We start from the raw sequence: 115,073 nt of genomic DNA, 5'->3' as shown, positions 1-115,073 counted from the left end.
GCGACAGCCTTGAGCGCATTCATGAAAATGGTTTTCTGCTGATCGACGATATCGAGTTCGCGTTTTGCATCGCCTTCGCTGGTGAAGATGAAGGAATTGCGCGCGGCGATACCGGTCTGCCCAAGCGCTTCGCGGGCCTGATACAGCGGCTGCAAACGGTTGACGATGACCTTGCTCTCCAGCGCGACGGTATGGTCGATGCTCAGCATGCGCAATATGGAGAACGCCGACAGCGTCAGCATCATCAGCAGCAGGATGCCGAACCCAAGCGTCAGGCGGGTTCCAATTTTCAAGTCTTGCAGTTTCATTACGTCTTCCCTGGAGAACGGTTTAATGAGTGACCAGCTTTAATAAGTCCTGATCCCTGACAGTCGGTCAGGCAATCAAGTTAATGAAGACGGCATGCGTCCATCTGGCACGGGTCGATGGATCGAGATATCAGTATGATCGCTGTCCTTGTTTCCTTTAATTTTTTCCTGCGCAACGATGCTGCAAAACAACATTACTGAAAAAGAAACGCTGATGCTGTGACAAGGCCGACGTATCTCCCATTGCGTGTGTTTCTTGTTGGGAACCAATGTTAACTGCCGTACATTGGTTTTTCTATACCGTCTTTATGGTAGACATTGTTTCAATAATTGGGAAAAGAATATAGTGTCGCGCTCGACATGAGTTGCGGACCCCGGTGAACGAGGATGAACAACATCAGAGAGAATATGAGGGGAGCAGCAGGAGCAGAAAGAATGCGAAGGCTGCTAACAGCCTTTCCTTCAACATGAAGAGGGTACGGACGCAGCGCTGCTGCAATGCCGCACCAGGAATGGCCGCGGCTGGCGATATCATTTAATCCAGCTGCTCGTGATAACTCGATGCGCCATGGCGCCAGTACGCGGCTACCCGCATCGATTCCTTCGCAATGCCTTTTCCGGTACGAAGAATTTCCCGCAGCCGTACCATCAGCGAAGCTTCTCCTGCGCACCATGCGAAACCTTCGCCCTCGGGGACTTGCACTGCGCTCAGTGCGGCAGCCAGTTCATCAGGTGAAGACACCCAATGCAGGTGCACGTGTGCCTTGCTATCGAATCCGCAGCGGTCGGCATCGTCGTCGGCCAATGCCACGACGATGGCGCGCACCGTGTCGGGCAGTTCTTCCAGGCGCCGGCGAATGGCGGGGAAGGCGGTGGAATCGCCGGCAAGCAGGTGCCAGTCATAATCGGACGGAATGATCATCGATCCGCGCGGGCCGGCGATGATCGCGCGCTGGCCGATGCCTGCCTGCCGTGCCCATTCCGACGCCTTGCCGTCGCCGTGGCGAACGAACTCTATCGTCAGTTCGCGCTTGTCGCGGTCGAAGTGCCGGGGCGTGTAATCCCTGCGGACCACTTCTCCTGCGGCATCGTTAAATGTGAATTTGACATGATCGTCGAACGAGGCGGTGACGAAATCATGCAATGCCTCACCTCGGAACGTAATGCTGATAAAGTTGGCGCCGACCGGCCGGATGCGGACGACTTCCACTTCCCGCTGCCTGATTTCATGACGAACCCGCTGAACGCCTCTTTCCTGCAAATGATGCAAACCATTTTCCATTGCCTGAACCTTTTTGGTTGATAATGTCTCCTATTATGAAAAAACAAGTTGATAAAGTCAACCGAAATTCGTCCGCCGCTTCCGACATGGCCGATGAGGTCTTCGAATCCATCCACGCAATCATGCATCTCTACCGCTCGCGGCAGTACCGCACGCTGCGCGACGGGCTGCATGATCTGACCCATATGGAAACCAAGGCGCTCGGCTATTTCGCAAGGCATCCTGGAGCGACGCAGAGCGATCTCGTCGCGCATACCGGCCGCGACAAGGCGCAGCTTGCGCGCCTGATCAAGGGCTTGCGGGACAAGGGCTTCCTGGAAGCCAGTACCGATGCTGCGGACCGCCGCAGCGTGCGCCTGCAGGTTACTGCGGCCGGGCAAGAGGTCTTCCGGCATTTGCGGCTGCAAGGCAGGCACCTGTCGAATGTGGCAGTGAGGAATTTGAGCGAAGAGGAGCGCAGCGCGCTGCTGGCCATGCTGCAGAAGGTGCGCACGAACCTTGAAGATGAAGCGGAGTGAAATCGGAGAGATTGATGAGGCTGGAGGAGCAGGGCATTGATGCGGCCGTCATCGGATAGGCTGTATGAGTGTTCCGGTGACGGCGGCGAAGAGATCGGTCAGATCTCTTCCGGCCAATACAGTCGCATGGGATTGTCGACCAGCAGTTTTTGCTGAAGTTCGGCGGTCGGCGCGATGTGCGGAATGAAGTCAACCAGCAAGCCATCGTCGGGCATGTGGTCCTTCAGATTGGGATGCGGCCAGTCGGTGCCCCACAGCACGCGGTCGGGAAATTCTTCAACGATGCGCCGCGCGAAAGGCACGACATCGCGATAGGCAGCCTGCTCTCCGTCCAATGCCTTCGGACCGGTGACGGACAGGCGTTCGGGACAGCTGACCTTGCTCCAGACCTGCGGGTTCTCGCGCATGAACTTCAGGAACAGCGCGAATTCCTCGCCGTCGACCCGCTTGCTCACGTCGGGACGGCCCATATGATCGACCACCACCTTCGTGGGCAGGGCGGTAAAGAAATCCCACAGCTCCGGCAAGTCCTGCGCTTCGAAATAGATCACCACATGCCAGCCGAAACGCGCGATGCGCGCGGCGATTTCCATGAGTTCGTCCTTCGGCGTGAAGTCCACCAGGCGCTTGACGAAATTGAAGCGCACGCCGCGCACGCCGGCCTCGTGCAACGCCTGCAGCTCTTCATCGCTGATGCTCCGCCGCACGGTTGCCACGCCGCGAGCCCGGCCGTTGGAGGCCAGGCAGGCATCGACCATCGCGCGGTTGTCCGCACCATGGCAAGTCGCCTGCACGATCACGTTGCGGGCGAAACCGAGGTGGTCGCGCAGCGCAAACAATTGTTCCTTGCTTGCGTCGCAAGGGGTGTATTTGCGCTCCGGAGAGAAGGGAAATGCGGCGCCCGGTCCGAAGACATGGCAATGCGCATCGACCGCGCCCGGCGGCAGTTGGAAGCGGGGCTTGCTCGGGTTCTGGTACCAGTCGAGCCAGCCGGGTGTCTTGATGAATTCCATCAGCGTATCAATTCTTCAAATGTTTCAGGATGCGATCGGCTTCGGTGCGCCAATCGGAACTGCGGGCAAAATCTTCGCTTGCCCTCGGGCCGAACAGTCCGCCATCGGCAAGATCGGCGATCCAGGCCTGGCGCGCGGCGGTCCCCGAAGCCGACCAGGGTTCCAGTCCGGCTTCGCGCACCGTCTGCGCGACTTCCTGCACTTCTTCGGCGCGCCGGCGCCCATGCTCGATGACGCGCTGGAAGAAGTACGCGCCCTGCTTTTCCCAATCGATGCCGGGAAAGGTTTCGAACAGCGAAGCGATGACGGCATCTTCAACGCCATAGGCGCGGGCGGTGGTGAAGCTTTCGATCACCATCGCTTCGAGGCCCTTGATCATGATGCTGCGGCACATCTTCACCGCCGAAGCGACGCCCAGCTTGTCGGAGGCGACCTTGCTGTCGAAGCCGATCCGGTTCAGCAGCGGATGCAGCGCTTGCGCATGCGGCCCGCCCAGCAGCAGCGGCACGCGCTGGCGGTAAGGCGGCACCGAGGTCATGACCGCGCCTTCGACGTACCTGCCGCCGGCTTGCTCGATCAACGCCGCTGCCTGTGTTTTGGCGCCGGGAGAGGCCGAATTGAAGTCGAGGAAGTAGGTGCCTTGTCCCACTGCCGGCGCGCATGCCTCGGCAACCGGGACAGCCTGGCTGGCGGTGACGGCGGAGATGACCAGGTCTGCCTGCGCCGCAAGAGCGGCGTGCGATCCGGCCAAGGCTACGCCATGGGTCTGCGCATGGTCGCTCAGCGAGCGGCCCGCTTCGCTTCCCAGCTTGATGTCGTAGGCCGTGACGCTGATGCTCTGCTTGCGCAAATCCTCGGCGAGGATGCGGCCGACTTCGCCGTAGCCGATGAGGCCGATGTGCCAGTGTTTGGGGTCGCTGTGCATGGTGGAGGTCATGTTCAATTCTCTAAAGATGTGGCCGATGCTTACCAAGAAAAAAGCACAAAGTGTTTTCTTATTCCCCTCTCTCGCAAGCGGGAGAGGGGTTAGGGGTGAGGGCGATAGCAAGACCTCCTTCGGACTTGGCAATCCCCCTCATCCCCAGCCCTTCTCCCGCTTGCGGGAGAAGGGGGCGTAAGCGCATTGGTCAACTGTTTAAAAATTTTTCCCAATCTAGAGCGATTGTCCTTGGAGGCTGTTTGAAAACTTACTGCGCATCCCGATTCCGGCACTGTTCAAACAGGCTCTTAGTCAATATACCTCAACCCCGCCTTCTCCAGCGGCCCGCGCATGTTGTACATATCCAGCCCCAGCACCCCGCTCGCCAGCTTCTCGCGCTTCTCGCCTTCCAGCGATTCACGCTTCTGCGCCGCCTCTGCAACGCGGCCCGCATCCGCGGCCGGTACAACCACCACGCCGTCATCATCCGCCACGATCACGTCGCCCGGATTGACCAGCGCACCCGCGCACACCACCGGAATGTTGACCGAACCCAGCGTCGCCTTGATCGTGCCCTTGGCGCTGATGGCTTTGCTCCATACCGGAAAGCCCATCTCCGTCAACACCTTCACATCGCGCACGCCGGCATCAATGATCAGTGCCCGTGCGCCGCGCGCCATGAAACTGGTGGCAAGCAGGTCGCCGAAATAACCGTCCGTGCATTCGGCGGTAACGGCCGCCACCACGATGTCGCCCGGCCGGATCTGTTCCGCAGCCACATGCATCATCCAGTTGTCGCCGGGGTGCAGCAGCACCGTAACGGCAGTGCCGGACACCTGCGCGCCGCTATAGATGGGGCGCATGTACGGTTTCAACAAACCGACGCGGCCCATCGCTTCATGCACGGTGGCGCTGCCGAACTTCGCAAGCAGATCGCGTGCAGTCGCGTCGGCGCGAACGATGTTGCGCTTGACCACGCCCAACTGGTTGAACAGGGAAGCTGTCATGCTCATTTTCCTTTCGTCTTGAGGGCGGCATCCAGGCGCGGATAGACGCGGCGTGCATTGCCCTCGAAGATCTTGTAGCGCTCTTCATCGCTCAGGCTGGCCGCCTCGATGTAGCGCCTGGTGTCGTCGTAGTAGTGTCCTGTCTCAGGATCGATGCCGCGCACCGCACCGATCATTTCCGATGCAAACAGCACGTTCTCGACCGGAATGACCCTGGTCAGCAAGTCGATGCCGGGCTGGTGATAGACGCAAGTATCGAAGAAGATGTTGTTGAGCAGATGGTCCTTGAGCAGCGGCTTCTTCATTTCCTGCGCCAGCCCGCGGTAACGGCCCCAGTGGTAAGGCGCGGCGCCGCCGCCGTGCGGAATGATGAACTTCAGGGTCGGGAAATCCTTGAACAGGTCGCCCTGCAGCAGCTGCATGAAGGCCGTGGTGTCGGCATTGATGTAATGCGCGCCGGTGGTGTGGAAGCAGGCATTGCACGAGGTCGAGACATGAATCATCGCCGGGATGTCGTATTCCGCCATCTTCTCGTAGATCGGATACCAGTGGCGGTCGGTCAGCGGCGGGCTGGTCCAGTGGCCGCCGGACGGATCCGGATTCAGGTTGATGGCGACGAAGCCGTATTCCTTCACGCACTTCTCGAGTTCGGCCACGCTGGTGGCCGGATCGACGCCGGACGACTGCGGCAGCATCGCCGCGCCGATGAAGTTGTCGGGGAACAGCTGGCTGACGCGATGGCAAAGCTCGTTGCAGATCGCAGACCAGGTCGCGCTGGTATTGAAGTCGCCGATGTGATGCGCCATGAAGCTTGCGCGCGGCGAGAAGATGGTGAGGTCGGAACCGCGCTCCTTCATCTTGGCCAGCTGGTTGGTCTCGATGCTTTCGCGCAGCTCGTCGTCGCTGATCTTCAGCTCGGACACCCTGGGAGCAAGCGCCGGATCCTTCAGCGCCGCGATCTGGCGGTTGCGCCACTCTTCGAGCGCCTTGGGAGCCGTGGTGTAGTGGCCGTGGATGTCGATGATCAAGCTGTGTCTCCTTTGTTCCATACCGATGTGGGTACCATGACTTCTCCGCGCATGATGAGGCGGGCGGTGCGCAGCAGGGCGGCACGCGTGACGTTCTGGGAATTGGCGGGATCGACTTCGAGTTCGACCGAGAATTCACCCGTGGGATGCTCGACCGATACCTGCTTGACGCTGCCTTCCGGCACGATAGCGATGCCTTCGGTGACCGAGCCCTTCAACACGCAGGCGGTGGCCACCGTGACGGCGGCGAGCACGCCGATGGCGTCGTGGCAGACATGCGGAATGAAGCTGCGGGTGGAAAGGCTGCCGCCCGTGCGCGGGGCGGCGATCAACGTCATCTTGGGATAATTCTTTTGCGTCACGTCGCCCAGGCCCATCGCATGGCCGCAGGCGATGCGCAGTGTCTCGATGCGCGCCTTCAGTTCGGTATCGGCATTGAGCTCGGCCACGCTTTCATAACCGCTGCGTCCCACCGCCTCGGCCCTGAACATGACCAGCGGCATGCCGTTGTCGATGCAGGTCACCTCGATGCCGTCGATCACATCCCGCACCTTGCCGGTCGGCAGAAGACCGTCGCATACCGAGCCGGCGGTGTCGAGGAAGTTGATGGTGATCGGTGCCGATGTGCCGGGCACGCCGTCGATGCGTGCATCGCCGCTGTAGGCGACGCTGCCGCCGGGCGTCTGCACGGTGATATCGCACTGCATGTCGGTGTTGAGCGTCAGTACGCGCAGCGTCGTGGTGTCTCCCTGCACTTGGGCGAGACCGGTTTCGAGCGCGAAGGGCACTACCGCCGCCAGCATGTTGCCGCAGTTGGGCGTAGTGTCCACGGTGTCCTTGTCGGGCTGCAGCTGGGCGAACAGGAAATCGATGTCCACGCCCGGCACGCTGCTGCGGCGGACGATGCCGACCTTGCTGGTCAGGGGATGGGCGCCGCCCAGGCCGTCGATCTGGCGCTTGTCGGGCGAACCCATGACCGCCAGCAGGACGCGGTCGCGCGTTTCCCTGTCGGGCGGCAGATCGGATTCGAGGAAGAACGGCCCGCGCGAGGTGCCGCCGCGCATGAAAAGGGTTTTGATGGAGGTTTGCATAGCACGCATTTTCACCCTGTCGCGAGGCGGGAGTAAGACCCGGCGTGTTCTAGCAGCTATCGCAGTTTGCTATATCATTGTCCGATCTATTTCATTCGGGGATTTCTGCTCGGGAAAGCGCAATTATGGATTTCAAGCAACTTGCCTACTTTGTGCGCGTCGCCGAACTCGGCAGTTTCACCCGGGCGTCCACCGCGCTCGACATCGCGCAACCTGCGCTGAGTCGCCAGGTGAGGCTGCTGGAGGTGGAACTGCGGCAGACCCTCCTCATGAGAAACGGGCGCGGCGTTACGCTCACCGAGGCCGGCAAGGTCTTGCTGGAGCACAGCCGCGGCGTGCTGCACCAGATGGAGAGACTGCGCGAGGAGTTGTCGCGGGTGCAGGGCTCGCTTGCCGGAAGGGTGGCAATCGGCCTTCCTCCCACGCTCTCCAAGATCCTGACCGTGCCGATCACGCGGGAATTCAAGGCGTCGATGCCGGATGCCACGCTGTCCATCAGCGAAGGCCTGTCGAAGACCATGCTGGATTCGCTGCTCTCCGGCCGCCTCGATATCGCGCTTCTCTACAACGCCTTGCCATCGCCGGACATCGACCTGCTGCCCCTGGTGGAGGAGGAACTGATGCTGGTGCAGCGCCTCGGCGACGCGGACGCCGGCAAGCCGGTCAAGCTGCGGGATATCGGCAAGCATGCGCTGATCATTCCGAGCCGGCCGAATGCACTACGCATGCATGTGGAGACCGAACTCATCAATATCGGCGTGCAGCCGAAAATCGCGATGGAAGTCGACGGCGTCGGCGCGATTCTCGACCTCGTCGCCGACGGCGCCGGCAAGGCCATCCTCTCGAGCAATGCAGTGACCACGGCGGCGCATCCCAAGCGCTATTCGACACGGCCCATCATCGATCCGGGCCTGCGGCCCAAGCTGTTCATCGCCATCAATTCCCGCCGCCCTGCGACCGGCACGCAGCAGGCCATGCTGCAGCTCCTGGAGAAGGTGGCAAGGGAAATTCTCGGCGATTCCTGACGGGCAGCCCGTGATTCGTTCTCATGCTTGCGATGAGCGCATCCGCCATCCGTTATAACAAGTTGCTATAGCAGCTAGCGCCGTTATCGTATTGTTCATGGGTCGGCCCTGCCCGATAATCCGCTCGAACTGAAGCGCATCGGCATGCGTCATTCCTTGCCGGTCAGCTTCCGCGATGGCTTGCCATCGACAAGACGTGCCGGAAAGAGCACGGCGACTCCTCCAATGACCAAGGTGCTTTTCATGATCCGACAAGTAATCAAGACCGTGCAATGCTGCGTGGCTGCGCTGGCGCTCGCCGCGTCCGCGTCCGCGTCCGCCGTCGCGCAGGACTATCCCAACAAGCTGGTGAAGATCGTCGTGCCTTTCGGCGCGGGCGGCATTGCCGACCTCACTATCCGCACCGTCGCGCAAAAGATGTCGGAGTCGATGAAGCAGCCCATCATCATCGAGAACCGGCCGGGCGCCGGCGGAATCGTTGCGGCTGATGCGGTCGCCAAGGCGAGCCCCGACGGCTATACCCTGCTGCTCATCAGCAACGGCACTGCGGTCAGCGCCGGCCTGTTCAAGAAGCTGCCCTACGATACCCTCAAGGACTTCGCGCCGATTTCCACGCTCGGCTACTTCGACCTCGGCCTCATCGTCAACAAGAAGCTGCCGATCAAGAATGCCGCCGAACTGATTGCCTACGCCAGGAAGAACCCGGGCAAGCTCAATATTGGCACCATCAACCGCGGCAGCACGCAGAACCTCGCGGCCGAACTCTTCGTTTCGACGGCAGGCATCGATGCGCTCATCGTTCCTTACAAGGGTACGCCGGAAGTCATCACCGCCGTCACCACCGGCGAGCTCGATGCGGCAGTGGAGATTCTCGGGCCGACGCTGCCCCAGATCAAGTCCGGCAACATCCATGTCATCGGCGTGACGTCCGCGAAGCGCTTCTCCGGCCTGCCCGATGTGCCTACCGTCGCCGAGAGCGGCCTGCCGAATTATCAGGCGGCCTCCTGGAACGGCCTGGCGGCGCCGGCCGGCACGCCCAAGCCCATCATCGATCGGCTGAACAAGGAAATCAATGCGGCCGTATCGAATCCGGACATCAGGAAGCGCCTGCTGGAATTCGGCGTGGTGGCACAGGGCGGCACACCTGATGCGACGAAGAATCTGCTCGCCTCCGATATTGCGAAATGGGGCGCGGTGATCGAGAAGGCGAAGATCGAGAAGCAGTAAGCATTAATTAAACAGCGAGCAGCAGGAACAGCCAGGGAAGCAGGCAGTATTCATTCACTCTTCAATTCAACATTCATAACAATGACAAAGAAGACACACAACATGATGAAGCTGGGAGCAGGCTTCATCGTCGCGGGCGCGGCGTTCAATGCGTTCGCGCAGGAGACCACCCAGGTACAGCTGTATGGACTGATCGGCGCCTACGTCGCAAAGTCGGAGCGCAGCGGCGGGCCCGCTGCCGTGACGCAGCTTGGCCACGGCGGCCTGACCACTTCGTACTGGGGCGTGCGCGGCAGCGAGGATCTGGGCGGCGGCTACAAGGCCATCTTTGCGCTGGAAAGCTTCTTCCAGACCGATACCGGCGGCCAGGGCCGCAATGCGACCGACCCGCTGTTCTCGCGCAATGCCTTCGTCGGCGTGGAAAGCGGCTTCGGCCGGCTGACCTTCGGCCGCCAGACCAACCCAACCTATGTCAACATGGGCACGCTGAGCCCGTTCGGCGTTTCGGTCGTGTTTTCGCCGCTGGTGCTGCAATCCTTCGTCGGCACCTATAACGGCGCGCTGATCGGCGACACCGTCTGGAACAACACCATCCAGTACGCCACCCCGCGCGTCGGTGGCCTCGCCGGCAGCGTCATCTACGGGCTCGGCGAAGTGGCCGGCAGCAGCGGCACGGCCAACCTCGGACTGCATGCGAATTATGTGAACGGCAACTTCAGCGCGGCATTCTCGGCGCAGCGCTTCCGCGTGCCGGTCACGGCGCCCCTCACCCAGCAGAACGGTTACCTGCTCGGCGCCACCTATGACTTCAAGGTCGCCAAGGTGTACGGTTCTCTCGTGAAGACCGACAGCAGCGGCGTGTCCAACGACACCCGCACCTACGACGTCGGCCTGCGTGTGCCGGTCACGCAAAGCGGCGCTCTGCTGGCCGAGTGGGCGCACACGAAGCGCACGCGCGCCGGACTCGCCGACAACAAGCGCGACACCGCATCGGTCGGCTATGACCATTTCCTGTCCAAGCGGACGGACGTGTATGCAGTCTATTCCCGTGACAGGCAGAGCGGCTTTGATTCAGCGGGGACTATCGGTGTCGGGATGCGCCATACGTTTTGATGTGGCGGGGCCGCGATAAACCTATGTCGCGCTTCGACAGAGTTTCACTCTATCCGCTTGAAGGCAGTTTGACGAGATAGAGGCGGCAGGGATATCGCAATGCATGCGTTGCTCCTGTGAAGCACGAGTGGCTCGCAAGTTGCGGCGTGGGAGGTAAGTTTTAAAGAACGTTCCTCCCCCTTCAAGGGGGAGGCTAGGTGGGGGATGGGTTTTGATAGCGGCACGGAACTTCTGATCGTGTTGCAACAACCCATCTTCGCCCTGACCCTCCACCTTGTGGCCAGCAGGCCACTCGGACTTCGCAGGCGCAAGCATACATTGCGAAACCCCTGCTACGTCCACCTCGCCGGCTGCCCTAGAAGGGGAGGAATAACTAAACCGAAGGATATGGGTCCGTTCATAGGCGAGTACCCGACCTTTCAGCAAAAGGGCATCGGGAAATTACTGATCCCATTCCCACGTCTTCACAGGAACTCTCCCTTGACAACCATCACCCGACCGCTATTCACCCTTTGCAAGGGGCTGGGCACCGCCATGCTGGCCGCAGCCTTCACCATCTCGTTCGCGCATGCGCAGGATGTCTACCCGAACAAGCCGATCCGCATCATCGTTCCCTATGCGGCGGGCGGCGGCGTCGATATCGTCACGCGCCTCGTCGGACAGAAGATGGGCGATCTCCTCAAGCAGGTCGTCATCGTCGATAACCGCCCGGGTGCGGGAACCAACATCGGCATGGGCGCGGCGGCGAAGGCTGATCCCGACGGCTATACGCTGCTGACCGCATCCAATACTCTGGCAAGCAATGGCGCCCTGTACAAGAACATGAGCTTCGATCCGGAAAAGGATCTGGTGCCGGTCGGCAGCATCGGCTATGCGCCGCTGGTAGTGGTGGTACCGCAGGCATCGTCGTTCAAGACCCTGCGGGACTTGGTGGCGTACGGCAAGGCCAATCCCGGCAAGCTCACTTACGGCTCCGCGGGCAACGGCAGTTCCGGCCATCTCGCCAGCGAACTGCTGCAGGCCGAATCCGGCATCGATGCATTGCATGTGCCCTACAAGGGCGGCGCGCCGGCGATCAACGATCTGCTCGGCGACCGCATCTCGTTCATGTCCATCAATCCGCTGGAAGTGATTTCGCATATCCAGGCCGGCAAGCTGCGGCCGCTGGCCGTCATGGATGCGCAGCCGACGCAGCTGCTGCCCTCGGTGCCGACAGTGAATTCGCTAGGTTTGCCGGGAAGCTCGGCGACGGTCTGGTGGGGACTGGTTGCACCGAAAGGCATGCCGCAGGATATCGTCGGCAAGCTGAACGGCGCACTGCGTCAGGCGCTGGCCGACCCTGCCGTGGTCAAGCGGATGAGCGAGATGGGCGCTACGGTCACGCCGGGCAGCGCAGCGGATTTCGGTGCCTTCGTGCGCAAGGAAACCGCGAAGTGGACCAAGGTGATCAAGGCGGCCAATATCCAGCCGGATTAAGGACGTACAGGTCCTGCCGCTTCCGCCGCTGTCGGAATCGGCAATCCGCGCTATTGCCTCATCCGCCCATGTTCGGCGTTGCCGAGACTCCGGCGCTGATCATCCTGTGGAAGCGGCATGCGGAACCAGAATCGCGTTTCATGCACGGAAGAGGAAACGTCCAGCGTGCCCCCATGGGCATGAGCGACTTCGGAAGCGATATAAAGGCCCAGTCCTATCCCGTTGTGCTGGATGCTGTCCGAATGGCGGGAAAAGGGCTCGAACAGGCTGGCAAGCACCTCCTCGGGAATCGGTTTGCCTTGATTCGCGACGGAAAATTCAAAGACTCCGTCGCGGCAGTGCGCCTCGACGTGGACCGGCGCGTCAGCCGCACCGTGCGCCAGTGCGTTGCCGACAAGATTTGAAAACAGCTGGCTGATCCTGCTGCGGTCGCAAGGCACTTCGCGGGTGATTGCAAAGGCTGTTGTAATCGCTCTGTCCGGCCAGGCGCTTTGCAGTTCATCGATGACCTGTTCCAGGTCGGCCTGAGTGAGCGTGTTCTTGCGGACGAGCGGCACGCCCGTGCCGAGGCGCACGCGCGCCACATCCAGCACGTCGTCCACCAGGGCAACCATGCGCTGTACGCTGCGCTGCACCAGCTGCAACGCGTTCGTTCCCCGATTGCTCAAGGTTTCCCTCTTGAGCATTTCCGCGCCGGCATCGATCGCCGCAAGCGGATTGCGCAAGTCGTGGCTGAGCATGGCAACGAACCGCTCCCGCCGTGCCGCCATGTCGCGTTCATGCCGCAGGTTGTCCTGTACCTGCTCGGTCCTTTCCAGTGCCTGCAGGTGCAGCATGACGAGATCCGCGAACAGCCTGAACATTTTCACGATTTCGGGACGGTTCAGCCTGGCAGGCCGCGGATCGATGGCGCATAAGGTGCCGAAGAAATTTCCATCCGGGTAAAAGATGGGCATCGAGATGTAGCTCTGGAAACCGTACATGGCCGGGGTGTGATGCTGGCGGTAGCTCTCGTCTTCCGCCACATGGTCGATGACCACCTCCTGGCCGCTTGCCCGGATCTCGTTGCAGATCGTCGTCTCGATCTTCAGTTCGCCGCCGGGTTTCAGGCCGAACTCGATCTCGTCGCGCACGGCGCAGGCAATCCACCGATCCTCCGTCACCCGTGCGACTGCGGCAAAGCCCATGCCTGTCGTGCGGCAAACCACTTCAAGAATCGCGGGAACAGCGTCAATACGTGATACCGCACTTACATCCGCTTCGAGGTCATTCGCCATGGTGTGGAGGGCTTTCGGCGTACGGGTTGGAGGAGCAGAGATGCATGATTTGCTTCCCTGGCTGCAAGTCTACAGGATTCTAACTCTTCAATCGAAAGCAGGCCATAAGCGGGTACCGGATGGATGCGGCCGACTTCGGTGGTTGATCATCATCAAATGCCTGTGCGATGCGCTGGCAAAGCAGGAAGCGATTACTAGATTTCAATTACCGCTGTCTGCCCAAGCATGGTGCAGATGTCTCGGCGAGTCCGGGCTCCGCAAGGAGCAACTCCATGAACGGATAAGAAAGGGTTCACATGAGCAAGATATTGCTGCGTGCATTACGCCTCCTTCCCCTTGCCGCCGCCTTGAGCGCCGGGCTGGGCTACGCCGAGAATACGGCAAGAACGTTTCCCGATACGCTGGCCGTCCAGGAGCAGGCCTATCGCAAGGGCGTGGTGTCGGTTTCGCATCCGCTGGCTGCCGAGGCCGGTGCCCGCATGCTAGAGCAGGGCGGCAATGCCATCGATGCGGCCGCCGCTATTCAATTCGCACTGAACGTGGTCGAACCCCAGTTTTCCGGTATCGGCGGCGGCGGTTTCATGATGATTCATCTGGCGAAGAGAAATGAAACCTTCATCGTCGATTCACGGGAAAAGGCGCCGGCTGCGGCCACGGCCGACATGTTCCTGAACCAGGCGTTTGCCGATGCCTCCACCAGCGGTCACTCGGTCGGCGTGCCAGGCACACTGCTGGGCGTGGAAACCGCGCTGGAGAAATGGGGTACCAAGACGCTGGCCCAAACCCTGGAACCTGCCATCACGCTCGCCGACAGCGGTTTCCGCATCAACCGCTTCCTTGCGGCCGACATCAATAATGAACGTACCGCGCTGCAGCCGGAGACGCGCGCCGTGTTCCGCCTTAAGGACGGCAGCCCCTTGCCTGAAGGCTACCTGCTGCGCCAGCCGGATCTGGCCAAGACCTTCCGCCTGATTGCCGGGCAAGGCAGCCAGGTGTTCTACAAGGGCGAAATCGCGAGAGCCATCGTCGAGGCGCAGAAGCGCAGCAATGCGAAGCTGGGCGATGCCGGCGTCGGCCGCATGGCGCTGTCCGATCTGGCTGCCTATGACGTCAAGGTAAGGCAGCCGGTGGAGGGCGAGTACCGCGGCGTGAAAGTGAAATCGATGTCGCCGCCGTCGTCCGGCGGACTGACGGTGATCCAGATGCTCAAGATGCTGGAGCAGTTTCCGATCGGCGATGCATCCCAGGGATTCGGTTTCGGCAGCACCCGCACCCTGCACGTGATGACGGAAGCAATGCGTCTCGGCTTCGCCGACCGTGCGGTGTGGATGGGCGATGAAGACTTCGTACCGGTGCCGAAGCGGGGACTGATTTCCTCCTGTTATCTCGACACGCGCCGGAAGCTGATCAATCCTGACCAGCGGCTGGCCTCCGCCGTGGCCGGCGATCCTCGCCCTTGCGATTCGGCCGCCGCCGATGACCGGCCGCTCCGGACTGCCGGACTGGAAGAAGAGAAGGGCGTGCATACCACCCATTTTTCGGTAGTCGACCGGCACGGCAATGTGGTGTCGTACACGACGACGATTGAAAACACCTGGGGCACCGGCATCATCGTGCCGGGTTACGGGTTCCTGCTGAACAACGAGCTCACCGACTTCAACTTCACGCCGACGCGCAACGAGGCAACCGGCAATCCCGGCGCCAATGACGTTGCGCCGTTCAAGCGTCCGCGCTCGTCGATGGCCCCGACCATGCTGTTCTACAAGGGCAAGCCCGTTGCCGCCTACGGTTCGCCCGGCGGCGCCACCATCATCAATTCGGTGCTCAATGTCACGCTCAATCTCGTCGATCACCGGATGTCGATCCAGCAGGCCATCGATGCGCCGCGCTGGTCGGTCACCAGCGCGGCCGGAGCGATCACCTGCGAAAGCGGCATTCCGGCCGAGACCTTGCAGGGACTGACGGCGCTCGGCCATCCGGTACCGCAGGTCAACGGAGCGCCGGCATGCACATCGACGATCGGATCGGTGCAGGGCGTCGTGATCAACTTGAAAAACGGCAAGCAGTATGGCGGCGCCGATCAGCGCCGCGAAGGCACGGTCATCGGCATCCGCGAAGTCGGCGGCTGATCATCGTCTCGCTGCGCACGGACCGCAATCGGTCCTGGCGGAGCGAGGGTAAAGCGGAACAAGCGGCGATGCGGCAACTGGTTTTGCCGCATCGCCGCTTCGTTTCAGGCGCCTGTCTTGTCGCCGGGCGCCTTGAAGAGATTCTCGAGGTCTTCAAGCTGCTGCGACTTGCCTTGCGGCTTGACCCGGCTCCGCTCGCCCTGGAATTCCTCTTCGATATTGTCGCGGTAAAAGCTCCAGGCCGAACCGGAGCCGGAGAACCTGCGCCAGACTTCGTTGCCGACGCCGGAATAGTCGATGGCGCTGCCGTCCTCGAATTCGACCCGCAGAATGCGTTCGCGCGGATCATAGCCGATGGCGCGCAGCTTGCCGGCATTGATCTTCTTCATTTCCATGATGGTCTCCTTCAGGTTTTCCTCGGACCCTTGCGATGCGGCTTGGCCTTCGATTTTTCCCTGGGTTTTGCCGTTGCCGGGCTGACGGATTCGCGCGGCGGCTGCGGCGCTGCCGTACTGATGCGAAGCGGCTGTCCCGCCACCGATGTCTTCTGCAGCAGCGAGAAAACTTCTTTCGGCATTCCCTTCGGCAGCTCCACGATGCTGTGGTCGTCGTGGATGTCGATGCGTCCGATCAGCTTGGGGTCGAGGTCTGCTTCATTGGCAATGGCGCCCACGATATTGGCCGGCCGAACGCCGTGCACGTGCCCGACTTCGATGCGGTAGGCTTGCGTGCCCGATTCGATGCCGCGTGCCGGCTTCTCCTTGCGCGGCGCGACGCGGCGTTCCTTGGCTCCATGCGATGCCGGGGTGCCTCCGTGCGCGGCATTGCCGGCGCCGTCCTCGTCGCGGCTGATGCGCAGCTGCTGTCCAGCCACCCAGACCGTCTGCAGATGGCGCAGAAGATCGTCCGGCATGTCGGCCGGCAAGTCCAGCGTGCTGTGGTCGTCGTAGATCTCGATGCGGCCGATATGCCGCGCTTCCAGGCCGGCCTCGTTGGCGATGGCGCCGACGATATTGCCCGGCTTGACGCCGTGGACATAGCCGACTTCGATGCGGAAGCTCTGCATGCCGGCTTCCGGAGCGCGCTGGACGCGCTCCTTCTTCGGCTGCTGCGGCCTGTCCGCGTCGTCCCTGAAGTCCTGCCTGTCGCGGCGTTCGCTCCTGCCGGCGCGCTCCCTTCGGCCTGCATCGGTTCCGCCATCGTCAAAACGCGGGCGTTCGCCTTCCGTCTCCCGGCTGTTCTTTTGCAGCAGAAACGGCATGTCGCCCCGCGCTATCTTCGCCAGGGCGGCCGCAATCTCGATCGCTGGCACATTCCGTTCTCGCTCGTACTCCTCGATCAGCGACTGGAACACTTCCAGCCCGCCTGCGGCCAGCGCCTCGTCGATCTGGTCCTTGAAGCGCGCGATGCGCACGTTGTTGACGTCCTGGATGCTGGGCAGCTTCAGCGGCGATACCGGCTGGCGCGTCGCCCGCTCGATGGCCTTGAGCAGGTTTCTTTCGCGCGGCGTGATGAACAGGATGGCTTCGCCGCTGCGTCCTGCTCGCCCGGTGCGGCCGATTCGGTGGGTATAGCTTTCCGGGTCGTAGGGCACGTCGTAATTGACGACATGGCTGATGCGCTCGACATCCAGGCCGCGCGCGGCGACATCGGTCGCCACCAGGATATCGATCTGGCCGTCCTTGAGCATCTGTATGGTGCGCTCGCGCTGCTGCTGCGCCATGTCGCCGTTGATGGCGGCGGCAGAGAAGCCGCGCGCCTGCAGCTTTCCGGCCAGCTCTTCCGTGCCCAGCTTGGTGCGGGCGAAGATGATCATGCCGTCGAAAGGCTCGGCTTCCAGGATGCGGGTAAGGGCGTCCAGCTTGTGCATGCCGCTGACCAGCCAGTAATGCTGGCGGATATTTTCCGCGGTGCCGGTCTTCGCGGCGATGGTTACTTCCGCCGGATTGCGCAGGTAAGTCTGCGCGATTCGCCGGACCGCGCTCGGCATGGTGGCGGAAAACAGGGCAGTCTGGCGCGACTCAGGCGTTTGCTGCAGGATATGCTCCACGTCGTCGATGAAGCCCATGCGCAGCATCTCGTCCGCTTCGTCAAGAACGAGGGTCTTGATGCGGGAAAGATCGAGCGAACCCTTTTCCAGATGGTCGATCACCCGCCCCGGGGTGCCGACCACCACATGCACGCCGCGCCGCAGCGCGGAAAGCTGCGGGCCATAGCTCTGGCCGCCATAGATGGGCAGCACATGAAAGCCGGGAATATGCGTGGCATAGCGCTGGAATGCCTCGGCGACCTGGATGGCCAGTTCCCGCGTCGGCGCCAGCACCAGCGCCTGCAATGCGGTCTGGCGGATATCGATGCCGTCAAGAATGGGCAGCGCGAATGCCGCCGTCTTGCCGGTGCCGGTCTGCGCCTGCCCGAGCACGTCGCGGCCTTCGAGCAGCACCGGAATGGTGGCGGCCTGGATGGGGGAAGGCTGTTCATAGCCGAGTTCGCCCAGCACCCGGAGCAGGGCATCGTTCAGGTCCAGGCTGGCGAAGGAGGAAAGTTGGTTCTGCGACATGATATTTCTAAGTATGAGGTTGGGCAGGCGGGCGGCAGGAAACGCCGCAGGCATGGCAAGGCGCGCCGGCAATCAGGATTGGACAGCAAAACCGGCAAGGACTGCAGAAAGAATCCGGCATGAAAGCGCGCGGTTGGCTACACTCTACCCTTGTTTTGATATTTGGCATGCCGGACACGTTTTGAATACCTTTTCTTCCCTTGGACTGATCGCTCCGCTTCTGCAGGCGCTCGACTATACAGCACCGACGCCTGTGCAAGCGCAGGCAATTCCCGCCATCCTTGCCGGGCGCGACCTGATGGCCGCCGCTCACACCGGAACCGGCAAGACGGCCGGCTTCGCGTTGCCGCTGCTGCAGCGCCTGGCAACCGAAGGCGCACGTCCTGCCAGCAACTCGGTGCGTTCGGTGGTGCTGGTGCCGACGCGGGAACTGGCCGAGCAGGTGCACAAGAGCTTTGCCGTCTATGGACGCAATCTGCCGCTGCGCACCCTGGCCGCCTATGGCGGCGTCAGCATCAATCCGCAGATGATGGCGCTGCGCAAGGGGCTGGACATCCTGGTGGCCACGCCCGGCCGGCTGCTTGACCTGCATCAGAAGAACGCGGTGAAATTCGGCCAGCTGCAAACCCTGGTTCTGGATGAGGCCGACCGGATGCTCGATCTCGGCTTTTCGCGCGAACTCAATGCCCTGCTGGCGCTGATGCCGGCGCGTCGCCAGACCCTGCTGTTCTCGGCGACATTCTCCGACGCAATACGCACGCTTGCCGCCTCGATGCTGGCCGATCCGCTGTCCATCGACAGCGGGCCGCGCAATACCACGGCGAGCGGTATTCACCAGTGGATGATCCCGGTCGACAAGAAGCGCAAGCTGGAGCTGTTCCTGCATTTGCGGAAGAAGCATGGATGGCAGCAGGTGCTGGTCTTCGTGAAGACCCGCAACGGCGCGGACGATCTGGTCAGGGCGCTGCTCGCGCAGGGCTGCAATGCCGACGCCATCCACGGCGACAAGCCGCAGCCGGCGCGCCTGCGCGCGTTCGAGCGCTTCAAGGCCGGCGAAGTACAGATCCTGGTAGCGACCGATGTCGCGGCGCGCGGCCTGGATATTCTCGAACTCCCGCTGGTGGTCAATTTCGACCTGCCCATCGTCGCCGAGGACTACATCCATCGCACCGGGCGCACCGGGCGTGCGGGCGCGTCCGGTGAAGCCGTTTCCCTGGTGTGTGCGGATGAAGTACAGCAACTGTCGGCCATCGAAGCCCTGGTCCGCACCACCCTGAAGAGGACCGAGGAGCCTGGGTTTGAACCGGACCACCGCGTGCCGATGACCGATGGACAGGGTCACATCGTAAAGAAGCCGAAGAAACCGAAGAAACCCAAGATGCCCGCCGCGGTCAAGGCGGTTTAGTGCGAAGAGCGCCCAGGAAAGGGGAAGTTCACCGATGAAGGCAGCCGAATTTCCTCCAGCGTGTCCGACATGAACCGGTACGTGCCGGACATTCCCCCGAGCGAGGTCGAATTCACCGCAATTCGCGCACAGGGGGCAGGCGGCCAGAACGTCAACAAGGTATCCAGCGCCGTCCATCTGCGTTTCGATATCCGCGCCTCGTCGCTGCCCGAGCATCTCAAGGAACGCCTGCTGCGCCTGAACGATCAGCGCATCACCAGGGAAGGCATCATCGTCATCAAGGCGCAGACTCATCGCAGCCAGGAAAAGAACAGGGAGGAAGCCATGCAGCGGCTGCTGGAGATGGTGGCAAGCATCGCCGTCGTACCGGCAGTGCGGCGGCCGACGAAGCCGACACGCGGTTCGCAGCAACGGCGTCTGGAAGGAAAGGCCGTCCGCGGGCGGGTGAAGGCAATGCGCGGAAAAGTCATGGATTAGGAGAGCAGAACGCTTGAGAGAAATTCTTCCGCAGCGAGCGGCGAGGCCCCGCCGGTTTTGCAGGAAGCGCTTGTGCAGGACGTCAACTTTCAGGATCGCAACAACCAAGGTGCGATCAATGCAGCCCGCATTCACTTTCGCGAGGGCCTCCCTAATTTCATTCTCATCCCGATGGGAAGGATAAACCAGAGCGCGAGCAGTACGCCCAACGCAGCTGCTGCGCTCACGACGCCGATCCAGCTGTCATCCATCGCCGCGAGAACCACTTCATAGACATCTGCCGTCAGGGCCAGCATCAGTGGCACCATGCCGGCCGTGATAAAGCGCGACGAAAGCTTGACCATCCGCCGCGATACCTGGCCTCTTTCCGCCAGGCGGTGATATCCCGCCGGCGCCATCAGCAAGGCCATCGACAGAACGAGCAATCCCAGGCTGGTCATGTGCGCATAAACGCCGGACAAGGGCAGGCTTTCGAACCGATCGTTGAATACCGCGATGGTCTGGAAACCGAAAAGCATTTGCACACCGGGGATCACCATGCGCGCCTCTTCCACGATGTTCTGCATTTCCTCCTTCAAGCTTTCCTTTTCGATGCCGCTATCGGCCATGGGTCCTCCGCTCCGTCAGTCAGAGCTTTGACCGCGATCTTCATGGAGTTTTCTGCCTCCTTTGATTTCGCTAAATACTTCCGACGACGCGCGGTTGCCATGGCAGGAACTTTTAAAACCGGTGCCTGCTCTAGCAAAAAAGATCCGCCATCGAGAAGGACCATATCCATGAGACATGCAAACATCCCGGCCGAGCCGAAATCGAAGCGCATGACCGCACTGCTCAAATCGCTGGTGCCTGCGCTTTTGCTTGCGTCGTCAGCCGTCGCGGGCGTGGCCGCAGCCGAGCTTGAGGGACTGGAAGAGGAATTGCCCCTGGCGGTGGAAGATGCCTCGCCTGTCGACAAGGGAACCATCGAACTCAGCGGCGCATTGCAATATCAGCGCCTGAGATCAGGCGAGGCAAATGAAGGCCGCCATGAATACGCTTTCGTTCCTCGCATCAAGGCAGGCATCACGCGTGACTTCGAGCTTTCATTCGCGGCGCCGTATCGCTTCGGCAATGCGCCGGAGACCAGCCAGGGAGACATGAGCATAGAAGGACTTTACCAGCTCAGGGACGAAGACGGCCGTCTGCCGGCACTTGCAATCTCGGCCGGCCTTGAACGACCTTATGGCGCCGCGTCCGGCGGCACGGAAGTCATGTTCAAGGGCCTCATGAGCAAATCGCTTGGTTCGGCAAATGCTGCGGACCCGGTCCGGATTCACATCAACGTCGCCCTGCATCACAATCTCCACCCCGAGGCGACGGAACGCAACAACCGCTACTTCGCCGGTATCGCATACAGTCAGACGATGAACGAAAATTCGCTGCTTGCCGCGAGCGTATCGCGCGAACAGGAACGTCAGCGGGGGCAGGCATCCAATATGGCGGAACTCGGGCTGCGCTGGAAGGCGTCGGAAAATACGGTGCTTTCGACAGGTGTCGGCCATGGATTGAACCATGACGCGCCGCGCTGGAGATTCACGGTTGGCGTGCAGAGATCGGTTGATGGAGTGTTCGGCAAGCTATAAAAAGAATTATCGCGATTGATTTCTCTTCAAACCAGGTTTGAAACCGGGAGAGGACTCCGGGGAAATTCGCCTCAGCGAATGTCAATATGAAGCTGCCGAGCAATGGCATGGCCGCTTTTGAAAATAGATGCGGCAGTCGCTACGTTCGCTAGACTTTTAAGATTTCCGATGAATGGCTGTGAGGCGGCGCAATGCCGCCTCACAGCTAGAGCGCTTTCGGCTTGACTGGACTCGGCGAGGCCGAGGTGATTTGCCTGCGGAACAAGGCGTGGTGACGCGACATGGCGGGGCCATGGCAAGGAGACGCAACGCAGTGCCGCAGGCAAATCGACCGGCATCGACAGTACAGTCAAGCCGAAAGCGCTCTAGAATTCAATTTGATCTATGCGGAATCGTTCACGGTGTAAAACCGGTTTCTGCAATGTGGGCAGGCATGACTTTCCACGTCACTCACCCTGACGGTTGCCCTTGCGATAATCGGTAGGACTGCTGCCGGTCCAATGCTTGAATGCGCGGCAAAAGCCGGTGGCGTTGGAGAAGCCGAGATCGAATGCCAGCGCGGCCACGCCGGTGTTTGAATTTGCCAGCCGATGGACTGCGATGTCCCGCCGCAGTCCGTCCTTCACCAACTGGAAATGCGTTCCTTCCTCGGCGAATCTGCGGTTGAGCGTGCGTACGGAGATATGCAAGGCCTTTGCAAGGTCCTGTATCGTTACCGGCCGCGCGATATTCTGTTCAAGGTATTCGCGCGTTTTGGCGATAAGCGAACCTCGATGGGATGCGCCGAATGTCCAGTCTTCCGGCGCACGTTTCAGGAATGCCCATAGTTCGTGTTTCTCGCGCTTGAACTGCTCCGCACAATCCTCGTACAGGAAGTAAATGCTGGTCATGCCCGCGTCGAAGTGCACCTCGCCGGGGTACAGGAATGTATAGTCCCCGACGTGCCTTGGCCTGGCGAAGTTGAACTCTACGCGGTGCAGGCTGATCTCCCTGCCGAGCAGCCATGATGCAATGCCGTGAATGAGCTTCATCATCAGTTCATGCCCGAGCGGCGTGACCTGCGTGCCGGGCGTTCTTTCCATGAGAGCCAGTCGTACCAGGTTGTTCTTCGTTGAAATCTGCAATCGGTAATCATCCAGCAGCAGATTCCAGAAACGGACAAAACGATTCAACGCAACCAGCACGGTGGGCGCGTCCAGCAGGCTGAGCATAAGGTACTTTAACGTGCCGCCCCGGATGGGCCGCGACCACAGTCCCAGCATTTCATCATCGAGTGCGGCTGCGACCGTCCTGTAGAGCGCGACGTATTGATGGCGCGTCAGGCGTGCATCCGGCTGAACGAGAAGCGACTGGGGAATGGCGGCGCTTGCGAGCGCCTGCGCCGCCGCGCCTTCGCCGTGACAGGTGCGGATGAAGTGCAGCATCCCGTGGAGGAAGTGAGCGGAAACAGTGAGAGAGCTTTGCCAGGACAGGTTCATGGTGCTTTAATTATGGCGCATTTTGCATATCATTTGGCGTGATGTGCCAATTATTCCGAATCCTTCTCCCTATACTGGCGTCCGGTTCTACGGTGCCAGACGCTTACGACGGCTGCCGTATGGCGCATTTTGCCAATCGCTGGCTGCATATCTGGATTAATCAACTAAGGGAGCATGGTTTGAATATGAAACGCATCGTCGTGACAGGCATGGGTATGGTGTCGCCATTGGGCTGCGGGGTTGAGTCCGTATGGAGACATCTGCTCGAGGGCCGTTCTGGATTGACCGGTTTGTCCGAAGAAGTCACGGAAGGGATTGCAGCAAAGGTCGGCGGCGTAGTGCCTGCATTGACGCCGGACCGTCCATGGGGATTCGATGCCGCCCTCGCCGTGGAACCGAAGGACCAGAAGAAGATGGACCGGTTCAGCCTGTTTGCCTTGGCCGCAGCACAGGAAGCCTTGAAACAGGCGGACTGGCAGCCTTGCACGGAAAGCGCCCGCCAAAGGACGGCAACGATCGTGGCGTCCGGCATCGGCGGATTCGGCGCCATTACGGAGGCCGTCAGAATCACCGATAACCGCGGGCCGAAGCGGCTTTCTCCTTTCACCGTTCCCAGTTTTCTGGCCAACATGGCAGCCGGGCAGATTTCCATACGCCACGGTTTTCGCGGTCCCCTTGGCGCGCCTGTCACTGCATGCGCTGCGAGTGCGCAGGCCATTGGCGACGCGGCACGCCTGATTCGCGCCGGTGAAGCCGACATTGCTGTGTGCGGCGGAGCCGAGGCCTGCATCGACCGTGTCAGCCTGGGCGCATTCGCCGCCGCAAGGACAATGTCCACGAGCTTCAATGATCGCCCCGCACAGGCCTCCCGGCCTTTCGATATTGATCGGGACGGCTTTGTCATGGGAGAAGGGGCGGGCATACTGGTCATCGAAGAGCTGGAGCACGCATTGCGGCGGGGCGCCGTACCAATCGCGGAGCTGCTTGGTTATGGCACGAGCGCCGATGCCTATCACATGACGTCTCCGCCCGAAGACGGTAGCGGCGGACGACGCGCCATGGAACTGGCGCTCAGGCAAGCGAAGCTGGAACCGGAGCAGATCGGGCATTTGAATGCGCATGCCACGTCCACGCCGGTTGGCGACGTCAGCGAACTGGCTGCCATCAGGACTATATTTGGAACAGGTCGCGGTCCCGCCATATCGGCCACCAAGTCCTCGACAGGACATTTGCTTGGCGCGGCAGGCGGCGTGGAAGCGATATTCACCGTGCTGGCGCTGCGTGATCAGATGGCGCCGCCTACGCTGAATCTGGAACAGCCTGATCCGGGAGCCGAAGGCTTGGATGTCGTCGGCGGATCAGCGCGCAGGATATCGACGGACCATGCCATTACCAACGGATTTGGATTTGGCGGCGTCAATGCCAGCCTGATATTTGGCCGGGTGTGATCCTGCCTGCGTGCCCGACAGAGCCGAGATCGGAATTGATGCGAAGACCCGGTGCCCTCGCGTTCCCATGCCGGGCGGTATCAGGGTCAAGGGATTCGGGAGCGACTACCGCGTCAGCCGGGTGGTGACCAAGTCGGCGGGGAAACACGGCAACCGCGGTGAGGCTTGCCGGGTCGCGCACGGTTTCAAAAGCTGGCGCATTCCTTCATCACAAGCCTTGGTTTCATTCCGCGCTCGGGCGTATTGCCTGCCATCGGCGGGCATTGTGCATTGTTGCATTGGCTGAACTTTCCGTTGCCAATTCCTCTCTACACTCAAGCGTCAATACCCTTTGCCGCGCGTCTTTGGCGTGCGAGCCGTCCGTGCGGTCCGGAAGCATGCATGTTTCGAGGAAATGCCATGAACAAGAATGTTGCCTCAGGGTTCTTGCGTGCAGCATGCACGCTGACTTTCGCCTGCGTCGCCAGCGCTGCCGCGAACGCTGCAGATTTGCTCGACACCGTCAAATCGCGCGGCACCCTGCGTGTCGGCGCCGAGAGCACCTATCCGCCTTTCAATTTCAAGGAACAGAAGACCGGCGAACAGAGCGGCTTCGATGCCGATGTGGCGAGGCTGATCGCCGCCAAGCTTGGCGTCAAGGCCGAATTCATCAATAGCGAATGGAGCGGCATCCTCGCCGGTCTCGCGTCGAGCAAGTACGATGTCATCGTCAATCAGGTCGGTATCACGGACGAACGCAGGAAGGCTTTCGATTTTTCCGAGCCCTATACCATTTCCAGTCCGCAGCTCATCCTCAAGCGCGACGACAAGCGCGAGTTCAAAAGCCTGCAAGAGCTCAAGGGCAAGCGGCTCGGCGTCGGCCAGGGATCGAACTACGAGAAAATGGCCAAGGATGTTTCCGGTGTCGAGGTGAAGAGCTATCCGGGCGCGCCTGAATACCTGCAGGATCTCGCCGCCGGCCGTGTCGACGCCGCGCTCAACGACAGCCTGATGGTGTCCTACCTGCTGAAGACCTCGAATCTGCCGCTGAAGGCCGGCGCGCCTCTCGGCAAGGTCGAGCAGATGGGCATCCCGATCCGCAAGGACAATCCGCAATTCAAGGCCGCGATCGACAAGGCGATCGCGGATGCCAAGGCCGACGGCAGCCTGAAGCAGATCTCGATGAAATGGTTCGGCGTCGACGTCAGCAAGCCGCCGGCTGAACGTCAATGACGAAGCGAAGAAGTAACGGCGCAGCCGCGCCGTTCAACCGGATTCCGGATCATGCGTTGACCCTTGGCAGCCGCAGGCATGGATTTGCTTGAACTCCTGCGTCTTGCCGCGCCGGTCATGATGACCGGACTGGGCTATACGCTGATGTTTGCCTTTGCCTCGATGGCCGGCGGGCTCGTGCTCGGCTTTCCGCTTGCCGTCATCCGCATCACCAACTGGACCTTGCTGCGCTGGCTCGCAACCGCCTATGTCAGCATGATGCGCGGCACGCCTCTGCTGGTGCAGGTCTTCGTCATTTACTACGGGCTGCCCAGCATCGGCATTGAATTTTCGCCGACAACCGCCGGCATCCTCGCACTCAGCCTCAACGCCGGCGCCTATCTATCCGAAAGCATACGCGGCGCCATCATGGCGGTTAGCCGCGGCCAGTGGATGGCGAGCTACAGCCTCGGCCTGACCTATGCGCAGACGCTCAATCACATCGTGATTCCGCAAGCGCTGCGCGCGGCGGTGCCGTCGATGAGCAATACCCTGATCAGCCTCATCAAGGATACGTCCCTGGTATCCGTCATCACCGTGACGGAGCTGCTGCTGGCCACCAAGGAAGTCATCGCCACCACGTTCCGTCCCTTGCCGCTGTATATCCTTGCGGCGCTTGTCTATTGGGCGGTAAGCGCCTGCTTCGAGGTATTGCAGCATCGGCTGGAAAGGCGCCTGCATGCGGGCACGCGGCAATAGTCCTGTCATGAAGCAGCGAATGTGAAGCGGAATATTGCCGCCGCTGCATTGGAAAGGCCGCGAAGCAGGCGACTGGCATTGCGCGCCAGTCATGAAAACTGTGGCACCCTATGTCAATTCTCATGAAATAAAGGGAACAAGACATGCTGCCGGAGAAGATATCTGCTTTTGCCAGACGCTTGATCGTCTTGCTGGCGCTGATCGCCGCGGCGACCGGTGCCTGGGCTCAGGAGACGCATTTGCATTCAGCAGCAAGGAACGGTGATGTCGCAAGGCTTCGTGCCCTGCTCGACAGGGGAATGAATATCGATGCCCGGGACGCGGCCGGCGCGACGGCACTGCTGGTTGCCACGCACGGTAATCAGGTGGAAGCTGCCAGGGTGCTCATCGAGGCGGGCGCAGACGTCAATGCCAAGGACGGTATCCAGGACAGCCCGTATCTCTACGCCGGTGCACGCGGCCATAACGAGATCCTGAAGATGACGCTCGCACATGGAGCCGATCTGAAAAGCACCAATCGCTATGGCGGAACGGCGCTCATTCCCGCCGCGGAGCGCGGTCTGGTGGACACCGTGCGCATGCTGATCGATGCCGGCATGGACGTAAACCATGTCAACAACCTGCAATGGACCGCGCTTCTGGAAGCGATCATTCTGGGAAACGGCGGACCTCGCCATACCGAGGTAGTGCGGATGCTGGTGGCGGCGCGGGCCGACGTCAACCTTCCTGACGGCCAAGGCGTCACACCGCTGCAGCATGCACGCCGGCGCAGCTTCAAGGAAATGGAAGACATTCTCGTCAAAGCCGGCGCACGGTAAGCGAAGCAGGCGCCATCGCCGCCGAGAAGAGTGCCGCTGCGCAGATCAGGCCGCTGTCGCCGGATCACCATTGCAGCTTGCGGCGAATCTTCCAACCCAGCCAGAGTCCGCCGAACAGGACGAGCGCAAATATCCATCCCGATGCCGCACCGGCCATGATGCCCGAAAGCAGAGTGCCGACCGTGCAGCCGAGTGCGACCATTGCTCCCCAGCCCATCAGCATGCCTCCGAAAAGAGAGCGGCCGATTTCAGGAAGGCGGGGAAGTTTCAAGCGGTAGTCGCCGGACGATACGGCTGCCGAAAGAGAGCCGGCTATCAATGCAATGATAAATACGCCATTGTTGGACCAGAGCGTCTGCTTGATCGTCGTCGCGCAGCCGGCGAAGCTGTCCAGCCCTTCGAGCCGCTGCGGCAGCCATCCTGTCGTATCGGCGGCCGTACGGGCAATGCTGCCGAGCTCCGCAGTCACGCCCAGCGGTCCTAGACGGAAGTAGGAAAGCACGCCGAGGAAGCCGATCAGCAGGCCGCCCGCATAGGCGGGCCAGCGCCGCTCCCACGGACCGGCGCCGGTTTTTTCCGGCGCGGCATCGGGACTGCGTGCTTCATGCCGCAGCCATAGGCCGGTTGCAGCCAGCGCGAGCAGGGCAAGCTGCAAGGCCAGCGACCCGGCATAGCCCAGATGGTGCGGCAGCCAGATCACCGGCGCTTCCTGAACCGCGGACAGATACAGGCGATTCCAGCTGGCGAATCCGAGCGCAAATCCGAACAGGGCGCCGAGCAGTGCGAACAGCGAGACGACCGCGCCTTCTCCCAGCCGGTACAGGTGTGCGCTGATGCAGGAGCCCGACAAGGCCATGCCAATGCCGAAGGCAAACGCGCCTGCGGCAAGAACCCAGCTCACCGGCCCGATATGGGCCTGCGGCGGCAGGCGGCCCGATGACGGCACCGCCAGGAATGCCCCGAACACCAGGGTGTATCCCGCAATGCCGACCGCGAGCGCTGCGAGGATGCCGAGCAGGCCCCGCGCATCACGGCGCTCGAGAAAATCCCTGGAGACACAATAGAAGCAGAAGCGCGAACGCTGGAGGAAAATGCCAAACACCAGCCCGAACAGCGCCGACAGCATCAGGTCCCGGCCGCCTTCGGAAAGGTTCCCCAGATAACGGGAAAACAGCACTGCCGCCGCCAGCGTCGAGGCAGAAACCGCAATCCGCCCGAGCGGCGGCAACGCCAGTGCAGCCATTTACTTGCCGCCCCAGACGGTGCCGGTGAGGTTGGCGACCGGGACCCCGACGGCGTTGCCGTATTCGGTCCAGGAACCGTCATAGTTGCGCACGTCGTAGCCGAGCAGCTTTTTCAGCGCGAACCAGGTATGGCTGGAGCGCTCGCCGATGCGGCAGTAGGTGATGACGGGCTTGCTGCCATCGATGCCGGCGGCGGCGTAGATCTTCTTCAGTTCTTCCACCGGCTTGAAGGTACCGTCGGCGGCCACTGCCTGGCTCCACGGCACGTTCACCGCGCCGGGTACGTGGCCCGCACGGATGGATAGCTCCTGCACGCCGGCCGGCGCGAAGACCTTGCCGCTGAATTCATCAGGGGAACGGATGTCCACCAGCGCGACGTTTCCTTTCTTTTCCGCAGCGGACACGACATCGGGCAGGCGGGCGCGCAAGGCGTTGTTGGCCGCGCCGACCTTGATGGTGCCGGGTGCGGGCACCTTGGCGACGGCGACCAGCGGACGATTCTCGGTTTCCCATTTCTTGCGGCCGCCGTCGAGCAGCTTTACGTTCTTGATGCCGTAGATATCGAAGACCCAGGCGCCCCAAGCGGCGAACCAGTTGTTGGTATCGCCGTAGAGGACGATGGTGCTGTCGCTGTTGACGCCTGCATTGCGCAGCAGCTTTTCGAAGTTCTGCTGGCTGACGATGTCGCGCTTGACCGTGTCGACCAGGTGGGTATGCCATTCGAAGTTGACCGCGCCCGGGATATGCCCGCGCTCGAACTGCCCGGGATTGACGCTGACTTCGATCAGCCGCAGCTTCGGATCATTGATATTCTTTTCCAGCCAATCGGTACTGACCAGGAACTCGCTCGGCGCGGCGTGTGCAACTCCAAGCAGCAGACTGCTGCTCAGCAGCAGGGCTTTAATCAATTTCATTGGACTCTCCCGGATTAATTTAATGAACTTAAGCAGGTTACAAGTGCGAAATTGATAAGGCAACGAACCTATTTCGTCTTTAATATGCGGAAAATGATGGTTCCGATTCGGCAAGGCCAAGCTGATTGACATGAATTGAATTGAAAGCATTAAGCGTTCAAGTTTTCTTTCCGGGCAGGCAGGAGCAGCTTTCGGCGCAAGGAGGTTCGCTACACCGCTTTGATAGTGTTTCTCGCACTTCCTTTTTTATGCAATCATCAGAACCACCAAGCTCGAAACGCCAGTTTTTCTTCCCGAAATTGACGGGTATAAACTTTGCAACGGGTTTGACAGGGGCGCTCCGTATCTGATGGTTGCTCTGGCTTATTTCAGGCAGTGCGACATGGCATGCGAGGCAGGAATGATGGATAAGACGAAGCCAAAACTGCTGCTTGCCATCCGGCCCAAAGCAGTAACGAGATTGAGCAATGTGCTCGGCGACGAGTTTTCCCTGGTCTTCTGCCATACCGTCGACGATGCGCTGGGCAAGCTCGATGAAGACATCGATGCCATCATCTGCGGTACGAATTTCGATGAAAGCAGGATGTTCGAACTGCTTCGGCGTGTGAAGGACAATCGCGCGACAAGGGACCTGCCGGTCATCTGCATGAAGGTCTTCGGCGGCGTGCTGCACGAAGGCAGTTATGCCGGCGTCGAAAAGGCCGTCGAGCTGCTTCAGGCTTCCGCCTATGTCGATTTCACCCGCTGGCGCCTGGAATTGGGAAAGGCACAAGCGGCGGAGCAATTGCGGGTGCTCATTCGGGGACTTACCTGCAAGACATCGCCCTCGCCTGGGATGTGAGCCGTTTCCATTGCAGAATTGCACCAATTCGGGAGCGGATCACCAAGATGGGGCGGACCTGCCTTTATTTGTCGCGCATTTGATCTAGTTCGATGACTGGCACATTGTTTGCGAGAACATGGAGCATGTATTTGTCGCAGCGAGGTAAGCCATGAACCGTAAAAGTTATCCTGAAGTGGAGCAGCGAGCCAGCCTGAAAGAGGTGATGCGCCAGCCGCCGATGACCCCCAAGGCCTATCGCAATGCGCTCGACAAGCGCATCTCGGCCCGCCGCGCGATCGAGGATATGAGGCTGGCGAAGTCCCTGCAGATCGACTGACAGGCCGTTCTCATTGCTGCTTGCGATGCGGCGCGCATTGCAGGCAGCTTTCTGCCGTTCCCGGATCTGGCATCCCGGGCTCCGTTTCCGCCGTGCCCGCCATTCAAAAAATCCCGCCCCGCATTTCGTCGAACCTGCCTGCCTTGCACGGTGACCGGCATCAGTTTTTCTAAACTCTGCTCCAAGATTTAATCGTTTGTTTATCACGTGCTCCCGCATTATATTTTGGATGCCCGGGCCGGTTTTCTAATCCTCACTGCATCAAGCGCAGTGTCCTTAATCCTTAATGAAAATGTGATGATGAATGCATCAAGACTTCTTATTGCCTGCGCGCTGCTTTTTTCGGGTACGGGCCAGGCACAGACGAGCATTGCAGATACTGGCGCTTCCCAATCGCTTTCCGTGGAAGCGAACGAACTGGTGATTGATACGCAAGGAATGGCCATCGATCTCGATGCCACTGTGCGCGATCCGATACGCGGCGAAAGGAGTTATTGAGGTTGTCTGTGCAACCGATGCATCCGGCTTCGGGATCAATCAGGGAACGCATGTCCCGATCAGTCTTGCATCTCGCAGGGCTTGATATCCCCCAGCGGCGACAGCAGCGACTGGTTGAAAGCCCTCGGATGCCGCCCGTCAGCAACAAGCCGCGGCCAGTCCGGATTGGCCAGAGCGCCTCTGCCCAGCGCGATCAGGTCGGCATCATGCTGCAGCATCTGGCCTGCACGCGCCGGATCATCGAGGCTGCCGTTTGCCATGATGGTAAGCGAGGGCGCATATCTGCGCGCAAGGCTGACGAGGCTTGGACCCGCCGCGCCGAATGCCGGCTGCCATGCTTCGAACTCGGTCACGTGGATATAGTCGAGACCGGTGTCCGCCAGCGCGCCGAAGACCGCGGCGGCGCCGGCTTCGGCCTCCGGCCACTTGTGACCGAAGTTGTTTACCTTGGCTTGCGAGATGCGCATGCCGACAGGCTTGCCTGTGCCGGCCGACCTGCGGACTGCCCGCGCCACTTCGGCGGCGAAGCGGATGCGGCGTTCGATGGCCCCGCCCCAGCCATCGCTCCTGCGGTTCGAGTAGTCGGTCAGGAACTGATCGAGCAGGTAGCCGTTGGCGCCGTGGATCTCGATTCCGTCGAAGCCGGCGACATCGATAGCAAGCGCGGCGGCGCGAGCAAAGCCGTCGATGGCGTCGGCAATATCGGCATCCGACATTGCCCTCGGGGTTCGGTAGGCTCCGGCGCCGCGGTAGACGCGCATCTGCGATCCTGCCGGCTGGATTGCCGACGGCGCCAGCGTCTCCGTCCGGAAGCGGTTGCCTTGGGCCAGCGCGCCTGCATGCATCAGCTGCGCGAACATCTTTCCGCCAGCGGCGTGGACCGCATCGACTATTCCTCTCCAGGCCCGGGCATGGTCGCGGTCGCTGAGCCCGGGCTGGAAGAGGTAGCCTTGCGAGTAAGCGCAGTCGGAATAAATTCCTTCGGTGATGACGAGTCCGAAGCCGCCGCGCGCAAAGCGTTCGTAATAGCGCCGCATCGCTTCCGTCGGCAAGCCTTCGGCCGTTGCGCTGACGCGCGTCATCGGGGCAACGACCAACCGGTTGTTCACATCGATGCGATGTTGCTTCCATGGCGCAAACAGCGCCGCAACGTCGCCGGCCACTGAATCCGCATTCATGCGCCCGCTCATATCGATTCTCCCTCGGCCATCGCAATGGCCTCGATCTCTATCATGGCTTCGGGCGTGTACAGGGCCGATACCTCCACGATGGTGTCCGCGGGGTAGGGCTGGCTGAACCACTTGCGCCGCACTTCGACAATCTTGCCGAAGTGCTTCATCGAGGTCAGGAATATCGTCACCTTGATCACCTTGCCGAGGCTTGAGCCACCGGCAACCAGGGCCCGCTGCAAATTGCGGAAGGCTTGATCGGCCTGCATATCGAAATCGTCGTTGCCGACGATTAAGCCGTCATCCCCATAGCCGGCCTGGCCGGAAATGAAGAGGAGGTTTCCTGTCCGGATTGCTTGCGAGAGGAGGTAGGGAGCATACGGGTCCGGCTCGGTACGTACCTGCTGGATGTTCATGGAAAATCCTTTCAATGGATAAGTTAAAATCATTCGAAAAACGCGGCCCTTTCGCCTGGAGGCAGTATCGAGGAGGAGTGAAGCGTCGACAAATGGCGATTTTTCAGCGCATGGATGAATGCAATTCAGCCATAAGGAAACATGAGAAAACTTCCGCAATTGGGTGCCTTGAGGGCATTCGAAGCCGCCGCGCGCCGGCTCAGCTTCAAGGCGGCGGCAGATGAACTGAACGTGACGCCGACCGCCGTCAGCCACCAGATCCGCTATCTCGAGGAAACCCTGGGCACCAGGCTGTTCGAACGCGGCACGCGGACTGTCAGACTCACGGCAGCCGGCCACCAGCTGTTTCCACCCTTGCGCGACGGACTCGACGCCTTCGAACGCGCAGTCGATGCCGTGCGCCGCCCGCAGGGCAGCAAGACCGCCATCCTGTCCTCGACCGTCGCTTTCGTTGCGCGGCGGCTGGCGCCGCTCGCGGGCTCCTTCCGTCAGGCTTACCCGGACTGGACATTAAGGCTGGATGCGTCCAACAAGACGGTCGATCTGGACGTCGAAGCCGACCTGGCCATCCGCTATGGCCGCGGGGAGTATCCGGGCATGACCGTCGTTCCCCTGTTCCGGGATCAGTTCGCCCCGGTCTGCAGTCCGGGCCTGGGGATTGCGACGATTGACGACTTGCGCCATGCAACGCTCATCCATTTCGAATGGGGAGCCGCCATGCGCGATGACGAGCGCGCACCGGTATGGCGGCACTGGCTGGCGAATGCAGGCATGACAGGAATCGATGCGGAAGCCGGGCTGTCGTTCACCGATGAAATCCATGCGGTACAGGCGACGCTTGCCGGGCAGGGCGTGGGGCTGCTGAGCCTGACGCTGGTGGCGGATGAGCTTGCTTCCGGCGTGCTGATCCAGCCCTTCGGCATGTCGCTGGAGAGTTTCCGGTACGACCTCGTCTACAGCTCGCGCAGGAGCGGGCAGGCTGCGGTGATGGTCTTGCGGGACTGGATTCTTTCGGAGCTGGGCGAACGTTCCGCCGTGCCGAACATGGCGGAACGCAAGTGATCGGTCTTAGAACCTTACATGAACGCCGCCATTTGCCAAGTATAGAAACACATGATGTAGACAGGAATGAGATTGCGAACTTACATTCGGCCTGTCGTTGTGGCTTCGCCACTGGCCATTATGGAATTCGCTGACGACGTCCCCATTTGTTCGCCGAGCTTAATGCTCACGGTTCTAATCGGGTTGATGTCATCCCGGTCCTACCTGTTTGCCATCACTTGTCTCTTACCTACGCAACCTGTTGACGTGCTGTGCTCCTAAAGTGCTTTCTTCAAGCCGGGACGGGTTCTCTGTTGGCAGAGAACCCGTCCCGGAACTCTCGCTCGTGTACCAACATGGCCCACACGATGCGGGCGGTCTTATTGGCCTGTGCCACACACGCGATATTCGTATTGCGCCTTGCTGCCAGACGCGCCAGCCAACTGTCACTTCGTTCCGGTTTATTGGTCGTATGGTGCAATACCGCGCGAGCACCATGGACCAGCAGGCGTCGCAAATAGCTATCGCCACGCTTGCTTATCCCTTGGAGCCGTTCTTTGCCACCGCTTGAATGCTGCTTTGGTACCAGGCCAAGGAATGCCGCAAACTGACGGCCATTTTTAAAGGTCTTCATGTTGTCGGCCACAGTGGCTTCCAATGCCGTGGCGGTGACGGGGCCAATGCCCGGAATCTGTTCCAGCCGACCACATATGCTCGATTGCCGGCATAGCTGCTGGACTTGGCGATCGATCTCTTTAACTTGGCGGTCCAATTCCAGTAAGTGGGAAAGTAAGCGCTGGGCGAGCGCTCGCATGAGAGCCGGCAGCTCATTGGCTTCATCTGCAATAATGCCTTTGACTTGTGTGATCAGCTTGACCATGCCAAGCGGAATGACAAGGCCGAATTCGGCTAGCAAGCCTCGTAGCTGATTGGCCTGTGCGGTTCTGGCTTTGATGAAGCCGTCTCGCACCCGGTGCAAGGCCAAGGTAGCTTGCGCCTGGGGCATCTTTACCGGGACGAAGCGCATACTGGGCCGGCTTGCCGCCTCGCAAATAGCTTCTGCATCGGCTGCATCATGTTTGTTGCCCTTGACATAAGGCTTGACAAACTGGGGAGCCATTAACCTGACGCTATGCCCAAGCGACTCCAGCTTGCGCGCCCAGTAGTGCGCAGTGCCACAGGCTTCCATGGCCACCACGCACGGTTGCAGACGAGCGAAGAAAGGCACTATCTGTTCTCGACGTAACGTCTTGCGCAATACAGGTTTCCCTCGTTCGTCCACACCATGGACTGCGAATACATTCTTTGCCAAATCGATACCAATGGTCGTAGTATTCATGTTGGACTCCTCGCCATTTCGGTGGTTGGTCAGCTCTTCCACTTTGGCACAATGATGCCGTCGGCGCAGGAGTCCCTACATCTCCTTGCGCCTACTCAAGAAGGCGGCGTTCATACCATTTGTTCGGTATCTTTTTGGCATGGTCGCAGTCCCGCAAACCGGTCGAATGCTAGGCGCGGCGACGCGTCGTAGCGGGGCTACGGCAAGGAGCCGCAACACCGCAGGCGACCGGTTTGCGGGACTGCCCGAAGGGTTCGGGCGGGAAGGGCGCATTGCGGCGTTGCGCTGCTTGCACAGGGAACCACCCTGTGCGGCGCACCGCGCCTAGCACTGCATCCCTTCTCGCCCGAACGCCCATGCCAAAAAAATACCGAACAGGTTCTTAAAGCATGCTTTAAGACACTTCCGCCGGAAAGCGCCGCAGCATGCCTTGGAAGAACGCCTTGTCGCTCGGCGGCAGGCCGGCGATCTCCGCCGCGAGCGTGGCAAGCGAGCGCGACGCCGGCCCAAGCTCGCCGGCATGGGTCGCATACCATGCATGTTCCAGCCGGCATCCGCATCGCTGCAGCAGGCTGTAGCGGCTGTCGCCTTGCTGCTGTGCCGACAGCAGGCGGTCGGCAAGCGACAGCCAGTCGGAAACCGGCGGCATGCCGATCCTGAAATCCGCCGACGCATCGAGATAACCGGCCATATCCGCCGGCTGCAAGGGTTGCTGCGCGCGGAATGCGGGCAGCGACGGACGTTCGCCGGCGTCGCAATGGCCGCGCGCGATGCGCATCAGGTAGATCGCGTTCCAGGCCGACTGGCCCGACGTCCCCGAACGCTGCGACAGCCATTCGCTGAGCAGCAGCCAGCGCAGTGCCTCGGGCCGCGCGCCCATGGCATCGGTACCCGGCACCAGGCCCTCGCTGGCAAAGAGCCAGGTCGCCATGCCGACATTCGCGGCCACCTGCTGGGCGGCGTCGAAGGAACCGATCTCGAACGCGGCGTCGAGCGCCGAGGCAAAATGCGCCATCGATTCGGAGGCTGCCTGCTGGCGCACGGGGGAATTCCGGTCGTTGAGCGCATGGGCGCGCCGCACCAGCGCCATGAGGTTGTGCCATTCGAAGCGAATGCGCGGATGATAACGGACCACGCTGGCGCGCGGCTCGATGTCGCGCATTGCGGCCAGCAGCGCTTCGGTCAGCGCCACGTCGCGCTGGCTGTAGGCGCACCATGCGGTCAGTATCTGCTCCATGGCATCCAGATAGCCGCCCTCGTCGGGCCCGGCTTCCTTGAGCAGGCGGCGCAGCCGGGACAGGGTCTTGCGCGCCGCTTCCAGGTCGTCCAGCCGCCGCCAGACCTGGGCTTCGCCCAGCGCCGCCAGCGCATGCTGGGAGCGGCTGACCGCCATCCGCGCCGCGTCCTTGAAGCCGGCCAGCGCGCCGGGATTGCGGTCGGCGCCGGCGTGCTCGGCCATCGTTGCGAGCAGCTGCCCCTGCCTCAGATTCTGCTGGGCCAGCGCATAGCGCATCCAGAAATCGGCCGGCATCGGCATCCCCGCCGCTTCTGCCGGCACCGGCTTGCTCCGGATGTTCAGGAACCGCAGCAGGTCCTCGCGCGTTGCGGCGGCGCCGTCCACCACGCAGGCGATCTTGTCCGCTTCCGCAGGCGGCAGCCAGAACGGCCCCTGGCTGCGCCGGTCCGGATTCAGAAATCGCGGGTCGCTGTCCGCGTCTTCTCCCCAGCCCACCTGGATGCCCCAGCGCGAAAAATCGCGGAAGGCGCGGCTGATGAACATGCGCAGGCTACGCGCATCGGTGAACTGCTGCCGCAGTTCGGCCAGCCTGACGACCTCCGTCGCCGCCTCGTAACGGGCCGCATGGTACAGGCGCACCAGCAGCCACAGCGACTGGTAGGCGGCGCGCCGGCCGTTGACGGCTTGCGGTGCGGTCAACTCGATCAGGGTCGTGGTGTTCATCGATCTGCTTGAAGGCGTGGGCGCTCCATTTTGCCGTGTTTGCCATGCTTGCGGGCTGGCATGTTACAGCCGTTACGGCAGTTGCCGGCGTTAATGCGGCTGCAGTTGCATTAACGCCGGCACGCTTCTTACGATACCGGCTCCAGTCGTCAGGCAAGGCAAGTGCTGCCGGGCTTTACAATGTCCGGCGGCCTTGATGGCTCGCCAGTTAAAAAGGGGAACAATGCATTTCCACTCGAACACTATTGCATCATTCGGGACGCTCGCGCTCTCCGTTGCCTGCTTTTGCATGCCGGCCTGCGCGCATGCCGCGGGCGAGGATGCAACGGCAGACAGGCTGCGCAATACGGTGGACGCTGCCATCGAGCCGCTGCGCCGGGAATACCGCATTCCAGGCATGGCGGTCGCCGTGACTTTCAACGGACGCCGATATTTCTACAACTACGGCGTTGCATCCCGCCAGAGCGGGCAAAAGGTGTCGCAGGATACGCTCTTCGAGATCGGCTCGGTGAGCAAGACCTTCACCGCGACGCTCGCAGCCTATGGAGAGGCGTCAGGGACTCTCTCGCTGAACGATCCCGCCGGCAAGTACTGGCCGGCGCTTCGCGGCAGCGCGCTCGACAAGGTCAGCCTGCTGGAACTGGGAACCTATACCGCAGGCGGGCTGCCGCTGCAGTTCCCGGACGAGGTTGCCAGGCAGGAAGAGATCGCGGCTTACTATGGAAACTGGAAGCCGGACCATGCGGCCGGCACGCATCGCCTGTATTCGAATCCGAGCATCGGCCTCTTCGGTTACCTCGCCGCGCGCAGCATGAACAGGCCGTATGCCGAACTATTGCAAACCGTGCTGTTCCCCAGGCTCGGACTCGACAACACCCATATCCGGGTACCGGAACGGAAGATGGGCCAATACGCATGGGGCTACGCCAGGGACGACACGCCGGTCAGGGTCAACCCCGGGCCGCTCGATGCGGAAGCCTATGGCGTCAAGTCCAGCGCCGCCGACATGCTCGGCTTCGTCGAAGCCAACATGGACAGCTCCCGGCTTGAACAAAAGATGGCGCAGGCGATCGCCACCACCCATGCCGGCTACTTTCGCATGGGAAGCATGGCGCAGGCGCTCGGCTGGGAATGGTATGCCTATCCGGTATCCCTCGATACGCTGATTGAAAACAGCTCTCCCGATGTGGTGCTCAAGGCGAATCCGGTGACCCGGCTCGCTCCCCCTGCAGTCCCGAGAGGCGATGTCCTGTTCAACAAGACCGGTTCGACCAACGGCTTCGGCGCCTATGTCGCCTTTGTTCCTGCAAAGGGAATCGGCATTGTCATGCTGGCCAACAGGAACTATCCGAACGCGGTCCGCATCAAGGCGGCGTATCGGATACTGGATGCATTGGACCAGGAGCTTCCGGCGCCGTCGTCCCGGTAGACGATGCGCTTCCGCAGCCGGATGCCAGATGTAAGGCACTTCTCAGGCACTTCCCGGCAGCAGCTTCAATGCAATCACGCCGCCGATGATGGCGAAGGTGGCCGCGAGGCGCGCCGGATTCAGCGATTCGCCGAACAGGACAACGCCCGCAGTCACCGAACCGACTGCGCCGATGCCGGTCCACACCGCGTAGGCGGTCCCCAGCGGCAAGGTCTTGAGCGCCTGGGTCAGCAAGGCGAGAAAGACGATCAGAGCCGTGATGGAGGCGGCCGTCCAGCCGTGGCGGGTATAGCCGTTCGAGTACTTGGTGCAGATGGCCCAGACCACGTCGGCGATGCCCGATACGACAAGCAGCATCCACGCCGATGCATTGGAAGACATGTTGTTCTCCATTCCGTCTGCCTCATGCAGCATGCTCGCGTATCGCCGGCACGCGTACACCACGCTGCACCGCAGGCCGCTGGGCAACGGCGGCATGCCAGTCCGCGAGGCGAGGGCGGTTGTCCAGACGCAGGCCGAGTTCCTCGATGCCCGCCCTGATCCAGGGCCAGGTCATGATGTCCGCAATGCCGTAGCGGCTTCCCGCGATGTAGGGCGCTTGCGACAGCCTGGCCTCAAGCACGCCGAATACCCGCTGCGCTTCGGCTTCGAAACGATCGATGGCGGCCGGCAGGCGTTCCCGCGCAAAATGCTTGAAGTGCCATAGCTGTCCGAGCGTCGGTCCGACATGAGCCGCTTGGAACAATGCCCAGGACAGGGTGTCGCTGCGCTCGATGTCATCGGCCGGCAGCAGCACGCCCGAACGCTCGGCCAGGTAGAAAAGAATGGCACCCGATTCCGCGACCGTGCGCTGGCGGTCGGGATCGACGAGCACGGGGATCTTGTTGTTGGGGTTGAGCTTCAGAAAGCCGGGCTGATGCTGCTCGCCGGCCTCGATATCGACAAGCCTGACCTCGTAAGGCAGAGCCGTCTCTTCCAGCATGATGGAAGCCTTGTGGCCGTTCGGCGTGGCATAGGTGTAAAGGTGGAGCGGTGTCATGGCGGAATCCGGTTAAAGAAGCTTGATCAATGCGACGCCGGCGAGCAGGGCCGCCGCGCCGGAGAACCTGATGCGGCTGATCTCGCGTTTCGGGAAACGCAGCAGGCCGAAACGGTCGACCACGATCGATGCCGCCTGCTGGCCGGCGATGGTCAGAGCGATGACGGTGGAGGCGCCGATCTCGGGAATGGCAGTGAACACCACGGTGACATAGGCGCTGCCTGCAACGCCGCCCAGCCATCCCCACCAGGGCAGGCTCTTGAATCCGCCGGCTTTCAACGCGGTCGGGGCAGGCCGGGCTCCGCGTATCGCCAGCACCGCAATCACGGCAAGCATGGCGAGCGTGGCAACGGCGAAGCTGACAAAGCCCACTGCGAACGAGGCCTGCAGGTCGTTGCGCAGCAGGGCATTGATCGCGCCCTGCACCGGCAGCAGTGCGCCCGCAACGATGGCGAACGCGAACAGTCCCGGCCTGCCCGCCACCTTCTGTGAGGCTTCCTTGCCCTGCTGGCCGGCCATGATCGCTGCCACGCCCGCGAGTACGCATGCCGCCCCGAGCAAGGCGCCGAGGTCGGGTTCCCGCGGCGGCACGCCAAGCAGCCCGAAAGTGTCGAGCGCCAATGACATCAGCATCTGCCCCGCGATGAGCAACCCGACGGCGACCATCGCGCCGATGCGTGGAAACAGCACGATGGTCGCCAGTACGTACAGTGCGCTGGCCAGGCCGCCGACGGCATGCCACCACGGTGTGTCGGCCAGCCTGCCGAGCGCGCCGAGGGAGCCGGTCGCGGCGGTGGCAGCCAGCAGCAGCCCCGCTCCCACTGCTAATTGGACCGCCGTGGCGGAATATGGACTTCCCATGGCCTTGGACAACTGGGCATTGGCACCTGCCTGAACGGCAAGCACGCTGCCGCCGATCAGGGAAGCAAGTATGAACAATGTTTGCACATGAACTCCTTGGAAAAAGACCGTTATCGGTTGGTATGGCACTTTGGGCTATACTTCGCCGCATAACAATTCACTACCAAGGCATATCGCCTGTGCAAAGATGCAGGACCGAGACTGGGATGACCTGAGATACTTTCTGGCAGTGGAACGAATGGGCTCCCTGTCTGCAGCCGCGCGGCGGCTGGGCGTCAACCATTCCACCGTGCTCAGGCGGCTCGGCAGCCTGGAGCAGCAGTTGGGCGTGCGGCTCTTCGAACGCACGCCTTCCGGCTATTTCATGACGGCAGCCGGCGAGGAACTGCGCAACCGGCTCGGCAATGTGGATGAACAGATCGAGTCGGCGCAGCGGCATGTTGCGGGCAGGGATACCGAACTCTCGGGCGTCATCCGGATCACGACGACCGATACGCTGGCCTTCGGACTTCTCACGCCGCTGTTCGTGGAATTCCGGACATTGCATCCAGGGATAGAACTGCAGGTCATCATCAACAACGCGTTTTCCAGCCTGAGCAAGCGCGAGGCGGACATCGCCGTGCGTCCGAGCAATCTGCCGCCGCAGCACCTGCTGGGCCGGCGTGCCGGCCGCCTTGGCTCATCGGTCTACGGATCGGCGGACTACCTGAGCGAGGCGCCGGGGGCCGATCGCCTTGGCGAGCATGCCTGGATAGGATTCGACGACAGCCTCGCGCATCTGAGCCAGGCGCACTGGATGGAGCAGCAGGTGCCCGCCGACAGGGTGGTCTACCGCGTCAACAGCCTGTTCGGCATGGCGCAAGCCGTGCTGCACGGTGCCGGGCTGGGCGTGTTGCTGGACGTGCTGGCAGAACCGCACAAGACGCTGCAGCGCATCGGCCCGGGAATCTCTTCTCTTGACACCGAGGTCTGGATACTCATGCATCCCGACCTGCGTACCAGCGCCCGCTTCAAGGCCATGAACGATTTCCTCTACGAGCGGCTTGCCGGGCATCCCCGGCTGCGCTGAGTGCCTAACTGCCGGCAGAAACTCAAGCGGTCAGCGATTCATTCGATGGACAGTTTGCGGGCCGCTTTTCCGACCGCCTGCCGCCATCCTCGAGCCTGATGCTCGCCAGCGCGACCAGGACGGCAATGCCGGGCAGGATGGCCGCAGCCCAGGTCACCGAGGCCAATCCGGGGCCGTGGTCGACCACGACGCCGCCGAGCCACGCGCCGAGCGCATTGCCGAGATTGAAAGCCGCGATATTGAAGCTTGATGCCAGGCTCTCCCCGGCGCCGTCCACCTTCTGCAGCACCCACATCTGCAGCGGCGGAACCGTGGCAAATGCAGTCAGGCCGAGCAGGGCGACATGCAGAACCGCCCAGGCCTTGTGCGGCAGCGCCCATGTCATCGTCAGCAAGACCAGGGCCAAAACTACGAGCGTACCGATGACCGTCGGAACGAGCCGGCGGTCCGCGAGCTTTCCGCCGACCAGGTTGCCGATGATGAGGCCGCCTCCGAACACCAGCAATACGGGCGAGACGGCCGAATCCGCAAAGCCGGTAATGCGCGTCAGGATCGGTGCGATATAGGTGAACACGGTGAAAACACCGCCGAAACCCAGGACCGTGGTCAGCAGGCCCAGCAGCACCGGCCTGCGTCGCAGGGCGCGCAGCTCGTCCATGACGCTGCTGCCGGTATCTGCAGCGGAGTCTCGTGCGACGAATGCACCGAGGACTGCCAGTGCAAGGAGCCCGACCGCGGTGACCGCCCAGAAGCTTGCGCGCCAGCCGTAGGCCTGCCCGAGCCAGGTTCCTGCCGGCACGCCGAGGATGTTTGCGACGGTGAGCCCGGTGAACATGACCGCAATGGCCGATGCCTTGCGCTCCGGCGGGACAAGCGTGGTGGCCACCACCGATCCGACGCCGAAGAAGGTGCCGTGGGCAAGGGCGGTCAGGATGCGGGCCGCCATCAGCATGGCATAACTGTCGGCCAGCGCGCAGGCGGCATTGCCGATGGTGAAGATCGCCATCAGGCTCATCAGCACTGTCTTTCTCGGCCAGCGTCGTGTGGACAGTGTGAGCAGCGGCGCGCCCAGCACCACGCCGAGCGCATAGCCGGAAATGAGCAGTCCGGCGGCAGGCACGGACACGCCCAGGTCCTGGCTCACTTCCAGCAGCAGCCCCATGATGACGAACTCGGTCACACCGATTCCGAAAGCGCCGGCGGTCAGCGCGAACAATGCAACAGGCATGTGGATTCTCCATGAACGATGAGGCGGCATCTTGAACGAAATCTCATTGTTGAAATAGACTCCAGCAAGCAAAACATTTGTGAAATCAATTCAACATGGCAAGACTCGACGTCAACCGCTTCGGTGAAATGGAAATCTTCGTGCGGGCAGTGGAACTGGGCAGCTTCACGGCCGTCGGCAGGGAATGCCAGATGACGCCTTCCGCCGTCAGCAAGCTGATCGCACGCCTCGAATCGCGGCTGGGAACCCGGCTTCTCAACCGTTCAACGCGCGCGCTGCAGCTCACGCCGGAAGGCACGACCTTCTATGAACGCAGCCTGCAGGTGCTGGCCCAGCTGGACGATGCGGAACGCTGCGTGTCCACCAGCGCCGAACCGAGAGGGCGCATCCGCGTGAATGCCAACGTACCCTTCGGTGAACATTTTCTGCTGCCGCTGGTGCCCGAATTCCTGCAGCGGTATCCCAGGATCACGCTCGAGCTGGTGCTGCAGGACCAGGTGATCGATCTGCTGGGCGAGCGCACCGATGTCGCCGTGCGCGCGGGGCCGCTCAAGGATTCGCGACTGGTAGCGCGCAAGCTGGGCGAAACCCGCATGATGATCGTGGGCGCGCCATCTTATCTCGAACGGCACGGGACGCCGCGCAAGCCAGCCGACCTCGAGGCGCATAACCGGCTCGGATTCAATTACTCACGCATCAGTCCGGGATGGCCGTTGCTCGGCAAGGACGGGCCGGTTTCCTTCCTGCCCAACGGGAATGCAAGGGCGAGCAACGGCCAGGCACTGCATCGCCTGGCTCTGGAAGGACTCGGCCTGGTGCGGCTTGCGAAGTTCCAGCTCATGGACGACATCAAGGCCGGCCGGCTGGTGCCGGTGCTCGAACGCTACAACCCCGGCGATGTCGAGGAAGTGCATGCGGTTTACCTTGGTCACGGAGGAAACCTGCCCGGCCGGGTGCGGGTCTTCCTTGATTTTCTCGCCGAGCATGTGCGCTTTCCCTGACAGTGCAACTGCACCGACATGATTCAAGGCCTGGTCTGCAACGAAGTTTGGACCCGCCGGGCCAAACGGTCAGCACGAGTGCACAACGCTTCAGTGCGCCGCGACCGCAATGCGATGTATCAGTTCGGATCGGTTCGTCACGCCGAATTTCGAGAAGCTGCGTGTCATGTGGGTGCGCACGGTAGGAAAGGCAATAGACAGCGCTCTTGCAATTTCCTTGTCGGTATAGCCTCGCAATACCAGCGCGCAGACATCGGCTTCGCGCCGGGTGAGACCGAAATGTTCGCTTAGCTGCGCCGCCGATGGCGTAGCCGGGGACGGCTTGCCGGGAACCAGCTGTACCAGATGAAGATCGCCTTGAAGCATGCCGGTCTTCGCCACAGCAATGCGGAACTCATTCCAGGACTCGATGGACTCTTCCTGCGGGAGCTTGCGCAGCAGGGCGGACAAGGCGGCGCTCTGCTCCGGACCCAGTTGGTCCGCCAGTCGTGCCGCGCTGATGTTGCGGTCGATTTCACAGCCTGAGCCATCGATGATGAAGCCAGGATGCGGGTTGTTCATCCATAGCTCGCGCCAGCATTTCATGTCGGTTCGCGCCTGCTTCAATTCGGACTGCCTGCGCAGCGCAGTGATCATGTGCGGTTTCAGCATCTCGAGCAGGGCCACTTCCCTCGTGCTGAACTCCGGGCGTCCGCGCCCGCGCCATATCCTCAGGTCGCCGACATGGCGTCCGCCGTCGAAGAGGTGCAGGTCCAGGCCATGGTGCATGCCGGCCGCCATCAGGAAATCATTAAAGAATTCCGTGCGCTCCAGTTGCCGTTGACTGATCACCTGTGATACCGGCGTGGCCTGCGTGCGCAGCCGCATGCCGGGCGAAATCGGATCGCGGTATTGAAAATATTCCTCGTAGCGCCGCAAGTGGGATCCAGCAATGTTGAGCGCCACGCAGTCTCCGAAAGCATCCGCTTCCCGGTTCCAGACATAGGAGGCGAGATGGTCGGCCTGCATCAGGTCAAGCAGGCCGGTGGAAATATCCTCGCGGGAGCCGCGTGAGGACTCCGCCTGGTTCAGCCTGCCGACGATCTCGAGCAAGGCACTGAATTCGTGCTGTGTGGGGGCGTACATGATGATTACGTGCCTTTCCGCTGCATGCTTCCATTGTTTCCTGTCAATGTCGGCCACATGGTGTACCCGGAACCTGGACAGGAAAAAGGCGGTTTGGGAATATCAACAATTTTGATGATATCAAATGCGTTTGTAAAGGTAGAAAATGCATCTCATCCAGTTGCAGCCATGCTTTTCGCTTTCGGTACGCAAATTCATTGCTGCAAACCAACTTTCGAGGATGAGCTTATGACCAGGAAATTCGCTTCACAGGCCGATGTTGCAGAAAAGAAGACCAGCTTCGTCAAGCTGTCCGACAACGCCTATGCCTACACCGCCGAGGGCGATCCCAACTCCGGCGTCATCATCGGCGACGACAGCGTCATGGTCATTGACACCACCGCCACGCCCATCATGGCGCAGTCGCTCATCAAGCACATTCGCGAAGTCACCGACCTGCCCATCAAGTACGTGGTGCTGTCGCACTACCATGCAGTGCGCGTGCTCGGCGCCTCGGCTTACTTCAAGGAAGGCGCCGAGCAGATCATCGCCTCGCGCGGCACCCATGAACTGATCGTCGAGCGCGGCGAGCACGACATGAAGTCCGAGATCGAGCGCTTCCCCCGCCTGTTCGCCGGCGTGGAGTCGGTGCCCGGCCTGTCCTGGCCGACCATGGTGTTCGAGAAGGAAATGACGATCTTCATGGGCAAGCTGGAAGTCAGGCTCATGCACATCGGCATGGGGCACACCAAGGGCGACACCATTGCCTGGATCCCGTCGCAGAAGATCTGCTTCTCGGGCGACCTGGTCGAGTACGAGGCAGCCGCTTATACCGGCGACGCGCAACTGGAGGAATGGCCGCAGACGCTGGAAGCCTTGCGTGCGATGGGTGCCGAGAAGCTGGTGCCGGGGCGCGGACCGGCGCTGATGAATCTGGAAGAGGTCAACAAGGGCATCGACTATACGAAGGACTTTGTGACCACGCTGCTGGCCTGCGCGAAGGAAGCGGTGGCCGAGGGCAAGGACCTGAAGGCGGCGATGGCGCATGCGCGCAGCAGGATGGATCCGAAGTTCGGGCATGTGTTCATCTATGAGCACTGCTTGCCGTTTGACGTGACGCGGGCGGTGGATGAGGCCAGCGGAATCAAGCATCCGCGGATCTGGACTGCGGAGAGGGACAAGGAGATGTGGCACGCGCTGCAGGATTGAGCGGGTTTGGTGAGGGTCTTCATATTGCGGCTGCAGATTCGGAGCAGCCCGCACACATAAAGAACACTCCTCCCCTTTCAAGGGGGAGGTTGGGAGGGGGATGGGTTTAGCTACGTGCGTTTGAAACCCATCTCCCTCCCAACCCTCCACCTCGCCGCTTGCAAGCGGCTCCGACTTTGCAGGCGCAACGCAGTGCGTTGCGAAACCCCTGCTACGTCCACCTCGCCGCTTGCAAGCGGCTCCGACTCTGCAGGCGCAACGCATGCGTTGCGTCAAGCGAATCGTGAGTGCAGCGATTTAAAGAACGCCGCAAACAACATTCAATCAATGCGTATGCAATAAACAAACCAACCCCAATTCAAGCAAAGGAGATAAAGATGAAACAGGCATTTTTCCTGCGCCGCAGCTTGCTCAAGGCGGCATGCTCGGCCTTCGCCCTGCTGCCCATGATCACGCTGGCCGACAGCAAGCCGATCGAATGGGTCGTCGGATACGCCGCCGGCGGCGGATCGGATGTGGTCGCTCGCACGGTCGCTGCCCAGATGTCACAATCGCTCGGCCGCTCCATCGTCATCAACAACAAGCCGGGCGCCGCGACGAATCTCGCTGCCGGCTATGTCGCCAAGTCGAAGGACACCGGCAACGTGATGCTGACGGCAGACTTCGCCACGCTGGCGGCCAACCCCGCGCTGTTCAGCAAGCTCCCCTACGATCCCGAAAAGGATTTCAAGCCGGTCGGACTGCTGGCCCGTTTCCCCTTGTTTCTGGTGGTCGGCCCCAACGTGCAGGCGAAGAACTTCAAGGAATTTGCCGCTTGGGTCAAGTCCAATCCCGAAGGCGCCAGCTATGCGTCGGCCGGCATCGGCAGCCCGCATCATCTGGCAGGGGAGCTGCTGCGCGAACGCACCGGACTGAAAATGCAGCACATCTCCTACCGCGGCGCGGCGCCCGCGGTGCAGGACCTGATCGGCGGCCAGATCCCGTTCGGCCTGATGGACAGCGCCAGCGTCCAGCAATACATTGCAAACGGAAAACTGCGCGCCATCGGCGTGGCCAGTCCCAAGCGCCTTCCCGCCTTTCCCGATGTGCCGACGCTGGCGGAGCAGGGCGTGACCGACTTCGAAGCCTATGCATGGCAGGGGCTGGTGGTGCCGGCCGACACGCCGGCGCCCGCCGTCGCGGAATTGGCGAAGGCCCTGCAGGCCGCATTGACTTCCGGTGCCGTGAAGGAACGCTTCCAGAGCCTGTCGCTGGAAGCCATGCCCGGCACGCCCGAGCAGATGGCGACATATGCACGCAGCGAGCGCGAGCGCTGGGGCAAGCTGATCCGGGCCAGCGGCATCAAGCTCGATTGATTGACGCGACATTCAACAGCTCAAGAAGGCGTACCACCATGGAACAGGATTATCAGAAACTCGAACTGGAATATCGTCCTCCTTCGGCATCCGACAGGATTCACCCAGTCATCGTCGTCGGCGCGGGGCCGGTCGGCCTGTCGGCGGCCGTCGATCTGGCACGGCAAGGCGTGCCGACTATCCTGCTCGATGACGACAGCAAATTGTCGGTGGGCTCGCGCGCCATCTGCTTCGCCAAGCGCACGCTGGAAATCTTCGATCGTCTCGGCTGCGGCGAGCGCGTGGTCGAAAAAGGCATCAGCTGGAATCTCGGCAAGGTCTTTTTCCAGGACAAGCCTGTCTACAGCTTCAACCTGCTGCCGGAAGCCGGGCATCGCCGTCCCGCTTTCGTCAATCTCCAGCAATATTATGTCGAAGGCTTTCTCTACGAGCAGGCGCAGCGGGAAGCAGGACTTGATCTTCGCTGGAAAAGCCGGGTCGTCGGATTGACGCGGCATGAGGACTGCACCGAACTGCAAGTCGAAACGCCGGACGGACAGTACACCCTGCGCGCCGCCTATGTGATCGCGGCAGACGGCAGCCGCAGCGCGGTCCGCAATCTGATGGGACTGGAAAGCAAGGGACGCGTGTTCAAGGACCGCTTCCTGATCGCCGACATCAAGGTGAAGGCGGATTTTCCGGCGGAACGCTGGTTCTGGTTCGATCCTCCGTTCCATCCCAACCAGTCGGTGCTGCTGCACAAGCAGCCCGACAACGTCTGGCGCATCGATTTCCAGCTCGGCTGGGAGGCCGATCCCGTGGCGGAAAAAGAGCCGGAACGTGTCATTCGCCGCGTGCAGGCGCTGCTCGGCAAGGAAGTGGAGTTCGATCTGGAATGGGTGAGCATCTATACCTTTTCCTGCCTGCGCATGGACAAGTTCCGCCATGGGCGCGTACTGTTCGCCGGCGACGCAGCACATGGCGTATCGCCGTTCGGCGCGCGCGGCGCCAACAGCGGCGTGCAGGATGCGGACAACCTGATCTGGAAACTCAAGCTCGTCCTCGACGGCAAGGCGCCGGATGCCTTGCTCGATACCTATGGCGACGAACGGGAGGAAGCCGCCGATGAAAACATCCTGAATTCCACGCGAGCCACCGACTTCATCACGCCCAAGAGCAAGATCAGCCGCGTGTTCCGCGACGCGGTATTGTCATTATCCAGGGAACATGCATTTGCCCGCAGGATCGTCAACAGCGGCAGGCTTTCCGTGCCCACGACGTATCGCGGCACGCGTCTCAATACCGCGGACACCGATGCATTCAATGGCGCGATGCTGCCCGGCGCGCCATGCGCCGATGCGCCGGTCTCCGTGCAGGGGCGCGACGAATGGCTGCTGGCGCTGCTGGGCAACCGGTTCAATGGCCTGTACTTTGCCGGCGACGGACCATTGCCGGCGAAAGCAGTGGATGATCTGCAGACGCTGGCGCAGATGCGCATCCCGGTGCATTCCATCGTGGTGGTGCCTGCCGATGCACCGTTGCCGTCGATCGAAGGCCTTGCCGTGATTCGCGACGTGCAGGGCTTGTTGGCCCAACGCTTCGACGCAGCGCCGGGCACCTTCTACCTGCTGCGTCCTGACCAGCATGTCTGCGCACGCTGGAGAAGCCTGCATGCCGGCGCGGCGCGTACCGCAGTGCTGAGCGCGACCTGCAATGTTTGAGGAAAGAGGAAATGACGATGCAACTGATCACCGAACCGAATCTGCCGCTTGCCGATGATTTTTACCAGGCACTGATAGACATGCACCAGGGGTTGAACGACGAGCAGAGCCAGGCGGTGAATGCCAGACTGATTCTGCTGCTGTCGAATCATGTCGGCGATTTGTCCATCCTGAAGCAGGCGATGGAGATCGCCAGGGCGGCGGAGTAAGCGCAGCGCCATGGCGAATGGAGCAGCGTCCGGCCAATATCGCTAGAGCGCTTTCGGGTTGACTGGACTCGGCAAGGCCGAAGTGATTTGCCTGCGGAACAAGGCGTGGTGACGCGACATGGCGGGGCCATGGCAAGGAGACACAACGCGGTGCCGCTGGCAAATCGACCGGCATTGACAGTACAGTCAACCTGAAAGCGCTCTAGACCGCTCCGGTCGGCCGTATTCCTGAGTCGGCATCCGGCCGGCGCCCGCGATAAGCCTGCGGCGTAACGCCATGCTGCCGTACGAAGGCACGCTGCATCGCATCGACCGACCGGAAACCGCTGCGGCTTGCGATCCTGTCCTGAGTCCAGCGGGTGCGCCGCAGCAGTTGTGCCGCCGCATCTACACGGCTGCGCTCGACGAAGCGGGCCGGGGTGCAGCCGGCCTCGGACGCGAAGGCGCGCGCGAAATGCCTCGGGCTCATCTGCACGCGCTCTGCCAGGGCGTCGACGCTCAGATCTTCCTGCAGATGCGTTCCCATCCATGCAATCAGTTCGCGCAGCCGGTGGCCGGCCGCTTGCTGCGCCTGCAGCGCCTGGCTCAGCTGCGGCTGCTCCGCCCCGCGCAGCATCGGCAGCGCGAGCGTGCGCGCGATATCCATTGCAACCGCATGGCCAAGATCATCCTCGACCAGCGCCAGCGCAAGCTCGATGCTCGTCGTCACGCCTGCCGACGTCCACACCGAGCCGTCGTGCACATAGATCCGCTCGCGCTGCACATTTACCTGGGGCCGAAGCTTCTGGAGCAAATCCAGCGCGCGCCAGTGCGTCGTGGCATCGCGGCCGTCAAGCAGGCCGGCTGCGGCCAGGGCGAACGCACCGGTGCATACACTGGCGACCCGTCGCGTACGCGGCGCGGCCTCCGAGAGCCAGCTTCCCACGCCTTGTTCGATGATGGCTGCGCGCAGCGGCGCTTCATCGCCGCCGACCACAATGAGGGTGTCGACCACGGCCGGCAGAAGCTGCAGCATGCAGGTGCCGGCGATGCTCAGACCTGCATTCGTTTTCACGCTCCCGCCCGCCGGCGAGGCAATGTGCAGGCGATAGGTGCCGGGATGCAGCTGCTCGGCCTTGCTGAAGACGCTGGCAGGACCGGCAATGTCGATCGCCTCCGCGCCGTCGAATGCAACGATCACAATATCCTTGGCAGAAACCGCGGCTTCTTCGTCATTGTTCGGCAGGATGGGCATTTGTAGACTGGTAACTCATTCGACAGAAGACGGAAAGGAGCGCAAGCCATGAGAACCTACTATAAATCAGAATGGATCGGCGCCGCCAACGCATGTCGTGCATTGATTGCGGCAATGATTGCTGCACTTGCGTTGACGGCCTGCAAGGCTGGCGTGCCGCCGCCGCTGGCACCTGCCGATCCGGTAACCAGCGAGCGGCAGGCGCAGGCTTTCATCGAAGCATTGAAGCCGCATCGCCCCGGCAGGCCGGTCATTGCGGTGCTCGCGCTCAACGAGGGTACAGAGACCACCGATTTCCTGCTGACGCATGGTCTGCTAGCCCGCTCTGATATTGCCGATGTACAAGCCGTAGCGCCGCGCCAAGGCCGCGTTGCACTGTATCCGGCGCTGCAGGTCGAAAACGTCCAGGATATTGCCGGCTTTGACCGCAAGCATCCATCAGGCGCCGACTATGTCATCGTTCCGGCAATGCACGACGATAACGATCCCCGCATCACAGGATGGCTCCGGCAGCAGGTCGGCAAGGGGGCGCGAATCATCGGTGTCTGCGCCGGCGGCCTGGTGCTGGGGCAGGCGGGCCTGCTCGACGGGCATCGCTTCGCGAGCCACTGGTATTACCGCAGTACGTTGGCGGAGCGCCATCCCGGCGCGACTTACGTGCCGCACCAGCGCTACGTGGTCGACCGCGGCGTTGCCACCACCACCGGCATTACGGCATCCATACCGGCCATGCTTGCACTCGTTGAAGCGATCGGCGGCAGGGAAAAGGCGAAAACCCTCGCGGCTGAGCTGGGCGTGTCTTCCTGGAACCCGGCGCACGACAGTTCTCGGTTCGGTCTCGATGCCGGCCGGGCATGGACCTATATGGTGAACAAGGCGGCGTTCTGGCGTCATGAACGGTGGAGCATGGATGTGCGGGACGGCATGGATGACATCGCCCTTGCGCTGGCCGCAGACGCCTGGGCGCGTACCGGGCGCGTCACCGTGGATGCCGTCTCGGCTTCCGGCCCGGTGAGGCTGCGCAGCGGATTGGTCCTTGCGGCGCATCCTGCCGCCGAGGCTGCTCCTCACGTGCCGATGGCAACGGAACTCAAGCCCCTGCAGCAGCTCGACCGTGGCTTGTGCGAGATCGGCCAGCGCTTTGGCGCCGCACAGCGCGAATGGGTCATGCTGGAGATGGAATATCCCGGTCCCGCGGCCGATTGCGCATTCGGGTGATGCAGACACCGGTGCCATCTCACATATCGGCCTGCCGTTGGCCTTGTACCGCTTGCATCACTGCACCGGCGTCAGGATCGGTTCGTCACGGTTCTTCAGCAGGAAGACCACGAACCTTGCGGGCTTGGTAAGGCTTGCATTGCGCCCGACGGTATGTACATCGTTGGGGCCTTCGTAGAATGTCTGGCCGGGCGTCAGCGTCACGGATTCGCCGCCGCGTACACCCATCACAATCGAGCCTTCCAGCACGTAGATGAATCCGTGCGCATTGTGACGATGCACGGGATCTGCGCCGCCCGGCGCATACTCCACCGTGATTGCCGTGACTTCCTTGCCGGGATAGTCGGCCAGCGCCTTGGCCATCAGCGGCGTCACTTTCACATCGGGCGTCAGCTGCTGTGCTCCGGCGGAGCCGGCCGCCATTAAAAGCAGCACGGCGAAGGGTTTGAAAATGTTCATGGACTGCTCCTTGCTGTCGAACCGCACGGTAAGGTCGCGGGTTAAGTTTCCGAGAAGTGCAGGCGATGCGGCGGCAATCCTTGTGCGGTCGCATCGCCGCCTGATCAGGCAAGCCCGGACTTGTCTATGCCGAATGCCTTGTCATAGGCGCCCGGCGCCACACGAACACCGACGTTCACCCGATTCCAGGCATTGATCGACATGATCTGGAACGTCAGGTCGGACAGTTCTTTCTCGGACAATTGAGAGCGGACGCGCTCATAGATTTCATCCGCCACGCCCTCGGCCGGAATCCGGGTCAGGACTTCGGCCCATGCCAGTGCCGCCCGTTCACGCGGACTGAACAGATTGGACTCGCGCCAGATGGCGACGTGATGCAGCCTGAGCGGGCGCTCTCCATGCATCGTGGCTTCCTTGACGTGCATGTCGACGCAGAAGGCGCAGCCATTGATCTGGGATGCCCGGATATCCACGAGGTCACGTATGGACGCCTCGATGGAAGACTGCCGGAGGGCAAGGCTGAACTCGACGAATTTCTTGAACAGCTCGGGGGATTGCTTCTGGTAATCGATGCGTTGGGTCATGATGAGTCATCCGTGTGAAAAATTCTGTTAGCCGGCCAAACCGGCCGATGAAAGAGGGGCTGCTTATTGCGCAGCCATGCGCTCGAGCCAGTCGTGGAAGCGCGTCGGACTGATGCGCGCACTGCCGCTTGTGACGAGAGACCGGTCATCCAGTTCGCTGCCGAAGTAGCGTGCATGCACGTCGGCAATGACCTGCCTCTTGTCGCTGCGCATGGCAAGAAACCGACGTGCAATATCGTCGAGCGGAAAGCGCTCGGGACCGCCCACTTCGAGCGTGCCGTTCACCGGTGTGCCGACCGCGATGTCGGCCAAAGCCGCCGATACGTCATCCGCCGAAATCGGCTGGATGAGGGCGGGCGACAGTCGAATCGTTCCGCCGTCGTCGGCCGAGTTGATGATGCCTTCCATGAACTCGAAGAACTGGGTTGCGCGGAGAATGGTGTAGGGAATCTTCGACGCCTTGATCAGGTTTTCCTGGGCGAGCTTGGCCCGAAAGTAACCATTGTCCGGAAGACGGTCGGTGCCGACGATGGAGAGCGCGACATGGTGCTTGACGCCGGCTGCCGCCTCGGCGGCAAGAAGATGTCTACCGGAGGTTTCGAAGAATTCCAGTACGGCCCTGTCTTCGAACGAAGGAGAGTTCGCCACGTCGACGACGACCTGCGCACCGGCAAGCGCTTCGCCCAGCCCTTCGCCGCTAACGGTGTTCACGCCGGTGCTCGGCGAGGCCGCCAGGGTCTCATGACCATCGCGGCGTAGCCGGTTTACAATGTTCGAACCGATCAGGCCGCTGCCGCCAATAACAACAATCTTCATGTTCCGCTCCTTGATTCAGTGTCTATCATCTTCAGTACTGCGATCGATGGATGCAGTGTGCGGCGTCGGCCGGCGGAAAACTTTGCCGATATCTTGAGTTTTCATTGGATTTGGTTTGGATATGCTTTCAGAAACCCTTGCCGTCCAGCGGGAAGTTCCGCCTGGAACGCTTGCGGGGTATGCCGCCAATACATCCGCAACAGGGAGCCATGAATGCACTTAGTGTTTGAGGATTGCGTGCTCGACCTGGACCGGCGCGAGCTTCTTCGGGCATCCCGGATTATCGCAACCGCGCCCCAGGTTTTCGACCTGCTGGCCTATCTGGCGAAATGCCGCGAGCGCGTCGTCAGCAGGGACGAACTGATCGAGGCAGTCTGGTCCGGCCGTATCGTTTCCGAATCGACCCTGGCCAGCCATATCAATGCGGTGCGCAAGGCGGTAGGCGACAACGGCGAGCAGCAGCGGGTGATTCGCACCATCGCCCGCAAGGGATTCCGGTTTGCGGCCGACGTCAGGGAAGTCAAGCCATCGGATGAAATCGGCTCCTCCGGCAGCCTGTCCGCTGCATCGGGCCAGGTTCCCGCATCCATGACGGCCTTGCCGGCCAAACCGTCGATTGCCGTATTGCCGTTCGTGAACCTGAGCGGCGACAGGGAGCAGGACTACCTTGCGGACGGCGTGGTGGAGGACATCATTGCAGCACTGTCTCAGTATCGCTGGCTGTTCGTCATCGCACGCAACTCAAGCTTCACCTACAAGGGGCGCGCGGTGGACATGAAACAGGTCGGCCGCGAACTGGGTGTACGCTATGTGCTGGAAGGCAGCTGGCGAGCCGCGAAAAATCGCGTGCGCATCACCGGCCAGCTGATCGATGCGGCGACCGGCGCGCATCACTGGGCAGGCCGCTTTGAAGGCGTGCTCGACGACATCTTCGACCTGCAGGACAAGATTGCCGAAAGCGTGGTCGGTGCCATCGTGCCGCAGCTCGAGCGGGCCGAGATCGAACGTGCGCGGGACAAGCCGACCGAAAGCCTCGATGCCTACGATTATTATCTGCGCGGCATGGCCAAATCCCATTTCGGAACCAAGGAGTGCATCGACGAAGCCTTGCCGCTCTTCCACAAAGCCATGGAGTTCGATGCCGGGTTCGCGTCAGCCTATGCGATGGCGGCATGGTGCCGCTGCTGGCAAAAGGTGAATGGCTGGCTGGCCGATCGCCCGCATGAGATTGCCGAAGGCATCCGGCTGGCGCGCCGGGCGGTAGAACTGGGCAAGGGCGATGCCGTCGCTCTCACGAGGAGCGGCCATGCGCTGGGACATCTTGCCGGCGATCTTCCGGGCGGCATCGCACTGGTGGACAAGGCGCTCGTGCTCAATCCGAATCTTGCATCGGCATGGTTCCTCGGCGGCTTCCTCAGACTCTGGCACGGTGAAACCGATGCGGCCATCGAGCATCTCACGCGCGCGATGAGCCTGAGTCCGCTCGACCCGGAGCTGTACCGGATGCAAGCCGGCATGGCGGCCGCGCATCTTTTCCTCGGGCGCTTCGATGCGGCGTCGTCGTGGGCCGAGAAAGCAGTCCGGGACTTGTCGAGTCTGCTGCTGGCGGTCGCCATCCTTGCCGCGAGCAATGCGCATGCGGGTCGGATTGCCGAAGCCAGGAGCGCAATGGAGAAACTGCGTCAGCTCGACCCCGCGCTGCGTCTTGCCGATATCGGGCAATGGCTGCCGATACACCGGCCGGAGAATCTCGCCATCTTGGTAGATGGCTTGCGCATTGCCGGCTTGCCGGAATAAGCTTGGGCCAGCCTTGCTCCGAGCCGTTTCTCGCGACTCGCTTGATGGCAGGCCGTCCCTCCGGGCAAGGACGGTCCGTCATCATCAGAGCATCTGCTGCCTTTTTCCCGGGGAATCTCGCGTGAATGAACTTGGAGGGAAGTCACTTCCCTTGCGAAGTCAATCACGCTTGTTACTCGAGCTTGATCCCCGCTTCGCGAATCAGGTTGCCCCACTTGGAGCGCTCGGCCTTGATGAGTGCATCGTAGTCCCTGGAGGAGCCGCCGAGCGGATCACTTCCTTCCGCGCTCAGCCTTTCGAGCACGTCGGGCTTCTTCAGCAAGAGATTGACCTCCTTGTTGATGCTCTCCACGATGGTCTGCGGCGTTCCGGCAGGCGCAACCAGTCCGGACCAGCTGACTGCCTCGAAACCGGGAAAGCCCGACTCGGCGAGCGTCGGAATGGCCGGCAGCGACTTGACCCGCTTAGCCGAAGTCACGGCAAGGGCGCGCAGCTTGCCGCCGGCTATCTGCGGAATCACCGCTTGCGTATTGCCAAAATAGAGATCTACCTGCCCGGACAGCAGGTCGATCATCGCGGGGCCCGCGCCCTTGTAGGGAACGTTCAGAAACTTGACCTGTGCCTTGCGCTCGAACAGTTCTCCTGCCAGGTGCCCGACCGTGCCGTTGCCCGCCAGCGCCACCTTCAATCCACCGTCCTTGTTTTCCTTTGCTGCCTTGATGAGGTCCGCCAGGCTCTTGTAAGGAGACTTGCTGGAGACGACGAGCACCTGAGCCTGCTCGGCAACCAGGGTGATCGGCGCAAAGTCCTTCGCCGGATCGAAAGGCAGTTTCGGATACAGCGACGGGTTGATGGCGAGATTGGACGTCTGGCCCATGCCGATGGTGTAACCGTCCGCAGCCGCCTTGGCGACCACATCCAGGCCGATATTGCCTCCCGCGCCCGGGCGGTTTTCCACCACGAAGATCCATCCTTTTTCCTTCGACAGCTTGTCCGCGATGGTGCGGCTCAAGGTGTCGGTGCCGCCACCGGGCGGGAAGGGCACAATCAGCTTGACCGGCTTGTCCGGCCATTTTTGCTCGGCGAATGCGATAGGGCTGCCAGCGGCTGCGATGACAAGGCCGCCGGCGGCGAGCATCCATTTGCGACGATTCATCTGTCTCTCCTTTTACTTATGTCGTGGATTGGCTTGGGATCAGTATCAGATGGGCAATCCTTTTTTGCGCAGGATGGCATCGAAGCGTTCCGGGTCCGAGCTGCCTTCGCGGTTGGCTGCGCGGATTGCCTCTTCCTTTTTCAGATGCGCGCGCGCCGCAGCCAGCAGGGAAGGGGCTTCCGATGCGGGAATGGCGATCACGCCGTCGGCGTCGCCGAGCACCAGGTCGCCCGGCTGCACCACTAGCCCGGCGCAGCACACTGGCACATTGATCTCCCCCGGACCTTCCTTGCTCGGACCGCGATGCGTATGGCCGCGTGCAAACACAGGAAGCCCGCCTTCGGCCCATTCGACGAGGTCCCGGATGGCGCCGTCGATGACCAGGCCGCCCAGCTTGCGGGTCAGTGCCGTCGTACGCATCAGCCCGCCCATCAATGCCTGGGTCAGGTCGCCGCCGCCGTCAATGACGAGCACATCGCCCGTCTGAACCATGGTCAGCGCCTTGTGAATCATGAGGTTGTCGCCGGGACGCACCCGGACCGTGAGCGCCGGACCGCACATCGTCAGGCCGATGTCGTCGTGGTATGTACGCAGGCCCATGGCGCCGATGCTGCGGCCCATGCAATCTCCTGCGACAGCGACGGGAATCTCCCGAAATGCCTCGATTACCTCGGCAGGCATGTTTTGCACGCGGGGATTGATGCAATAGCCCGGGGGCCACTGGATGCTGTCATCGATGGTCATGCTGTTCTTTCGTTGATAGTGGAAGCGGCCAGAACCTGGGGATTGACGCAGGAAGCGGAATCGATGCTTTCACCATCCAGCCAGCGCAGCACGTTATCGGCGGCTCCACTGGCCATCGCCGCAAGTGCATCGGGTGTCGAACCGCCGACATGCGGTGTCAGCACCACGTTCGCCAGGCGCAGCAGCGCACTGTCTGTGGGCAGCGGCTCGATTGCCATGGTGTCGAGGCCTGCGGCAAAGAGGCGGCGTGATTCGAGTGCGTCAATCAATGCGCCTTCGTCAATCACTTCGCCTCGCGCAGTGTTGATGACAATGGCGCCAGGGGGCAGCATCTGCAGCTGCGCTGCGCCGATCATCCCGCGCGTGCGTGCCGTCAGCGGCACATGCAGACTCAGTACATCGCATTGCGGAAGCAGCTCTTCGATCGACGATACGAGTTCCACCTGCGGAAAAGGATTCCGGCTGCCAAGGGCGGGATCGAAGGCCGCGACCCGCATGCCGAGCGCCAGGCAGACGCCGGCGACGCGCTGGCCGATCTGCCCGAAGCCGACCAGCCCAAGCGTGCGGCCTTGCAGCTGCAAGCCGTCCTGAGCGCGCGTCCATCTGCCGGCACGAAGTTCGCCATCCATCCAGGCGATCCTGCGCGCCGCCGAGAACATCAATCCCAGCGTCATTTCCGCTACCGACTGTGCGTTGGCACCGGGCGTGACAAAAACCGGAATACCGCGCGCTGTAGCTGCGGCTACATCGATGTTGCTCACACCTACGCCATGTTTGGAGATGACTTTCAGGGTCGGACAGGACGCGATGGCCTTGGCAGAGAGCGCTATGGTGCGTGAAATCACGGCATCGACCGGTTCCGTCGCCATGAGGGTATCGAGTTCTTCGGTGCTGTCGGCATCGTTGAGCAGCAGGACACGGCATTGCGCCTCTTCGAGGCGGCGCATGCCCGCCGGCGCCAGCTTGGATGCGGTAACGAGAATGGTATGTGGCATGGCAAGATCGAGGTCAGAGTCATTGGGGCAACACGCTGATTATTGACAATGCCATTCATGAAGTCTATTTTCTAATTTTCATGAACCTATAACTGGCATTCATCTATGGATTTGCGCGACCTGCACTACTTCGAGACCATTGCGGAGACGGGGCACCTTGGATCGGCGGCAGAAAAACTGTTCCGCACGCAGCCGGCGCTGAGCAAATGCATCGACCGCCTCGAAGCCGAACTCGGCACCGAGCTGTTTCAAAGGGAGGGAAGGCGCCTGCGCCTGACGCCGGTCGGAGAAGTGCTGCTGTCACGTGCCCGCGTACTGCGGCGCACGATGGAGGAAGCGACCCGCGAGGTCAGCGACTTTGCAAAAGGCGTAATGGGCAACGTGCGTGTCGGCAGCGCTGCCACCGCAGCGGAATACTTGCTGCCCGAGGCGTGCAGCGAACTGCTGACGCAGGCACCCGGCGTCACGGTGGACCTGGTCATCGGAATGAACGACGTGCTGCGCGAGGCGCTGCGCACGGGCCAGCTTGATATCGTCGTGGGGCCCTTGTCGAAAAGGGAAAGGGAATTCATGTCATGGCCTATCGTCGATGACGAAGTCGTGGTCGTCGGTCGCCATCAACATCCCCTGTTCCGCAGCGGACGAATCAAGATGGCGGATTTATGTGACTACCAGTGGGTTCTACCCGCGAAGTCGGTTGCAACGAGGCAGTGGCTGGATCAGACATTCGCTGACCATCATCTTCCCCTACCGCGGGTACAGATCGCATCCAATTCGATATCGCTGCTGCCAAAGCTCATTGCACGTACCGACCTGCTGAGCTTCATATCCCGCAAGAACCTCGGCGCAGGCAATGTCGGAGCGCCGCTGCGCGAGGTCTCGGTGCCGCAAACCGAGATGAAGCGCTCGTTTGGCGTTCTGTGTCGAGCAGACGGGTATCTCTCTCCGGCCGCCCAATGTCTCCTTGATATATTCAAGAACATAACGACGCATTCAGGGACCGCATCGACATAGCTTCAATTTGCGGCGAACCAGCGTTCCAGCCACTCGAACTCCCGCAAAGGCTGGTCCGAGGAGACGCCAAGCAAACGCAAATATTCGTTCGTACGCTGTCATCGCCTCTCTGCAATCGGCACTCAAAGGAAGCGATGCCAGGCTCCTGGCCATAGCGTCTTCGAGCCGCATACCTTGACAATCCCGGCGAAAGCCGTCGGTGGTGATCAAGCCAGTATTGGAAGGCCAGGGCAACCGGGCTGTAACACCGCCAGCGGCACCTGTGGCGATCTCGTCGAGATCGGCGTTCTCGATGGCCTTACATTGATGACGACGACTTGCCGGTACGCTTGGTATGGGCGACCTTTCCGGCCTTGCGAATCAGATCGTATAAAGCTGCTGCTGCAGGCGAGAAGATTGCGTTTTTCCGGGAGAGTAGAACAAGCGTTCTGGCGACACGCGGCTGACTCAATTGAATGACGCGTATTCGCGGATAGGCATCGCGTTGCATTGCCAGCTGCGGCAGTACCGCGGCGCCCGCACCCTCGGCAACCAGGCCCAGCGCAGTCGACACCCTCTGCACCTCATACACGGACTGAAGCTGCAAATTCTCCATTCCAAATGCCTGGTCAAGAAGAGCGCGGTTGCCGCTGAACTGCCCAAGGAGTATCAGCGGATGCTTGTCCAGCTGCTTCCATGCGATCTCGCGACGGTTTGCGAACGGATGATCATCACGGCACACAAAGGTGAAATTGTCTTCGAGGAGGGGAACGCTCTCCAGTTCGGAATGGTGCGGGCCCGCGATGTTGATACCGAATTCGGCTTCCCGCTGCAGCACGGCGTTGGCAACGCCCGTCGAGCTGTGATCCAGGATCCTGATCCGGTTCTCCGGAAATGATGACGAGTATTCCTGAATCAGCTTGGGCAGAAACTGGATGCCGACGGTCGGCACGCACGCCATCGTCACGTTGCCGCGCTTCGATCTGCCGGTTTCCCTGATCTCGGCAAGCGAGCTCGCCAGTTCGTTCAGCAAGCGTCTGGCATGAGGAAGAAAGTCCTTGCCGGTACTGGTCAGCTCAACCGAACGGGTTGTTCTTTCCACCAGCTTGACTCCCAGGAATTCCTCGAGCGTGTGCATGCGCCGGGATACTGCTGTCTGGGTGATGTACAGGCTGTCCGCCGCAGCCTGGAAGCTGCCGTGATCGGAGATTGCGATGAATGCCTCGACGCCAAGCACATCTATCTTCATGATAAATACTCATTAATCGCCAACAATTGTTCATTTTACTTCATGGCCTCCCCGCGTCAAGATAACGTCAACTTCTCTGCTGCGGCGACGACCATGCAAACCAAAATTCCTTGCACCGTAATGCGTGCCGGTACCTCCAAGGGGCCGTTCTTCCTTGCATCCGATCTTCCTTCGGATGTTCGCCTGCGAAACTGCGTATTGCTGGCCGTCATGGGATCGCCGGACAAAAGGCAGATCGATGGAATAGGCGGCGGCGACAGCCTGACAAGCAAGGTGGCCATCGTAAGCAAATCCAATCGACCGGGCATCGATGTCGAATACCTGTTCGCGCAAGTGGGCACCGACAATGCAGTTGTCGATACCAGCCCCAACTGCGGAAACATGCTTGCCGGGGTAGGACCGTATGCCATCGACAAGCAATTGGTGAAGGCAACGTCGCCGACCACCACGGTAACCATCTATAACGTAAACACCGGCAAGGTCGTCGAAGCTACGGTACCGACTCCGAACGGTGAACTGACCTACGACGGCGATGTTCACATCGACGGCGTGCCGGGCAGCGGTGCAGGTATCGTGCTCATTTTCCTGGACGCCGCAGGGGCGAAAACCGGCAAACTCCTGCCGACGGGCAATGTTGTTGATATCGTGGATGACGTCATGGTTTCCTGCATCGATTACTCCACACCTATCGTCATGCTGGCCGCGCAGTCGGTCGGCAAGTCGGGTTACGAATCGAAGCAGGAACTGGATGGAGATGCCGATTTTCTCACCCGCCTGGAGCGCATCAGGAGAATGGCCGCGTTGAAGATGGGGCTTGGCGATGTGTCCGGCAAGGTGTTGCCCAAGATCGTGCTGCTGGCTCCGCCTGTAGCGGAAGGCAATATTACATCCCGGTATTTTGTGCCCTGGAATTGCCACGCTGCGCATGCGGTAACCGGTACGCTCTGCGTTGCTGCCGCATGCCACATTCCCGGCAGCGTTGCGTCGCAGCTGTTTCAGCCAAATGAACGGGACGCCGGCAAGGTGATCGTCGAACATCCCTCCGGCAAGATCGAAGCGGTCGTCAAGGTGACGCAGGAGATCGACCAGGCCGTTCCAACGATAGCAAGAGCGGGAATAGTACGCACCGCGAGGCCGCTCGTGGAAGGGATCGCGTACCTGCCCGGTTCGTTCGAGGGACTGGATCAGGATTCCTTGGTCGCGGAAACAGCTTAACTAACAGAACGATGAAGAACTTTTAAATCCATCGTCCTTCATCAATCCAATTCAATGCAGATGACAAGGAGACAGAACATGAAAAACATTCATTACAAATTTGTGATCCGCAGTGCCGCCGTGATTGCGCTCTCATCCCTGAGCCTGCTGGCAAGTGCGCAAGGCTATCCGAACCGTCCAATCACCATCGTCGTTCCCTATGCTGCCGGCGGCGGCACCGACAACGTTGCGCGGGAACTGGCAAAGCTGATGTCGGACAAGCTCGGCAGCCCGGTCATCATCGACAACCGCGGCGGCGCCGGCGGTGCGATCGGTTCCAAGCAGGTGAGCAAGGCAGACGCCGACGGCTACACGCTTCTGTTCGCAAGTTCTTCCTTCGTCACCCACGCGGCGTCGTATCCCAAGAATTCCTACGATGTGAACAAGGACTTCGCGCCCATTGCGATGGTGGGACGCGGCCCGATGATCGTGGTGGCGCACAAGGACGTCAAGGCAAAGACGATTCCACAATTGATTTCCGCAGCAAAGGCGAGACCGGATGAAATCGTGTTCAGCTCATCCGGGCCTGGAACGATTCTTCATCTCGCAGGGGAGCTGTTCAAGCTGAGAACCGGTACCCAGCTGACGCATGTTCCGTACAAGGGCAGCGGTCCTGCAATTACCGATCTTCTCACAGGCCGCACTCAGGTTGCCTTCACGACGGTGCCTGCAGTGATCCAGCATGTGAAGGCGGGCAAGCTGGAACTTCTGGCCGTCACAGGATCGAAGCGCTCTGCAATTTTCCCGAACGTGCCGACGGTGATGGAGGGCGGCGTGCCCGACTACAACATCACGACCTGGTGGGGCGTGCTCGCGCCGGCCGGCGTTCCTGCTCCGATCATATCGAAGCTCAATGCCTTGATCAATGAAGTGTCTTCGCAGGAGCCGCTGAAGACACGCCTGGTGAACGAGGGAGCTGAACCGGTCAATGCATCGCCGTCGGAATTCAAGTCGGTCCTGAACTCCGAATTGAATACATGGAAGGAAGTGGTGAAAGCTTCCAACATGTCACTGAACTGAATCGACAAGACTAACAACACGCGTAAAGGGAGAGGCGGGATGAATAACAAAACGTTGGCATGGATGCTGATGTCGATAGGTGCCATGGCCGGAACTGCACATGCGCAGAGCAATGCAACGATCTACGGCATCGTGGACACCGGGCTTGTGTTTGCGCGCGGTGCTCCGGCCGGATCGGCGACTAAGCTGGAGAGCGGTGTCTCCACCGGCAGCCGCATCGGCTTCCGCGGACGAGAAGACCTCGGGTCCGGAATGTCGGCGATCTTCACGCTTGAGACCGGTCTGCTCGCTGATACCGGCGCCTTTGACCAGGGCGGTCTGCTGTTCGGGCGGCAGGCTTTCGTCGGCTTGAACGGGGCCGCAGGGACCGTGACGCTGGGAAGGCAGTACACGCCGATCTATCAAACGCTGCTCATTGCCGACCCTTTCGGCAACAACTACGGGGGCGCATCAGGTCAGCTGATGTCGGGTGAAAAGGCCGGGACCCGCATGAACAACACGGTGATCTACACGACACCGACGTTCAACGGACTCAACGCGCAGGCGGCTTACGGCTTCGGGGAGGTCGCAGGCGATTCCTCACGGTCGCGCCAGACCGGCCTTGCGGCGGGTTACAGCGGCGGACCGCTGACTGTTCGCCTTGCCCATCACCAGACCAATAATGCGACCGCAACCGACCGTGCGAAGAACACTCTTCTGGTCGGCAAGTATGACTTTGGCGTTGCGGCGGCCAGCCTCGGCTACGGCATCAACAAGGGGCTGGGAACCATCGACAGCCGGGATGTGCTTGTGGGCGTGAGCGTGCCCTTTGGTCCGCACACCGTGATGGCAACCTACATCCGCAAGGACGATCGTTCGGCTGCAAACACTTTCGACGCACATCAGCATGCGGTGGCGTACAACTATGCCCTTTCCAAGCGCACGAGCTTGTATGCCGCTTACGCCAAGCTGAGCAATACGCGGTTCACGACGACGAAGTTCGGTGCCGGCGATAGTGAAGTCGACCTCGGTGTTCGCCATTCGTTCTAGTCGAAGGAACAGGCCCTCGGCCCAAGTTGCCTGCATTGCGCACGTCGGCCTGGGCAATGTTTGAAAAACCGGATGCAAGACATCGGCGCAAAACCGACGCCGTTGTCTTGCGGCCCTCACCGATCAAAAAAGAATCGGGAAATCCTCGCAAGTTTTTATGTGAGGGTGACGCAGAAGCCGTTTGCAGGGGAGTTATTTTGAAGCGGACCCTGTTCCGTGTCCGTGATGAGATGTATGCCATGATTATCAAGAAACATATTTTCCAGTCTCTCTACATGCAGGTGCTGGCCGCCGTTGCGGTCGGGATCGTCGTAGGTCATTACTGGCCGGACATCGGGGCTTCGCTGAAGCCGCTTGGGGACGCATTCGTCAAGATAGTAAAAATGATGATCGCGCCCATCGTGTTTTGTACGATAGTCTTGGGCATTGCCAACATGAGCGATGTAAAGGCTGTCGGCAAGACGCTGGGAAAGGCGATGGGACTCTTTTATGTCCTGACGGGCATTGCGCTGATGACTGGCCTCATGGCCGTCTACCTGATGCAGCCGGGCAGGGGAATGAACATTGATCCTGCGCACCTCGATCCTTCCGTCGCACAAAAATTCTCGGCTGCAGCCGCTCCCAGGGGCTTCACTGAATTCGCAATGCATCTCATCCCGCATTCCTTCTTCGGCGCATTCGCAGAAGGAGAGGTGTTGCCCGTCCTGCTGCTCGCGATCCTGATCGGATTCGGCATTTCGCGGTCGGGCCGCCTTGGAGAACCGGTTCGCGCATCGATTGATTCGTTCTCGCATGTGCTCTTCACCGTCTTTGGTTTCATCATGAAGCTCGCCCCAATAGGCGCGTTCGGAGCCATGGCGTTCACGGTGGGTAAATACGGAATGAGTTCCATCAGTTCCCTGAGCCTGCTGATCGTTACTTTTTATGTGGCATGCGGACTGTTTGTCTTTGTCGTGCTGAATGCTCTGGCCCATGTGCATGGCTTCAGCCTTTGGAGAACACTGAAGTATTTTCGGGAGGAGCTGCTGGTCGTACTGGGTACCTCGTCGACCGAACCGGTATTGCCGCAGGTGATGCTGAAACTGGAAAGGCTGGGCTGCAGGAAAGGCGTGTCCGGACTGGTCCTGCCGATGGGTTACTCCTTCAACCTGGATGGCACCGCGATCTACCTGACCCTGGCGTCGATCTTCATCGCGCAAGCCTGCAATATCGACCTGTCCCTCACTCAAGTCCTGGCCATGCTGTTCCTGATGCTGCTGACTTCCAAGGGCGCAGCCGGCGTCACCGGCAGCGGATTCGTGGCGCTGGTGGCGACCCTGACCGTGATGCCCGATATTCCCGTCGCGGGCGTTGCGCTGATAGTCGGGATTGACCGCTTCATGTCGGAAGCACGCGCGCTTACAAGCCTGGTGAGCAACATCGTCGCAACCATCGTCGTATCCATCTGGGAGAACGCATGCGCCCGCGATGTCCTGCATCAGGAATTGCGCGACGGCGGTGCCGTGGCGGATGATCGTGCTGCCGTACCCGTCGAAGCTTCACCCGTGTCCGTCGTGAGAAGTATCGACGAGGCAAAGAACGCCGCCAAGGTAGCGTAGGACGAGGATCGTTAGTGATGGACTGGCATCGTCGGAATACTTATCGGATCGTGCCCGGAAACCGTCCGGACAAATTCTCATCGTTTCTGGCTGCGAGCGACGTCATGGTGGTCGATCTCGCGGACACGGTGCCGATGGTTGACAAGGCGTACGCCCGTGACGAAGTCGGGCATTGGCTGGCATGGAACCGTCAGTGGAATTCCGAACTGTTATCCGAAGGGCGGCTGATGGTTGGCATCAATGACGTCAGGTCCTCTTTCTTCGAGGCAGACCTTGCTCTGCTGGGAACCGTCCGTCCGTTGGGAATTCTTTTAAACGGCATCGAAGCGGTGGACCAAGTCACGTCTGCCGCCGCGCTGTTCTCGGTAAAGAATCAGTCCGCTCCCTTCATGGTGCCCGTGATTGGAAGCGTAACGGGGGTCGGTGCCGTCGAAGCGCTTGCCCAATGTCCGTTCGTCGGCCGCCTGGCATTCGACATCCGGAAATACCGCGCAGAGCGGTCTGACGATGTCTCGACGGATGAGATGAATGAACTCATTGCCTCAGTGGCGGCGGCATCAAAACACTACGGTCTCCCGAGCCCGCTCATCGGATTGCCGCTTGCCAAAGGGCCGGCGTGTACTGCCGCCTTTACTGCCCTGGTCCACGAACCCGATCTGGCCGAGCTGTGGCGACATGGGTGATGGCCGGGCATTTTGCCTCGCAACTCTTTAAAGGATGTCTCTGGAGCGGGTGTTCTTGCCCAGTTTGGGGAGGCCAGGGTGCCTCCCCGTATTTTTTGCAAATCCCTGGTGCTGCGAGCAAGCTGCACACCGGAGCAAGGCAGGCAGAGGTAAGGTTTGTTCAGGGAAAGAAGAAAAAGCAATTTTCCTTGCGATGCATAGTCTCAGTCTGGATTGATGCAGTCGCAAAGGAATTGCAATATGGCTACTCCTGCTGAATTGCCTGATGGTTTAGCACTCGATTTTCGGCTCTTGTTTGATGCAACACCGGTTCCCTATCTGGTACTGACACCGGATTTCACAATCGTGGCCGCCAACGAAGCGCGGCTTCGCGTGACCATGACTACCCGGGAACAGATTCTGGGAAAAGCTCTGTTCGAGGCATTTCCTGACAATCCGGCCGATCGTGGCGCGACCGGCGTCAGAAACCTGCGCGCATCCCTGATGCGGGTGCTCCAGAGCAAGTTGCCCGACGCCATGCCGATACAGAAGTACGACATTCCTAGGCACGATTCTCCCGAAGGCGGATTCGAGGTGCGGTACTGGAAGCCGCTCAATACGCCTGTGCTCGGTCCGTCGGGAGAGATCGTCTACATCATCCATGCCGTTGAGGATGTTACGGAACAGGTTCTGAAGCAGCAGGCCACCGAGGCGAGCGAAGCGCGGTTCCGGCAGATTGCCAATGCCATGCCTCAGATGGTCTGGTCGGCGCTGCCTGACGGCTACCATGACTATTACAATCAGCAGCATTATGAGTTCGCCGGCGTGCTGCTGGAGTCGACCATTGGCCAGAACTGGGGAGCGATCCTGCACCCTGACGATCTGCCGCGCACCAGAGAGGCTTGGGAGCATAGTCTTGCCACTGGCGAGCCCTACGAGATCGAATACCGGCTTCGGCATCGTTCGGGACAGTACCGCTGGGTGCTGGCGCGGGCACTGCCGATTCGCAATGAATCCGGCCGGATCGAACGATGGATGGGTACCTGCACTGATATCCACGAACAAAAAATCTTGCAGGCAAAGCTGCAGGATGCGCAATTGCGGTTGGAGGGAGCACTGACCGCTGCGGAGATCGGCATCTGGACCTGGGATATCCAGGCCGACAAGGTCTATGCGGACTGCAACTTCGCAAGACTGTTTCAGGTATCGGAAATGGATGCCAACGGAGGTCCGCGCAAGGCGTATTTCAAGGTCATTCATCCGGACGATGTCAAGGCCGTCGAAGCCGACATGGCGGATTCGCTCGCCACCGGAAAGCCGTTTCAATACCATTACCGCTTGCGTTATCCCGATGGCAGCATCAGGTATATCCATGCGCGCGGAAAAATCGAGTACGACTCAAGCGGCAAGCCTGTCTGGATGCCCGGCGTCGTAGTGGACATCACGGAGCAGAAACTCGCCGAAGAAGCGTGGTTACGGACTGAATCCAAGTTCAGGACCATCGTCGATTCCCATCTCATCGGGATTGCGCAGTACCGTTATGACGGAACCCTGATCAAGGTGAATGATGCGTTTCTGAGAATGCTGGGCTATTCGCGCCGGGACTTCGAGCAGCACGGTCTGTCCTGGCGCAGGCTGACGCCTCCCGAGTGGGAGAACGCAGACAGAAAAAGCTGGGAAAGCCTGCAATCGACAGGAAGTACGGAAGCCTTCGAGAAGGAGTATTTCAGAAAGGACGGCAGCCGCCTGCCGGTCTATATCGGTGCCGCGAACTTTCAAGACGTCAAGGACGAGGGCATCGCGTATATCCTGGACATAAGCGAATCGAAGAAGGCTCAGCTGGCGCTCAAGGAAAGCGAAGTTCAGTTCCGCACACTGGCGGAGAACATACCGCAGCTGGCATGGATGGCCAATAGTGACGGCTGGATTTTCTGGTACAACAACCGCTGGTTCGAATATTCCGGCACGACACTGGAAGAGATGCAAGGATGGGGCTGGGAAAAGGTGCATCATCCCGACTTCGTGGACGCAGTCAAGGCGAAGTATTACGACAATATCGTCAGGCGGCAGATTGCATGGGAAGATTTGTTTCCGCTGCGTAGCGCCAGCGGGGAATATCGCTGGTTCCTGTCCAGGGCGGTACCTATCCGCGACCGCAATGGAGAGATCGTGCGCTGGTTCGGCACCAATACCGACATTACCATCCAGCGTGAAGCAGAAGAGGCGCTGGAACTTGCCAACCGGCGCAAGGACGAATTTCTTGCCATGCTGGCGCATGAACTGCGCAATCCTCTGGCGCCGATCAGTACGGCGGCGGAGCTTCTTAAAATGGCCAGTTCCAATGAACAGATAGTCAGGCAATACAGTGAAATCATTTCGCGCCAGGTCAGGCACATGACGGACCTGGTTGACGACCTGCTGGATGTTTCGCGCGTTACCCGCGGCCTGGTGTCCATAGAGAAGTCAGAACTGAGCATCAAGGATGCCGTCAACAGTGCCATCGAGCAGTCGAGACCTTTGATCGAATCGAGACATCACACGCTTTCCATACGCCTCGCATCGAGGGATGCTGTCGTAGCCGGCGACCGCACGCGCCTGATCCAGGTGCTGACCAACCTGCTGAACAACGCCGCAAAGTACACGCCGCTGGGCGGCCATATCGAGCTGAGCATGGAGATCAAGGAAAGCTTCGTATGCATCAGCGTTGCCGACAACGGCATCGGCATGGATGCGCATCTCCTGCCGCATGTGTTCGAACTGTTCACGCAGGCAGAGCGTACCCCGGACCGCTCCCAGGGCGGCCTGGGCCTCGGCCTGGCTCTGGTGAAAAGCATCACGATGCTGCACGGCGGGAAGGTATCGGCCAGGAGCGACGGGCCGGGCAAGGGTAGCGTCTTTACCCTGACGCTTCCGATGCTGGCCGGAGAAAGAGCATCGAGTCCGCATTCTCGGGCGGACGACCTGGAAGACCGGGCCCTGCAGCCATTGCATATCCTGATCGTCGACGACAACGCCGATGCGGCGGTATCCCTGGCCGCGCTCCTTCGGGCGCAAGGCCATGTCGTGACGGTGCGCACGGATGCGCAGAGTGCGCTGGAGGAAGTCAGGGTCTCGCCTCCTGAAGCCTTCATCCTGGATATCGGCCTGCCCGACATGGATGGCTACGAGCTGTCGCGGCGGCTGCATGGCTATCCCGAGACCAGAGATGCCGTGTACATTGCCCTGACGGGCTACGGGCAGGCGCACGACAAGGTCCTTGCCAAGGCGGCGGGTTTCCAGCACTACTTCGTGAAGCCGATGGAAATGTCCTTGCTGCAGAGAGTGCTGTCGTCAACCGCGCGCCACCACGGATGAGGTTCAGCGCGCCGGACCAGGTTCGCGCCTTGCGCTCCTGGCCGACACCGCGAAGACAGCAAGACCCGCCAGCGCCAGCAGGGCACCCACCCAGCCTGTTGCGGACCAGCCAAAGCCGGCCGTCACCACCACGCCGCCCAGCCATGCGCCGAGCGCATTGGCAACGTTGAAGGCGGAGTGGTTCAGTGCCGCTGCCAGAGTCTGCGCATCGCCCGCAACATCCATCAGGCGGATCTGCAGCACCGGCCCCATCGCCACCAGCGTGCCGACCAGCAGGACATTGATCGAGCCCAGCCAGGGATGATAGGCGGTGAAGGTGTAAGCGCCGAGAATGAGCACGCCCCACGCCAGCAGCCCGCACATGGTCGGCATCAGCGCACGGTCGGCGAACCGCGGGCCGACAAGATTGCCCAGCACCATGCCGACTCCGAACAGTGCCAGTACGATGGGCACCTGGCCCAGCGGCATGTCTGCCAGCGTCATCATCGTCGGCTTGACATAGCTGAACACCGAGAACAGTCCGCCAAGGCCGATGGCACCGATGGCAAGCGTGAACAACACTTGCGGTCTCTTGAGCGCACCCAGCTCGCGCAGGGGGCTCGCGCCGGCCGCGGCGGGTATCTCCGGCAGTTCGCGCCGAATCAATACCGAAGCCAGGATGGCGAGCGCGCCGACGAATACGAATGCCGAGCGCCACCCCAGCATCTGGCCGAGCCATGCCGCAATCGGCACGCCGACCAGCGTGGCAACCGTCAGGCCGAGCATCACCTGGCCCACTGCCTGTCCGCGCCGTCCGGGCGCGGCCATGGAAGCAGCAACCAGTGCCGCCACGCCGAAGTAGGTGCCGTGCGGCAGAGCGGCGATGAAGCGCAGCAGGTTGAGCAACAGATAATTCGGAGCGATGGCGCTTGCAAAATTGCCAAGGCCAAAAGCAAGCATGAGCGCGATGAGCAGTTTCCTGCGCGGCCAGCCTGAGGACAGCACGGCCAGCAACGGCGCGCCGATCACCACGCCGAGCGCGTAGGCGCTGATGACATGGCCTGCCTGCGGAATGCTTACGCCCAAGTCACGGGCGACTTCGGGCAGCAAGCCCATGATGACAAATTCGCCGGTACCGATGGCGAAGCTGCCGACGCCCATGGCGAGATTGGCGCGCAGGGAGGAGACTGCTGGTGTATCGGTTGATGCAGCGGATGGAGAAGTTGTTTGGGAGAAGGAAGACACGGACGGCTTGCACGTTCAGTAGAGTGAAGCGTCGGCATTCTACTCCAAAGCCGCTATCGAGGCTGGGGCTGGGTCCGGCATCGCCGCAGACGAAGCTGCCATTCAATGCGGCCAGTGCGGCCGGTGCGGCCAGCGCGGCCGCTTGTGGACGGCACCGCGAATGCCTCGTCATTGCGAAAAACAAAAGAATGGTAGAGTGGCGGGGCAAGGAGGCGCAGTGATGGAAAAACTGGTTTTCCTGGTCGATGATGACGAGGCGGTGAGGGTTTCGGTGACAAGGCTCCTGCGGTCGGCTGGGCATGCGGTAAAGGTGTTTGCCACGGCAGAGGAATTCCTGCAGGAATCGTCACATGCCTCGCCGGCGTGCCTGATTCTGGACATGCGGCTTTCCAGCGCCAGCGGATTCGACGTCATCGATGCGCTGGCGCACAAGGGTATCAGCCTGCCGATCATTTTCATTTCCGGCTACGGATCCATCCCGATGACGGTGCGCGCAATGAAAGCCGGCGCGCAGGAATTCCTTACCAAGCCGGTCGACAGCGAGCAGTTGCTTCAGGCCGTCGACGAAGCGCTGGCAAGGGCGGAAGCGGACTTCGAGACGCATCGCGACCTGATGGAGTCCACCCAGCGCTATGCCACGCTGACGCAGCGCGAACGCGAGGTTCTCGGCCTGGCGATCGGCGGCCTGATGAACAAGCAGATCGCCATGGAACTGGGCATCCAGGAAGTGACCGCCAAGGTGCACAAGCAGAAGGTCATGGAAAAGATGGGCACGCGAAACCTCATCGACCTGGTGAAGGTCGCCCAGCGCCTCAACATTCCGAGCACCCGGAACCGCTATACGCCCTGACGCCCGCAGTGCCCGGAGCCGCCGTGCCGGTGCCAGGCAACATCGCGTATCTCCGGATAACTATGCGTACTTGTCGCCCACGGTCGCTCTGATCGGATGGGTGTCGTACACGATAACTATCTTTTCGATCAGACCGTCCGCGTCGAATTCGAAAACGTCGACGCACTCGAACTTCGCCGTCGATCCATCCTTGAGCTTCCAGTCGTAGATGAAGTAGGCCGCGACGCGGCGGTTGCCGTCGACACTGGCGCAGATATCGATCGGCGTGATCGTGCTCTGCCCCGAGGCGGCGACCACTTTTTCAAAGAATGGCGCAGGCTCCATCCAGCCGAGAAACGGCGAGTGAATCTGCGCATGCGGCGTGAAAAGACTGCAGATGCCGGCGGCATCGCCGCGCTCCAGTTCCTTCAGATAACTGCGAACCCGCTCTGCCAGCGCAAGGCCGGCATTTTGCTGCTGCTGTGTCATGTAGTAATCTCCGATTTGACAGCAAGACTTGATCCGGCCGGGATTGACCGGCCAGGATGTCGTTTCCGAAACACGGTACCGCAGGCAAGATGGACCCACAATCGAATAATTCGCATGCCGGGCATGCCGCCGGCACATACCCTCTTTCCCGGCTGACAAGGCCATTGCCTTCGCTTGCGGGACTGCAGGCGTTTGTCACGGCGGCGCACTGCGGCAGCCTGAGCAAGGCGGCCGATCAGCTTTGCCGCACCCAGGGCGCGCTCAGCCGCCAGATCCAGCAGCTGGAGGCGCATTACGGCTGCGCACTATTCATGCGCAGCGCCTCCGGACTCACATTGACGCGGCAAGGCGAGGCATTGAGGACGACGGCAGTGCAGGTGCTCGGTCTGCTGTTCGAGCAGGAGCAGGCCCTGCAGGCATCGTCAGCCATCCTCGCGCTGCGCGTGCCATCGACATTCTGCGTGCGCTGGCTGCTTCCCCGCATGCAGGCAATACGCGCATGCCTGCCGGGCACCGACCTGAGCATCATCACTTCCTCCGACGACACGCCCGACTTCAGCGCCGGTGACATCGACGCGATGATCGTGCGCGGAAGCGGCGAATGGCCGGGGCTGGAATCGGTATTGCTGTTCAAGGAGACGCTGGTGCCCATGTGCGCGCCGGCGCTCGCGTCTTCCCTGGATTCGGTGCAGGCTCTGCGAACGGCCACCCTGCTTCATCCGGGCGCCGGCGGGGCGGAGTGGAAATGGTGGTTCCGGCAGAACGGTATCGGCGGCATCGACATGGAGCGCGGCCTGGTATTCGACACCCTCGATCTCTCGCTGGCCGCCGCGGCGGCAGGGCATGGCGTTGCCATCGGCGATCCGCGCATGGCGGCGGACAGGCTGGAGCGGGGTGAACTCGTGATCCCGTTTGCAATGCCAGCGGAAAACAGAATGGCCTACTTCCTGACGTTTCCTTTCCAGGCGGCTGGAAAACCGGTCTTTCGCTCGCTTGCCGACGTCTTGGTGCGCCTGGCGCAAGAGGATGCGCGCCCGGGCTGAAACAAGTCCTGATCGCCTCGCATATTGGATGCTATGATTCGCCCGTGAAAAAGATCATCTTCATTGTCTTGCTGCTCATCATGCCGCTGCAGTCCTCCTGGGCTGTGGCGGCGGCGTACTGCCAGCCCGAAAATGAAGTGAAGACCAGCCACTTCGGTCATCACGACCATCAGCACGAACATCAGCATGCGCAGGCCGCTGGCGATGCCGACAATGCCGGCGACGAATCCGCGAACCTGAATTCCCCGGACTGTCTCGACTGCCATGGCGCGTACAACGGCATTACCGTGTCGAGCTTCGCAGCCCCGCCGCCAGGGCCGGTCGCGGAACCACCCGCCGCTGCCGCATCCTCTCTCACATCCGCATCGCCTTCCAGGCCCGAAAAGCCCCAGTGGTTCTCCGCCGTCTGATCCGGCGGACCGCACTCATCCACGCCTAGCTTTTCCCGGCAAATAACGCATCCGCCGGATTCCCCCTTGTCTTTTCAATAAGGAGAATCCGAATGCGACGATTTATTTCGTCCTCTATTTCCAGCTTGCCATGCAAGCTAGCGGTCGCGGCATTGGTCGGCGGCGCAATTGCAGCCCATGCGAGCAATGCAGCCCATGCCGCGTCCCTAACGCTGAAGGAAGCCGTCGAAGCCGCATGGTCTCGGCAGCCGGAAGCCCGCGCGCTTCACGCCCGCCGGGACGAAGCCGCTGCCCGGCGAGATGCGGCTTCCTCATTGTTTCCAGGCGCACCGAGTATCGGTCTGTCCCAGCGGACAGACCGGTTCAACCAGAACCGCGGCGAGCGCGAGACCGAGGCGGAAATTGCCGTCCCTCTCTGGATGCCGGGAACGCGCAGCGCGGCCCGTCGCCTTGCCGAGGCGGAAACCGGCCAGCTCGACGCCGGAACACTCGCTTCCAGGCTGAAGATCGCCGGAGAGGTGCGCGAGGCCTACTGGCAGGCCCGGTTCGCGCAGAACGACCGCGATCTTGCGCTGCGCAAGCTGCGCGAGGCGAGCCTGCTGCTGGAAGACGTGGAGCGACGCTTCAATGCCGGCGACCTGGCGCGAGCCGACTTCAACCAGGCCCGGGTTGCCGAACGTCTCGCACAGGCTTTGAAAGCCGAGGCCGAAATGCGTGTTCTGCGTTCGCAGAAGCTGTTCGCGGCCTTGACCGGCCTGTCGCAGCTGCCCGAAGCCGGCGAACCGCTCCCGGATGCGCGGCAGCTTCCGGCGATTCATCCCCTGCTGGCGATTTCCAATACGGCCGTCGACGTCGGGCAGGCGCGCCTGGCGCAGGCAAGCGCCGAAAGGCGGGACCCGCCGGAACTCGCCGTCGGTTTCGTCCGGGAGCGTGCGGCGGCCGGCGATGCCTACGACAACTCCGTCCGGCTTGCCGTTCGCATTCCGTTATCGACGCAGTCGCGCAACGCACCGCGGATCACAGCTGCGAATGCGGAACTCATCGAGGCGGAAGCCTCGCTGCTGCTCGAACGGGAACGCATCCAGGCCGAAGCCGAGACGGCCAGGGCCGAGTTCGAACAGGCAAAAGCTGTTCAAGCGCTTGCCGAGGAACGCTACAGGCTGGCCTCCGATACGCAGGAACTGTATGCGAAAGCCTTCCGCCTTGGCGAACTGGATCTCCCCACCAGGCTGCGCAGCGAAAACGACCGCTACGAAGCCGAACAGGCACTGACCCGCGCGCAGCTTGAAGCCGGCCGCGCGATTTCAAGGCTCAATCAGGCATTAGGGCTCATCCCATGAAACGACTCCTATCTCATCTTGCCGCGCTTCTGATGGCGCTGGCATTTGTTCTCGACCCGGCAATGGCAGGGCCGGGGCACGACCATGGCGACGAAGCGCCGGTATCTCCTGCGGGGCCGGCGTCGCCGAGGTTCGAAGCCCACTCCGACTTGTTCGAAGTGGTCGGGGTATTCGACGGCCATGGCTTGTCGGTCCTTGTGGACCGCTATGCCGACAACGAGCCCGTCCTCAACGCAAAAGTGGAACTGGAAAGCGGCGATGCCAAGGCAAGCGGCGAATTCCATGAAGACAGCGGCGAGTACCGGTTCGCCGTGAACGCTTTTGAAAAAACCGGCAGCCACCCGGTGACGCTGACGATTACAGCCGGGGAGGACGTCGACATCCTTGCCGCCAATTTCGTCATTCCCGAAGCGCATGATGATCATGGCGATCATGGCCATGCGGGCTCCGAATCGCTGCATGAGCGATTCAATGCGCCACTCGCCGCGCTGGCCGCCGCGGTTGTCGTTGCGCTTCTGGCGCTTGCCGTTCGCCGCCTCATGAAGCGCCGCAGTACCGGAGGATCAAGATAATGAACACGCTCTTTTTGCAAGCCACCCTGGCCGGTGTCATCGCCGCCGCATTTTCCCTGGCCGCACATGCAGGCGCGGGGCATGACCATGATCATGAGACGCCGCCGGCAGCAAGTGCCGACGGTCCCAGGCGCCTGCCGGACGGAAGCGTCTTCCTCCCCAAAGTCACTCAGCGTCAGCTTGCGGTGCGAACCGTCGTCACGGAGCACAAGGCATTGCCGCAATCCTTCGAGCTTGCCGGGCGCGTCGTGATGGACCCCAATGCGGGCGGCAAGGTGCAGCCCATGGCGGCGGGCAGGATGGAACCGGGGCCCAAGGGCTTGCCCTCGCTGGGCCAGGCAGTCAGGAAAGGAGACATCCTGGCCTTCGTGCGTCCGTCGGCGGGCGCGCTCGAACGCGCAAACCAGGTCGCTCTTGCGGCGGAGCTGCGGTCAGCGGCAGCGCTTGCCGAGAAGCGGCTGGGCAGGCTGAAGCAGCTTGAAGGCACGGTGCCCCGGAAAGACATCGAAGCAGCCGAGGCCGAGGCGGCGAGCGCAAGGGAACGTCTTGCCGCCATCGGCGGCAGCCTGTCTGCCACCGAAGCCTTGACTGCCCCGGTATCCGGCGTGATCGCCGCATCCAACGTGGTAGCGGGACAGGTCGTGGATGCGCGCGAAGTGCTGTTCGAGATCGTCGATCCCGGCCGCCTGCGCGTGGAAGCGGTGGCGCATGACGCGGCCCTGGCGGCGAACATCGCAGCGGCGACCGCACGCGCCTCGTCCGGCGAATCCATCGCGCTCGAATTCGTCGGGGCCGGACGGACCTTGCGTGAACAGGCAGTACCGATACAGTTCCGCACACGAGCCGGCAAGGATGGAGGGCTGCCGGCATTGACCACACTGGCTGTCGGCCAGCCGCTGAAAGTGGTTGTGCAGACCAGAACCACGGTGGACGGCGTCGCAGTGCCGGCGAGCGCCATCGTGAAAAGCCCAAGCAATCAGGACATCGTCTGGGTGCACGACAGCGCGGAGCGTTTCCTGCAGCGGCCGGTGCGTCATGTGCCGCTCGATGCCAGCGCGGTGACGGTCATCCAGGGACTGAAGGGCGGCGAGCGGGTCGTGGTGCAGGGCGCGCCCCTGATCAACCAGGTGAGGTAGGCCATGTTCAGCTACCTTGTCAATGCAGGTTTGAAGAACCGCCTGTTCGTACTGGCGTTGGCTGCCGTATTGATGACCTATGGCGCCCTGATGCTGGGGCGCATGCCGGTGGATGTCTTTCCCGACCTGAACCGGCCGACGGTCACGCTGATGACCGAAGCGGGCGGCATGGCGCCGGAAGAAGTCGAACAGCTGATCACCTTTCCCCTGGAAACCGCAATGAACGGCACGCCCGGCGTCACGGCCGTGCGTTCGGTGTCGTCGGTCGGTCTGTCGTTCGTGTACGTGCAGTTCGATTGGGGCATGGATATCTATCGCGCACGGCAGATGGTATCGGAGCGCTTGAGCCTGGTGCGGGAGCAGATGCCGGAAGGGATTGCTCCGTCGATGGGGCCCATCTCCTCCGTGATGGGCGAGATCATGCTCATCGCGATTCCCATCGACCCGCAGAAAATCTCGCCGATGGCAACCCGCGAATATGCCGACTTCGTGCTGCGCCCGCGCCTGCTGACGATTCCCGGCATCGCGCAGGTCATCCCGATCGGCGGCGAGGTGCGGCAGTACCAGGTGCAGCCGGATACGGCGCGCATGGCCGGTCTCGGCATTACCGTCGAGCAGATCGAAACGGCATTGCGCGGCTTCGCCGCCAATACCAGCGGCGGTTTCCTGGAGTTGAATGCGCGCGAGTACCTGATCCGCAATATCGGACGCACGTCGCGCTTGGAGGACTTGCAGCGCCTGCCGCTGGCGGCAAGGAACGGCCAGTCCATCTTGCTGAGGCAGGTGGCGGATGTCAGCATCGCTCCGGCCATCAAGCGGGGCGATGCCGGCTACAACGGCAAGCCGGCCGTCATCCTCGGCGTGCAGAAACAGCCCGACGCGGACACCGTCAAGCTTACCCGCCAGATCGAGGGCGCGCTGGCCGAGATGCGCAAGAGCCTGCCGCCCGGAATGGAGACGCCCCAGGTGACTTTCCGCCAGGCGAATTTCATCGAGTCTTCGATCGGCAATCTGCAGGGCAAACTTGTCACGGCCGCAGTCCTGGTTGCCGTCATTCTCTATTTCTTCCTCGGAAACTTTCGCACCACGCTGATTTCCCTGACGGCGATTCCGGTATCGATACTGATCACGGTGCTCGTCTTCAGGTACTTCGGCCTGTCGATCAACACCATGACGCTCGGCGGCCTGGCCATCGCCATCGGGGAACTGGTGGACGACGCGGTGGTGGGCGTGGAGAACGTGCTGCGCAGGCTGAAGCAGGAACGGGGACAGGCGGCACGGCTCAATCCGGCGGAACTGATTGCGCGCGCAACGCTGGAAGTGCGCTCGGCCATCGTGGTGGCGACGGTCATCATCGTGCTGGTGTTCGTGCCGCTGTTCGTCCTGCCGGGCATGGAAGGACGGCTGTTCGTTCCGCTCGGGATCGCGTACATCGTATCCATCCTGGCGTCGATGCTCGTCTCGGTGACGCTGACGCCGGTCATGGCCTACTACCTGCTGCCTCGCATGAAGCAGCTCGACCATGGAGAGCCCAGGCTGGTGCAGTGGCTCAAGGCGCGGTACGCCCGCGGCCTCGAATGGTCGCTGGGGCGGAGCAAGGGCCTTCTGACGGCTGCCGCCGTCGCCGTCGTGCTCGCGGCGGCCAGCATTCCATTCTTCCCGACGACCTTCCTGCCGCCTTTCAACGAAGGTTCGGTCCTCATCGGACTGCGCCTGAATCCGGGCACGCCCCTGGCCGAATCGGTACGCCTGGCGAGCCAGGCCGAACGGCTGGTCAGGCAGGTGCCGGAGGTCGCTTACGTCGGCCGCCGGTCGGGCAGGGCGGAGCTGGACGAGCATGCCGAAGGCGTGCATGTCTCGGAGCTGGACCTGAACCTGAAATCGTCGGACCGTACGAAGGACGAGATCTACGCGGATATCAGGAAAAGGCTGTCGTCGCTGCCGGCAGCAGTGAACATCGGCCAGCCGATTTCACACCGCATCGACCACATGCTGTCCGGCGTGCGCGCCCAGATCGCCATCAAGATCTTCGGGGACGACTTGGATACCCTGCGCGGGCAGGCGGAAACGCTGCGGTCGGCGCTGTCGCGAATTCCCGGTATCGCCGACCTCGAGGTCGAGAAGCAGGTCCTCACGCCGGAAATCAGGGTGCGGGTCGATTACGACCGGGCCGAGCAGTACGGCATCGCGCCCTCCATGCTGACGCGCGAACTCCAAACTCTCATCGACGGCGAGCGCGTCACCCAGGTCATCGAAGGCAACAGGCGCTTCAACCTGATGCTGCGTTTGCCCGAATCCGCGCGTTCGGTCGACGGGCTTCGCCATCTGCTCATCGACACGCCCAATGGTCGGGTGCCCCTGGAGAAGCTGGCCGCGATCGAGGAATCGGACGGCCCGAACCAGATATCCCGAGATGACGGACGCCGCCGTATCGTCCTGTCGGCCAATGCCCAGGACCGGCCGCTGTCGGAACTGGTTGCCGACATTCGGCAAGTCATTGCCGATGCAAGGATGCCCGAAGGGTACTTCGTGACGATGGACGGGCAGTTCCAGGCGCAGGAGCAGGCCAGCCGCCTGATTGCGCTGCTGTCGCTGATCTCCGCGGTGATGGTGTTTCTGGTGCTGTATTCGCGGTACAGGTCGCCGGCGCTGGTACTGATGATCATGGCCAACATACCGCTGGCGCTCGTGGGCTCCGTCATCGGCTTGTGGCTGTCGGGCCAGCCGCTGTCCATCGCTGCGCTCATCGGCTTCATCACGCTGGCAGGGATCTCGACCCGGAACGGCATCCTGAAGATCAGCCATTACATCAACCTGATGGCGTTCGAAGGCGAGAATTTCGACAAGGCGATGATCATCCGCGGTTCGCTCGAACGCCTCACGCCTGTGCTGATGACGGCGCTGGTGGCGGCGTTTGCACTCGCACCGCTGCTGTTCGAAGCGGAAATGCCGGGTACCGAGGTGCTGCATCCGGTGGCGGTCGTGATCTTCTCCGGACTCGTCAGCTCGACGATTCTCGACACCTTCCTGACCCCGGCGATGTTCTGGCTGTTCGGCCGGGAACCGACCAGGCGGCTGGTTGCGGAAAGCGGAGAGGGCGCGTTCTAGCAATAAACCGGCATACCAGTAGACCATCGGACCATGGCGACTGCGGAATCAGCCATGGTCCGGTTTTGATTGTTCCGCATGTGAAAGGGTGATATGAAAAGGCAAATACTTGCAGTGCTGGCGGCAGCATCGATGCTCGCCGCATCCGGCGCCATTGGGCAGGGCAAGCATGCGCACGGCGAAGCGCACCAGCCCCAATACGGCGGCGTGGTCGGCGAGGTGAAGGAAACGCAGTACGAGCTGGTGGCCAGGGCCGACAGCATTGCCATCTATGTGGACGACCATGGCAGGAAAGTCGATACCAAAGGCGGCAGCGCAAAGCTGACGCTGCTCAATGGCAGCGAAAAGACGGAAGTTGCCCTGGCGCCGGCCGGTGAAAACAAGCTGGAAGCAAAGGGTACTTTCAAGGTCGACAAAGGCACAAAGGCCGTTGCCGCGGTTTCCCTGCAGGGCAAGCCCGCTCAAAGCGTTCGCTTCACATTGAAGTAGCCGCTCTCAAAGCATGAGTCAGGTGCCTGGTCACAGGTGCCTGCGGCTTTGCCTTTGCAGTGCGGGTGCAGCCGACAGTCTGGTGAGACAGCCTGCGACTCGGTCGGGCATTGGAAAAGTGGAATTGAAGAGTTCAGGGCTCGTCGGACTGTGCAAGCCAGGCGACCGCCGCGGATTCCGAATGAAAGCCTACGACGTCACGGCCTTCCTGGTCGTAGAGAAGCATCGCGGCATCTGCAGAAATCTGCGAAAAGCGGCTCGGGCTATAGATCAGTGCAAATTTCTTCATTCCCGAGGCGCGCATCCGCGGGAACCAGTTCCGGGCCAGCCAATCCGCCACACCTGTCCATATGCCAAGCACCTGCCTGTTGTCATTCAGGATGTGTACGGCTTTGAATTCCTTCATCGCGGTCAGCATCAATTCGCAGCCTTCCTTGATGCAGGCATCCGATTGATAGCCTTTCCAGTTGGCGTATAGCCAGTTGCGTTTTCTGTCGACGCTGATCTCGACGAATTCATGCTGATAAATCTGTTGTAGTTCCACGGTTGCCCCGGAATGAGCGCTCGGCAGCGATGGGGCCGGAAAGAGAATGAGCGCGAATGGGGCGCGAGGGCAGAGCTGGGTGTGGAAGCGGGTGAGGGATGCCACGAGTCCGGGAAGCATACTTCAAATTCGGGCGTACTGTCACCTTATTTCAATCCGGATGAGTTCCCGTCAGTGCTTCGATTGCCGGTTCGCCGTTGCCGTCCGGTCAGCCACCTCCTGGGGCAAAGTAATCAGGCAAGACATTGAAGCAACCGGCACCGCACCTCGTGATGCGCTGCAATATGCAGCGATTGCAAAGGCCGCAAGCATGTTTCGCTTATGCAATCCGCCTTCAAAATCGTCCCTTCCGACGAGGTCCGCGCAAGGAGCGGGATTAATAATGGCGCATACGAAAACCGCGTGCCTCTTTCCATTTGTTCTGTTTTTCTTGTACCGGGAGCGCTCAGCGGGATCGCAGATAACCACATGGAGGAGACATCATGCTCAAAGCGATTGTCCGCACTCTCGCGGCATCGGCGGTCCTGGCTTCGGCCGGCGGCGCTGCCGCACAAGTGAAGATTGCCTACATCGATCCCTTGTCCGGCGCCTTTGCAAGCATAGGCGACTTCGGCCACAAGAGTTTCGTCGCCGCAGCCGACGACGTGAATGCAAGGGGCGGCGTGCTCGGAGGCCAGAAGCTCGAAATCGTGCCGATGGATAACAAGGCCAGCCCCGAAGAGTCGCTGACGCTGTTCAAGAAAGTGACCGACAGCGGCATCCGCTTCATCGTGCAGGGGCAGGGTTCCGGCGCCGCCGGCGCGCTGATCGACGCGGTCAACAAATGGAACGAGCGCAATCCCGACAAGTCGGTGCTGTTCCTGAACTATGCGTCGAACGATCCCGAGCTGACCAATTCCAAATGCAGCTTCTGGTATTACAGCTTCGACGCCCATAACCTGATGAAGGTCGAGGCGCTGACGAACTACATGGCCAAGGACCAGAGCATCAAGAAGGTCTTCATCCTCGGGCAGGATTACGCGCATGGACAGCAGATGGCCAAGGCCGTCACCAGCATGCTGCCCAAGAAGCGCCCCGACGTGCAGATCGTCGGCAACGACCTGCATCCCTTCGGCAAGGTCAAGGATTTCTCGCCGTACGTGGCCAAGATCAAGGCGTCGGGGGCCGATACCGTCATCACCGGCAACTGGGGCAACGATCTGGCGCTGCTGCTGCGCGCTTCCAAGGAAGCCGGGCTCAACACCCGCTTCTACACCTATTTCGCTGCGGTGCGCGGCACACCGACGGCGCTCGGCGACATGCCGGACAACACCGTCTACCAGATCACCGAGTGGCACCGTAACCTGTCGCCGAACAAGCTCGACAAGTTCGCCGACGACTATGCGAAACGTTTTCCGGGACTCGAGTTTTCCTACGTGCGCATCAACACTACCATCCAGATGCTGGCGGAGGCGATCAACAAGAGCAAGTCCACCGATCCGAGGCAGGTATCGCAGGCGCTCGAAGGCATGGAATTCGAAGCCGGCAACGGCAAGGTCCTGATGCGCAAGAGCGATCATCAGCTGATTCAGCCGCTGGTGCTGTCGGTCTACAGCAAGAAGGACGGCAAGGACGTCAGGTACGATACCGAAAACACCGGCTTCGGATTCAAGACGGTGGCGATGATTCCCGCCGCCGAGACCGAGGTGCCGACGACCTGTGCAATGAAGCGGCCTTGATGGAGGCATGGCATGGCGATTCAATTCCGGCGGTCGTGGATGAACGAAGAACTGGAGATGGTCCGCGATACGGTAGTCCGCTTCATTGAGAAGGAAATGCTTCCGCATGACGAAGCCGCCCGCAAGCGCGGCCACGTCGGCCAGGACATCTGGCGCAAGGCGGGCGAACTCGGCCTGCTCTGCTCCGACATTCCCGAGGAGTACGGCGGTGGCGGCGGCGACTTTCGGCATGAAGCTGTCTTCTACGAGGAAATGTCGCGCCGCAGCCTGACCGGCATGAATGCATCCGTCCACAGCATCGTCGCCCACTACCTGCTCAATCACGGCACGGAAGAGCAGAAGCGGCGCTATTTGTCCCGCATGGCGCGCGGGGAAATGGTGGGCGCGATTGCAATGACGGAACCGGGCGCGGGCTCGGACCTGCAAGGCATCCGCACCCGGGCCGAGCGGCGCGGCGACGTCTATGTGATCAACGGCGCGAAGACTTTCATCTCCAACGGCTATCTCGCCGGGCTGGTGCTGGTAGTGGCCAAGACCGACCCGGCGCAGCGCGCCAAGGGCACGTCGATTCTCATCGTGGAAACTGCCGACAGGCCCGGCTATCGGGTCGGGAAGCTGCTCGACAAGATCGGCCTGAAGGCGCAGGACACGGCCGAGCTCTTCTTTGACGATGTGCAGGTGGATGCGGACTGCCTGCTCGGCGGCGAGGAGGGCAGGGGATTCTTCCAGCTCATGAGCGACCTGCCGTACGAGCGCACGGTGATCGGTGTAAGCGCAGCGGCTGCGATGGAAGGCGCGTATGAAGCGACGCTGCAATATACGCGCGAGCGCCAAGCCTTCGGGCAGCCGGTCGCGGATTTTCAGAACACCAAATTCAAGCTGGCGGAAATCGCCACGCAGGTATGCGCGGCACGTGCTTTCGTCGACCGCTGTGTCGAAGACCTGGTGGCCGGCCGGCTCGATACGGTTGGTGCTTCCATGATCAAGTATTGGGCCAGCGACTTGCAGGGCAAGGTGATTGATGAGTGCCTGCAGCTGTTCGGCGGGTACGGCTACATGAATGAATACCTGATCGGGCGCATGTATGTGGATGCGAGGATTCAGCGGATTTACGGGGGGACGAACGAGATCATGAAGGAGGTGATTTCGCGGGGACTTTGACGGAAGGTGGGTAGGAAATTTCTTCGAACGCAGCAGGTGCAACAAAAATCACTCCCCTCTCCCGCAGGCGGGGCGAAGGCAGGGTTTCGCAAACCAGCGGTTTGCGCTGCCGTAGCCCGTTCGGCTTGCAAGCCGAACCGTGGGGCGCGGAGCGGGGGCAGGGGGTGAGGGCGATAGCAAGCAAGAGCTTCTGCGGTCTTGGCAACCCCCCCTCATCCCCAACCCTTCTCCCGCCTGCGGGAGAAGGGAGCAAGACAGCGCCAATATGAATACGGAGATCAGAACCCCTCTCCCGCAGGCGGGAGAGGGGCAGGGGTGAGGGCGATAGCAAGGGCGTCTGCGGTCTTAACATCCTCTTCATCTCCAACCCCCGCTCCGCCTGCGGGAGAAGGGAGCAAAGCACGTTGCAATTCCAATGTCTTGGCAACCACACCCTACCGTATCACCCCCAGCCTGCGCGCCAGCGCAACCGCCTGCGTGCGATTCTGCGCATGAAGCTTGCCATTGATATTGCGCAGATGGGTCCGCACGGTGCTGTCCGAAATGAACAATTTCTCCGCAAGCGCACTGTTCGAGTAGCCTTCCGACAGCAGCGACAATATGCGGATCTCCTTCGTCGTCAGCGGCTCGACGAGAGCCTGAACAGGCTCTTCGGAAACTTCCTCAGGCTCCGGAACAAGCGATGGACCAAAAGCGTGCAGGAGCTTCTGCAAATAAACGCTGAAAAGCGGATCGGAGCGTACGCCTTCGGAGCGCATGCCGTCCTCCACTTGAAGCACCAGCCTGCCCGCGTGCATGCCTTCATCCGCGATCAGGCGGATGTAGCCTTCGGAACTGGCCGCATTCAACACCTCGGTCATGCCTGCCACTGCCGCATGCGGCTCGCCGTTGAGCTTGTGCGCCATCGCCCTCAGTATCTTCAGCTTGAGTGCCCTGCGCTTGCGCTTGGACGCGAGCGCGTCGGCGATCGCCGCATCCAGCGCCGGCAGCGCTGCCCCCGCATGGCCGGCGAGTATCTGCAGCCTGAGCGCGCCGATCTGCGGATTGTCCACATCGTGGGCCGGCAGGCGCAAATGCACTATCGGATACCACACTTCACGTGCATCGGCCCGTTCGAATTCCTCGTGCGCACCCTGCAGATTGCCCTGCAGGGCCAGCATGCGGGCGCGTTCCAGCTTGGCGCTGCCGACGACGCGCGGCAGCCGGCGCTGGTGGCCGATGTATTCGAGTTCCGTCAGCCACTGGAAGGCCTGGTCGACGTCGCCGTGGTGAAAGGCGAGGCGGGACAGCAGGGTATAGCCGATGATCATGTGGTCGGCCAGGCCGACATCCTTGGCCAGCGGCACATAGACCTGCAGCAGATGCTCGGCCTGGTCCAGCGCATCGATTTCGTAGAGGCCTGCGGCATACAGCACGCCGGCCCAGGCGTTGCCGCCGGCGTGGCGGTAGGACGCGGCATGGGTCGAGCTGACCGCAATGCGGAAACGGGCCATCGCCTGCTGCAGCTGGCCTTCCTCCAGGTCGATGATGCCTTCCACCGACTCGGAATACATCTTGTTGAAGGCGCTCGGGCCATCGCCCTGGCTGCGGCGCGCGGCGTCCAGCAGCCTGCGCGACTCCTGGTATTCGCCCATCACCGCGAAGACATAGGCCATTTCATTGGCCAGCACGCTGTCGGCGAAGGCATGGCCGAGCGGCAGCCGCGCGAGCGCCTCGCGGCCGAGCGCATAGGCTTCCTCCTTGCGATCCATCATCGCCAGGATCATCGGCCGCAGCGCCAGCACATGAGCGAGCACTTGCGGGTCGCTGGTCGAGGAGCAGCCGGACGCTTCAAGCAATGCCATCGCTTCCACCGGACCGCGGGTCAGCAATACCGCCCAGGCATGAACGACCTGCAGCAGTTCGGAGCCGCGCGTGAACTCTTCCGGAATGGCGGCGAACCAGCGGGCCAGCAGCCGCAGCCGGCCGCCTTCGAGCAGGCTTTCCGCATGCCTGCGCAGCAGTTCGACCGCGCGCGGATAATTGCGGCCTTCGAGCGCATGATCGATGGCAGGAACCGGACGGCCGCAATGTTCATACCATTGCGAGGCGGCTGCATGCAGATCGACCGCCGCATTCGGCAGCTCGCGTTCCAGCTGCGTGCGCAGGAAGCTGGCGAACAGGCTGTGGTAGCGGTAGGACCGTTCCTCTCCGTCGATCGGCGTCAGGAACAGATTGGACTCCTCAAGCCTGCGCAGAAGTGCCGCGCTGTCGGTCCCCGGCAGCAGCGCATTGCAGAGCGGCTCGTTCAGATGGCGCAGGATGCTGGTGCGCAGCAGGAAATTGCGGATGTCCGGCGGCTGGCTGGAGAGCACATCCTCTGCAAGATAATCGGCAACCGCGCGTTCCGATCCCGAGAAACGGGCGATGAATTCCGATCGGCCGTCGCGCTGCTCGAGCGCCACCGAGGCCAGCCACAGCGCCGCCACCCAACCTTCGGTCTTGCGGTACAGCTGTGAGAGCGCGTCTTCCGGCAAGGCGATGTTGCGCCGTCGCAGCAAAAATTCCGTCGTTTCCTGAAACGAGAAACGCAGCTGCGCGGCATCGATCTCGAGCAGCTGGCCTCGAGCCCGCAGGCGGCCAAGACCGAGATCGGGAAGACCGCGCGAGCCGATGATCAGCTGACCCCGGCGCGGCAGGTTGTCGAGCAGTTCGCGCACCAGGCGCAGGACGGTCGGTTCCTGCACCGTCTCGAAGTCGTCGAGAAACAGCGCGAACGGCGTGCTGTGACCGGCCAGGCGGTCGATGATGCCGAGCGCCATGTCTGCCAGCGACATGCCGGCGCGCGCAAGCTGAGGCTCCAGCGGCGCGCCGTGCTCGGCGGTCAGCTGATTGACGGCGCCGGCGAGGCAGGCAAGGAAGCGTGAAGCGTCATTGTCGGCGGCATCGAGCGTCATCCATGCGGTTTCGATCTGCTTCTCTTCTAGCAGCGAACGGCACTGCACCATCGCGGTGGTCTTGCCGAAGCCGGCCGGTGCGCGCACCAGAACCAGCTTGACCGACTGCGCATTGCGCACGTGTTCGCAGATGACATCGCGCGGCACCTGCGCGGGCGTGGTTGTCGGCGGGTTCAGCTTGCTTGAAAGGAAGGGACGGGAGAGGCCAGCGGACCGGATCATGGATGAAGACCTTGTGTAGCGGCTAGGAAGCGAAAACCCGAAACAAATTCTAGCCGATTTGCATCGCCGGCGATGTGCCGGTACTTGACGACGTTCAATTGAAGCAAGTCAAGCATGGACCGCTCCAGACTCAAGGTCGCGCCGCGCTATCCTGATTCGTCGGTTCCGACGATGCTGGACCTGTCACGCGCCGATAGACTGCTTTCAACACTGCAAGAAAGCCGGCGCGGCGCAACCCGGGAGGAAAGGACGCATCATGAAGCTCGACAATACGATTTCCGCAGTCATCACCGGCGGCGCCTCCGGCCTGGGCGAGGCGACGGCGCGCAGGCTGGCGTCCCGCGGCGTGAAGGTGGCGCTGTTCGATCTGAATGCGGAAAAGGGCGAAGCACTCGCGGCCGAACTCGGCGGCGTTTTCTGCCGCGTTGACGTCACGTCGGAAAGCGATGTCGACGCCGGCTTTGCCCGCGCGCGGCAGGCCATCGGGCAGGAACGCGTGCTGGTCAACTGCGCCGGCACCGGCAATGCGATCAAGACCGCCAGCCGCGACAAGACCACGGGAGAGATCAGGCATTATCCGACCCTTGCCTTCGACAAGATCATCCAGATCAACCTGGTCGGCAATTTCCGCTGCCTGGCCAAGTCCGCCGCCGGCATGCTGACGCTGGAAGCGCTGCCCAACGGCGAACGCGGCGCCATTGTCAATACTGCCTCGGTCGCGGCCGAGGACGGACAGATCGGCCAGGCCGCCTATTCCGCTTCCAAGGCCGGACTGGTGGGCATGACGCTGCCGATTGCACGCGACCTGATGAACGAGGGCATCCGCGTCAACACCATCATGCCGGGCATCTTCAATACCAGCCTGCTGCAGTCGCTGCCGGATCATGTGAAGGATGCACTGGCGGCGTCCGTACCATTTCCCAAGCGCCTCGGCGAGCCGGATGAATATGCGGCGCTGGCGGAATTCATGATCGGCAATGAATACTTCAACGGCGAAAGCGTGCGCCTCGACGGCGCCATCCGCATGGCGCCGCGCTGAATGTGGCCTTGACGAAACGGCATCACGGGAGAAAGACATGGCAGGTCCGCTGGCAGGATTGAAGATTGTGGAAATGGCGGGACTGGGGCCGGCGCCATTTTGCGCGATGATGTTTGCTGACATGGGCGCGGAAGTCATCCGCATCGACAGGCCGCGGCGCGGTGCGGAAGGGCGTCCGGAAGAATATCGTTTCGATATCACGGCGCGCGGCAGGCGGTCGCTGGCCATCGACCTGAAGCGGTCCGAAGCGGCGGAAACGCTGCTGCAGCTGATCGGGCAGGCCGATGCGCTGATCGAAGGTTTCCGGCCGGGCGTCATGGAAAGACTGGGCCTGGGGCCGGAGCCCTGCCTGGCGCGCAATCCCCGCTTGGTCTACGGCCGCATGACCGGCTGGGGCCAGCATGGGCCGCTGGCGCAGTCAGCGGGGCACGACATCAATTACATCGCCATCTCCGGCGCGCTGCATGCGATCGGTCGGCCGGGCGAGGCGCCGGTGGTGCCGCTGAACTACATCGGCGACTTCGGCGGCGGCGCGATGATGCTGGCCTTCGGCGTGCTGTGCGCGCTGCAGGCGGCGGGCCGCACCGGCAAAGGCCAGGTGGTCGATGCCGCGATGACCGACGGCGCCGCGCTGCTGTCGGCAATGATGTACGGTCTCAAGGCGGCCGGCAGCTGGAGCAACCAGCGCGGCGAAAACCTGCTGGACGGCGGCGCGCATTTCTACGGCACCTATGCCTGCGCCGACGGCAAGTATGTCGCCATCGGTTCCATCGAGCCGCAGTTCTATGCGCAGCTGCTCGAATTGTGCGGGATCGGAGATCCCACTTTCCGCGAGCAGCGCGACCCTCATGGCTGGCCCATCCTGAAGAACCGCCTGGCCGATGTGTTCAAGACCAGGACGCAGTCCGAATGGTGCGCGCTGATGGAAGGCACCGACGTCTGCTTCGCGCCCGTGCTGGACTGGGACGAGGCGCCGCGTCATCCGCACAACGCGGCCCGCGGCACCTTCATCGACATCGATGGCATCACCCAGCCCGCACCGGCGCCGCGCTTCAGCGCCAGCACGCCGGAGATACCGGCTCCGCCTGCGCCGCCCGGCGCCCACAGCGAGGACATCCTGCGCGACTGGGGCTTGGCGCAGCCGCGCATCGACGAGCTCAGGGAACTTGGGGTGATCTGAATTTTCCCGATATTTCGACAAGGAATGAACATGGCCGAAGCCTACATCGTTGCAGCAGTCAGGACCGCCGGCGGCAAGCGCGGCGGGCGTCTATCAGGCTGGCATCCCGTCGACCTCGCCGCCAAGGTGCTCGATGAACTCGTCGACCGCAGCGGCATCGACCCGGCATTGGTGGAAGATGTGATCATGGGCTGCGTCAGCCAGGTCGGCGAGCAGTCCACCAATGTCGCCCGCAATGCCGTACTGGCATCGAAACTGCCGGAGTCGGTGCCCGGCACCTCGATCGACCGCCAGTGCGGCTCGTCGCAGCAGGCGCTGCACTTCGCGGCGCAGGCAGTCATGTCGGGCACCATGGACGTGGTGATCGCGGCCGGCGTGGAAAGCATGAGCCGCGTGCCGATGTTTACCCCGAGTGCGTTGCCGAAGAAGAACGGCATGGGTTACTACATGAGCCCGAACATCAGGCAGCGCTATTCCGGGGTGCCGGATTTCAGCCAGTTCATGGGCGCGGAAATGATCGCGAAGAAGTACGGGCTGTCCCGGGATGCGCTTGATGAATACGCGTACCGCAGCCACCAGCAGGCCATTGCGGCCACCCGCGAAGGCCTGTTCAGGGACGAGATCCTGCCGGTCGAGGTGCGTGCTGCCGACGGCAGCGCCGGCGCGGAAGTGCATGCGGAAGACGAAGGCATACGCTTCGATGCGACACTGGCGGGCATACAGGGCGTGAAGCTGCTGCAGGAAGGCGGCGTGATCACGGCGGCCAATGCCAGCCAGATTTGCGATGGCGCGACCGGTGTCATGGTCGTCAGCGAAAAGGCGCTCAAGAGCATGAATGCGAAGCCGCTCGCGCGCATCCATCACCTGAGCGTGATCGGCCACGATCCGGTCATCATGCTGGAAGCGCCGATACCGGCAACCATGCAGGCTTTGAAAAAAGCCGGCATGCAGATCGACGACATCGACCTGTTCGAAGTCAACGAAGCCTTCGCACCGGTACCGCTGGCGTGGCTGCAGGTGACGGGTGCCGACCCGGCCCGCCTCAATGTGAACGGCGGCGCGATTGCGCTGGGGCATCCACTCGGCGCATCCGGCACCAAGCTGATGACGACGCTGGTGCATGCATTAAGGAAACGCAACAAGCGCTATGGCCTGCAAACCATGTGCGAGGGCGGCGGCATGGCCAACGTCACGATCATCGAACGGCTGTGACGCGAAGCAATCCCTGCGTTGCCGGCTTCCCATGACTGTGCTGCAGCTGCTACGCTTTGGTTGCCGGAAAACGGTAACCGCGGAATGCCTCGATGAAGCAAGAACGACGCTGTTGTACTGCGGACAAGACAAAAGGAGACAAGCCAATGCTAGGACTGATGCAGGATGCGCCGCTGCTGATCTCGTCGCTGATCGAACATGCCGCGCAATACCACCCTGAAGCCGAAATCGTTGCCCGTACCGTGGAAGGACCGCTGCACCGCACCAATTACCGTGAGGTGGCGCAGCGTGCCAAGCAGATAGCCAATGCCTTGCAAACGCTCAAGGTGTCGCAGTCCGACCGTGTCGGCACGCTGGCCTGGAATACCCATCGTCACCTGGAGCTTTACTATGGCGTATCGGGCTCCGGAGCCATCCTGCATACCGTCAACCCGCGCCTGTTTCCCGAGCAGATCGAGTACATCATCAATCATGCGGAAGACAAGGTGCTGTTCTTCGACATCAGCTTCGCACCGCTGGTGGAAAAGCTCGCGCCGAAGCTCAAGACGGTGACCGCCTTCATCGCCATGACCGACCGCAGCCATATGCCGCAGATCGACGTGCCGAACCTGCTCTGCTACGAAGACCTGATCGCGCAGCACAGCGAGGACTATGAATGGCCGGCGTTCGACGAACGCACCGCCTCTTCGCTCTGCTATACCTCGGGCACGACCGGCAATCCGAAGGGCGTGCTGTACTCGCACCGTTCCACGGTGCTGCATTCCCTGATGGAATGCTCGCCCGACACCTTCGGCGTGAATTCCTCGATGTGCCTGCTCTTGGCGGTGCCGATGTTCCATGCGAATGCGTGGGGCATGCCTTATGCGACGGCGATGGTCGGCGCCAAGGTCGTGATGCCGGGACCGCACATGGACGGCAAGAGCCTGTACGAATTGATGCGCGATGAAAAGGTCACCTTCTCGCAGGCGGTGCCGACGGTGTGGCTGATGCTGTTCCAGTACCTTGACGAGCATCCGGAAATCGACATGAAGCAAGTCGGACTCAAGACCATCGGCGTCGGCGGCGCTGCGACGCCGCGCACCATGATAGAACGCTTCGAAAGGGATTTCGGCGCCGATTACGTGCAAGGCTGGGGCATGACCGAAACCAGCCCGATCGGCGTGATCGGGCGCCTGCTGCCCCGGCACAGCGGGCTGTCCGCGCAGGAACGCATCGGCGTCAAGATGAAGGCCGGCCGCGCGGTCTGGGGCGTCGGATTGAAGATCGTCGGCGACGACGGCCGGGAACTGCCGCACGACGGCAAGGCATACGGGCATCTTCATGTGCGCGGCCCCTGGATCGCCAGCGGCTACTTCAAGGGCGAGGGCGGGCAGGTGCTCGATGCCGACGGCTGGTTCCCGACCGGCGACGTGGCCACCATCGATGCCGACGGCTATGTGCAGCTGGTCGACCGAGCCAAGGACGTGATCAAGTCGGGCGGCGAATGGATCTCGTCGATCGACCTGGAAAACGCTGCCATCGGCCATCCGGCGGTGATGGAAGCGGCAATCATCGGCGTCTCCCATCCGAAATGGCAGGAGCGGCCGCTGCTGCTGGCGGTCAGGCGGCCCGGACAGGAGGTCACGCGGGAAGATCTGCTCGGCTATCTCGGGGAAAAGGTCGCGAAGTGGTGGGTGCCCGACGACGTGGTGTTCGTCGATCAGCTTCCGCATACGGCAACCGGCAAGCTGCTCAAGACCAAGCTGCGCGAGCAGTACCGCGATTACCGGCTCCCCAATGCTTGAACGCCAAAGCACCGGAAGCATTCCGCTCCGCTCGTCATGGGACGGCTGCATCCTGGCCGGTCCGTTCATCTCATGACGTTCAGGTTCGACCGGCACAATGTCAATCTCGACGGCGTGGTATACGATATGAAAAAAACCGGCTTCGGCCGAATTCATGACGCCAGCGAGGATGACGATGACCCAGGACCACGGCAAGGCATTCGCAATGCGACTCGAATCCCATTTCGGCGACCGTGTGGTTCGCTGTTTCAGCAACCGGCCCGGAAGCATCCATACAATGCTGGAAGAGGCGGTTGCCCGCCGGGGCATGCATGAGGCGCTGGTCTGCGGAACCTCGCGCCTGACTTGGAATGAACTTCATGATGCCGCAATGCGGTTCGGCGCCGGCCTCAGGGAAAGAGGCATCGGGCAGGGCGAGCGTGTCGTGCTGCTGCTCGGCAACCGGAATGAATTCGTCATCGCGGCGCTGGCGGTAATGGCGATCGGCGCAGTAATCGTGCCGGTCAGCACGCGCGAAAAGACGCCGGGACTGACGTATCTGTTCAACAACTGCGCCGCAGCGGCGGTGATTCATGACGGCGCACTGGGCGAGCTGCTGCCTCCTTCCACGCACGCGCCGACGGTGAGGCTGCGCATTGCCGCCGATCCGTTCCCGGGATCGGAAGACTTCTCCAGCCTGCTGAGAGTCGATCCCCTGCGAGAACCCGCGGTAGTGGAGGAGGAAGACGTGGCCGCGATTCTCTACACTTCCGGCACCACGGGCAAGCCCAAGGGAGCGATGCTCACCCACTTCAACATCGTCCACTCGGTGATGCATTACGAAGCGGTGCTGGGCTTCAATGAAGAAGACCGCCTCGCGGTCGTGGTGCCGCTCAGCCACGTTACCGGCCTGGTGGCGCTGATGCTGGCCGCCGTGCGCTGCGCCGGCGCGCTGATCGTGGTGCCCGATTTCAGGGCGCCGGAGTTTTTGATGGTCGCCGAACGCGAGCGCATGACCGCCACCATCATGGTGCCGGCGATGTACAACCTTTGCCTGATGCAGGAGACCATCGGAGACCGCGATCTGTCGGCATGGAGGATCGGCGGCTACGGCGGCGCGCCGATGCCGCTTGCGACGATACAGGCCATGGCGGACCGGTTTCCCCGTCTTACCCTGATCAATGCCTACGGCGCCACCGAGACCGCGTCTCCCGCCACGATGACGCTGCCCGGCGACGCAGGAAAGCGCGGCGAAAGCGTCGGCGTCGCCGTACCCTGCGGCGACATCATGATCGTCGACGAAGCCGAACGCGAACTGCCTCGCGGCGAGGCCGGCGAAGTCTGGCTGCGCGGGCCGATGGTGGTCAAGGGCTACTGGGATAACCCGGCCGCGACCGCTGCCAACTTCACCGGCGGCTACTGGCACAGCGGCGACATCGGCAGCCTTGATGAGGAAGGCTACCTGTCGGTATTCGACCGCCGCAAGGACATGCTCAACCGCGGCGGCTACAAGATCTACAGCGTCGAAGTCGAGAACGTGCTGGCCGCCCATCCCGCGGTGGTCGAAGCGGCGGTCGTCGGCAAGCCCTGTCCTGTTCTTGGAGAGCGCGTCCATGTCTTCGTGTCCGTCGCCTCGCCCGTGAGCGAAACGGAACTGTCTTCCTTCTGCGCGCAGCGTCTTGCGGATTACAAGGTTCCGGAAGGCTTCATCATCCAGTCGGAGCCGCTGCCGCGCAATCCCAACGGCAAGCTCTTGAAGCGCGAGTTGCGCGACAGACTGCTGCAGGCAAGCGAATGAGCCTGTGGTCAGCACGATATCCCGGCGAAAAGGTTCCGGAAACAAGGCAGTGAGCAAAAAGAGAAAGGAAAAATAATGTCTTCAAGCGTGACGCCTTCAAGCGGCATCCAGCCCGAGATCGTTGCCCATGCCATACCCGAGGACGAGCGGGAATGGGTGCCGCAGGCCGAGAACGTCTGGTTCCGCCCCTTGCTGCTGAACACGGTCACCGGCGGCTGGTGCAATCTGCTGCGGGTACGGAAATCGGGCGTACTGTCGCGCCACCGGCATCCGATGATCGTGGTGGGCTATGTGCTCAAGGGGCGCTGGTTCTACCGCGAGCATGACTGGGTCGCCAATGCCGGCGACTTCGTCTACGAGCCGCCGGGCGAAATCCATACGCTGGAAGTTCCTGCCGACTGCGAGGAGATGATCACCTTCTTCAACATCAGCGGCGCGATGATTTACCTGGACGAAAACGGCAACCAGACAGGCTATGAAGACGTGTTTACCAAGATCGACATGTGCCGCAGGCATTATGCCGGCAACGGCCTGGGAGAGGGCTTCATCGATCAGTTCATCCGGTAGATAATCACGGTTTGAACCTATCGCACAGCGCCCCTGAATCTTATGGCTTCTTTTGACCAATACGCCGACCTTGCGGCCGGCCGCGCCTTGCTTTGGCTCAACCCTTCGCTGGCACGGCAAGGCAGTGCCAGCGAGCTCACCCGCAACGACATGCTCGCGGCGCAGGAGCGGCTGCATCGCTTCGCTCCGCTGCTCATGCGCCTGTTCCCGGAGCTCCAGGCCAGCGGCGGAACGATCGAATCGCCGCTGGTCCAAGCGCCCGCCCTGCAGCAAGCGCTCGGTGTCGGAGCGGAGCATGGCCGGCTCTGGATCAAGGCCGATCATTCGCTGCCGATCGCGGGCTCGATCAAGGCGCGGGGCGGCTTTCATGAAGTACTCGAATTTGCCGAGAAGCTGGCGGTCGAGCACGGCCTTCTCGCGGGGGGCACCAGCCATGCGCAACTGGCGGAAGCCCCCGCCCGGCAATTGTTCAACCGCTACGAGGTAGCGGTCGGATCGACCGGCAATCTCGGACTCAGCATCGGCGTGATGGCGTCGGCGCTCGGTTTCCGCGCCACCGTGCACATGTCGTCCGATGCCAAGGAGTGGAAGAAGGAACGCCTGCGCAATCGCGGCGTGAAGGTGGTCGAGCATGCCGGCGACTATGAGCAGGCGGTAGCCGCCGGCCGCGCCGAGGCGGAGCAGGATCCTTGCAGCCATTTCGTCGATGATGAGCGCTCGCTGTCGCTGCTGCTCGGCTACAGTGCCGCAGCGCCGCGGCTGCAGCAGCAGCTCGTCGCTGCGGGCATCGCGGTCGATGCGGAGCATCCGCTGTTTGTCTATCTGCCTTGCGGCGTCGGCGGCGCGCCGGGCGGCATAGCCTTCGGTCTGAAGCAGCTGTTCGGGCCGCATGTGCATTGCTTCTTCGCGGAGCCGACGCAATCGCCATGCTTCATGCTGCGCATGATGGACGGTCCCGGCATGGATAGATCGGTCTACGACATCGGACTCAGCAACCGCACCGAGGCCGATGGGCTGGCGGTGCCGCGTGCATCGGAACTGGCGGCGTCGCTGATGCAGCCCTTGCTTTCCGGTGTCTATACCGTGGAGGATGCGCAGCTTTTCCGCCATCTGTATCTGGCGCAGCGGGAAGAGGATATCCGCATCGAGCCGTCTGCCGCTGCCGGGCTGTCGGGTCCCGCCATGCTATGCGACAGCGAACAGGGGCAGGCGTACCTGGCGCACCACGGCTTGAGCAAAATGATGCCGCAGGCAACGCATATCGCATGGACTACCGGCGGCCTGTTCGTGCCGCCGGAAGAATACCGCCGCTTTCATGAATGGGGCGCCTCGCTGATGGAATGAAAGCCGGTCAGTGAATCGCTAGATCAGCGCAGCCGGGACGGCGACAGCGCCTCGGCGCGCACGCCCTCGCGAGCGAGATGTTCGGGCAATGGCTGCTGCAGCAGCTGCGATGCGGCAAGCTGCGCGACCGCAGGGGCGCTCTGTATGCCGTAGCCGCCTTGCGCCGCCACCCAGAAGAAATTTTCCTGATGATTGTCGGCGCCGATCACCAGATCGCCGTCGGCGACGAAGGAACGCAGCCCGGCCCAGGTATGCCGAGGCCGGCGTATCTGCAGCGTCGTGACCTGCTCGATCTGGTGGATGCCCATGGCCACGTCCAGTTCTTCCGGCTGCACATCGTGCGGCTCGACCGGATCGGCGTTGGCGGGCGAGCCGAGCAACTGGCCGGCATCGGGCTTGAAGTAATACGATTCATCGATGCCGATCACCGTCGGCCAGCCGGCGAAGGCAATGCCGGGCGGTGCATCGAAGGTGAAGGCGGTTCGCCGCTTCGGCTGCAGGCCGACGGGTTTCACGCCGCAATGGCGAGCCACCACGTCGGCCCATGCACCTGCCGCGTTCACCAGCCAGCGCGCGTTCATGACGCGGTCGTCTTCGAGGCGCACGGTCCACAGGGCGCCGTCGAAGGAAGCGCCTGCCAGTCGGGCATCGTTGAATATCTTGCCGCCGGCGGCACGCAGGCGCCTGAGATAGCCCTGGTGCAGCGCGTGCACATCGATATCCATTGCATCCGGCTCATGCACCGCGCCGGCCACCACATCCCTGCGCAGCACCTGGCAGCGTTCGATGGCTTCGCTGGCGCTCAGGCGGGAGGCATCGGGCGAACCTTGCAGCGCTGCCGCCAGGGCCTCTTCCAGCAAGTCTTCCTGGCCCAGCATTGCCACATGCATCACGCCGCGCGGGGAGAGGATGGCATGCTCGGTGAATCCCTCCGGAGGCGTCTCGAGGAAAGCCCGGCTGGCTCGGGTCAGCGCCCGTGTCGTCGGCGTGCCGTAGGTTTCGGAGAACAGGGCGGCGGAACGCCCGGTGGAGTGGAAACCCGGCTGCGATTCCTGTTCCAGTACGGCGACCGAGGCATGCGGGGCCAGCTCGCTGGCGAGAGAAGCGCCTGCGATGCCGGCGCCGACGATGAGGATGTCAAACTGCATTTGGATCTCCAGAAATTTACATTCGGACCGCGGTTGCGTTGCCTTGGATGGACTGTTGAGCTCGACGTTTCCAAAGCCCTTTATGCCGTTCAGTTGCTCCCGTACGCATTCCCTTCGATTTTATGCCTCCCGGTCCTGGCTCGGCATGACACCATGCACAGCATGATGGAAATGATAAGCTCCCGCGTGAATTCCTGCTGGCCGCAACCGCCTTGCTCCTGTCCCGTTCCATGGATAAACCTCCAGCCGTACTGCATCTGCACTATCGACTGGATTTACCGTTCGTTTATCGTGTTATCCAAGCGCTGCGCAAACTTGACTGTCAGCTGCGAAGCATGAAATGGACATCGCCTGACCTCGGGTTCCGGCATTAACAAGCCGTTCCGACTCAAGCCTGCAAACAAAAATAACGAAAGGCTTTCAGAGCGGATGTCCTCCCGCATGCTTCAGCGGCAAGTCAACGCGCATGGGTTCAGGAAAGGAATACGTATCGTATCGCCACACCGGACTAGATCGCCTTGAGTTGCTCACCGTCGGGAACGGCGGTTGATTTACAAGACGTTCATGTATCCGTTTGGCTCGGTTCATCGGCAGGCCAGGCAGTGATCGACCTATCGATCCGCGCCGGGTTGCGAGACCGATCTTCCGAATGCAAGGTGATCTCTGAAAAATCCGTCAGGTCTTCCCGATGGCCTTTGTTCTCATGGCAGAGGCCCGGGCATACCATGTCCGGCGTCGAATCCGTATTGATCCTTTCAAGCCCGATCGCCCATCACGTCTATGCATGAATCGTTATCTCTATGTGGAAGGATGAACATGAACACCACTCAAAAACCGCGCGAACTCATTGCCGCGCTGGCTGCTGCTTTCGTTGCATGCGGCGCAAGCGAGGCTTACGCTGCCGATGCGTTATCCGTGGACCGCTCTGGTACGCTGATCAGCCAGCGCTTATCTTCAGGAGACAGGTTGAATGACGCAGACGCGACGCACCGGACATCTGCGACTGCCTCTCCGGCTGGAACGGCCACTTCGAGCAGCTGGATTTCGTCAGTCAATGGTGCGGCGGCCGTTCCTTCATCCTCTTCCACGCAGACCAGTTTGCGATTCGGAGCCCGGGAAGGTGCGGATGGCCTGGCCGCTACCGGCGAATTGACTGCAGCCGTGAATGGAGGTTCGCCGGCGGCGGCCACTGCAGCCACTGCAGCCACGGCGGCGTCGACTGCGTCGCTCGACGACATCTCGGGTACCAGAATCAGATACCGCGCAAGCGATGCAACGATCAGGAACCCGGAACGCGGGCTCTATTACATGGTCGACTGCAACAGTCCGATCGCGGCGTCCGAACTGCAGCAGCGCCAGACTCAGGATGGGCATACCTTGACAATGTGTTCATTCAGCCTGCGCAATTTCATCAATGCTCCGATCAGCCAAAGTACGCTGGATCTCTTCCAGCGCAACATGGATACGATAAGGAGCGCCGGCATGAAAGCGCTTGTCCGGTTTTCATACAGCAGCGGGACGGGAGGCGAAGACGCGACGCTGGAAAGGATGAGCTCGCATCTGGATCAGCTGCAGCCATATCTTGAAAAGAACAAGGATGTCATCACCGTGCTGCAGGCGGGGCTCATCGGCGGATGGGGCGAGTGGGCCTATAGCCAGAATTTCGGCAGCGGCTCCATGGCTTCGCTTACGGAAAAGAATCGGGCCGACCGCAAGGCGCTCGTGGAAAAGCTGCTCAAGACCGTTCCTGCCGAGCGTGCGATACAGTTGCGTACGCCGGCGACGAAACAAGGTTTTTACGGAGCGGCGCCGCTGAGCACTACGGAAGCATTCAATGGCACGGCGAGGGCGCGTATCGGCCATCACAACGACTGCTTTCTGGCATCGGGCAACGACTGGAGCACCTATGCCAATATCAATTCGGAATATCCATACCTCGCGTCCGACACCGCTTACGTACCGATGGGCGGCGAAACCTGCAATGTGAATCCGCCGCGCAGCAATTGTCCGGTTGCGCTGCAGGAGCTTGAAAAATTTCACTGGTCCTATCTTAACAACGGCTACCACGAAGGAGTCATCAGCAGCTTCAAGAGCCAGGGTTGCTTCGAGCAGATCCAGCAGCGGCTCGGCTATCGCCTGGTGCTGCAGGAAGGCGCCTATTCGCCGTCCGCGAAACCGGGCGGCCAGATGGCGATCGGCTTTAGCATTCGCAATGATGGCTGGGCTGCGCCTTTCAATCGCCGCGACGTCGAACTTGTCTTGCGCAATACTGCTTCCGGAGCAACGCACAGGACGAAGCTTAAAGCGGACCCTCGCCTGTGGCTGCCGAAGCAGACGATCACGGTTAGCGAAACGGTTGCGTTGCCGGCCAACATGGAGAGAGGAAATTATCAGCTGTTTCTCCACCTGTCCGATCCGATGACGGCGCTGCGCGACCGTGCCGACTATTCGATACAGCTCGCCAATGAAAACATGTGGGAAGACAAGACCGGGTTCAATGCACTTGGCCACGTCATGAGTGTTGCGCCGTGACTTGTTGCACGGCAGGAGATCGCATCTTTTCCTCTTGGCCGTGCCGGAGCCCTCTTCAAAACCCGCCGGTTCGGGCGACGGCTTCGCACGGAAGCCGTCGCCTTCGTTGGAAAAGTGACTGCGAAAGGTGCGGAACCACTGCATGAGTTCCGTTTCCGCTTGTCATCTGGCTAAATAAGGGATGTCCTGCCATTGCTGCTGTTGGCGAAAATGAAACGGAATATTGGGCCAAGGTCAAATCCATTTTTTCTATGCATTGAAGGTTGCATTTGAAGGTGTAACAGTTAAGATAAATTGCCACCTGCCTGAAAGCATACCGAAAAGACATTTGCAGCAATGCAGCAGTCGATCCGCTTCGGTTTTCTCTGCGGGAACGCAGGCAATGACTCACAATTCAACGCCGGCTTTGCGTCCGTGGTTCATTGCACTGTTGGCAGTATTCGCGCGCAGTCGGATTGATGCCGGACTATCCTTGCCTGATGGGACGAATGTTCTTCTCCGGGGTAGTCGCCACAATTGAACTGCCGTGCTGGTTGAGTTATCAGCATCATCATCAATCCCGGGTGCGGCCATGCAAATTACTGATGCAATGATTGAGGCGGGAATCAGAAAGGCGACCGACTCCGGTCTGCTTGCAGCTCATCCCTCGCATGCAGAAGGCGCTTTCAATCGAGCCGTCATGCGTGGCATTATTGAAGCGGCCATCCACGAGTCCGATGTCCACTCCCTGGACGCTGCAGCAGGATCTCTGCGCTCCAGAGACCGATGGTCCTTCTTTTCCAGCAAGTGACGGCTCTCTGCGGAACCGACTGCCGGTTACAGTTGGGTGCTCAATACCGGAAAACGTCATTTACGAACCACGCACATAGTGGTCACGTGCAGCCAGGCACATTGTTCTGCCATGGAACACGGTCCATGATTCCGGCCGCGTCACAATAACGTCACAGTTTGTCTCCAGTCTGTCTGCGTTTGCAACGCCGCCGGACAGGGGACACTGTCATAATTGCGGCAGTACCCTTCCGTTCCATAGGCATTACGAGATGTTGACACCCCTGAATTTGTTGTTGATTACGGCGTTGGCCTCCGTCGTGATGCTGTTTGTTCTATGGTCGCTTGTCCGCAGCAGGATTGGCGGCGTTCGTGAATGGGTGGCTGCGAATGTCCTCGCGATTGTCTCCCTGGTGTTGTACGCATTGCGCGGCGTCGCTCCCGACGTATTGTCGGTGGTACTGGCGAACACCCTGTTGGCCGCTGCGGTTTCGGCGGTCCTGGCAGGCTTTCGGAGATTCGCGAACCAACAAGTGCCCGTAAAGTGGCTGGCAGCCGGACTGGCGATGGTAGCTGCCGGAATCGCAACGTTTTATTACCTGACCGACTGGATGGCGGCGCGTATTGTCCTCGTGTCGATATTCCACAGCATCGCCTGCTTTGCCATTGCAAGGACGGTTGCCTCTTCCGCTTTCTCATCCGGTAACCGGTATCCCGTCCTCTTCACCAAAACGACAGCATTGCTTTTCGGCCTCGGGCATGCCTTCCGCGGGCTTGTCTACGCGGCCGGCGTTGACACGCTGGTGTCGGCCCAGCAGGCAACCTTGTGGAATGTCCTGTTTCTTTCGATAGGCGTGATCGTACTTCCGGTGCTGACCCTGGGAGCGACGATGATGGTTCACGATCGCATGATGTCGGAGGCCGAAAGTGCAGCCAACAGCGACTTCCTGACCGGCGCCTGGTCGCGGCGTGCGTTCTTTGCATTCGCCGAGAAGGAAATGGCCCGTCTGCACCGCACCGGAGACGCGCTGTCATTGCTGGTGCTCGACGTCGATCACTTCAAGAGCATCAACGACAAGTACGGACACGCTGCCGGAGACCGCGTCCTGATGGACCTGACGCTGCGTGCCGAGTCCGTGATACGGAACATCGACTATCTCGGCCGCCTGGGCGGAGAAGAGTTTGCCGTTCTTCTGACCGATACCAGTCTGGACGAGGCCAATGCGGTGGCGGAGCGGCTAAGGGCCGTATTGGACGCTACCGTTTCGGATCCGGACAAGATTGCCGACACCCTGACCTATGCGGTCAGTATCGGTGTTGCACAGTTGCATCCGGGCGAGTCGTTCAGTCACCTGCTGCAGCGCGCCGACGCTGCGCTGTATAAGGCAAAGCAGGCAGGCCGCAACAGGGTGATCTCAGCAGAGGCGCATCATTGACTTGACGGCCTTGCACATCAGACGCCGGTAACTTTTGGACCATCGCTTCGACAGGAGCAGGGCAGGGCAGGGCAGGGCCTCACAGTGCCTGTGATGGCTTTGCTTGAAAGACGTTCAAGATATCGAAACACTCCTTGTGACTTCCGGGCCGCTAAAACACACTGCCTGCAACGACCCGATATGGAGTGAACATGGCAGATTTTCATGAACCCGCCCCGCGGAAATCCGCTCCGCTCGCTGGCATGCGCATTCTCGACATGGCAACGGTTCTCGCCGCACCCTTCAGCGCCACGCTGTGCGGCGACATGGGCGCCGAGGTCATCAAGCTTGAACTTCCGGACGGCAGCGACTCGCTGCGCACGCTCGCTCCTGTCGACCTCTTCTGGAAAGTCACCAATCGCGGCAAGAAGGGCCTGACGCTGGACGTGCGCAAGCCGGAAGGCAAGGCGCTGTTCCTGAAGCTGATCGCCACGGTCGATGTCCTGGTAGAAAATTTCCGTACCGGAACCATGGAAAAATGGGGGCTGGACCTCGCGACGCTGCACCAGGCCAATCCCGGGCTGATCGTTCTCCGCCTGACCGGTTTCGGGCAGACCGGACCGTATGCCGCGCGTCCGGGCTTCGCGCGCATCTTCGAAGCGATGAGCGGATTTGCCAATCTGACAGGCGACGCGCAAAGCGGACCGCAGCACATGAACTATCCGCTCGGCGACGTCGTCTCCGGCCTGTTCGGCGCCTTCTCGATCGTGACGGCCATCGTGCAGCGCAACGCCGATCCGCAGCGGAAGGGCATAGAGATCGACCTGTCGGCAACCGAGGCCATGATGCGGCTGCTCGATCCGCTCGCTGCCGAATATGAACGGGAAGGCGTGGTACGGCAGCGCGCCGGAAATCGCGCGACCTATACGGCCCCGTCGAACATGTACCGCACCGGCGACGGCGCATACGTCACGGTAGTGGGGTCATCGGCGGTCATCTTCAGGCGCTTGTGCAAGGCCATGCAGAAACCCGAACTTGCCGACGACGAGCGCTTCAGTTCCAACCCCGCCCGCATGAGGCATGTCGATGAACTCGACAGCATCATCGCCCAGTGGTGCCTGTCGCAGGACTTCGCCGCCGTGGCCGCCGCGCTCGACGAACACGGCGTGCCTTACAGCAAAATCTATTCGATCGCCGATGTCGTGGCCGATCCCCACTACCAGGCACGGCAGGCAGTGATCCGGCTGCCGGACAAGGACGGCAGCACCCTGCCGGCGCCTTGCATCGTGCCGCGCCTGTCGGGATTTGATCCCGCTCCGCCGTGCACCGGTCCCGCTCTCGGCGAACACAACGAGGACATCTTGCTCGGATTTGGGCTGTCACGCGAGGACATCAATGACCTGCAGGCCGCCGGCGTGATCTGAGCAGAACGCAAAAGCTTTCCGCATTCTGAATAAATTCCCCTCTCCCGAAGGCGGGGCGACGGCAGCGCAAGCCACTGGTTTGCGCTGCCGTCGCCGATTCGGCTTGCAAGCCGAATGGTGGGGCGTGGAGCGGGGGTTAGGGGTGAGGGCGATAGCAAGCTCCTTTGGCCTTATCTCCCTCACCTCCCTTCTTCCTCAGGCGCCCCGCCTGGAGAAGCGAGCGTCACCGCATGGGCTAACTGTCAAAAGACGCGTCTTCATTTGCCAGGCTGTTAGAGAGCCCCGATATACTGTCCCCATGTCAGATGCGCATTACAAGAGCGGCCTTGATGATGACCGAGAAACTTAACGAAACCGACACCGAAAAGGACCCGCAGTTCGCCGCTACTCTCGCAAGGGGTATCGACATTCTGCTCAGCTATCGCGTGGGCGAGTTCGTTCTCGGCAACCGGGAATTCGTGCAGCGTACCGGGCTGTCCAAATCCACCGTTGCGCGTCTTACGCATACGCTGGTCAGCCTCGGCTATCTGCGCCACGACGCCAAGCTCGAAAAATACCGGCTGGGACCGGCAGTGCTGTCGATGGGATATCCCTTGCTGGCCAACATGCATATCCGGCAGCTCGCGCGGCCCTTGATGCGGGAACTGTCGGAGCAGACCGGAGGCGCGGTGTCGCTGGGCATTCGCGACCGCATTCACATGATCTATGTGGAAACCTCGCGTTCCACCGACAAGCTGATCATGACGCCGGATATCGGCGCGCCGCTGCCGATTCTCACCACGGCGATGGGACGCGCATGGCTGTCCAGGGCACCGCTCGACGAACGCAAGTCCGTGCTCAACCAGATCCGCGTCAAGGAGCCGGAACATTACCGGCAATTTCACCAGGCCGCGATGCAGTCTGTGAAAGCGTATGAAGCGCAACGCTATTGCGCCAACCACGGGGAGTGGCGCAGCGATGTCTACGGCTTTGCGGTGCCGCTGTCACGGCCTGTGGATTCGAATCTGTTCATATTCAATTGCGGTATCCCTGCCGCCAGCGGATCCTATGCCGCAATCGAACGCGAGGTTGCGCCGAAGCTGGTATCCCTGGTGCGCAGCATCGAGGTGATGCTCGGATTTACCTGAGCTTGCCGGCATGCCTTCGGTGGCATGGCACTGCGCAGTCTCCGTAGCAGAGGAGGGATGTCATGCAGGGATGGAATTGCTCATGAATCTGCAAGGCATCGTGTCATGCAAATGCAGGGCAGTTCTGGAACTGGTACGGCAACGCACCCAACCCGATGATGGAGCGCATGTGCGGCCAATCATTCTGAGCAATGGGAAATGGCCTTCATTTTGCAGGTTGATAATTTTGCTGATAGAATGCTGGTCGTCGGGTCGTTAGCTCAGTTGGTAGAGCAGCGGACTCTTAATCCGTAGGTCGAGTGTTCGAGCCACTCACGACCCACCACCGACCCCCCTGCAAATACTGGCCCTGCGCCGGTTCCCCCTAAGTTCCCGGCAGTTTCCCAGTTCCGCAAAACACTGCTTGTTCCGTAAAAATTACTTTGTCGGTTTCACTAGTTTACCTCGGCGATGCCTTGCGTAGCGTGCCGTCATCGTAGAAATTGCGTGCCTAAGTAGGTCCTCTGCAGCGGTAATTCCAGCCACTTTTTCCGTGTCCGTGTTGGCCTTTGCACGCCGATCCCAGAACCGAAATGCCTTGATGCTTTCGGCCAATGCCGGTTGGCTCAGTATTTTCTGCCCTCGCGCCCGGCTAAATGCTCCGCGTAACACCCGCGGTGCCATCGCGTCGCCTTTGGCCGTGGGCGCTGAACGTGCGCTAGCCCCTTTCCTTCGGTTGATCCGCTTAATATTGTCGGGGACGCACTGGACTAACGGCGTTGCAGATACGGTTGGATGCGCTATAGGAGCCGCTGCAATCAAGTTCGCCTGAATGATGCTTGCGCGCCCAGGTTAACCATCCGTGTATGTTTTGCGAGATTCACCGATGCCTCGGCCGGCGTGGCATCGATTTCCGAGGGACAGTGGTGCATAAAAATGATAGACGAGATATTCGCATATTAAAGGTGGCCGTTAAGGAGACCCTGGATACCGGCAGGGCTTATCAGGTGTTTGTTGTAGGCATAGTAAAATAGTTGCAATTTTTTAAGCCTCCAGTAGCTATGCAGTATGCATAATCAATTACTTCGATGACTTTATCTACAGATCAAATTCCAAGACGAGACATCTCACTGGATTTCATTCGCCTGATTGCCATCCTGTTAGTGATTTGTATCCATGTATCGGCAAAGGGTTTTGGGCCGATGGAAGCGCGGCACTGGTGGGCAGTAAATGCTTACGAGAGCATTTCTCGCGTTGCTGTGCCGCTATTCCTAATGGTAACCGGCGCACTGTTGCTCCGGCGCGAAACGACTGTGCCGGATATGCTGAGCAGGGTACGCCGGGTGATTACGCCTTTGTTCGTATGGTCACTGCTGTACCTTCTCTGGTTCAGGTATAACGGAGTCCATACGAGCGGATGGATAGCCAAGATACTGCAAGGTCCGGTCGTTGCCCATCTCTGGTATCTCTATACATTGATAGGAGCCTACCTCTTTCTTCCAGTGTTGACGGCCTTCTTCCAGGCTAATGCCCTGAAGACCCAATTGTTCGTCATGGTGTGCTGGTTCATTGGGGCTTCTCTCTTGCCGACGGTGGCCGTAATCACAGGCAAGCACTATGTTGGTATCAATTGGCATTTTCTGCCCCTCTATGCCGGATATATCGTAGCAGGCGCCATTCTTTACGAAAAAATTAAATTTCAACGTTCACCACTCTATTGGGCGTTTGCCGGCTGGGCTATTTGTATCGTAGGCATTGCCATAGGGACTTGGTGGTTTTCAGTACGCATAAGGCAGGCCCATGAAGTCTTTTATGCATATGAATCGCCCTTTGTTGCGTTAGGAGCCGTCTTTGCATTCATCGCTTTACGCGAGTTTGGTCGACGCTACATAAGCGGGAGAAGCTATGCTGACAATTTGTTGCCATACTTGGGAAAGCTTAACTTCGGGGTATACCTTGCTCATGCCCTGATTATATTTTTGGTGGATGTAAAGGGATTGGATTACGATTTTATTAATCCATGGTTGGCGATCCCTCTTACCACACTAGCGGTATTTTTCATTTCAACCGCGCTCGTCATGGTTCTTCAGAAGATCCCGTATGTACGAGCAATCGTTCCTGCCTAAATTTGATTGTTCAGTCATCATCAAACCCGCGTCAAGCGGGACGGGTGAGAAGGTTTTGACGCGGACTCTTGGAACTCGCATGAGTCGTATCTGAAGGAACCGCTGTCATCTCCAAAGGAATCTCTAACGCGAGAGCTCAATGAGCTTCTGCTCTGCAAATAGCCGGAGTTCAGGCGAAAGGGATCCGCTCGACGCCGCATAGCCGAAGGCTTCGCGTGCTTCCTTTGCACGGTTGTCGGCTTGCAGGGAGATACCTGCCCCGATCCACCACAATGCGTTCTGAGGAATGAGCTTGAGCGCGAGCAGATACTGCTCGACCGCTTCACGATGTCGTGCATGTCTCTGCAGCAGAGCAGCCAGAAAGGCCTGGTAGTAGGCATCATCTTGTGCATGACCGCGACTTGCCTGCAAGGTTTGCAATGCAAAGGCTGCTTCACCGCTGTCGACCTGAAGCCGGGCCAGCATCATCGCCAGTGCGGGTTGAGCCGAATCCAGGGCCAGTCCCTGTTTCAGGTCGCGCATGGCGCTGGCAGTATTGGAATTTCATTTGACTCATTTTGAGCCCGGGAGGGCGCCGTGGAGAGGAAGACAGCCATCTCATGTCCGGAGAGGGCCGCGTGAGGACGACAGGCGCCCTTGTCGATTCAGGCAAGCTTGGGAAGGCGAACGGTGAAGGTAGTGCCTGTCTCTTCCGCCGAGCTCACTTCAATGCTGCCCTGATGAGCCGCGACGATTTCCCTGACAATGTACAGGCCAAGGCCGAGATTCTTGTGAGAGGATGAATGCACCGGATCGCTCAAGCCGCGCCGCATCGGATCGAAGATATCCTTCTGCATGGCCGGAGGAATCGGCGGCCCGTCATTGTGTACTGACAGGACCACTTCGCCGTCATATGCCGACGTGACCACCGAGACGGGCGTATTGGCCCCATGCTGGATCGCATTGCCGAGCAGGTTCTGGTAGACCTGTCCGATTCTTGCGCCGTCCCATCTTCCCCTCACATCACCGACCACCTCGGAGCGAATGACCGCTCCGGGATTCGATGCCCGAAATTCCTCGGCAATATGCTCGGAAATTACGGCCAGGTCGACGTCATCGGGCTGGAGCGGGATGCCGAAGCCGCTGCGGCTGCGCACGAAGTCGAGCAGGTTGTCGAGCATTTCCTGCATGCGAAGAGAGCTGGCAAACATGCGCGATCCGAGCTGGATCAGCTTGCTGTCGGCCTGCTCGGATCGCATCAGGTAGGTCGCTCCGAGGTTGATGGAGGAGAGCGGTGAACGCAAATCGTGGCCAATGATGCCCAGGAAAATGTTTTGCGATTGGCGCTGGGCTTCCGTATATCTCGCAACCGATTCCGAGAGCGCCCGATCGATGGCTTCATTGAAGCGCGTCATGTCCTCGACTTCAAACCATGTCGCCGTTTTCTCGCGACGGGACCAGAGGTTCAGTACGCTGGCCCGCAGCGCGCGGAATTCGGCCAGCAGCTGATCGACCGTGAACCCGGAAAGGGCACGGGTATCCGCGTGGATCTCGGCGGGCGTATTGCCCTGCGGATCCAGTTTGCGTTCGCCCGCGGGATTGGCCAGCTCGGCAGCGATTTCTTCCAGAATTTCCTTGGCATGATCCCGCAGTTCGACGACATCCATCAGGCGATAGGATGGCTGGAGATTGCGGGCGAAGTCTTCCCATGCCTGGAGGATGGGCTCCATATTGATCAAGATAAATTCCGCCAACCGCATTTTCACCTTTCTGATGGCTGCTTGCGGTATATCTAGCGCTCGAAGCTCATCTCGTTCCAATATTTTTGGACACGCAATGTATCCAAACCTGCGGAAGGGGTCTGTACAAATTTGTACAGACCGGAGCCTTTGCGTCGGCTCAAATGGAGCAGCCGGATCGACCGGCTAAACGGATTATTCGGATCAACCAAGGAGAGATAGTGACCGGCGTTCCTGCGACTGCGTCGCTGTGCAGCAATCACATATTGGCAAGCCTGCCGGAAGAGGAGTATCAAGCGCTCAAGCCGGCGCTCGACTATGTTCCGACGCCCATGCATGCCGTCCTGTTCGAGCGCGACGGCGACATCCGATATGTCTACTTTCCGTTGTCCGGCTGCCATTCGGTGCTGGCCATCATGCTCGATGGCGCCGCGGTGGAAGTGGGCACCATAGGAAATGAGGGCATGTCGACAGTCGATGTGCTGACGGGCAGCACGACGGCCGTCGAGACGACGGTATGCCAGATCCCCGGTTACAGCCTTCGCATGCCGGCGGAGAAGTTCAAGCAGGCGATCGAAGGAAACAGTGAATTAAAGCGCCTGGTATATCGTTTTCTTCAAGCCTACTTGAGCCAGGTATCGCAATCGGTGGCATGCAATCGCCTGCACCGCACCGAAGAACGATTCGCGCGATGGATTCTGCTTAGCCATGATAGGGTTCAGGGTGACGAGCTCCAGCTGACCCAGGAGTACCTGGCCGACATGCTCGGCGTGCATCGTCCCAGCGTGTCGCTGATCGCCAGAAGGTTTCAAAAGGCCGGCTTGCTCGATTACCACCGCGGCACCGTCAAGATTCTGGACCGGGCCGGTCTTGAGAAGAGCGCCTGCGAATGCTATTCCGTCGTCAGAAAGCAGTTTGCGCGCGCGTTGGGAAAACCTGTCGGATAAGCAGCGCCAGGAGCAGCTTCGTCCCGCCCTGTGGATGACGGCCGTCCGTATTGCACGCGCTCCTGAAGATCAAAGATGCGGCGGAAATATCGCAGCTTCCACCTGCCTCACCATCTCGATCAGGCGCCGGCCGAATCTCTCTTCGATGGTCTTGCCCTTGAGGCGGCCGGTCAGCACGCCGCAGTTGAAGACGAGGATTTCGCCGTCGACCGGTGTGCGCATCGGCACTGCGATCGCATGCACATCCTGCTGCCACTCTCCGCGCGAAATGCAGTATCCCTTTTCGGCGAGATCCCGTCTCGCCTGTTCGACGATGTCCGCATGGACGGCCTGCCTGTCAGGCTGCAGCCGGGCCATCTCTTCCAGCAGCTGCGCGCAATCCTTTGCGTTCGACTGAGCCAGCCAGGCGCGTCCCATCGCGCTGTTCATGATGGGAAGCGATGCGCCGATATCCGGACGGAATGCGAGCGCATCATGGCCTCGGCTGGTTTCGATATAGACCATGTTGGTCCTGTCGCGTATGCCCAGCGAGACCGAGCCGCTCGCATGGTCGGCCAGCGCCTTCATCAGCGGCCGGGCAATCTGCCTGACCCGCAAACTGGCCAGCAGCGGATAGCCCAGCGACAGCGCCGTCGGTCCCAGCCGGTAGCGGCGCAGATGCCCGTCATACGTGAGCAGGCCGCGCGCCATCAGGGTATAGGTCAGGCGCGACACGGTCGCCTTCGACAGGCCGGTGCGTTCCGCCAGCTCCTTGTTGCTGAGCATGGGCGAATCGACGCGGAAGCATTGCAGCAGGCTCAGGCCATGGGCAAGTGTGGTCGCGAAATTCGGATCGGGGTGATGAGCGGAGCTGCGCATGAGCGGCGAGGCTGTAAGGAAGACACAGCCATCTTAACCGTCATCCGCTGCGGGCATGCGGTTTGGCGTTCAAGATATCGAAACAATGGTTTCGGTTTCCCGGCCTTCTCGTTAGTCTGAATTCCGGCGGCTCGCAACCGATCCGGTCGCAGAACGCCATGCCAACGAATCGAGGAGCAGCAGACATGATCAGGGACCCGGAAGGCTTCGAATTATTTCTCGGCAACTTGCGCCGCTTTGTCAGGGAAAGGCTGGTGCCGCACGAGAAAGCCGTCATGGACAATGACGACGTACCGGACGGTATCGTGCGAGAGATGGCCGAGCAGGGCATGTTCGGCTACTCGATTCCCGAAGAATACGGCGGCGCGGGCATGACCACCGAGGAACTGGTGCTCGCAGCCATGGAGCTGTCGCAATGCTCGGTAGCCTTTCGCGCACGGGTCGGCACCAATACCGGCATCGGTTCCGAAGCCCTGGTTGCAGACGGCACGCCTGAGCAGAAGACAAAGTATCTGCCGAAGCTGGCCAGCGGCGAACTCACCGGCTCGTTTGCGCTGACCGAACCGGAAGCCGGATCGGAAGCGACTGCACTCAAATCGACTGCACGCCGCGAGGGCGATGTCTACATTCTCAACGGCACCAAGTGCTTCATCACCAACGCGCCGATTGCCGGCCTGTTCACCGTGATGGCGCGCACCGATTCGTCTGCGGCCGGTGCGGCGGGGATTTCCGCCTTCATCGTGGAGAGGCAGACTCCCGGCCTGACCACCGGCGCGCCTTACCGCAAGATGGGGCAGGAAGGTTCTCCGGTGTCGGAGGTTCATTTCAACGACTGCCGGGTGCCTGCCGAAAACCTCATCGGCGGCCAGGAAGGCGTTGGTTTCCGCACCGCGATGAAGGTCTTGAACAAGCAGCGCATCCATCTCGCGGCCTTGTGCACCGGGCCGGCGATCCGGATGCTCGATGAAGCGATCCGCTTCGTGACCGAGCGGCGCCAGTTCGGGCAGGCGCTGGCGGACTTTCAATTGATCCAGGCCATGATCGCCGATTGCCAGACGGAGATTCATGCCGCCCGTGCACTGATTCTTGAAACGGCGCGGCAGCGCGACAAGGGCGAAGACGTGACGCTGTCCGCATCGATGTGCAAGTACTTCGCCTCCGAGATGTGCGGCCGCGTGGCCGACCGCTGCGTGCAGATGTTCGGCGGCTACGGCTACATCGCCGACTACGGCATCGAGCGCTTCTACCGCGACGTGCGCCTGTTCCGTCTCTACGAAGGAACCAGCCAGATTCATCAGCTCAATATTGCCAAGCGCACGCTGGCGGCGCATGGCTATCGCGAAGGCAAGCCGGCGTGAATGGGGCAATCAGAAGCGGGCCTGCTTGAGGCCACTGAAGGCCACATGAGCCCACATGAGCCCGCCAGGGCTTTCAAGGATAGACAAGGAGACAACATGTTCAAGACTCTTATCGCAAGCGCCGCCATTGCCGTCGCGATGACCCAACCCGCCATGGCCGAACCCGGCTATCCCTCCAAGCCGATCAGGATGATCGTGCCGTTCGCCCCCGGCGGCTCGACCGATGTCGTGGCGCGCATTCTCGGCGCGGAACTCAAGAACGAACTCGGGCAAACCGTCATCATCGAAAACAAGCCTGGCGCGGGCGGCAACATCGGCGGCGATCTCGCCGCCAAGTCCGCTCCGGACGGGTATACGATCCTGATGGCGGCCGCTGGACCGACGGTCATCAATCCCAGCCTGTACAGCAAGATGCCCTACGATCCGATCAAGGATCTGGCGCCGGTCACCATGCTGGTGCGCGAGCACAACCTCATGGCGATCAATCCTTCCATTCCTGCCAAGACGCTGCAGGAATTCATCGCCTATGCCAAGTCCAGGCCGAATGAAGTCAATTTCGGCTCGCCCGGCAACGGCAGTCCCGCCCAGCTCGCAGGCCAGCTGATGAACCAGACCGCCGGCCTGAAGATGGTGCACGTGGCCTACAAGGGAAGCGGCCCGGCGGTGGTGGATCTCGTAGCCGGACATATCAGCATGATGATCGACAACATGCCGGCTTTGCTGCCCCATGTGCAGAGTGGCAAGCTGCGTGCGATTGCCGTGCCGAGCGAAAGCCGTGCCTCGGCGATGCCGGATGTGCCGACGTTTGCCGAAGCCGGCATGAAGGACTTCGTCATCACTGCGTGGAAAGGCGTCATGGTGCCTGCCGGCACGCCGCCCGCCATCGTGAACAAGCTGCAGGCGAGCATGGCGAAAATCATGGCGAAGCCTGACATCAGGAAACGGATGATCGAGATGGGCGCGGAACCGGTGGCCAATACGCCTGAACAGTTCGGCGCCGTCATCAAGAAGGAAACCGCATGGTGGGGTGCTTTGGTGAAATCGACCGGCACCAAGCTTGATTGAGCAATCCGTCGCTTTCCCGAACCAACTGCAAAAGAACCCATGTCAAATCAACCTCAGGGCCGCCAGACCGAGATCGCCTCGCTTCGGGAACGCCTGCGGCATTTCATCGACACCGAGGCCATACCGCGCGAAGCCCCTGCGCTGGCCCATGATGTCGAACGGCTGGATGAAGTCATTCGCGAACTGCGCATCAAGGCACGCGCCGCCGGAGTGTATGCGCCGCAATTGCCGACAACGCTGGGCGGCCTCGGCCTGAACTGGCAGGACAGGGCCGGCATCCTGGAAGAGGCGGGGCGCAGCTTTCTCGGCCCCGGCGCGCTCAACTGCGCACCGCCCGACCAGCCCAACATGATCAACCTGCTGCGCAACGGCACGCCCGAGCAGCAGCGGCGATACCTGACGCCGCTGGTCGAAGGAAGCCTGCGCTCCTGCTTTGCGATGACCGAGCCCGCGCCGGGCGCCGGATCGGATCCCGCCATGCTGAAGACGACCGCAGTCAGGGTTGGCAAGGGCTGGCGCATTGATGGCCATAAATGGTTCATCAGCGGCGCCGTCGGCGCCGCATTCGCGATCGTCCTTGCGCAGACCGACGAAGGCGCCACCCTGTTTGTCGTCGATGCCGATACGCCCGGCTATGAAGTCGTGCGCAACATCGGCAGCATGGACGGCTACCAGATCGGCGGCCATGGCGAACTGCGCTTCACCAACTGTGAAGTCGGCGAAGAGGCGGTGCTGGGCGAGGTCGGCAAGGGGTTCGTTTACGCACAGGACCGGCTGGAGCCGGCCCGCCTGTCGCATTGCATGCGCTTCATCGGCCGCGCCTCGCGCGCAATGGAAATCGCCCAGGACTATGCTGTGCGGCGCTCTTCCTTCGGGAAGCGGTTGTCCGAATTGCAGCAGGTGCAGGCCATGGTGGCCGACTCCCATATCGACCTGCATGCGAGCCGCCTGATGAGCCTGCACTGCGCCGCGCGCATGGACGCCGGAGAGTCGGTCAAGCATGAATCGGCGATGACGAAGATCTTCGTCTCCGAAGCCGTCTACCGCGTCGCCGACCGGGCGGTGCAGATCATGGGAGCGCTCGGCATCTCCGACGACACGCCGGTCTCGATGATCCTGCGCGAGCTGCGGCCATTCCGCATCTACGACGGCGCCAGCGAACTGCATCGCGCCACCATCGCCCGGCGGGTCTTCCGCGAAGGACTGCGTCCTTGATGTGAAGCCGATTGTGTGTGGGAAGAATTTTTGCAAGGCCGTCCGCAATTCTCGATGAAACGCTTTATTGAAGGAGTGGACCGCACCCAGAGCGTTCTCTTTCCGGCTCAACTTGATGAATACATCGACGAAGACAATGCTGTGCGGGTCATCGATGTGTTTGTCAACTCGCTCAATCTTAAAGCACTTGGGTTCGATGGCACTGTGCCGGCCAATACAGGACGACCGGCATATCATCCATCTGTGCTGCTCAATTTGTACATCTATGGCTACCTTAACCGTATCCAGTCGAGTCGGCGCTTGGAACGGGAGGGACAGCGCAATATTGAGCTGATGTGGCTGCTCAACCGGCTTGTTCCAGACTTCAAGACCATTGCAGGCTTCCGCAAAGATAATGCCAAGGCTATCGGCAACGTGTGCAGGCAGTTCGTTCTGTTATGTCACAAGCTCGACATGTTCGAGGATGGGGAAGTGGCCATTGATGGCAGCAAGTTCAAAGCAGTAAACACCGAGACAAGAACTACACACAGCGTAAGGTTGCAGCACGTATCGAGCAAGTTGAAGAGAGCATTGCCCGGTACATGGAAGAACTGGAGCGAGCCGACCGCCAGCCAGAGCTGACGACCAGATCACGCATTGAACACACCAAGCAGAAGATTGCCTCGTCAAACGCCAGATCGAGGACTTCAATAAAGTGGCTGAGCAACTGCAGACTTTGCCCGACCAGCAAATCTCAGAAACCGATCCGGATGCCCGATCGATGGCCACAAGTGGCCGTGCCACTGGCATGGTGGACTACAACGTGCAAGCGGCCGTCGATACAACACACCATTTGATTGTGGCGCATGAAGTGACCAACGTTGGTCATGACCGCCATCAGCTTGCAAACATGGCAGGCCATGTGAAGGAGGTTCTGGGCAAGACAGACCTGACAGCCATTGCGTACCGGGGTTACTTCACTGGTGTTGAAATTCTCGCCTGCGAACAGCAAGGTTTCATTCCCCTAGTGCCTAAAGCCATCACATCGAGCAACCATGCACTAGGACTGTTCGACAAGCGCGATTGTATCTATCTTGCACAAAGCAATGAGTATCTATGTCCGGCGGGCGAAAGAGCACCTTGACGCTTCCGAGTGGTCGAGCAAGGAGAAGTAACTGATAAATACTGGTCGTCCGCATGTCCGACTTGCACATTGAAACCGAAATGCACTACCGGTAAAAACCGGCGAATCAGTCGGTGGGAGTATGAAGATGTGCTTGAGCGAATGCAGCGCCGATTAGACGAACGACCAGAACTGGCGATGTTACGACGCTGTACCGTCGAGCATCCATTTGGCACGCTTAAGGCATGGATGGGGGCGACGCACTTCCTAATGAAAACCCTGCCTAAAGTGAAAACGGAGATGAGTTTGCATGTACTAGCGTACAACATGAAACGGATGATGAGAATTCTGGGAACATTAGGATTAGTCAAAGCGATGAGGCAATAGGCCGTATGGCCTTGTAACGCCGCCGAAAGATAACGCCATCTGCGATCACTTAGCAAAACCGAAATTTATTCTGTTTGCACACAGCCTCGGTCGCGTCCCACCTGCTGGCTTCATGCGCTATGGATTTGAAGGATTCATAGGCCAATAACAATAAGGTCTCGCCTTACCTCGGAACGCCGGGCCATGCGAGTGTGCTTGTTATTTGCCGCTGTCCTGATCCGGCAGCCATGTCCAAGCCATGGCTGCACCTCTATGGAGTAGCAGTCCACTTCCAATCAAATCCCCTATCAGCCTTCCATTTGTGGACGAGACGACCTTGCCCACGGCTTGAAGCTCGGTTGGCGAAGTCGGCGACGTCAGCAAGGGCAAATAGACTAGAACTCATTTCATAAATGGCGGCGAAGCAGAATCATGATGAGTGAGAGATGAACAAAGGCGGTGTAATGTTCGATGCAGCGGTCCCAACGTGTAATGACACGCTTGAACTTGTTAAGCCAGGCAA

The 115,073-nt window shown here is 61.1% G+C and carries 99 protein-coding genes, 1 tRNA gene and 3 pseudogenes (1 of these 103 running past the window's edge); 63 read left to right on the top strand and 40 right to left on the bottom strand.

Features of this window, described 5'->3' with window-relative positions; translation table 11 throughout:
• Window positions 1-308: the 5' end (the start) of a methyl-accepting chemotaxis protein gene (locus tag IGW03_RS08585; protein WP_194722127.1), read on the bottom strand. Its footprint begins 1,318 nt before the window's first position; only the first 308 of its 1,626 coding nucleotides appear in the window; its start codon is at window positions 306-308; the stop codon falls past the left edge of the window.
• Between the two features lie 535 nt (window positions 309-843).
• Window positions 844-1,473, bottom strand: a complete 630-nt coding sequence (locus IGW03_RS08580; protein ID WP_323744950.1) for a siderophore-interacting protein — start codon at window positions 1,471-1,473, stop codon at window positions 844-846.
• Here IGW03_RS08580 and IGW03_RS38860 point away from each other — a divergent pair.
• Entirely contained in the window at window positions 1,417-1,611 is a 195-nt protein-coding gene (locus IGW03_RS38860) for a hypothetical protein (RefSeq protein WP_323744953.1), read from the top strand. The two genes, IGW03_RS08580 and IGW03_RS38860, sit on opposite strands and share 57 nt — an antisense overlap.
• Window positions 1,612-1,625: 14 nt before the next feature.
• Complete coding sequence (locus tag IGW03_RS08575; protein ID WP_194722125.1) at window positions 1,626-2,108, top strand: MarR family winged helix-turn-helix transcriptional regulator; 483 nt, start codon at window positions 1,626-1,628, stop codon at window positions 2,106-2,108.
• A 98-nt stretch (window positions 2,109-2,206) separates the two neighbouring features.
• Here IGW03_RS08575 and IGW03_RS08570 read toward each other — a convergent pair whose 3' ends face one another.
• From IGW03_RS08570 to IGW03_RS08550, 5 genes are all read right to left on the bottom strand, one after another.
• A complete protein-coding gene (locus tag IGW03_RS08570) occupies window positions 2,207-3,124 on the bottom strand; it encodes an amidohydrolase family protein (RefSeq protein ID WP_323744949.1) in 918 nt (305 codons plus the stop codon).
• A 4-nt stretch (window positions 3,125-3,128) separates the two neighbouring features.
• On the bottom strand, window positions 3,129-4,058 hold the full coding sequence (locus tag IGW03_RS08565; RefSeq protein WP_228535245.1) for a DUF1932 domain-containing protein: 930 nt from the start codon (window positions 4,056-4,058) through the stop codon (window positions 3,129-3,131).
• Window positions 4,059-4,348: 290 nt separating this feature from the next.
• Window positions 4,349-5,047 carry a 4-carboxy-4-hydroxy-2-oxoadipate aldolase/oxaloacetate decarboxylase gene (gene ligK, locus IGW03_RS08560; protein ID WP_194722123.1) on the bottom strand — a complete coding sequence of 233 codons (699 nt, stop codon included), beginning with the start codon at window positions 5,045-5,047 and terminating at the stop codon, window positions 4,349-4,351.
• Between the two features lie 2 nt (window positions 5,048-5,049).
• Entirely contained in the window at window positions 5,050-6,075 is a 1,026-nt protein-coding gene (locus IGW03_RS08555) for an amidohydrolase family protein (RefSeq protein WP_194722122.1), read from the bottom strand.
• Window positions 6,072-7,166, bottom strand: a complete 1,095-nt coding sequence (locus tag IGW03_RS08550; RefSeq protein WP_194722121.1) for a 4-oxalomesaconate tautomerase — start codon at window positions 7,164-7,166, stop codon at window positions 6,072-6,074. The genes IGW03_RS08555 and IGW03_RS08550 overlap by 4 nt, the downstream gene beginning before the upstream one ends.
• Window positions 7,167-7,291: 125 nt before the next feature.
• On the opposite strand from IGW03_RS08550, the gene IGW03_RS08545 reads away from it, so the two are divergent.
• From IGW03_RS08545 to IGW03_RS08530, 4 genes are all read left to right on the top strand, one after another.
• Window positions 7,292-8,191, top strand: coding sequence for a LysR substrate-binding domain-containing protein (locus tag IGW03_RS08545; protein ID WP_194722120.1), 900 nt, complete (start codon window positions 7,292-7,294; stop codon window positions 8,189-8,191).
• A gap of 243 nt (window positions 8,192-8,434) precedes the next feature.
• On the top strand, window positions 8,435-9,418 hold the full coding sequence (locus IGW03_RS08540; protein ID WP_194722119.1) for a Bug family tripartite tricarboxylate transporter substrate binding protein: 984 nt from the start codon (window positions 8,435-8,437) through the stop codon (window positions 9,416-9,418).
• Between the two features lie 102 nt (window positions 9,419-9,520).
• Window positions 9,521-10,531 carry a porin gene (locus tag IGW03_RS08535; protein ID WP_228535243.1) on the top strand — a complete coding sequence of 337 codons (1,011 nt, stop codon included), beginning with the start codon at window positions 9,521-9,523 and terminating at the stop codon, window positions 10,529-10,531.
• A gap of 534 nt (window positions 10,532-11,065) precedes the next feature.
• Window positions 11,066-12,007: a Bug family tripartite tricarboxylate transporter substrate binding protein gene (locus tag IGW03_RS08530; RefSeq protein WP_194722331.1), complete on the top strand. Its 942-nt coding sequence runs from the start codon at window positions 11,066-11,068 to the stop codon at window positions 12,005-12,007.
• 50 nt (window positions 12,008-12,057) lie between these two features.
• On the opposite strand, the gene IGW03_RS08525 is transcribed toward IGW03_RS08530, so the two are convergent.
• Complete coding sequence (locus IGW03_RS08525; RefSeq protein WP_194722118.1) at window positions 12,058-13,284, bottom strand: GAF domain-containing sensor histidine kinase; 1,227 nt, start codon at window positions 13,282-13,284, stop codon at window positions 12,058-12,060.
• Window positions 13,285-13,580: 296 nt separating this feature from the next.
• Here IGW03_RS08525 and ggt point away from each other — a divergent pair, with 296 nt between their 5' ends.
• Window positions 13,581-15,413: a gamma-glutamyltransferase gene (gene ggt / locus IGW03_RS08520; RefSeq protein WP_194722117.1), complete on the top strand. Its 1,833-nt coding sequence runs from the start codon at window positions 13,581-13,583 to the stop codon at window positions 15,411-15,413.
• Window positions 15,414-15,517: 104 nt separating this feature from the next.
• On the opposite strand, the gene IGW03_RS08515 is transcribed toward ggt, so the two are convergent.
• Together IGW03_RS08515 and IGW03_RS08510 are read right to left on the bottom strand one after the other, a co-directional pair.
• Complete coding sequence (locus tag IGW03_RS08515) at window positions 15,518-15,808, bottom strand: KTSC domain-containing protein (protein ID WP_194722116.1); 291 nt, start codon at window positions 15,806-15,808, stop codon at window positions 15,518-15,520.
• 11 nt (window positions 15,809-15,819) lie between these two features.
• Window positions 15,820-17,973, bottom strand: coding sequence for a DEAD/DEAH box helicase (locus IGW03_RS08510; protein WP_194722115.1), 2,154 nt, complete (start codon window positions 17,971-17,973; stop codon window positions 15,820-15,822).
• 181 nt (window positions 17,974-18,154) lie between these two features.
• Between IGW03_RS08510 and IGW03_RS08505 the strand changes: the two genes are divergently transcribed.
• A complete protein-coding gene (locus IGW03_RS08505; protein WP_228535241.1) occupies window positions 18,155-19,378 on the top strand; it encodes a DEAD/DEAH box helicase in 1,224 nt (407 codons plus the stop codon).
• 69 nt (window positions 19,379-19,447) lie between these two features.
• Entirely contained in the window at window positions 19,448-19,855 is a 408-nt protein-coding gene (gene arfB, locus IGW03_RS08500) for an alternative ribosome rescue aminoacyl-tRNA hydrolase ArfB (RefSeq protein WP_194722330.1), read from the top strand.
• 131 nt (window positions 19,856-19,986) lie between these two features.
• Here the strand turns inward: arfB and IGW03_RS08495 are convergent, their stop codons facing one another.
• Window positions 19,987-20,463 (bottom strand): DUF6328 family protein, encoded by a 477-nt coding sequence (locus IGW03_RS08495; protein ID WP_194722113.1) that lies wholly within the window; start codon window positions 20,461-20,463, stop codon window positions 19,987-19,989.
• A gap of 27 nt (window positions 20,464-20,490) precedes the next feature.
• Between IGW03_RS08495 and IGW03_RS08490 the strand changes: the two genes are divergently transcribed.
• On the top strand, window positions 20,491-21,477 hold the full coding sequence (locus tag IGW03_RS08490; RefSeq protein WP_194722112.1) for a hypothetical protein: 987 nt from the start codon (window positions 20,491-20,493) through the stop codon (window positions 21,475-21,477).
• Between the two features lie 446 nt (window positions 21,478-21,923).
• Here IGW03_RS08490 and IGW03_RS08485 read toward each other — a convergent pair whose 3' ends face one another.
• Window positions 21,924-22,955, bottom strand: coding sequence for an AraC family transcriptional regulator (locus tag IGW03_RS08485; protein ID WP_194722111.1), 1,032 nt, complete (start codon window positions 22,953-22,955; stop codon window positions 21,924-21,926).
• Between the two features lie 185 nt (window positions 22,956-23,140).
• Here IGW03_RS08485 and fabF point away from each other — a divergent pair, with 185 nt between their 5' ends.
• The 4 genes from fabF (at window position 23,141) to IGW03_RS08465 (ending at window position 27,171) form a co-directional block, all read left to right on the top strand.
• Window positions 23,141-24,403, top strand: coding sequence for a beta-ketoacyl-ACP synthase II (gene fabF / locus IGW03_RS08480; protein WP_194722329.1), 1,263 nt, complete (start codon window positions 23,141-23,143; stop codon window positions 24,401-24,403).
• A 399-nt stretch (window positions 24,404-24,802) separates the two neighbouring features.
• Entirely contained in the window at window positions 24,803-25,615 is an 813-nt protein-coding gene (locus IGW03_RS08475) for a transporter substrate-binding domain-containing protein (RefSeq protein WP_194722110.1), read from the top strand.
• 78 nt (window positions 25,616-25,693) lie between these two features.
• The gene (locus IGW03_RS08470) at window positions 25,694-26,353 is read left to right on the top strand and encodes an amino acid ABC transporter permease (protein ID WP_194722109.1); all 660 of its coding nucleotides are present in this window, start codon (window positions 25,694-25,696) and stop codon (window positions 26,351-26,353) included.
• Between the two features lie 143 nt (window positions 26,354-26,496).
• Window positions 26,497-27,171 carry an ankyrin repeat domain-containing protein gene (locus tag IGW03_RS08465; protein WP_194722108.1) on the top strand — a complete coding sequence of 225 codons (675 nt, stop codon included), beginning with the start codon at window positions 26,497-26,499 and terminating at the stop codon, window positions 27,169-27,171.
• Between the two features lie 64 nt (window positions 27,172-27,235).
• Here the strand turns inward: IGW03_RS08465 and IGW03_RS08460 are convergent, their stop codons facing one another.
• Together IGW03_RS08460 and IGW03_RS08455 are read right to left on the bottom strand one after the other, a co-directional pair.
• Window positions 27,236-28,414: a YeeE/YedE family protein gene (locus tag IGW03_RS08460; RefSeq protein WP_194722107.1), complete on the bottom strand. Its 1,179-nt coding sequence runs from the start codon at window positions 28,412-28,414 to the stop codon at window positions 27,236-27,238.
• Window positions 28,415-29,329, bottom strand: a complete 915-nt coding sequence (locus IGW03_RS08455; protein ID WP_194722106.1) for a sulfurtransferase — start codon at window positions 29,327-29,329, stop codon at window positions 28,415-28,417. It lies immediately after the preceding gene.
• Window positions 29,330-29,729: 400 nt separating this feature from the next.
• On the opposite strand from IGW03_RS08455, the gene IGW03_RS08450 reads away from it, so the two are divergent.
• The 3 genes from IGW03_RS08450 (at window position 29,730) to IGW03_RS08440 (ending at window position 30,987) form a co-directional block, all read left to right on the top strand.
• Window positions 29,730-30,170 (top strand): response regulator, encoded by a 441-nt coding sequence (locus IGW03_RS08450; RefSeq protein WP_194722105.1) that lies wholly within the window; start codon window positions 29,730-29,732, stop codon window positions 30,168-30,170.
• A gap of 151 nt (window positions 30,171-30,321) precedes the next feature.
• On the top strand, window positions 30,322-30,489 hold the full coding sequence (locus tag IGW03_RS08445) for a hypothetical protein (RefSeq protein WP_194722104.1): 168 nt from the start codon (window positions 30,322-30,324) through the stop codon (window positions 30,487-30,489).
• A gap of 297 nt (window positions 30,490-30,786) precedes the next feature.
• The gene (locus IGW03_RS08440; protein ID WP_194722103.1) at window positions 30,787-30,987 is read left to right on the top strand and encodes a hypothetical protein; all 201 of its coding nucleotides are present in this window, start codon (window positions 30,787-30,789) and stop codon (window positions 30,985-30,987) included.
• A gap of 59 nt (window positions 30,988-31,046) precedes the next feature.
• Here IGW03_RS08440 and IGW03_RS08435 read toward each other — a convergent pair whose 3' ends face one another.
• Both IGW03_RS08435 and IGW03_RS08430 read right to left on the bottom strand, forming a co-directional pair.
• The gene (locus tag IGW03_RS08435) at window positions 31,047-32,165 is read right to left on the bottom strand and encodes an oxidoreductase (protein ID WP_194722102.1); all 1,119 of its coding nucleotides are present in this window, start codon (window positions 32,163-32,165) and stop codon (window positions 31,047-31,049) included.
• Window positions 32,166-32,173: 8 nt separating this feature from the next.
• A complete protein-coding gene (locus IGW03_RS08430; RefSeq protein ID WP_194722101.1) occupies window positions 32,174-32,572 on the bottom strand; it encodes a RidA family protein in 399 nt (132 codons plus the stop codon).
• Window positions 32,573-32,713: 141 nt separating this feature from the next.
• On the opposite strand from IGW03_RS08430, the gene IGW03_RS08425 reads away from it, so the two are divergent.
• Complete coding sequence (locus tag IGW03_RS08425) at window positions 32,714-33,634, top strand: LysR substrate-binding domain-containing protein (protein ID WP_194722100.1); 921 nt, start codon at window positions 32,714-32,716, stop codon at window positions 33,632-33,634.
• Between the two features lie 271 nt (window positions 33,635-33,905).
• Here IGW03_RS08425 and IGW03_RS08420 read toward each other — a convergent pair whose 3' ends face one another.
• On the bottom strand, window positions 33,906-34,952 hold the full coding sequence (locus IGW03_RS08420; RefSeq protein ID WP_194722099.1) for an IS110 family RNA-guided transposase: 1,047 nt from the start codon (window positions 34,950-34,952) through the stop codon (window positions 33,906-33,908).
• Window positions 34,953-35,346: 394 nt separating this feature from the next.
• Window positions 35,347-36,912, bottom strand: coding sequence for a hypothetical protein (locus tag IGW03_RS08415; RefSeq protein ID WP_194722098.1), 1,566 nt, complete (start codon window positions 36,910-36,912; stop codon window positions 35,347-35,349).
• A gap of 289 nt (window positions 36,913-37,201) precedes the next feature.
• On the opposite strand from IGW03_RS08415, the gene ampC reads away from it, so the two are divergent.
• Window positions 37,202-38,341 carry a class C beta-lactamase gene (gene ampC / locus IGW03_RS08410; protein ID WP_194722328.1) on the top strand — a complete coding sequence of 380 codons (1,140 nt, stop codon included), beginning with the start codon at window positions 37,202-37,204 and terminating at the stop codon, window positions 38,339-38,341.
• A gap of 42 nt (window positions 38,342-38,383) precedes the next feature.
• Here the strand turns inward: ampC and IGW03_RS08405 are convergent, their stop codons facing one another.
• From IGW03_RS08405 to IGW03_RS08395, 3 genes are read right to left on the bottom strand one after another with little or no spacing between them, the layout of a single operon-like run.
• A complete protein-coding gene (locus IGW03_RS08405) occupies window positions 38,384-38,722 on the bottom strand; it encodes a DMT family transporter (protein ID WP_228535237.1) in 339 nt (112 codons plus the stop codon).
• A gap of 22 nt (window positions 38,723-38,744) precedes the next feature.
• Complete coding sequence (locus tag IGW03_RS08400) at window positions 38,745-39,380, bottom strand: glutathione S-transferase family protein (protein WP_194722096.1); 636 nt, start codon at window positions 39,378-39,380, stop codon at window positions 38,745-38,747.
• A gap of 12 nt (window positions 39,381-39,392) precedes the next feature.
• Window positions 39,393-40,328: a DMT family transporter gene (locus IGW03_RS08395; protein ID WP_323744944.1), complete on the bottom strand. Its 936-nt coding sequence runs from the start codon at window positions 40,326-40,328 to the stop codon at window positions 39,393-39,395.
• Window positions 40,329-40,428: 100 nt separating this feature from the next.
• Between IGW03_RS08395 and IGW03_RS08390 the strand changes: the two genes are divergently transcribed.
• Window positions 40,429-41,310, top strand: a complete 882-nt coding sequence (locus tag IGW03_RS08390; RefSeq protein ID WP_194722095.1) for a LysR family transcriptional regulator — start codon at window positions 40,429-40,431, stop codon at window positions 41,308-41,310.
• A 22-nt stretch (window positions 41,311-41,332) separates the two neighbouring features.
• On the opposite strand, the gene IGW03_RS08385 is transcribed toward IGW03_RS08390, so the two are convergent.
• The gene (locus IGW03_RS08385; RefSeq protein ID WP_194722094.1) at window positions 41,333-42,538 is read right to left on the bottom strand and encodes an MFS transporter; all 1,206 of its coding nucleotides are present in this window, start codon (window positions 42,536-42,538) and stop codon (window positions 41,333-41,335) included.
• A 95-nt stretch (window positions 42,539-42,633) separates the two neighbouring features.
• Here IGW03_RS08385 and IGW03_RS08380 point away from each other — a divergent pair, with 95 nt between their 5' ends.
• Window positions 42,634-43,539, top strand: coding sequence for a LysR family transcriptional regulator (locus tag IGW03_RS08380; protein ID WP_194722093.1), 906 nt, complete (start codon window positions 42,634-42,636; stop codon window positions 43,537-43,539).
• A gap of 90 nt (window positions 43,540-43,629) precedes the next feature.
• Here IGW03_RS08380 and IGW03_RS08375 read toward each other — a convergent pair whose 3' ends face one another.
• Entirely contained in the window at window positions 43,630-44,664 is a 1,035-nt protein-coding gene (locus IGW03_RS08375) for a response regulator transcription factor (RefSeq protein WP_228535235.1), read from the bottom strand.
• Window positions 44,665-44,892: 228 nt separating this feature from the next.
• On the opposite strand from IGW03_RS08375, the gene IGW03_RS08370 reads away from it, so the two are divergent.
• The 4 genes from IGW03_RS08370 (at window position 44,893) to IGW03_RS08355 (ending at window position 49,116) form a co-directional block, all read left to right on the top strand.
• Window positions 44,893-45,852 (top strand): MBL fold metallo-hydrolase, encoded by a 960-nt coding sequence (locus IGW03_RS08370; RefSeq protein ID WP_194722092.1) that lies wholly within the window; start codon window positions 44,893-44,895, stop codon window positions 45,850-45,852.
• A gap of 377 nt (window positions 45,853-46,229) precedes the next feature.
• Window positions 46,230-47,207 carry a Bug family tripartite tricarboxylate transporter substrate binding protein gene (locus IGW03_RS08365; RefSeq protein WP_194722091.1) on the top strand — a complete coding sequence of 326 codons (978 nt, stop codon included), beginning with the start codon at window positions 46,230-46,232 and terminating at the stop codon, window positions 47,205-47,207.
• Between the two features lie 38 nt (window positions 47,208-47,245).
• Window positions 47,246-48,907, top strand: a complete 1,662-nt coding sequence (locus IGW03_RS08360; RefSeq protein WP_194722090.1) for an FAD-dependent oxidoreductase — start codon at window positions 47,246-47,248, stop codon at window positions 48,905-48,907.
• A gap of 17 nt (window positions 48,908-48,924) precedes the next feature.
• Window positions 48,925-49,116, top strand: a complete 192-nt coding sequence (locus IGW03_RS08355; protein WP_194722326.1) for a DUF2783 domain-containing protein — start codon at window positions 48,925-48,927, stop codon at window positions 49,114-49,116.
• A gap of 202 nt (window positions 49,117-49,318) precedes the next feature.
• Here the strand turns inward: IGW03_RS08355 and IGW03_RS08350 are convergent, their stop codons facing one another.
• Entirely contained in the window at window positions 49,319-50,350 is a 1,032-nt protein-coding gene (locus tag IGW03_RS08350) for a GlxA family transcriptional regulator (RefSeq protein WP_194722089.1), read from the bottom strand.
• 48 nt (window positions 50,351-50,398) lie between these two features.
• Here IGW03_RS08350 and IGW03_RS08345 point away from each other — a divergent pair, with 48 nt between their 5' ends.
• Window positions 50,399-51,568: a DJ-1/PfpI family protein gene (locus IGW03_RS08345; RefSeq protein ID WP_194722088.1), complete on the top strand. Its 1,170-nt coding sequence runs from the start codon at window positions 50,399-50,401 to the stop codon at window positions 51,566-51,568.
• A gap of 57 nt (window positions 51,569-51,625) precedes the next feature.
• Here IGW03_RS08345 and IGW03_RS08340 read toward each other — a convergent pair whose 3' ends face one another.
• The 3 genes from IGW03_RS08340 to IGW03_RS08330 form a co-directional block, all read right to left on the bottom strand.
• Window positions 51,626-52,027, bottom strand: a complete 402-nt coding sequence (locus tag IGW03_RS08340; protein WP_194722087.1) for a cupin domain-containing protein — start codon at window positions 52,025-52,027, stop codon at window positions 51,626-51,628.
• Window positions 52,028-52,131: 104 nt separating this feature from the next.
• A complete protein-coding gene (locus IGW03_RS08335; RefSeq protein WP_194722086.1) occupies window positions 52,132-52,611 on the bottom strand; it encodes a carboxymuconolactone decarboxylase family protein in 480 nt (159 codons plus the stop codon).
• A gap of 63 nt (window positions 52,612-52,674) precedes the next feature.
• Window positions 52,675-53,427, bottom strand: a complete 753-nt coding sequence (locus tag IGW03_RS08330) for an SDR family oxidoreductase (RefSeq protein WP_194722085.1) — start codon at window positions 53,425-53,427, stop codon at window positions 52,675-52,677.
• Between the two features lie 213 nt (window positions 53,428-53,640).
• On the opposite strand from IGW03_RS08330, the gene IGW03_RS08325 reads away from it, so the two are divergent.
• On the top strand, window positions 53,641-55,224 hold the full coding sequence (locus IGW03_RS08325; protein ID WP_194722084.1) for a winged helix-turn-helix domain-containing protein: 1,584 nt from the start codon (window positions 53,641-53,643) through the stop codon (window positions 55,222-55,224).
• A 172-nt stretch (window positions 55,225-55,396) separates the two neighbouring features.
• On the opposite strand, the gene IGW03_RS08320 is transcribed toward IGW03_RS08325, so the two are convergent.
• The 3 genes from IGW03_RS08320 to IGW03_RS08310 are packed head-to-tail and all read right to left on the bottom strand — an operon-like array spanning window position 55,397 to window position 58,119.
• Window positions 55,397-56,380, bottom strand: a complete 984-nt coding sequence (locus IGW03_RS08320; protein ID WP_194722083.1) for a Bug family tripartite tricarboxylate transporter substrate binding protein — start codon at window positions 56,378-56,380, stop codon at window positions 55,397-55,399.
• Window positions 56,381-56,425: 45 nt separating this feature from the next.
• Window positions 56,426-57,124 (bottom strand): RraA family protein, encoded by a 699-nt coding sequence (locus IGW03_RS08315; protein ID WP_194722082.1) that lies wholly within the window; start codon window positions 57,122-57,124, stop codon window positions 56,426-56,428.
• Entirely contained in the window at window positions 57,121-58,119 is a 999-nt protein-coding gene (locus IGW03_RS08310; protein WP_194722081.1) for a hydroxyacid dehydrogenase, read from the bottom strand. The genes IGW03_RS08315 and IGW03_RS08310 overlap by 4 nt, the downstream gene beginning before the upstream one ends.
• Window positions 58,120-58,224: 105 nt before the next feature.
• Here IGW03_RS08310 and IGW03_RS08305 point away from each other — a divergent pair, with 105 nt between their 5' ends.
• Window positions 58,225-59,133 carry a LysR family transcriptional regulator gene (locus IGW03_RS08305; protein WP_194722080.1) on the top strand — a complete coding sequence of 303 codons (909 nt, stop codon included), beginning with the start codon at window positions 58,225-58,227 and terminating at the stop codon, window positions 59,131-59,133.
• A gap of 298 nt (window positions 59,134-59,431) precedes the next feature.
• Here IGW03_RS08305 and IGW03_RS08300 read toward each other — a convergent pair whose 3' ends face one another.
• Both IGW03_RS08300 and IGW03_RS38855 read right to left on the bottom strand, forming a co-directional pair.
• Entirely contained in the window at window positions 59,432-60,064 is a 633-nt protein-coding gene (locus IGW03_RS08300) for a LysR substrate-binding domain-containing protein (RefSeq protein WP_323744948.1), read from the bottom strand.
• Between the two features lie 168 nt (window positions 60,065-60,232).
• Window positions 60,233-60,361: pseudogene (locus IGW03_RS38855) on the bottom strand (helix-turn-helix domain-containing protein); the annotation flags it as partial.
• 42 nt (window positions 60,362-60,403) lie between these two features.
• Here IGW03_RS38855 and IGW03_RS08295 point away from each other — a divergent pair.
• The 6 genes from IGW03_RS08295 (at window position 60,404) to IGW03_RS08270 (ending at window position 69,278) form a co-directional block, all read left to right on the top strand.
• Window positions 60,404-61,576: a 4-oxalomesaconate tautomerase gene (locus IGW03_RS08295; protein ID WP_323744943.1), complete on the top strand. Its 1,173-nt coding sequence runs from the start codon at window positions 60,404-60,406 to the stop codon at window positions 61,574-61,576.
• 78 nt (window positions 61,577-61,654) lie between these two features.
• Complete coding sequence (locus tag IGW03_RS08290) at window positions 61,655-62,635, top strand: tripartite tricarboxylate transporter substrate binding protein (protein WP_194722077.1); 981 nt, start codon at window positions 61,655-61,657, stop codon at window positions 62,633-62,635.
• Between the two features lie 39 nt (window positions 62,636-62,674).
• Window positions 62,675-63,664, top strand: a complete 990-nt coding sequence (locus IGW03_RS08285) for a porin (RefSeq protein ID WP_194722076.1) — start codon at window positions 62,675-62,677, stop codon at window positions 63,662-63,664.
• Window positions 63,665-63,903: 239 nt separating this feature from the next.
• Window positions 63,904-65,262: a C4-dicarboxylate transporter DctA gene (dctA, locus tag IGW03_RS08280; RefSeq protein ID WP_228535281.1), complete on the top strand. Its 1,359-nt coding sequence runs from the start codon at window positions 63,904-63,906 to the stop codon at window positions 65,260-65,262.
• 17 nt (window positions 65,263-65,279) lie between these two features.
• Window positions 65,280-65,945 (top strand): aldolase/citrate lyase/malate synthase family protein, encoded by a 666-nt coding sequence (locus IGW03_RS08275; RefSeq protein ID WP_194722075.1) that lies wholly within the window; start codon window positions 65,280-65,282, stop codon window positions 65,943-65,945.
• Window positions 65,946-66,185: 240 nt separating this feature from the next.
• Window positions 66,186-69,278, top strand: a complete 3,093-nt coding sequence (locus IGW03_RS08270) for a PAS domain-containing protein (protein WP_194722074.1) — start codon at window positions 66,186-66,188, stop codon at window positions 69,276-69,278.
• Window positions 69,279-69,281: 3 nt separating this feature from the next.
• Here the strand turns inward: IGW03_RS08270 and IGW03_RS08265 are convergent, their stop codons facing one another.
• On the bottom strand, window positions 69,282-70,502 hold the full coding sequence (locus IGW03_RS08265; protein WP_438943628.1) for an MFS transporter: 1,221 nt from the start codon (window positions 70,500-70,502) through the stop codon (window positions 69,282-69,284).
• Window positions 70,503-70,722: 220 nt separating this feature from the next.
• On the opposite strand from IGW03_RS08265, the gene IGW03_RS08260 reads away from it, so the two are divergent.
• Complete coding sequence (locus IGW03_RS08260; protein WP_194722073.1) at window positions 70,723-71,352, top strand: response regulator transcription factor; 630 nt, start codon at window positions 70,723-70,725, stop codon at window positions 71,350-71,352.
• A gap of 60 nt (window positions 71,353-71,412) precedes the next feature.
• Here IGW03_RS08260 and IGW03_RS08255 read toward each other — a convergent pair whose 3' ends face one another.
• The gene (locus tag IGW03_RS08255; protein ID WP_194722072.1) at window positions 71,413-71,820 is read right to left on the bottom strand and encodes a nuclear transport factor 2 family protein; all 408 of its coding nucleotides are present in this window, start codon (window positions 71,818-71,820) and stop codon (window positions 71,413-71,415) included.
• An 89-nt stretch (window positions 71,821-71,909) separates the two neighbouring features.
• On the opposite strand from IGW03_RS08255, the gene IGW03_RS08250 reads away from it, so the two are divergent.
• The 7 genes from IGW03_RS08250 to IGW03_RS08220 all read left to right on the top strand — a co-directional run bounded on the left by IGW03_RS08250 (window position 71,910) and on the right by IGW03_RS08220 (window position 79,918).
• Window positions 71,910-72,863: a LysR substrate-binding domain-containing protein gene (locus IGW03_RS08250; RefSeq protein WP_194722071.1), complete on the top strand. Its 954-nt coding sequence runs from the start codon at window positions 71,910-71,912 to the stop codon at window positions 72,861-72,863.
• A gap of 44 nt (window positions 72,864-72,907) precedes the next feature.
• On the top strand, window positions 72,908-73,273 hold the full coding sequence (locus IGW03_RS08245; protein ID WP_194722070.1) for a hypothetical protein: 366 nt from the start codon (window positions 72,908-72,910) through the stop codon (window positions 73,271-73,273).
• Window positions 73,274-73,365: 92 nt separating this feature from the next.
• A complete protein-coding gene (locus IGW03_RS08240; RefSeq protein WP_194722069.1) occupies window positions 73,366-74,613 on the top strand; it encodes a TolC family protein in 1,248 nt (415 codons plus the stop codon).
• The gene (locus tag IGW03_RS08235; protein WP_194722068.1) at window positions 74,610-75,185 is read left to right on the top strand and encodes a hypothetical protein; all 576 of its coding nucleotides are present in this window, start codon (window positions 74,610-74,612) and stop codon (window positions 75,183-75,185) included. The genes IGW03_RS08240 and IGW03_RS08235 overlap by 4 nt, the downstream gene beginning before the upstream one ends.
• Window positions 75,185-76,321, top strand: coding sequence for an efflux RND transporter periplasmic adaptor subunit (locus IGW03_RS08230; RefSeq protein WP_194722067.1), 1,137 nt, complete (start codon window positions 75,185-75,187; stop codon window positions 76,319-76,321). Before IGW03_RS08235 ends, IGW03_RS08230 begins: the two co-directional genes overlap by 1 nt.
• Before the next feature lie 3 nt (window positions 76,322-76,324).
• A complete protein-coding gene (locus IGW03_RS08225) occupies window positions 76,325-79,429 on the top strand; it encodes an efflux RND transporter permease subunit (protein WP_194722066.1) in 3,105 nt (1,034 codons plus the stop codon).
• A gap of 93 nt (window positions 79,430-79,522) precedes the next feature.
• Window positions 79,523-79,918, top strand: a complete 396-nt coding sequence (locus IGW03_RS08220; protein WP_194722065.1) for a hypothetical protein — start codon at window positions 79,523-79,525, stop codon at window positions 79,916-79,918.
• Window positions 79,919-80,051: 133 nt separating this feature from the next.
• Here the strand turns inward: IGW03_RS08220 and IGW03_RS08215 are convergent, their stop codons facing one another.
• Window positions 80,052-80,567, bottom strand: a complete 516-nt coding sequence (locus IGW03_RS08215; protein WP_194722064.1) for a hypothetical protein — start codon at window positions 80,565-80,567, stop codon at window positions 80,052-80,054.
• Window positions 80,568-80,944: 377 nt separating this feature from the next.
• Between IGW03_RS08215 and IGW03_RS08210 the strand changes: the two genes are divergently transcribed.
• Both IGW03_RS08210 and IGW03_RS08205 read left to right on the top strand, forming a co-directional pair.
• Entirely contained in the window at window positions 80,945-82,180 is a 1,236-nt protein-coding gene (locus tag IGW03_RS08210) for a branched-chain amino acid ABC transporter substrate-binding protein (RefSeq protein WP_194722063.1), read from the top strand.
• Between the two features lie 12 nt (window positions 82,181-82,192).
• Window positions 82,193-83,341 carry an acyl-CoA dehydrogenase family protein gene (locus tag IGW03_RS08205; RefSeq protein WP_194722062.1) on the top strand — a complete coding sequence of 383 codons (1,149 nt, stop codon included), beginning with the start codon at window positions 82,193-82,195 and terminating at the stop codon, window positions 83,339-83,341.
• A gap of 434 nt (window positions 83,342-83,775) precedes the next feature.
• Here IGW03_RS08205 and IGW03_RS08200 read toward each other — a convergent pair whose 3' ends face one another.
• Window positions 83,776-86,499, bottom strand: coding sequence for a winged helix-turn-helix domain-containing protein (locus IGW03_RS08200; protein ID WP_194722061.1), 2,724 nt, complete (start codon window positions 86,497-86,499; stop codon window positions 83,776-83,778).
• A 256-nt stretch (window positions 86,500-86,755) separates the two neighbouring features.
• On the opposite strand from IGW03_RS08200, the gene IGW03_RS08195 reads away from it, so the two are divergent.
• From IGW03_RS08195 to dsdA, 7 genes are all read left to right on the top strand, one after another.
• On the top strand, window positions 86,756-87,538 hold the full coding sequence (locus IGW03_RS08195; RefSeq protein WP_194722060.1) for an SDR family NAD(P)-dependent oxidoreductase: 783 nt from the start codon (window positions 86,756-86,758) through the stop codon (window positions 87,536-87,538).
• Window positions 87,539-87,575: 37 nt separating this feature from the next.
• Entirely contained in the window at window positions 87,576-88,718 is a 1,143-nt protein-coding gene (locus IGW03_RS08190) for a CaiB/BaiF CoA transferase family protein (RefSeq protein WP_194722059.1), read from the top strand.
• Between the two features lie 30 nt (window positions 88,719-88,748).
• Window positions 88,749-89,930, top strand: coding sequence for an acetyl-CoA C-acetyltransferase (locus tag IGW03_RS08185; protein ID WP_194722058.1), 1,182 nt, complete (start codon window positions 88,749-88,751; stop codon window positions 89,928-89,930).
• 146 nt (window positions 89,931-90,076) lie between these two features.
• Window positions 90,077-91,714 (top strand): 3-(methylthio)propionyl-CoA ligase, encoded by a 1,638-nt coding sequence (locus IGW03_RS08180; RefSeq protein ID WP_194722057.1) that lies wholly within the window; start codon window positions 90,077-90,079, stop codon window positions 91,712-91,714.
• A 175-nt stretch (window positions 91,715-91,889) separates the two neighbouring features.
• The gene (locus IGW03_RS08175; RefSeq protein WP_228535233.1) at window positions 91,890-93,491 is read left to right on the top strand and encodes a class I adenylate-forming enzyme family protein; all 1,602 of its coding nucleotides are present in this window, start codon (window positions 91,890-91,892) and stop codon (window positions 93,489-93,491) included.
• 75 nt (window positions 93,492-93,566) lie between these two features.
• Window positions 93,567-94,058, top strand: a complete 492-nt coding sequence (locus IGW03_RS08170) for a 2,4'-dihydroxyacetophenone dioxygenase family protein (RefSeq protein WP_194722056.1) — start codon at window positions 93,567-93,569, stop codon at window positions 94,056-94,058.
• 42 nt (window positions 94,059-94,100) lie between these two features.
• The gene (gene dsdA / locus IGW03_RS08165; RefSeq protein ID WP_194722055.1) at window positions 94,101-95,402 is read left to right on the top strand and encodes a D-serine ammonia-lyase; all 1,302 of its coding nucleotides are present in this window, start codon (window positions 94,101-94,103) and stop codon (window positions 95,400-95,402) included.
• A 23-nt stretch (window positions 95,403-95,425) separates the two neighbouring features.
• Here dsdA and IGW03_RS08160 read toward each other — a convergent pair whose 3' ends face one another.
• The gene (locus IGW03_RS08160; RefSeq protein WP_194722054.1) at window positions 95,426-96,550 is read right to left on the bottom strand and encodes an NAD(P)/FAD-dependent oxidoreductase; all 1,125 of its coding nucleotides are present in this window, start codon (window positions 96,548-96,550) and stop codon (window positions 95,426-95,428) included.
• Between the two features lie 816 nt (window positions 96,551-97,366).
• On the opposite strand from IGW03_RS08160, the gene IGW03_RS08155 reads away from it, so the two are divergent.
• From IGW03_RS08155 to IGW03_RS08125, 7 genes are all read left to right on the top strand, one after another.
• Complete coding sequence (locus IGW03_RS08155; protein ID WP_194722053.1) at window positions 97,367-99,082, top strand: DUF4832 domain-containing protein; 1,716 nt, start codon at window positions 97,367-97,369, stop codon at window positions 99,080-99,082.
• A gap of 571 nt (window positions 99,083-99,653) precedes the next feature.
• Window positions 99,654-99,872, top strand: coding sequence for a hypothetical protein (locus tag IGW03_RS08150; RefSeq protein WP_194722052.1), 219 nt, complete (start codon window positions 99,654-99,656; stop codon window positions 99,870-99,872).
• Between the two features lie 250 nt (window positions 99,873-100,122).
• On the top strand, window positions 100,123-101,286 hold the full coding sequence (locus IGW03_RS08145; protein WP_194722051.1) for a GGDEF domain-containing protein: 1,164 nt from the start codon (window positions 100,123-100,125) through the stop codon (window positions 101,284-101,286).
• A 191-nt stretch (window positions 101,287-101,477) separates the two neighbouring features.
• Window positions 101,478-102,689 (top strand): CaiB/BaiF CoA transferase family protein, encoded by a 1,212-nt coding sequence (locus IGW03_RS08140; RefSeq protein ID WP_194722050.1) that lies wholly within the window; start codon window positions 101,478-101,480, stop codon window positions 102,687-102,689.
• A 329-nt stretch (window positions 102,690-103,018) separates the two neighbouring features.
• Entirely contained in the window at window positions 103,019-103,816 is a 798-nt protein-coding gene (locus IGW03_RS08135) for an IclR family transcriptional regulator (RefSeq protein WP_228535231.1), read from the top strand.
• 249 nt (window positions 103,817-104,065) lie between these two features.
• Window positions 104,066-104,141 (top strand) — tRNA-Lys (locus tag IGW03_RS08130).
• A 742-nt stretch (window positions 104,142-104,883) separates the two neighbouring features.
• Window positions 104,884-105,921, top strand: coding sequence for an acyltransferase (locus IGW03_RS08125; RefSeq protein WP_194722049.1), 1,038 nt, complete (start codon window positions 104,884-104,886; stop codon window positions 105,919-105,921).
• A gap of 123 nt (window positions 105,922-106,044) precedes the next feature.
• On the opposite strand, the pseudogene IGW03_RS08120 reads toward IGW03_RS08125, so the two are convergent.
• Together IGW03_RS08120 and IGW03_RS08115 are read right to left on the bottom strand one after the other, a co-directional pair.
• Window positions 106,045-106,446 (bottom strand): annotated as a pseudogene (locus IGW03_RS08120) (tetratricopeptide repeat protein); the annotation flags it as partial.
• Between the two features lie 119 nt (window positions 106,447-106,565).
• Window positions 106,566-107,630 carry an ATP-binding protein gene (locus IGW03_RS08115; protein WP_500048341.1) on the bottom strand — a complete coding sequence of 355 codons (1,065 nt, stop codon included), beginning with the start codon at window positions 107,628-107,630 and terminating at the stop codon, window positions 106,566-106,568.
• 173 nt (window positions 107,631-107,803) lie between these two features.
• Between IGW03_RS08115 and IGW03_RS08110 the strand changes: the two genes are divergently transcribed.
• Window positions 107,804-108,586, top strand: coding sequence for a Crp/Fnr family transcriptional regulator (locus IGW03_RS08110; RefSeq protein WP_194722046.1), 783 nt, complete (start codon window positions 107,804-107,806; stop codon window positions 108,584-108,586).
• Between the two features lie 69 nt (window positions 108,587-108,655).
• Here the strand turns inward: IGW03_RS08110 and IGW03_RS08105 are convergent, their stop codons facing one another.
• On the bottom strand, window positions 108,656-109,444 hold the full coding sequence (locus tag IGW03_RS08105) for an IclR family transcriptional regulator (RefSeq protein WP_194722045.1): 789 nt from the start codon (window positions 109,442-109,444) through the stop codon (window positions 108,656-108,658).
• A 185-nt stretch (window positions 109,445-109,629) separates the two neighbouring features.
• Here IGW03_RS08105 and IGW03_RS08100 point away from each other — a divergent pair, with 185 nt between their 5' ends.
• The 4 genes and pseudogenes from IGW03_RS08100 (at window position 109,630) to IGW03_RS08085 (ending at window position 114,571) form a co-directional block, all read left to right on the top strand.
• Window positions 109,630-110,802 carry an acyl-CoA dehydrogenase family protein gene (locus tag IGW03_RS08100; protein ID WP_194722044.1) on the top strand — a complete coding sequence of 391 codons (1,173 nt, stop codon included), beginning with the start codon at window positions 109,630-109,632 and terminating at the stop codon, window positions 110,800-110,802.
• Between the two features lie 96 nt (window positions 110,803-110,898).
• Window positions 110,899-111,867, top strand: coding sequence for a Bug family tripartite tricarboxylate transporter substrate binding protein (locus tag IGW03_RS08095; RefSeq protein ID WP_194722043.1), 969 nt, complete (start codon window positions 110,899-110,901; stop codon window positions 111,865-111,867).
• Window positions 111,868-111,906: 39 nt separating this feature from the next.
• Window positions 111,907-113,082 (top strand): acyl-CoA dehydrogenase family protein, encoded by a 1,176-nt coding sequence (locus tag IGW03_RS08090; protein ID WP_194722042.1) that lies wholly within the window; start codon window positions 111,907-111,909, stop codon window positions 113,080-113,082.
• A 54-nt stretch (window positions 113,083-113,136) separates the two neighbouring features.
• Window positions 113,137-114,571 (top strand): annotated as a pseudogene (locus IGW03_RS08085) (IS1182 family transposase).
• Window positions 114,572-115,073: the final 502 nt, after the last annotated feature.

This window comes from Noviherbaspirillum malthae (assembly GCF_015352985.1).
In the GTDB taxonomy this organism is placed as follows: domain Bacteria; phylum Pseudomonadota; class Gammaproteobacteria; order Burkholderiales; family Burkholderiaceae_D; genus Noviherbaspirillum; species Noviherbaspirillum malthae.
The sequence above is the reverse complement of the archived record's forward strand: the minus strand, read 5'-3'. Positions and strand labels throughout refer to the sequence as shown.

Excerpts from the sequence above, each read along its gene's own strand:
- IGW03_RS08205 (WP_194722062.1), top strand. The coding sequence starts at position 82,193 with ATGGCGATTCAATTCCGGCGGTCGTGGATGAACGAAGAACTGGAGATG.
- IGW03_RS08370 (WP_194722092.1), top strand. The coding sequence starts at position 44,893 with ATGACCAGGAAATTCGCTTCACAGGCCGATGTTGCAGAAAAGAAGACC.
- IGW03_RS08295 (WP_323744943.1), top strand. The coding sequence starts at position 60,404 with ATGGCCTCCCCGCGTCAAGATAACGTCAACTTCTCTGCTGCGGCGACG.
- IGW03_RS08190 (WP_194722059.1), top strand. The coding sequence starts at position 87,576 with ATGGCAGGTCCGCTGGCAGGATTGAAGATTGTGGAAATGGCGGGACTG.
- IGW03_RS08360 (WP_194722090.1), top strand. The coding sequence starts at position 47,246 with ATGGAACAGGATTATCAGAAACTCGAACTGGAATATCGTCCTCCTTCG.
- IGW03_RS08435 (WP_194722102.1), bottom strand. The coding sequence starts at position 32,165 with ATGAATGCGGATTCAGTGGCCGGCGACGTTGCGGCGCTGTTTGCGCCA.
- IGW03_RS08290 (WP_194722077.1), top strand. The coding sequence starts at position 61,655 with ATGAAAAACATTCATTACAAATTTGTGATCCGCAGTGCCGCCGTGATT.
- IGW03_RS08255 (WP_194722072.1), bottom strand. The coding sequence starts at position 71,820 with ATGACACAGCAGCAGCAAAATGCCGGCCTTGCGCTGGCAGAGCGGGTT.
- IGW03_RS08440 (WP_194722103.1), top strand. The coding sequence starts at position 30,787 with ATGATGAATGCATCAAGACTTCTTATTGCCTGCGCGCTGCTTTTTTCG.
- dctA (WP_228535281.1), top strand. The coding sequence starts at position 63,904 with ATGATTATCAAGAAACATATTTTCCAGTCTCTCTACATGCAGGTGCTG.
- IGW03_RS08285 (WP_194722076.1), top strand. The coding sequence starts at position 62,675 with ATGAATAACAAAACGTTGGCATGGATGCTGATGTCGATAGGTGCCATG.
- IGW03_RS08110 (WP_194722046.1), top strand. The coding sequence starts at position 107,804 with ATGGAGCAGCCGGATCGACCGGCTAAACGGATTATTCGGATCAACCAA.
- IGW03_RS08105 (WP_194722045.1), bottom strand. The coding sequence starts at position 109,444 with ATGCGCAGCTCCGCTCATCACCCCGATCCGAATTTCGCGACCACACTT.
- arfB (WP_194722330.1), top strand. The coding sequence starts at position 19,448 with ATGAACCGGTACGTGCCGGACATTCCCCCGAGCGAGGTCGAATTCACC.
- IGW03_RS08090 (WP_194722042.1), top strand. The coding sequence starts at position 111,907 with ATGTCAAATCAACCTCAGGGCCGCCAGACCGAGATCGCCTCGCTTCGG.
- IGW03_RS08175 (WP_228535233.1), top strand. The coding sequence starts at position 91,890 with ATGACCCAGGACCACGGCAAGGCATTCGCAATGCGACTCGAATCCCAT.
- IGW03_RS08275 (WP_194722075.1), top strand. The coding sequence starts at position 65,280 with ATGGACTGGCATCGTCGGAATACTTATCGGATCGTGCCCGGAAACCGT.
- IGW03_RS08390 (WP_194722095.1), top strand. The coding sequence starts at position 40,429 with ATGCAGGACCGAGACTGGGATGACCTGAGATACTTTCTGGCAGTGGAA.
- IGW03_RS08235 (WP_194722068.1), top strand. The coding sequence starts at position 74,610 with ATGAAACGACTCCTATCTCATCTTGCCGCGCTTCTGATGGCGCTGGCA.
- fabF (WP_194722329.1), top strand. The coding sequence starts at position 23,141 with ATGAAACGCATCGTCGTGACAGGCATGGGTATGGTGTCGCCATTGGGC.
- IGW03_RS08155 (WP_194722053.1), top strand. The coding sequence starts at position 97,367 with ATGAACACCACTCAAAAACCGCGCGAACTCATTGCCGCGCTGGCTGCT.
- IGW03_RS08135 (WP_228535231.1), top strand. The coding sequence starts at position 103,019 with ATGATGACCGAGAAACTTAACGAAACCGACACCGAAAAGGACCCGCAG.
- IGW03_RS08350 (WP_194722089.1), bottom strand. The coding sequence starts at position 50,350 with ATGCCCATCCTGCCGAACAATGACGAAGAAGCCGCGGTTTCTGCCAAG.
- IGW03_RS08340 (WP_194722087.1), bottom strand. The coding sequence starts at position 52,027 with ATGAACATTTTCAAACCCTTCGCCGTGCTGCTTTTAATGGCGGCCGGC.
- IGW03_RS08535 (WP_228535243.1), top strand. The coding sequence starts at position 9,521 with ATGATGAAGCTGGGAGCAGGCTTCATCGTCGCGGGCGCGGCGTTCAAT.
- IGW03_RS08325 (WP_194722084.1), top strand. The coding sequence starts at position 53,641 with ATGCACTTAGTGTTTGAGGATTGCGTGCTCGACCTGGACCGGCGCGAG.
- IGW03_RS08125 (WP_194722049.1), top strand. The coding sequence starts at position 104,884 with ATGACTTTATCTACAGATCAAATTCCAAGACGAGACATCTCACTGGAT.
- IGW03_RS08335 (WP_194722086.1), bottom strand. The coding sequence starts at position 52,611 with ATGACCCAACGCATCGATTACCAGAAGCAATCCCCCGAGCTGTTCAAG.
- IGW03_RS08485 (WP_194722111.1), bottom strand. The coding sequence starts at position 22,955 with ATGAACCTGTCCTGGCAAAGCTCTCTCACTGTTTCCGCTCACTTCCTC.
- IGW03_RS08465 (WP_194722108.1), top strand. The coding sequence starts at position 26,497 with ATGCTGCCGGAGAAGATATCTGCTTTTGCCAGACGCTTGATCGTCTTG.
- IGW03_RS08365 (WP_194722091.1), top strand. The coding sequence starts at position 46,230 with ATGAAACAGGCATTTTTCCTGCGCCGCAGCTTGCTCAAGGCGGCATGC.
- IGW03_RS08420 (WP_194722099.1), bottom strand. The coding sequence starts at position 34,952 with ATGAATACTACGACCATTGGTATCGATTTGGCAAAGAATGTATTCGCA.
- ggt (WP_194722117.1), top strand. The coding sequence starts at position 13,581 with ATGAGCAAGATATTGCTGCGTGCATTACGCCTCCTTCCCCTTGCCGCC.
- IGW03_RS08550 (WP_194722121.1), bottom strand. The coding sequence starts at position 7,166 with ATGCAAACCTCCATCAAAACCCTTTTCATGCGCGGCGGCACCTCGCGC.
- IGW03_RS08355 (WP_194722326.1), top strand. The coding sequence starts at position 48,925 with ATGCAACTGATCACCGAACCGAATCTGCCGCTTGCCGATGATTTTTAC.
- IGW03_RS08515 (WP_194722116.1), bottom strand. The coding sequence starts at position 15,808 with ATGGAAATGAAGAAGATCAATGCCGGCAAGCTGCGCGCCATCGGCTAT.
- IGW03_RS08115 (WP_500048341.1), bottom strand. The coding sequence starts at position 107,630 with ATGGAGCCCATCCTCCAGGCATGGGAAGACTTCGCCCGCAATCTCCAG.
- IGW03_RS08415 (WP_194722098.1), bottom strand. The coding sequence starts at position 36,912 with ATGAACACCACGACCCTGATCGAGTTGACCGCACCGCAAGCCGTCAAC.
- IGW03_RS08225 (WP_194722066.1), top strand. The coding sequence starts at position 76,325 with ATGTTCAGCTACCTTGTCAATGCAGGTTTGAAGAACCGCCTGTTCGTA.
- IGW03_RS08170 (WP_194722056.1), top strand. The coding sequence starts at position 93,567 with ATGTCTTCAAGCGTGACGCCTTCAAGCGGCATCCAGCCCGAGATCGTT.
- IGW03_RS08495 (WP_194722113.1), bottom strand. The coding sequence starts at position 20,463 with ATGGCCGATAGCGGCATCGAAAAGGAAAGCTTGAAGGAGGAAATGCAG.
- IGW03_RS38860 (WP_323744953.1), top strand. The coding sequence starts at position 1,417 with ATGATCGTCGAACGAGGCGGTGACGAAATCATGCAATGCCTCACCTCG.
- IGW03_RS08305 (WP_194722080.1), top strand. The coding sequence starts at position 58,225 with ATGGATTTGCGCGACCTGCACTACTTCGAGACCATTGCGGAGACGGGG.
- IGW03_RS08210 (WP_194722063.1), top strand. The coding sequence starts at position 80,945 with ATGCTCAAAGCGATTGTCCGCACTCTCGCGGCATCGGCGGTCCTGGCT.
- IGW03_RS08220 (WP_194722065.1), top strand. The coding sequence starts at position 79,523 with ATGAAAAGGCAAATACTTGCAGTGCTGGCGGCAGCATCGATGCTCGCC.
- IGW03_RS08405 (WP_228535237.1), bottom strand. The coding sequence starts at position 38,722 with ATGTCTTCCAATGCATCGGCGTGGATGCTGCTTGTCGTATCGGGCATC.
- IGW03_RS08100 (WP_194722044.1), top strand. The coding sequence starts at position 109,630 with ATGATCAGGGACCCGGAAGGCTTCGAATTATTTCTCGGCAACTTGCGC.
- IGW03_RS08385 (WP_194722094.1), bottom strand. The coding sequence starts at position 42,538 with ATGCCTGTTGCATTGTTCGCGCTGACCGCCGGCGCTTTCGGAATCGGT.
- IGW03_RS08240 (WP_194722069.1), top strand. The coding sequence starts at position 73,366 with ATGCGACGATTTATTTCGTCCTCTATTTCCAGCTTGCCATGCAAGCTA.
- IGW03_RS08475 (WP_194722110.1), top strand. The coding sequence starts at position 24,803 with ATGAACAAGAATGTTGCCTCAGGGTTCTTGCGTGCAGCATGCACGCTG.
- IGW03_RS08200 (WP_194722061.1), bottom strand. The coding sequence starts at position 86,499 with ATGATCCGGTCCGCTGGCCTCTCCCGTCCCTTCCTTTCAAGCAAGCTG.
- IGW03_RS08250 (WP_194722071.1), top strand. The coding sequence starts at position 71,910 with ATGGACCCACAATCGAATAATTCGCATGCCGGGCATGCCGCCGGCACA.
- IGW03_RS08445 (WP_194722104.1), top strand. The coding sequence starts at position 30,322 with ATGAACCGTAAAAGTTATCCTGAAGTGGAGCAGCGAGCCAGCCTGAAA.
- IGW03_RS08450 (WP_194722105.1), top strand. The coding sequence starts at position 29,730 with ATGATGGATAAGACGAAGCCAAAACTGCTGCTTGCCATCCGGCCCAAA.
- IGW03_RS08185 (WP_194722058.1), top strand. The coding sequence starts at position 88,749 with ATGGCCGAAGCCTACATCGTTGCAGCAGTCAGGACCGCCGGCGGCAAG.
- IGW03_RS08545 (WP_194722120.1), top strand. The coding sequence starts at position 7,292 with ATGGATTTCAAGCAACTTGCCTACTTTGTGCGCGTCGCCGAACTCGGC.
- IGW03_RS08460 (WP_194722107.1), bottom strand. The coding sequence starts at position 28,414 with ATGGCTGCACTGGCGTTGCCGCCGCTCGGGCGGATTGCGGTTTCTGCC.
- IGW03_RS08540 (WP_194722119.1), top strand. The coding sequence starts at position 8,435 with ATGATCCGACAAGTAATCAAGACCGTGCAATGCTGCGTGGCTGCGCTG.
- IGW03_RS08575 (WP_194722125.1), top strand. The coding sequence starts at position 1,626 with ATGAAAAAACAAGTTGATAAAGTCAACCGAAATTCGTCCGCCGCTTCC.
- IGW03_RS08330 (WP_194722085.1), bottom strand. The coding sequence starts at position 53,427 with ATGAAGATTGTTGTTATTGGCGGCAGCGGCCTGATCGGTTCGAACATT.
- IGW03_RS08380 (WP_194722093.1), top strand. The coding sequence starts at position 42,634 with ATGGCAAGACTCGACGTCAACCGCTTCGGTGAAATGGAAATCTTCGTG.
- IGW03_RS08510 (WP_194722115.1), bottom strand. The coding sequence starts at position 17,973 with ATGTCGCAGAACCAACTTTCCTCCTTCGCCAGCCTGGACCTGAACGAT.
- IGW03_RS08455 (WP_194722106.1), bottom strand. The coding sequence starts at position 29,329 with ATGAAATTGATTAAAGCCCTGCTGCTGAGCAGCAGTCTGCTGCTTGGA.
- IGW03_RS08270 (WP_194722074.1), top strand. The coding sequence starts at position 66,186 with ATGGCTACTCCTGCTGAATTGCCTGATGGTTTAGCACTCGATTTTCGG.
- IGW03_RS08530 (WP_194722331.1), top strand. The coding sequence starts at position 11,066 with ATGCTGGCCGCAGCCTTCACCATCTCGTTCGCGCATGCGCAGGATGTC.
- IGW03_RS08470 (WP_194722109.1), top strand. The coding sequence starts at position 25,694 with ATGGATTTGCTTGAACTCCTGCGTCTTGCCGCGCCGGTCATGATGACC.
- IGW03_RS08315 (WP_194722082.1), bottom strand. The coding sequence starts at position 57,124 with ATGACCATCGATGACAGCATCCAGTGGCCCCCGGGCTATTGCATCAAT.
- IGW03_RS08160 (WP_194722054.1), bottom strand. The coding sequence starts at position 96,550 with ATGCAGTTTGACATCCTCATCGTCGGCGCCGGCATCGCAGGCGCTTCT.
- IGW03_RS08525 (WP_194722118.1), bottom strand. The coding sequence starts at position 13,284 with ATGGCGAATGACCTCGAAGCGGATGTAAGTGCGGTATCACGTATTGAC.
- IGW03_RS08195 (WP_194722060.1), top strand. The coding sequence starts at position 86,756 with ATGAAGCTCGACAATACGATTTCCGCAGTCATCACCGGCGGCGCCTCC.
- dsdA (WP_194722055.1), top strand. The coding sequence starts at position 94,101 with ATGGCTTCTTTTGACCAATACGCCGACCTTGCGGCCGGCCGCGCCTTG.
- IGW03_RS08565 (WP_228535245.1), bottom strand. The coding sequence starts at position 4,058 with ATGACCTCCACCATGCACAGCGACCCCAAACACTGGCACATCGGCCTC.
- IGW03_RS08260 (WP_194722073.1), top strand. The coding sequence starts at position 70,723 with ATGGAAAAACTGGTTTTCCTGGTCGATGATGACGAGGCGGTGAGGGTT.
- IGW03_RS08140 (WP_194722050.1), top strand. The coding sequence starts at position 101,478 with ATGGCAGATTTTCATGAACCCGCCCCGCGGAAATCCGCTCCGCTCGCT.
- IGW03_RS08400 (WP_194722096.1), bottom strand. The coding sequence starts at position 39,380 with ATGACACCGCTCCACCTTTACACCTATGCCACGCCGAACGGCCACAAG.
- IGW03_RS08430 (WP_194722101.1), bottom strand. The coding sequence starts at position 32,572 with ATGAACATCCAGCAGGTACGTACCGAGCCGGACCCGTATGCTCCCTAC.
- IGW03_RS08095 (WP_194722043.1), top strand. The coding sequence starts at position 110,899 with ATGTTCAAGACTCTTATCGCAAGCGCCGCCATTGCCGTCGCGATGACC.
- IGW03_RS08320 (WP_194722083.1), bottom strand. The coding sequence starts at position 56,380 with ATGAATCGTCGCAAATGGATGCTCGCCGCCGGCGGCCTTGTCATCGCA.
- IGW03_RS08180 (WP_194722057.1), top strand. The coding sequence starts at position 90,077 with ATGCTAGGACTGATGCAGGATGCGCCGCTGCTGATCTCGTCGCTGATC.
- IGW03_RS08425 (WP_194722100.1), top strand. The coding sequence starts at position 32,714 with ATGAGAAAACTTCCGCAATTGGGTGCCTTGAGGGCATTCGAAGCCGCC.
- IGW03_RS08310 (WP_194722081.1), bottom strand. The coding sequence starts at position 58,119 with ATGCCACATACCATTCTCGTTACCGCATCCAAGCTGGCGCCGGCGGGC.
- IGW03_RS08145 (WP_194722051.1), top strand. The coding sequence starts at position 100,123 with ATGTTGACACCCCTGAATTTGTTGTTGATTACGGCGTTGGCCTCCGTC.
- IGW03_RS08230 (WP_194722067.1), top strand. The coding sequence starts at position 75,185 with ATGAACACGCTCTTTTTGCAAGCCACCCTGGCCGGTGTCATCGCCGCC.
- ampC (WP_194722328.1), top strand. The coding sequence starts at position 37,202 with ATGCCGGCCTGCGCGCATGCCGCGGGCGAGGATGCAACGGCAGACAGG.
- IGW03_RS08375 (WP_228535235.1), bottom strand. The coding sequence starts at position 44,664 with ATGTACGCCCCCACACAGCACGAATTCAGTGCCTTGCTCGAGATCGTC.
- IGW03_RS08345 (WP_194722088.1), top strand. The coding sequence starts at position 50,399 with ATGAGAACCTACTATAAATCAGAATGGATCGGCGCCGCCAACGCATGT.
- ligK (WP_194722123.1), bottom strand. The coding sequence starts at position 5,047 with ATGACAGCTTCCCTGTTCAACCAGTTGGGCGTGGTCAAGCGCAACATC.
- IGW03_RS08150 (WP_194722052.1), top strand. The coding sequence starts at position 99,654 with ATGCAAATTACTGATGCAATGATTGAGGCGGGAATCAGAAAGGCGACC.